Source organism: Bradyrhizobium retamae (assembly GCF_001440415.1).
GTDB lineage: Bacteria > Pseudomonadota > Alphaproteobacteria > Rhizobiales > Xanthobacteraceae > Bradyrhizobium > Bradyrhizobium retamae.
Genome location: NZ_LLYA01000159.1, coordinates 56,035 through 171,377, shown reverse-complemented (window position 1 = coordinate 171,377; position 115,343 = coordinate 56,035). Strand labels below are relative to the sequence as shown.

Here is a 115,343-nt window from a genome sequence, read left to right as displayed (position 1 = left end):
CGATCAGCGCGCGCGAGGTCGGGCTGCCGATCTCTTCGTCGGAGACATAGAGTTGGGTGATACCGAGCGGCGGCCGCGCACCGTCGGCGCAGACTTGCCGAAACGCATGGTAGGCGAGATAGGCGCCGCCCTTCATGTCGTAGATGCCCGGGCCGAATGCGCTGTCGCCCTCGATCCGGAATGGCAGCCGCTCGATGAATCCAAGCGGATGCACCGTGTCGAGATGGCTCAGCACCAGGATTCCCGGTGCGTCCTGCCCCCATGACGAGCGCGCCACCAGGTGATCGCCGCAGCCGGAGTGGCCGGCGATCCGCTCTACCGTCGCGGGCAGGCCGCGATAGCCTTGAGCGACGAGGTCGGCGAGCTTGTTGACGTGCTCAGGCGCTTCGCTCGGGCTCTCGATTTCGACCCAGCGGCGAATGCCCTCGAGGATTGGCGCGGAATCGAAGGGATTGGTTGTCGTCATGGCGTATCCGATACGGCGTCATGCCCAGATGCGCAATTGCACATCGTGGGCCCGCGCCAATGCAGGCGCGAAATGACTGCATATTCCGGAATACGAAATTCTCAAACCGGTGCGGGATAAAAATCAGCGCGGGTCCGGGCCGTCCCGCAACGCGATCTGCTCGACCAAGTCGACGATGGAGCGGCGCATTTTGGAATCGGTGATGCGCGTGAACGCGCGTGTCAGCGCCAGACCCTCTGACGTCGCGAGGAAATCGGACACGTAGGCCGGAGAGGCGCCGTCACCAAACCCATCCGTATTCGCTATACCGCTCGGCCCGCCATCGAACAGAAACGACACCGGCACCTGCAAAATCTCGGAGATCTGCTGCAGGCGGCTGGCGCCGACCCGGTTGGTGCCTTTTTCGTATTTCTGAACCTGCTGGAACGTGAGGCCGAGCGCTTCGCCGAGCTTTTCCTGACTCATGCCCAGCATGATGCGGCGCATCCGGACGCGGCTGCCGACATATTTGTCGACCGGATTGGGCGCTTTGGTGGACATCTGCATCACTCCTAGGATTGCGCGCCGGGAATGAGGCAGTGGAAATTCTATGCCTCAGGCGCGCCGGTACCGTCATATCCTGCTCGGAAGATCGGGTAGAATTGCGGACGATCTGAGCAACGGAAGTGACTGGTTGTCGTTTTTGGCTTGCAAGCGCAGAAAGCGAATCGCAGGCTGTCTGTCAACTGGTGGAACCGCGCACGCAGCGTTTTTAGTAAACCAGTGACAACTCGGTCATGTGCAAATCTCAGGCAGCGTGCTTCGCAACGCGGCGTCTGACGACGACCAACAAGGCTGCGGCCACAATCACGGCCGCCGGGATATCTCCAAGGCGAGCATAAACCGTCGGCGACAGCGCGAACGGCAGGCTGGCATCCAGCACGCCTTCGATGCCGAGGCCGAGCTGCGCCACAATTCGTCCCGAGGGATCGATCACCGCCGAGATGCCGGTGTTGGCGGCGCGCACCATCGGCAGACCTTCCTCGATCGCACGCAGCCGCGCCTGCTGCAGGTGCTGGTAGGGGCCGGTTGAATTTCCAAACCAGCCGTCATTGGTCAGGTTGACGATCCAGCCGGGGCGGTCGTCACGCGCTGCAACATTTCCGGGAAAAATCGCCTCATAACAAATCAACGGTAGCGCGCGCGGCGCATTCGGTATCTCCATCGCGCGGCGGCGCGTGCCCGGAATGAAGCCGCCGTGGACTTTTGTAAGCTGCACGAAGCCGAGCTTCTCCATCCATTCCTGAAACGGCAGATACTCGCCGAACGGCACCAGATGCAGCTTGTCGTAGACCGACAGCACACCACCGTCATGGTCGATCACATAGATCGAGTTATAGGCACGGGAGACGCGCACGCCGGGCGGGGTGTCCGGAGCGCGCACCGAGCCGGTTATCAGCACCGTACCCTTGGGCAGGAGCTCGGCGATCTGTGCCATCGCGTCGGCTTCGCGCGTCAGGAAAAACGGGAAAGCCGATTCCGGCCAAATCAGGATCTGCACGTCGCGCACGCCGGTGGACTGCGGGCCTGAAGCGCGGTCGGACAGAGCAAGGTATTTCTGCATCACCTCCGCTTTGGCGCCGTAGTTGAATTTGACGTCCTGCTGCAGGTTCGGCTGCATGATACGTAGCTTGACCTTGGTCAGGGCCGTCGGCTGCAGCGACAGCCGCACGGCGCCGTAAATTCCCATCGCCGCGAGCAGCAAGAGCGCCGCCACCGGCGCGATCCAGGGCTTGCGGCCGCGCGATGAACCGTCGATCAGCGCCGCCGGGCTGGCAAAGATCGCGACGCTGAGGAAGGTCATGCCCCACAGCCCGATCAGCGACGCCGCCTGCGCCAGCGCCAAGGGCTCCGACAGCGCGTAGCCGAAGGCATTCCAGGGAAATCCCGATAGCAGATAACTGCGCAGCCATTCGCTGACCGTGAGCCCGATCGCGAGCGCCAGAACCCGCGACGCATCCCGCGTCCAGATCAGCCGCGCCAGCGCAAAGCCGAGCGCCGGAAACAAGGCGAGATAGGCCGGCAGGCCGAGCACCGCGAACGGCATCAACCAGGCAAAGGTCGGCGCGTCGACCAGGAAGGCGTTGCCGATCCAGTAGAGCCCGGGGACGAAATAGCCGAGCCCGAACCAGAAGCCCGCCATCGCCGCCGCTGGCACCCCGCGCCATTTTCCGGCCGCCGCGCCGTCGATCAGCCAGACCACGACCGGAAACGTCACAAACAGCACCGGCCAGGCGTTGAACGGCGCCATCGAAAGAGCCGACATTGCGCCGGCGACGAGCGCGATCGCTGCGCGCTTCCAGCCCCAGGCCAGGATGATCGAAAGTCCCGCGACGCGGAATTTGCTGGTTGGGATCACTGCGAGCCGGCTCCATCGCCGGAGGCCGGCGGCGTATTGTCATTGGTCGGCGGCGCGCTGGCGTCGGGCGCGGCCTCGCGGCGGCTTCGCTCGCGCGTCGCGCGCGCCACGGGGCGTTCTTTCCGGATCCCGATCCGCAGCCGCTTGACCCGCCGCGGATCGGCATCGAGTACCTCGATCTCGAAATTGCCCGGACCGGCAATGACCTCGCCGCGCACGGGCAGCCGGCCGACCTGGGACACCAGATAGCCGCCGAGGGTAGCGACTTCCTCGCTCGCCTCGCCGGTCACGAATTCCTCGCCGATCATCTTGCGCGCATCCTCGAGGCTGGCGCGGGCATCCGCGATGAAGGCGTTATCTCCCTGGCGGACGATCGATGGCGGCTCATCGCTGTCGTGCTCGTCGTCGATTTCGCCGACGATCTGCTCGACGATGTCCTCGATCGAGACCAGCCCGTCGGTGCCGCCATATTCGTCCACCACCAGCGCCAAGTGGATGCGCGAGGCCTGCATCTGCGCCAGCAGATCGATCGCCCGCATTGACGGCGGCACGTACAGGAGCTTGCGGATGATGTTGGCCTCGGCCAGCGGCATTGCGAGGTCGACCGCCCGCAGGTCGAGCCCCGCCGGGAACGGCTTCTTGCGCTTGGGCTTGGCGGTATCGCCGAGGCGCGCTTTCGCGGTCATGAACGCCAGCAGGTCGCGGATGTGAACAATGCCTTCGGGGTCGTCGAGTGTTTCGTTGTAGACCACGAGCCGCGAATGCGCCGCGCTCTCGAACAGGCTCATTAATTCGCCGAGCGGAATATCTCGCTTGACCGCGATGATGTCGGCGCGATGCACCATCACGTCGGCGATGCGCCGCTCGTTGAGGCCGAGGATGTTGCGCAGCATGGTGCGCTCGATGGCGGAGAAGCCGGCATCGTCGGGGGTGGACGTATCGAGCACGACCTGAAGATCGGCGCGCACCGATCCTCCCCTCCAGCCGAACAGCGTGCGGATTGCCCGTATCAGCCAGCTCTCGGCGCTCGGACGCAGCACCTCGCCTTCCTGCACCACCACCGGCAAGTTGCGCATGTCGCGCGGGTTATCCTGTATAGGGTCGGAGTCCGGCATTTCAGTCCATCCGCTCCCGGTCCGCATACGGATCGGGAATGCCGAGCTGCGCGAGAATCTCCCGTTCGAGACCCTCCATGGCTTCGGCGTCGTCGTCCTTCTCGTGGTCGTACCCGATCAAATGCAGGAACCCGTGAACCGCAAGATGGCTGAGGTGATGATCGAACGGCTTTTCTTCCTCATCGGCCTCTTTCCGGGTGGTCTCATAGGCGATGGCGATATCACCGAGCATACGCGGCGCGTCCGCAGGCGCACCCGCGGCCGGCTGCAGCGCCGGAAACGACAGCACGTTGGTGGGATTGTCGATGCCGCGCCAGTTGCTGTTCAGCGTGCGGATTCCGGCATCGTCGGTCAGCATGACCGCAAGTTCCGTATCGCCGACGTCGGCATCGGCGATTTCGGCCGCCGCATTAATGGCGCGATGGATCACCGCCTCGGCCTCCGGCTCGGTCTGCCAGCAATCGGCGACGACGAGAACTTCGGTGAGGGGAAGGACGGAGGACACGAGCGTTCCAGCGGTTTGCATTGCAATGTTGGGGTTGCGGCCCCGGCCTGCCGGCGGCAGGTCCGGGCGCGAAGAGTTTGCGGTCAAGATTTTCCGGTTGCCGGTTTTTGCGGCAATCCCTCATAGGCGGCGACGATCCGCGCCACGAGTTCATGGCGGATGACGTCTTCCGCGGTGAATTTCACCTGCGCAATGCCTTCGACGTTGTCGAGCAGCTTGCAGGCCTCGGCAAGCCCCGAAGCCTGTCCGTTCGGCAGGTCGACCTGCGATGGATCGCCGGTGACGATCATCCGGCTGTTCTCGCCGAGCCGGGTCAAGAACATCTTCATCTGCATCGACGTGGTGTTCTGCGCTTCGTCGAGGATGATCACGGCGTTGGTCAGGGTGCGGCCGCGCATGAAGGCCAGCGGCGCGATCTCGATTTCTCCGCCCTGCAATGCACGTTCCACCACTCGCGCGTCCATCAGGTCGTACAGCGCGTCGTAGATCGGCCTCAAGTAAGGATCGACTTTTTCGCGCAAGTCTCCGGGCAGAAAGCCGAGCCGCTCGCCGGCCTCGACCGCAGGCCGCGAAAGGATGATGCGATCGACTTCCTTGCGTTCGAACAATTGCGCGGCATGCGCCACCGCAAGCCAGGTCTTGCCTGTGCCCGCCGGGCCGATGCCGAACACCAATTCGTGGCGTTTCAGCGCGCGGATGTAGGAATCCTGCGCCGCGGTGCGGGCGCGCACCGGACGCTTGCGCAGGTTGATGGTCTCGAACGAGGGCTTTGCGGTCTTGGCGTCGAACTCGAACAGCGAGCCCTGCGAGAGGACGGCGCGGATCGCGCCTTCGACTTCGCCCTGCGAGAGGTCGTGGCCTTGCACGGCCTGTGAATAGAGCGTCTCCAGCACGCGCCGTGCGGCGTCGCAGCCGTCACGCGAGCCGGCGATGGTGATATGGTTGCCGCGGGAATCGACCACAACGCTGAGCCGCCGTTCGACCAGCGCCAGGTTCTGGCCGTAAGGGCCGACGAGGGCAGAAGCGGCGCGGTTGTCGTCGAAATCGATGACGACCTGGGTCTCGGGCGGAATTTGCATGTCGCGATCAAATTTGCGGCTGGGAGCGAGCGAAGATGAATCCGATGCGCTTTTTGGCAAGGGTTCAGGCTCCCCGAATTTCTTGAGAAGATCTGGTCATGTATGAAAGCACTGAGGCTCCGGCCCGCGTGGAGCGGCCAGCGAGTTCGCCGAGCAGGCTGTAACGCTCCAGGCTCTCGATCCTGACCGGCAGCACCTGTCCGATGATGTCGGACGAGGCAAACACATGCGCGGGCTGAAGATAGGCGGTGCGGCCGACGATCTGGCCAGGATTGCGGGCCGCGCGTTCGAACAGCACATCGACGGTGTTGCCAATCATGGCCCTGTTGAAGGCCGATTGCTGACTGTCGATCAATTCCTGGAGCCGCACCAATCGCTCGTCCATTTCAGCCGCTGACACCGTCTCCCGCATGTCCGCCGCCGGCGTGCCGGGCCGCGGCGAATATTTGAACGAATAAGCCGCAGCGTATCCGATTTGTGCGACAAGCGCGAGGGTCGCGGCAAATTCTCCCTCGGTTTCGCCCGGAAAACCGACGATAAAATCCGATGAAAATGCAATATCTTGGCGCGCTGAGCGAAAACGGTCGATGACGCGGCGGTAGTCATCGGCGGTATGCCTGCGGTTCATGGCGGCAAGAATCCGGTCGGAGCCGGACTGCACCGGAAGATGGACGAACGGCATCAGGCCTACGAGATCGCGATGCGCTGCAATGAGCGAATCGTCGACGTCGCGGGGGTGGCTGGTCGAATAGCGCAGCCGCACGATGCCCTCGATTTCCGCCAGGCGATGCAACAATCTGCCGAGCGGCCAGGTCCGGCCATCGGGGCCCTCGCCGTGATAGGCGTTGACGTTCTGCCCGATCAGGGTGATCTCGCGCACCCCATTATCGGCCAGCCGCTTCACGTCGTCGACAATCTTTGCGACCGGGCGCGAGACTTCCGCGCCGCGCGTATAGGGCACCACGCAGAAGGTGCAGAACTTGTCGCACCCTTCCTGCACGGTGACGAAAGCGGAGATGCCGCGCGCGCGGATCGCATCCGGTTTTGGGGCGGGGAGAAAACCGAATTTGTCCTCGACTGGAAATTCGGTTTCCAGCGCGCGACCTTCGCTCTTCGCGCGCGCCAGTAGCTGCGGCAAGTGGTGGTAGCTTTGCGGCCCGACCACGACGTCAACCGTCGGCGCGCGGCGGATGATCTCTTCGCCCTCGGCTTGCGCGACGCAGCCGGCAACCGCAATGCGCATCTCGCGCCCGTTGCGTGCCGCCTCGTCCTTGGCGACGCGCAGCCGGCCGAGTTCGGAGTAGACCTTTTCGGACGCCTTTTCCCTGATGTGGCAGGTGTTGAGGATCACCAGATCCGCATCGTCAGCGCTTTCAGTCTCGACAAAGCCCTCGCCCGCCAGCGTATCCACCATGCGTTGTGCATCGTAGACGTTCATCTGGCAGCCATAGGACTTGATGTGCAGCTTGCGCGACGGCTTCATGGAACCTTGGGTGTTGGGCTTGAATGGGCGCCAAATCCGGGCGCGGGGCTTAAGTATAGGCTAAAGGGCCGGAAATCCAGCGTGATAGGCGGCAATTTCGGGGCAAGGAGGGCCGGCAAACCCACCACCCACGCTGGTATGGCCAGCCCGATTACCGTCGAAGCAAAAGCGGCGGTGCTCGCCCGGCTTACGCGCCACCACGAAAGCCAACGAATCGAGAGTAGTGATCCGGGAATTGCAAGTTTTGCGCACCAGGCAAACTGATGCTCACTTGATTCCCAGGACGTCCTTGAGTTCTGCCGCTTTCTTCATGCACCCTTGTTCGTCGCCAGCCACTGACATCTTGCGGGCTTCGGCCATCAGTTGGTTGGCATGTTCGGCGCTCTGGGTGCTGCTCTTTCTAGTGACTTGCTCCTGATGCGGTGAAGTGGGCTGCACGGCCGCTGCCGTTGATCCCGTGGTTTCAGGCTCAGCGCTCTTTTGTTTACCGGCCAGAACCTCCTCTTGGTGCTTGGTCCCCGGCATTCCCGATTCGCTCGCGCCCGTTCCCGCGGCAACGATGTTCGGTTCGAGCGCCTTCAGTTCCTGGTTACAATCAGCAAACGCCGGCGACGCGAGGATAAGGGCGAATGCTGCGGTCACTATGCGTGTAGACATCTGAACCTCCTGCTTGAGGTTGTCTCTCGCTCAAAATGAGGGATACAGGAAAACGTCCGCAGATATTCAGTGGTTCCTTACATACCGAAGGTGTCGGTGAAGATCCTGCTTTATGAAGCAAAGCAGACATTGACCGATTCTCATTACACAGCCCGGTTCGGTGTTGCCTTAATCCCGATCTTCTCAATAAGCCCGGGTAATTGCCGCATATCGTCGAAAACAGCGACGACTCCGGCATCGCGCAGCCTGTCCCCATAGCCGGGGCGGCAATGGCTGCCGCCGTGAAAACCGAGCACGGTCATGCCAGCGGCGCGGCCGCCAGTGACGCCGGGAACACTGTCCTCGATCACGACGCAGCGTTCCGGCGCGACGTTCATCTGTTCGGCCGCGAACAGAAACAGGTCCGGTGCGGGTTTGCCGTTAGAGACCTGCGAGGCCGAAAAAATATTCGGCGCAAACCGATCATAGAGCCTGGTGCGGCCTAGGCTAATTTGCATGCGTTGATGCGAGCCGCTCGATGCCACACAGACCGGCTGGGTGATGGCATCGAGCGCGGTATGAATGTGCGGTATCGCTTCCAGATCGGCTTCGAACGTCCGGTACAGCTCATCCCGCAATTGCAGATGAAAATCGTCGGGCAGAGCGCGGCCGAGTTCGGCCTCAACTTCGAGGTTGGCTTGACGTGCCGAGCGGCCGAGGAATCGGTGAAACACCTGCTCCGACGTGATCGGATAGCCGTGGCGGCTGAGAATTTCCGCATGCGCACGGCACGAAATGACCTCGCTGTCGACCAGCACGCCGTCGCAGTCGAAGATGACCAGATCGAAGTTCGGGTTCACGTTGGCACGCGATCAGGATTTGTCGTCGTCGAGCGGCACGCAATAAAGCTCCAGCCGGTGGTCGACCAGTTTGTAGCCGAGCTTGCGGGCGATCTCGGCCTGCAATTTCTCGATCTCCTCGGAGGTGAACTCGATCACCTTGCCGTCGCGCAGATTGATCAGGTGATCGTGGTGACTGTCAGGCATCTGCTCGTAGCGCGCGCGGCCCTCGCGGAAATCGTGCCGCTCGATAATGCCGGCATCCTCGAACAGCTTGACGGTGCGATATACCGTCGAGATCGAGATCTTGTCGTCGACCGCGACACAGCGCCGGTAAAGCTCCTCGACATCCGGATGGTCGGCCGATTCCGCAAGCACACGCGCGATCACCCGGCGCTGTTCGGTCATGCGCATGCCGGTGGCGGCGCAGCGAGCCTCGATGCCGGTATTTTTTTGCGCAGACGGGGATTTCAGTACGGGCATGACTTTGGGGCCTTGAAGAGCAGGTCTGGGCTGTTGTGCCACCCTGCGCATATTACGACAAGTCACGCCGCATCAGAAGCGCATTCAATTGCTCCCCGCCCGGCTGCTGATAGTAGCGTTCCCGGCGGCCGACGACCTCGAAGCCGGCCCATTCGTACAGCCGTCGCGCCGGCTGATTATTTTCTTCGACCTCGAGGAACACCTTGCGCACGCCGCGGCCGGCGAGATGGCCGAGATGCGTCAGCAACAGGTTGCGTGACAGACCACGGCCACGCTCAGTCGCGTCGATGGCGATCGACAATAGCTCCGCCTCGTCGGCCGCCATGCGCGACACCGCAAAGCCGATGATCTTGCGTCCGAGCCTGAGACGATGCACGAGCGTGTTGCGCTCGGTCAGCATCACCTCGAATTCGCCTTCGCCCCAGCCGCGGTGAAACGATGCGCCGTGCAGTTGCGCCAAACGTGCCGCGTCGCGTGGAATGGCCGGTTCGATCACCGAAGTGCCGCCGCCCCACCATTCGGTCAACCATGTCATCATGATGCCGGCGGCTGCGATGCGTCGGTCAGCGGACTTTTCGGCGGCTTGGCGTCAGGCGCGCGCAGATAATAGGGCCGTGCCGGTGAGCTCTCGGGATTGACCGCGGCGCCCAGCCACGCCACCCAAGCGATGTCGGGCGCGGCCTGCTGATTGATTTTGAAAGGCTGCGACGCATCGGTCGGCCAGCGCTCGGCCAGAATGTTGGCCGCATTGCCGACCAGATGCGGCGTGCCGAAGCGCGCCACATCGAGCGCTTCGGCGATCGGCGCCACCTTCGGCTTGACCAGCGAACTGCCGTCGCCGCCCAGCACCTGGAAATAGACGTGATCATGCCGCGCATCGATCGCGGCGATGACGGGATGTTCGCTGCTCTCGCTGACGATGGGGGCGGCAAACACGGTCAATGTCGTTACGCCCACCACCGGTTTGCCGGCGGCGAGGGCAATGCCGCGGGCGGCGGACAGGCCGACACGCAATCCGGTAAAGCTGCCCGGACCGGTCGTCGCGGCGACGCGGTCGAGCGCGGCAAAGGCAACGCCGGACGCCTTCATGACGCGCGCGATCAGCGGCATCAGCGCCTCTGCATGACCGCGCTTCATCGCCTGCGATTCCCGGGCAATCACACCGCCCGCGCCGGTGTCGAGCACGGCCGCGGCGCAGGCATCGAGCGCGGTATCGATGGAAAGGATCAGCATGAGGGGGCGAATAGCGAATGGTGAGTGGCGAATAGACTATCGATATCCGTCTCTATTCGCCACTCGCTACTCGCCATTCGCGTCCCCTTACATCGGCCGGACTTCGACCACGTCAGGCACGAAATGCCTCAACAGATTCTGGATGCCGTGCTGCAACGTCGCCGTCGAGGACGGGCAGCCGGCGCAGGAGCCCTTCATGTTGAGATATACGACGCCATCCTTGAAGCCGCGGAAGGTGATGTCGCCGCCGTCATTGGCCACTGCCGGCCGCACCCGCGTCTCGATGAGGTCCTTGATGGTCGCGACCGTATCGGCATCGGCCTCGTTGAAGAACTCGCCGTCCTCGTCCGCCGCCTCGTCATTGCCGGCGGTGCCGTCGGCGAGCAGCGGCGCGCCGGACATGTAATGCTCCATGATGGCGCCGAGGATCGCGGGCTTGAGGTGCTGCCAATCGCCGTCCGACTTGGTCACGGTGACGAAATCGTAGCCGTAAAACACGCCGGACACGCCTGATACGCCGAACAGTCGCTCCGCAAGCGGCGACCGGGCGGCGGCTTCGCGGCTGGAAAATTCCATCGTGCCGGTGTCGAGCACGGTGCGGCCAGGTATGAATTTCAGGGTGGCGGGATTGGGCGTGGCTTCGGTCTGAATGAACATTGGTTTTCTCCGGCGTCGCCGGTTCAAGGCCGGCGCGTGGGTGTCCCATAGCAGATGGCGACCGCCGGCGCACGGTCAAGAGGAGAAATCAGAAATTCTCTAACCAGATCAAGCCCTAAGACAGCCCGTCGATCTCGGAATCGCTGAGATCGCCGGGGACGATGACGACAGGAATCGGGAACGAGCCGGCGGCCTGGGCCATCATGCTGATCAGCGGCCCCGGCCCCTCGGGACCCGGATTGGCCGCCAGCACCAGCATCGAGATATCGACGTCCTTGTCGATCACGTCGAGAATCTGGGTGGTGGGATCGCCCTCGCGAATCACCCGTTCGGGCGTGATCGCGGCGATGCCGTTGGCGCGGCCGGAGGCGCGGTCGAGCGCCTCATTGGCGGCGTCCTCGGCCTCGGCGCGCATCAGGTCGGCGACACCCAGCCATTGCTGGTTCTGGTCTTCGATCGCGATGATTCGCAGCATCACCACGCCGCCGCCGACGCGCACCGCCCAGCGGCTGGCGTAATACACCGCGCGGTCCCATTCCGCGGTGTCGTCAACGATGACAAGGCATTTCGGTTTGTGACCCGTCTCGTAGCTTCGTCGCTGGGTGGTCATGCATTTCCCGGTGCTGCGCCAAACCGACGCATGCTGCCACGGCGCAGCCGCTCTCGACAAGCGGCGACGCTGTTGCAACGCAATGGCCATAGCGTTTTCGAGCGACGTGGGTACCGGTTCACGTGAAGAAAACGCATCAAAACGAGAATCTCTAGCTCTTTCGGATGAAACCAACGATGTCCCGCGTCGCCCGCATGGTTTCGTCGGCGAGGACGCGCGCGCGGTCGGCGCCGTCGACCAGGATCTTGTCGACATGGCCGGGATCGGCGACCAGCCGCTTCATCTCAGAGGCGATCGGCGAGAGTTTTGCCACGCAAAGTTCCACCAGCGCATTCTTGAAGCTGGAGAACTGCCCGCCGCCGAATTCACGCAGCACGTCGGATTTGCTGCGCTCGGCCAGCGCCGCATAGATGCCGACGAGATTGTCGGCCTCGGGCCGGTTCTCCAGCCCCTTTTCCTCCGACGGCAACGGTTCCGGATCGGTCTTGGCTTTCCGGATCTTTTGCGCGATCAGGTCGGCGTCGTCGGTCAGGTTGATGCGCGAATTGTCCGAGGCGTCCGACTTCGACATTTTCTTGGTGCCGTCGCGAAGCGACATCACGCGCGTTGCCGGGCCGGTGATAAAGGGCTCGGGCTGCGGAAAGAACAGGCCGTCGTTGAAGCCGTGGCCGCGTATAGACTCGCCGAAATCATTGTTGAACTTCTGCGCGATGTCCCGCGAGAGCTCCAGATGCTGCTTCTGGTCCTCGCCGACCGGCACATGGGTGGCGCGGTACAGCAGAATGTCGGCCGCCATCAGCACCGGATAATCGTAGAGACCCACGGAGGCGTTCTCGCGGTCCTTGCCGGCCTTCTCCTTGAACTGCGTCATGCGGCTGAGCCAGCCGATCCGCGCCACGCAATTGAAGATCCAGGTCAGCTCGGCGTGGCCGGCGACCTGGCTCTGGTTGAACACGATGTGCTTGTTCGGATCGATGCCGGCAGCGATGAAGGCCGCCGTGACCTCGCGGGTGTTGCGGGCCAGCTCCGCCGGGCCGCCCCAGACGTCCATGCCCATCGTGATCGCGTGCATGTCGACGACGCAATAGATGCAGTTATGGGTTTCCTGCATCTTCACGAAGTTGACGATCGCGCCGAGGTAATTGCCGAGATGCAGATTGCCGGTCGGCTGGACGCCCGAAAAAACCCGTTCAACAAAAGCCATTTGTCAGCTTCCCCAAGGATCCTGTTTCGGATGCCTGTTTCGCGCCGTCGTTTGCCACGCAGGGGCTATCAGCGCAAGCCGCTACCCTTTGTTTGCCTGACGGCGTTAACCGCGTCGCGCCAGCCGATGACGCCGAAAAGCCTTAAGAGCAGGCCGTAAATCGCAATTCCTGCCAAGATCACGACCAGCAGCAGGATGGCCTGCACGAGGCCGTGTGCGCTCGAGGTGAGGGAAGGCAGCGACCGCGTCGCAAGCCACAGCAACGCGCCCATGGCGAGCGCCGCCAGCGCGATGCGCGGCAACCGCCGTTTTGCTTCCCTATCGATCGAAAACCCGAAGACTTTCGCGCCGCCGCGGATCAGGCTGAATGCCATGCTCCAGGCGCCAACAGCAATGGCCGCCGCGATGCCCTCAGTGCCGTACCAATGGCTGAACAGGAAGGCAGAAGCGATCGCCAGCACCACGCCTTTCAGCGCGGCGGTCAGCGGCGTCATCGTATCCTCGCGTGCAAAGAACGCCGGCGACAGCGCCTTGACCAGCACATGCGCCGGCAACGCCAGCGTCAGCCACATCAGCGCGCGGGCGGTGGCTGTGGTGTCATCGGCGGTGAACGCGCCATGCTCGAACAACAGCCGAACGATCGGCTCGCTCAGCACGATCAGGCCGAGCGTTGCGGGCAGCGCGAGGCCAACCGCGAGCTCGAGGCCGCGGGATTCGGCGTGAGCAACGGCAGCGCGGTCCTCAGCCCGCACCGCGCGCGTCAGTTCCGGGATCAACACCGTGCCCATCGCGACACCGACAATGCCGAGCGGCAGTTCGACCAGCCGGTTGGCGAAATAGAGCCACGACACCGCCGACGGCGACGAGGACGCGATGATCGCGCCGGCCACGACAAGCAATTGCGGCGCGCTCGATGCCATCATGCCCGGCACAGCCTTGCCGAGAAAGCCGCGGATCTCCTTGTCGAACGAGACGCGGAAGGGTGTCGCGATGTTCTCGCCACGGCGCAGCACCAGCACGGAGAGCTGCAACAGCCCGGCGATGCCGACGGTTGCGGCGATGATCTGCGCGGACCGCGTGGCATCCGGCTGCACGACCAGCAGCACGGCCATCACTGCGATCAGCGCGATGTTGAACAGCAGCGGCGAAAACGCGGTCAGCGCAAATCTCCCCTGTGCGTTCAGCAGCGCCATCATCACCGTCACCGGACCGGCAAAGGCGAGATAGGGCAGCATCAGCCGCGCATTGTCGACGGCGAGCCGCAAGCTCTCGCGCCCCGTAAATCCCGGCGCCAGCACGGTGATGACGAGCGGCATGACGAGCGCCAGCAGCGCCGTGGCAACGATCAACACAGCCGTGATCGTGCCGAGCACGCGGCCGGCATATGCCGCCGCAGCCGCCACGCCGCCGGCCTCTCGGACGCGCAGCCATGAAGGCACCAGCGCTGCGTTCAGTCCGCCCTCGGTCAGCAGCCTTCGCACCACATTGACGAGCTGAAACGCCGCCAGGAACGCATCCGCCACAGACCCCGCGCCAAGCAGCGCGGCGAGCGCCGAATCACGCACGAATCCGAGCAGCCGCGAGGCCAGCGTTCCCGAGGATACCGTGAGGAAAGAGCGGATCATGGGAGGCGTGTATAGCAGCGAGAAGCAAGGAAACACTACCAGCCATCATGCTGGCGCTTGGTTCTCCCTCTCCCCGTCCTTTCACGGGGAGAGGGTTGGGGTGAGGGGCTCCATCCGCGAAAAGAGCTCTATCGATGGACCTGTACCCCCTCACCCGGAATTCAAGCTGCGCTTGAATTCCGACCTCTCCCCGCAAGCGGGGCGAGTTGCCGGAGCCGCTTCACTTGCTGGCGCTACGCCGATCTGGTAGCCCGAGCCTCATCGCAACGCCGTAAACAGGACGGATGGATGACTGACGCAAAATACGACGTTCTCGCTATCGGCAATGCGATTTTCGACGTCTTCGCACAAACCGATGAGAAATTCCTGGCCGACCACGGCATGACCAAAGGCGGCATGGCGCTGATCGACGAGGCCCGCGCCACCTCGATCTACCGCGACATGGGGCCGGCGACGGAGGTGTCGGGCGGATCGGCCGCCAACACCATTGTCGGCATCGCCAATTTCGGCGCCCGTGCCGCCTATGTCGGCAAGGTCAAGAGCGACCAGATCGGCGGCCTCTACACCCACGACATCCGTGCCGCTGGCGTCGCCTTCGAAACCAAAGCCGCGTCCGACGGCCCCGCGACTGGCTGCTCCTACATTCTGGTGACGCCGGACGGCGAGCGCACCATGAACACCTATCTCGGCGCCGCGCAGGCCCTTAATCCATCCGACATCGACGAGGCGCAGATTGCGGCCTCCCGCATCGTCTATCTCGAAGGCTATCTCTGGGATCCCCAAAACGCCAAGGAAGCCTTCGTCAAGGCCGCGGGCATCGCCCATGGCGCCGGCCGACAGGTGGCGCTGACGCTGTCGGACTCGTTCTGCGTCGATCGCTACCGTGACGAGTTTCTCGACCTGATGCGTAAGCGCACGGTCGATCTCGTGTTCGCCAACGAGGCCGAACTGCATTCGCTGTACCAGACCTCCGATTTCGACGGCGCACTGAAGCAGCTCCGCACCGACACAAAACTCGCCGTCGTCACCCGCAGCGAGAAGGGCTGCGTCGTGGTGTCGTCCGATGGTATGGTTGCGGCGCCGGCGTTCCCGATCGAAAAGCTCGTCGACACCACCGGCGCCGGCGACCTGTTCGCTGCCGGTTTCCTGTTCGGGCTTGTGCGTGAGGCGAGCCATGAAACGTGCGGCCGGCTGGGCGCGCTGGCAGCAGCCGAGGTGATCCAGCATATCGGGGCACGGCCGCAGGTGTCGCTGAAGGAGCTGGCGGGGCAGAACGGGTTGGGGGTGTAGGCCACGGCCGCTCCACCCGTCATGGCCGGGCTTGACCCGCCGTCCACGTCTTTCTTCAGTGAGGGCGTGCAAGTCGTGGATGTCTGCAAGACCTAGCCGGTACGGATATCGCCCCGACGAGCTGGTCCGCGGGCTTCCGATCAAGCGCAGAGCGCTTGGCCTCCCTCAATTGGATTCTTCCTGCCGACTACAAGTTCGATCGGGGCGAGGCCAACGAGCGGTGAATGCGTTCGGGCCTGTGCGCCGGCTCGCGGCAACATCGCCTCAGCACTGATTTGCCCTCTCGCGCAAATCAAAAGTCGCCCCTCCCGCAAAAATAATTCGCTTCACGATTGACCCAAATCAGTCCTACAACTTGCGCCATCCCGTCCCACTTCAGAGGGGCGTTTCGCGATCGTCACTAAACGCGGGGCGGGGTGCGGTGGACGCGGCAGCGTCGGGCGCGCAAACGTCGTCGCAGGGCGGGCTCTTGTGAGTCCGTGAGCGAAGGGACGGCACGCAGACGACCGATGCTAAAGCGCTTCTCGCCGGACTTCGGCGGATGGGTACCAAGCCCGTCGAGGCCTCTGGCAAGAGCGTGTCGCGTACGGCCAAGTCGTGTGGTCCTGGCACCCGTGGCTGGTGTCAAGTCCGCGGAGGATGTGCCGGCCCGACCGGGCCAGCTCCATCCATCAATCCGCGGATGATGGTGGCTAAAGGAATTCGCACACCAGGGAGAGCGCGAAGTACGCCGTAAAACCATTGCGCAGGGAAGGCCGGATGCTCTCCGCTGGACCTGTATGCTCGTGTGCGCGTTCTTTTTGCGCAATTGCACACGAGACCGCGGGTGCAGCGCGCACCCGGTCTTCCCTGCGCCCTCTGTTTTCTGGGGCGCGAAAGATAAGGGCAAAGCTCGGGCGGAACGCGCCGCGAGATCGCGAAAGCATGTCAGTAGATGAATGCGAATCGATCTCAGCCGTCATTGCGAGGAGCGACAGCGACGAAGCAATCCACCTTTCCGCATATGCGGCACGATGGATTGCTTCGCTTCGCTCGCAATGACGTTGCGGTGGCAGAAATGATCGAGCCGAGAAGCCGCGGCGTACTGGATGTCCCGCCTTCGCGGGGCATGACACGCGTGGGGGAGGTGAGGGCGTACCACGCGACGAAGCGTCGCCGCCCTCCTTGCTTTTTACGCCGCCCGTTGGCCGCTGCCGGCATCGAGCCCGGCATACACCCCGCGCTCAAACCCCGCAAAGGCCTCCAGGCATTTTGCATCGGCGAACGGCAACAACTGCATCAGGATGACGCCGGCGACGTCGCGCGCCGGGTCGATCCAGAAATAGGTGTTGGCGAGACCGGCCCAGGCCAGGCTGCCGGCGCTGCGCCCCTCGGCCGTCTGGGCGGTGGTGATGAGGAACGAGAGCCCCCACTTCTTGACGATGTCGGGATAGAGATCGACGTCGTTGGTGTAGATCGGCGCCACCGTCACCATCTTGCCCATCGTGAGATCGCCGATGTGGTTCTGGCTCATCAGCGCGACCGTCTCGGGCTTCAGCACCTCGTTGCCGTTGCCGCGGCCCTTGCTGAGGATCATCTGGGTGAACTTGATGTAGTCGGCCGCCGTGCCGTAGAGGCCGCCGCCGCCCATGTGGAATTCCGGCTCCTGTTCCAGCTCGAACGGGATCGGCGCCAGCGAGCCGTCCGCGCCGCGGGCATGCATGCCGACCAGCCGCTGGCGCATCGAGTCGGTGATCTTGAAAGCGGTGTCGTTCATGCCGAGCGGCGTGAACATGTGGTCGCGCAAATAGGCATCGAGCCGCTTGCCGCTCACCGCTTCCACCGCCTTGCCGACGAAATCGATATTGGTGCCGTATTCCCAGCGCGTGCCGGGCTCGCTCATGATCGGCGTCTTCAGCGCGGCGTTCTGGCAGGTGGTGATGGCCGGGGTTCCGGTCTTGTCGAGATACTGCGCGCACACCTCGCTCCACATGTTGTAAGCGAAGCCGGCGGTGTGGGTCATGAGATGACGCAGCGTAATCGGCTTCGTCGCGGGACGCAGCTTCGGCTCGCCATTGGCGTCGAAACCTTCCAGCACCTGCGGGCTGGCGAGGTCGGGCAGCACTTTTCCGATCGGCTCGTCGAGCGAGAGCTTGCCTTGCTCCACGAGCTGCATGCCGGCCGCGGTCGTAATCGCCTTGGTCATCGAGGCGATCCAGAACACGCTGTCGGCGGTAATGGCATCGTCCTTGGAAAGGTCGCGCTGGCCGAACGCGCCCTGGTAGATCACCTCACCCCCGGTAGCCGCCATCGCGACCACGCCGGGAATTTCCTTCGCCTCGCATTTCTGACGCAGAATCTGATCGATCTCGGCCTTGCCTCGCATGGGTCACCTCCCGTTTGTTTTTATGGAGTGGAACGATCTTCCTCCCGGCCGCGTGATCCCGCAAGCGCTCGGCGGATGCCGCCGCCGATGTCGCGATCTCGTGATAAGCAAGGAGGGTGGGCAGCAGGCGCGCCGGGCTGGCGGCACAAAACTGCAACACCTCGCCACAATTCGCGGTGGATGAAGAGCTCGGCCAGTGACCGCCTTGGGCAGCCACGATAACGTGATTCCGCGGCGATTCCCGGCGCCGATTTTCTGCAGTAAAGCGTTCAGATTCCAGCACAAACGATGCTGGTTGCAGCATTGATTTGATGAAAATCGTTGTAGTTTTGGAAATTGCGAGGGGCGCGATGATCTCGACCTGGAGTGAATGGAAGCGGTATCCCCGTCCCGGACGGGGCGAGAACATCGAGGCGCCGATTACCCCCGGGCTCTATGAAGTCCGCTACGCCGGCACCGGTGCGCTGCACTCCTTCGAGGCGGTCGACAACGTCGCCCAGGCGCTGGCGCAACTTGCGGTCGGCTCCAGATCCTGGTTCGGCCGCCGCGACACGGCCAAATTGCCCGATCTCGAGTACCGGACCTGCGCAGCCTCCTCGAAAGCCGACGCCAAGGCGGCCGCGCAGCGCATGATCGGCCGCCGCGAAACCTATATGAGCGGCGCGGCGTAACACGACCCCGTCACCCTCAAGATAGCTTGAAGCAGACCCGCGTTTGCGGCCGATGCATCGCCGCCGGTTCGGGCCTATACTCGGGCCAATCCTTCAAGAAAATCCGAGGAGTACGCCATGAACCCGCCCGTCGCCGCACGCGCTTCAAAAACCTCCACGCCCTCGCTGCATGACCGCCTGAAAGATTCCTCGCTGCTGCGCGACCGCTGCTACATCGACGGCGCCTGGGTCGGCACGCCGTCGCGCCCGGTCACCAATCCGGTCAACGGTGTCGAACTCGCAAAAGTCCCGGCGTTCAGCACGGCCGAAGCGACGCAAGCCGTCGAAGCCGCCGAGCGCGCATTCCCCGCCTGGGCCAAGCTCACCGCAAAACAGCGCTCCAACATTTTGCGAAAGTGGTTCGAGCTGATCGCGGCAAACCGCGAGGATCTCGCCCTGATCCTCACGTCAGAACAAGGCAAGCCGCTGGCGGAAGCGCTCGGCGAAGTCGATATCGGTGGCGCCTATGTCGAATTCTTCGCCGAAGAAGCCCGCCGCGTCTATGGCGAGACCATTCCGACCCAGCGGCCGGATGCACGTCTGCTCGCCATCAAGCAGCCGATCGGCGTCTGCGGCGCGATCACGCCGTGGAATTTCCCGTGCTCGATGATCACGCGGAAAGTCTCGCCGGCGCTGGCCGCCGGCTGCACCGTGGTGCTCAAGCCCGCCAATGAAACGCCGCTGACCGCGCTGGCGCTGGTCGCGCTCGCCGAAAAGGCCGGCGTGCCGAAGGGCGTGTTCAACATCCTCACTGGCAATTCGTCCGCGATCGGTAAGGTGCTGTGCGAGCATCCGGCCGTGCGCTTTATCGGTTTCACCGGCTCGACCGAGGTCGGAAAGATCCTCTACCAGCAGGCCGCCGTTGGCGTGAAGAAGCTCGGCCTCGAGCTCGGCGGCAACGCGCCGTTCGTGGTGTTCGATGACGCCGATATCGATGCCGCGGTCGAGGGCGCGATCATCTCGAAGTACCGCAACATGGGTCAGACCTGCGTCTGCGCCAACCGCATCTACGCTCAGGACAAAATCTACGACGCGTTCGTCGAGAAGCTTTCCAAGAAGGTCGCGGCGATGAAGATCGGCGACGGCACGGAGCAGGGCGTGGTGCAGGGTCCCCTGATCAACATGGACGCGGTGCTCAAGGTTGAGAAGCATATCGATGACGCCGTCAAAGGCGGCGCGAAGGTCGTCACCGGCGGCAAGCGCCATGCGCTCGGCGGCAGCTTCTTCGAGCCGACCGTGCTGTCGAATGTGAAGTCCGACGCGCTGGTCGCGCGTGAAGAGACCTTCGGGCCCTTGGCGCCGGTGTTCCGCTTCAAGGATGAGGCCGACGTGATCGCGATGTGCAATAACTCGCCGTTCGGCCTGGCATCGTACTTCTACGCGCGCGATCTCGGTCGCGTCTGGCGCGTCGCCGAAGCGTTGGAAGCCGGCATGGTCGGCGTCAACACCGGGCTGATCACGACGGAAGTGGCGCCGTTCGGCGGCGTCAAGGAATCGGGCTTGGGGCGCGAAGGCTCGCATCACGGCATGGAGGAATATGTCGAGATCAAATACGTGATGATGGCGGGGGTATAGCCCAAACTCTCTCGTCGTCCCTGCGTTCGCATGCGTTCGCAGGGACGACAGTTGCATCAATCGCTCGCGTCACTCGCAAACGCGCCGTGACGTCCCACGCCGGAAGCAAACTGCGTCGCGCCCGACAGCGTTTCGCCTGAGCCGATCACCTCCAGCCCGCCGCGCATTTCGTTGCTAATCGCTTCCTCCTCCGCAAGATCCCATTGCCGCAGCGCCGACAGCCGATCGGCGCGCAGGCATTTTTGTGGGAAGCGCGCGATCTCCCGCGCCAGCGCAATCGCCTGTGCGGCAGCCTCGCCGCGGCCAACCACGCGATTGGCGAGCCCCATCCGTAGCGCCTCCGGCGCGCCGACCGGCCGGCCGGTGAGGATCAAGTCGATGGCCTGCGAATGGCCGATCAGCCGCGGCAGCCGGATGGTTCCGAGATCGATCAATGGCACGCCGAAACGCCGGCAGAAGATGCCGAAGGTCGCGTCTTCCGCAACCACGCGCATGTCGGCCCATAGCGCAAGCTCCATGCCGCCGGCCACCGCAAAGCCTTCCACAGCCGCGATCACCGGTTTCGACAGCCGCAGCCGGCTCGGCCCCATCGGCGCAATCGAATCGTGGCCGCCGAGCTCGCGCCGCTTATTGGGATCACCCGCCGCCACCGCCTTGAGATCGGCGCCGGCGCAGAAATAGCCGCCGGTGCCGGTGAACACCGCAACCGACGCGCTCTCGTCGGCATCGAAAGCAAGAAACGCGTCGTAGAGTTTCCGCGCGGTCGCGCCATCGACGGCGTTGCGGCAATGCGGACGGTTGATGGAAACGATGGTCACCGGACCATCACGCTCGACGAGCACGGAATCGACTTCGGTCATTGAGGCGCTCCCTGGATGTTGTTTCCCGGAAGCTTGGCATCAGACGCGAGGGTGACGCAATCCCAAGGCCGTCAGCAATGACGCGGCTAGATATTCAACTCATCCCCCGTCACGCGCCGGTAGGCTTCGAGATAGCGCTTGCTCGTCGCCTCCACCACGCTGTCGGGCAGCGGAGGCGGCGGGGCGTCGCCGTTCCAGCGGCCGGCATGGCGCTCGGCGTCGAGATAGTCGCGCAGCGGCTGCTTGTCGAAGGAGGGCTGCGGCCGGCCGGGCCTGTAGACGTCGGCCGCCCAGAACCGCGAGCTATCCGGCGTCATCACCTCGTCGATCAGGATGATGCGGCCGTCCGCCGCGCGGCCGAATTCGAACTTGGTGTCGGCGATGATGATGCCCTGATGGCGGGCGATCCGCTCGCCGAAATTATAGACCGTGCGCGCCATGCTCTCGAGTTTTTCGGCGACGTCGCCGCCGACGATCTCGCGCATGCGCGCGATAGTGATGTTCTCGTCATGGCCGGTCTCGGCCTTGGTCGCCGGGCTGAAGATCGGCGGCTCGAGCTTGCCGCTTTCGAGCAGGCCTTCCGCCAGCTCCTCGCCCGCAAGCGTGCCGGAGGCCGCGTACTCCTTCCAGGCGGAGCCGGAGATATAGCCGCGGATCACGCATTCGACCGGAAACACGGTGGTGCGCCGGCACAGCATCGCGCGCCCGAGAATGTCGGCGCGATGGTCCTTCAGGCCAGGCACCTTGCGGATGATTTCGTCAGCGTCGGCGCTGATCATGTGATGCGGCACCACGCCTTCGAGCTGGCGGAACCACCACGCGCTGATCTGCGTCAACACCGCGCCCTTCATCGGGATGGTTTCCGCCATCACCACGTCAAAGGCGCTGATGCGATCGGTGGTCAGCAGCAGCACGCAGTCGCTGCCGACGGCGTAGATATCGCGCACCTTGCCGCGGCCGATCTGGGGCAGGGGCAATTCGCTGGCGAGCATCGCGTTCATCTGGTCAGGCTTTCGAACAGGCGGCCTCGTGCAAGCGCGAGGCGGCAAATGAGAAAGCGGAGCAATAGCTCACTCCGGCAGCGGAATGAACTCATGTTCTTGCGGAACGGCTGCAAACCGGCCGGTTTTCCAATCCTGTTTGGCCTGCTCGATCCGCTCCTTGCTTGAGGAAACGAAATTCCACCAGATGTGCCGCGGGCCTTCCAGCGCGTCGCCGCCGAGAAACATCATCCGCACCGGCGTGACCGCCTTTACCGTGATGCGGTCGCCGGGCCGGAAGATCAGGAGCCGCGGCCCCTCGTAGCGCTCGTTCGCAATCTCGACTTCGCCGTCGACGAGGTAGATCGCGCGCTCCTCATGGTCAGGGTCGAGCGGCACGCTGGTCCCGGCCTGCGCCGTCACTTCGGCGTAGAACCAGGGCGAGACCATGCTGACCGGCGATTTCACGCCAAAGCCGCTTCCCGCGATAATGCGCGAGGTGAACCCGCTTTCCTTCACGGTCGGCAGCGCTTCGGCCGCGTAATGCTGGAACGACGGCGCGATTTCTTCGGAGCCCGCCGGCAGCGCGATCCAGCTTTGCAGGCCGAGCATCTTCTGGCCATCGCGGCGCTGCACATCGGGCGTGCGCTCGGAATGCGCGATACCGCGGCCTGCCGTCATCAGGTTCATCGCGCCGGGCTGGATCTCCTGAATGTTGCCCTCGCTGTCGCGGTGCATGATCGAGCCGTCGAACAGATAGGTGACGGTGGCAAGTCCGATATGCGGATGCGGTCGAACGTCCATGCCGCGGCCTGCCATAAACTGCACCGGGCCGAAATGGTCGAAGAAGATGAACGGCCCGACCATCTGCCGCTTGCCATGCGGCAGCGCGCGTCGCACCGCAAATCCGTCGCCGAGATCGCGGGTGCGCGGCACGATGATGAGGTCGAGCGCGTCGCAGCTTTTGGGATCGCCGAGCACGGGATCGTTGGACGGTTGCCAGCTCATGGGGCACTCCTTGATGTTTGCGACGATTATAGCAGGAATCGCGGGATTGCGTTCAAATGCCTCCGCATGTCGTCGCGCTGCGAGCGCAGGGACCCATACCCCGAGTCCTATCGTTTGGCAGCAAAGGCGGATATCGTCTCCAACAATCGACAACGGTGGTTATGGGTCCTGCGTTCGCAGGGACGACGTAGGATAATGAACCAATGATCCCTCTGCTCAAGCCCGGCGCCAAGCTCCTGAAGGTCGATGGTCCCGTCATCGAGACCGCGCGCCTGGTCCTGCGGCCATGGCGCGGCGGCGACGTTGCTGCGAATACGGCGATGCTGTCTGATCCCGATACCGCGCGCTTCATCACGCCCGACGGCAAGGCGATCACGACCGAAATCGGCGGATGGCGCAACGCTGCGGTGATATCGGGGCATTGGGCGCTGCACGGTTTCGGCATGTTCGCCATCGAGGAAAAATCGAGCCGCCGCTATATCGGCCGCGTCGGGCCGTGGTGCCCGCCGGGCTGGCCGGGCTTTGAGGTCGGCTGGGGCATCGACCGCGAATACCGCGGCAAGGGCTACGCGGTGGAAGCGGCGCGGGCGTCGATCGACTGGGGTTCGCGACCTTCGAGATCGACGAGATCATTCATTGCATCGAAGCCATCAATGCACCGTCGCAAGCGGTTGCGCGGCGATTGGGAGCGAGGAGGGATGGCGAGGTCGATCTCTTCGGCAAGATCAATGAACGTTGGGTGACGTCGCGCGATCGCTGGAAGCGCTGATCGGCAGAAATTGAACCACGAAACGATTCAAGATTGACGGGCGGAGATAATCCGCGTGAACGGACCATCCGATGCTGCTATCCACCTTCGACATCGCCTTGCGTGGCGAGGGTCGGGGTGAGGGGCTCTCATCGCGAGCATAGAACGTGGGGAGACCTATACCCGCTTACCCGGCGCTACGCGCTGACCTCGCCGCGCAAGCGGGACGAGGCTGATCGGTGCATGCTGCGGCTACTGCCGCCCCAATTGCGTGGCCTTCTCGACGCGGTCGAACCGCTCCAGCGACAGGATCGCGTCGGCGAGCTGGTCGGCGCGGCCGTTCAGCACGGGGCGGGCGAGCGTGAGAAATTTTTGCTGCATCGCCTGCGCGTCGGGAAACGTATCCGGCTCGCCGGAGGGATCGGCGTAGAGCCGCTCATGGACGCCGTCGTCGGTGGTGATCGAGACGCGCGCACCGAAGGGATGGGTGCGGCCGATTTCCAGGCGATCGTCCTGCACCACGTCAAATTTATCCGCGAGCGCATTGACGGCGGCATCGCCGAGCCGCTCGTAATCGTCCCAACCAAAACGGCCCTGGTCGAGCGCCAGCGCGCCGGTGAAGAACATCGAGAATTGCCCGCCGACGATCGAGGTCGGATGCCGCTTGGTTGCGGCATCGCCGGTCAGCGTGATGCCGTTGCGGTGGAGGCCAATCTCGACACGCTTGATCTGGTCCGGCGTCAGATTGTGCTCCCTGCGCATCGCGATCAGCGCATCGAGCGCGGCATGGGTATAGCGGCAGCTTGGATAAGGCTTCACGCCGATCCGCAGCGTCTCGTAGGTCTTGCCGAGGCCGGCTGTCGCCTTGCCGGGATGAGCGTCGTCGCTGTAGCCGACGAGGAGGCCATGCTTGCCCTCGACCGACTCGGTCGAGCCGACAAAATTGTTGCGTGCCAGCGTGGCGGCGATGACGCCGTTCATCGCGGCGGCACCGACCTGATAGCGCTTGTTCCACGCGCCGTTGACCAGAAACTGCAGCGAGCCGGCGGCCTGGCTGCCAGAAACGCCGAAGGCTGAGATGATCTGATGCTTTGAGAGGCCGAACAGCTTCCCCGCCGCGGCTGCCGCGCCATAGGTTCCCGCCGTCGCGGTCGGATGAAAGCCGCGCGCATAATGCGAGGTCGGATCAAGCGCGTTGCCGAGCCGGCAGCACACTTCATAGCCGGCCACGATCGCGGTCAGCACGTCGCGCCCGGATGCGCCGACCATTTCGCCGACCGCAAACGCCGCCGGCACCACGGGTGCGCTCGGATGCAGCGAGGAGTCGGCATGCGTGTCGTCGAAATCGAGGGAATGGCCGAGCGCGCCGTTAAGCAGCGCGGCGACCGCGGGCGTCCAGGTCTTCGCATCGCCGAATACAGTGGCCTCGCCCTTGCCGTCCAGCGCCAGCGCTTCCAGCATCTTCAGCAGCGAGGGCGTGGATTCCGCATCGCGCCGCGCCCGGATCGTGCTGCCGAGGAAATCCAGCGTCAGCACCTTGGCGCGCTCCAGCACCTCAGGCGGAATATCCGCAAATTTCAGGTCGGCGACATAGGCTGCGAGCGTTTCGGTTTCGTGGGCCATCGTGTTTCCTCGTTCTGCCGGGCAGGGTAGGCGGGCCAACTTGACCTTTCAAGCCGCCTCCCGTCGCGGGCACCAGCCGTGCTTGACGTCGTCTAGCACAGGCGCGCTGTGCAGATCCGGAGTGCGGCGCATGATGGCCTTCGCAAAACGCATGCTTGGATCACTTCGCAGCCGCAATACGCAACTGGCGCTCGCGGTCAGGCTCGCCATCGCCGCGGCTTGCTCGCCAGTAGCCGGAAGCGCAACACCAGAAGCACGGCATAGACAGCGGTCCCGACCGAGAGCCCGCTCCAAACGCCGACGGCGCCCAGCGACGTCCAGAAGCCGAGCCAGTAGGCGCATGCGAACCCGATCAGCCAATAGCTGAGGATCGCGAACAATAGCGGCACGCGCGTGTCGTTCATGCCGCGCAACGAGCCGGCGGCAATCGTCTGGATGGCGTCGGCGATGAAGAAGGTCGATCCGACCAGCAGCAGCGTTGCCGAGAGCTCGGCCGTCGCGTCGGTGTTCTCGCCGAGAAAAATCTCCGCAATGCCGAAGCGGCTGATCACCACCGCGAGCGTCAGAATCGCCGCCAGTACGATGCCGAGCCAGGTTGCGACGTAGCCGGCACGCCGCACCGCGCCGGCGTCGCCGCGGCCGATGGCGTGTCCCACCCGCACGGTGGCGGCCATGCCGATGCCGAACGGCACCATGAACAGGATGGCGGCGACCTGCAGCGCGATCTGATGCGCCGCCAGCGCGGTGGTGCTGATGATGCCCATCAGCAGACCCGCGGCGCCGAACAGGCCGTATTCGAGCAGGAAGGAGAGCGAGATCGGCGCTCCGATCACAACGAGCTGCCGCATCAGCTTCCAGTCGACGCGCCAGAAATGGCCGAGTATCTGAAATTTTCGGAATGGGCGGCGCCGTGCTGCAAACCAGAGGCCCGCCAAGAATGTGCCAAAATTGACGATCGAGGTCGCCAATCCCGCGCCGAACAGGCCAAGCTGCGGCAGGCCGAAGGCGCCATACAGCAAGAGATAGACCAGTAGCGCATTGGCCGGGATCGCGGCGAGCGTGATCCACAGGATCGGCTCGGGTCGGTTGACCGCGCTCATGAAGCCGCGAATCGCCATGAACCACAGCGCGGGCAAGACGCTCCAGGTCAGGCCGAGCAGATATTCTTGCGCGAGGCGTGCAGCCGTCGGCGCCTGGCCCAGCCTCAACAGGATCGGCTCGCCGTAGAACGACAGCGCCATCATCGGCAGCGACATCAGGAATGCAGCCCACATGCCGACGCGGAGCGACCGCCGGATCAAATGCGGATTGCGTGCGCCAAATGCCTGCGCCGCCAGGGGTGCTACGGCAGATACCAGTCCCATGCCGAAGGTGAAGCTGACAAAGAAGACGGTATGCGCCAGCGCGGCCGCAGCCATGGCCTCGCTGCCGAGACGGCCGATCAGGGCAATGTCGGTCGTCATCATCGCGATCTGCCCGAGTTGGGTCAGCGCGATCGGCACCGCGAGTTTGAGCGTCTCGGCAAACTCAATCGCGAGGTGACGGCCGGGCACGGCCGCAGAGGCGGGCGGCGCAATCGCTGCGCGTTCAATTTTATCGAGCGAAGTCATTGCAACAGACTAACACCGGCGAAGGTCGAAAAAGTGACGCCGGCGTCCGCAGCCCAGAGTGTTTTCCAGCGAAAGCTTGCCCCGGACTTGATCCGGGGTGGACACCGGTTCGCGTCAAGAAAACGCGTCAAAACAAGAATCTAGAGCTCGGTTCTGATTCAATCAGAACCGAAAGGCTCTAATGGCCGTCGCGTGCCGGAACTCGGGTAATCCGCGCGCCCAGCGCGTTGAGCCGTTGCTCGATGCGCTCGTAGCCGCGCTCGATCTGGTCGGCGTTGTTGATCGTTGATGTGCCTTCGGCCGCGACCGCTGCCAGCAGCATCGCCATGCCGGCGCGGATGTCGGGCGAAGTCATCGGCGCGCCGCGCAGCCGGCTCGGGCCGGCCACGATCGCGCGATGCGGGTCGCACAGCACGATGCGGGCGCCCATCGAGATCAGCTTGTCGACGAAGAACATCCGCGACTCGAACATCTTTTCGAACATCAGGATGACGCCGTCGCATTGCGTCGCGGTCACGATCGCAATCGACATCAGGTCGGCCGGGAAGGCCGGCCACGGCTGGTCCTCGAGTTTCGGCACATGGCCGCCGAAATCGTCATGGATCTTCATGGTTTGCCCCGAGGGCACCACGAGATCGTCACCCTCGACGCCGCAGACGATGCCGAGCCGTTCAAATCCCATCCGGATGGAGCGCAGATGCTCGACGCCGGCCTTGGCGATGCGCAGCGGCGAGCGCGTCACCGCGGCAAGTCCGATCAGCGAGCCGACTTCGATATGGTCGGGCTGGATCGAATAGCTTGCGCCGCCAAGCGTCGCCGGGCCGTGCACGATGATGGTGTTGGTGCCGATGCCCTCGATCTTGGCGCCGAGCGCGACCAGGAAGTGCGCGAGGTCCTGCACATGCGGCTCGGAGGCCGCGTTGCGCAAGAATGTGGTGCCGTGAGCGGCGACCGCTGCGACCAGCGCGTTCTCGGTGGCCGTAACGCTCGGCTCGTCGAGAAAGACGTCGGCACCCACGAGGCGGGAGGCGCGGAATTCCAGCCGGTGGGTGGCGGTGACGGTGGCACCTAACTGCTCGAAGGCGAGAAAATGCGTATCGAGACGACGGCGTCCGATGACGTCGCCGCCGGGCGGCGGCAGCGCCACCTCGCCGCAGCGGGCCAATAGCGGCCCGGCCAGCAGGATCGAGGCGCGGATCCGCGCGCAGAGTTCAGGATCGAGATCGGCGGCGCGGACCTCCTTGGCGTGGATCGCAAGCGTATTGCGCGCCTGCCACTCGGCGGAAGCGCCGACCGAGCGGATCAATTCGACCAGCGTTTCGGTGTCGCGGATCCGCGGCACGTTTTCCAGCGTGACCGGATGCTCGGTGAGCAGGGCGGCCGCGATAACCGGCAGCGCAGAATTCTTGTTGCCGGATGGCTCGATTGTTCCCGCCAGCCGGTGGCCGCCTTCAACGATGTACTGAATGGGCGGCATGGGCGGGCGCGTCCTGCCTCACACGTCAACGTTGGCGCTGAGCGAATTATCCTGGATGAATTCGCGGCGCGGTTCGACGACGTCACCCATCAGCTTGGTGAAGATGTCGTCGGCCTCGTCGACCTCCTTGATCTTCACCTGCAGCAGCGAACGTTCGTTGGTATCGAGCGTGGTTTCCCAGAGTTGCTCAGGATTCATCTCGCCGAGGCCTTTATAACGCTGCAACGCGACGCCCTTGCGGCCGGCGTCGGTCACCGCCTCGAACAGGCTGACCGGACCGTGGATGGCGGTCTCGGCATCCCTGCGGCGCAATATGCCGGGCTTCGGATAGGCCTCCTGAAGTTTGGCGGCGTAGTCGTCGAGTTTGCGGGCGTCGGCGGAGCCGAGCAGGGCGTCGTCGATGATGGCGACATCCTTGACGCCGCGGATCGTGCGCTCGAAGAAGAAGCCTTCGCCTTCGGCGAAACGGCCGCTCCAGCCGCGCTCGACCTCATCGGCCAGCGCATCGAGACGCTTGGCGATATAGTCGGCGGCGGCATTGGCGGTCGCGATGTCGCCGGTGATCTTCGGGTTGAGCACGCCCGCGATCGCGGCTTGCTCGACCACCTTGCGGTTATAGCGACTGTGCAGATTGTTCAGGATGCCGCGGATGACGCGCGCGTCTTCCACCAGCGACAGCAGGTCTCGGCCGCCACGTTCCGAACCCGACGCCGGCTTGAACACGCAGTCATCGAGGCCGGTCGCGATCAGATAATCTTCCAGCGCGCGCTCGTCCTTCAGGTACTGCTCGGATTTGCCGCGCGTCACCTTGTAGAGCGGCGGCTGCGCGATATAGAGGTGGCCGCGGTCGATCAATTCACGCATCTGCCGGTAGAAGAATGTCAAGAGCAGCGTGCGGATGTGGGCGCCGTCGACGTCGGCGTCCGTCATCACGATGATCTTGTGATAGCGCAGCTTGTCGGCGGAGAAGTCGTCGCTGATGCCGGTGCCGAGCGCGGTGATCAGCGTGCCGATCTGCTCGCTCGACAGCATCTTGTCGGTGCGGACGCGCTCGACATTGAGGATCTTGCCGCGCAGCGGTAGCACCGCCTGGAATTCGCGGTTGCGGCCCTGCTTGGCGCTGCCCCCGGCCGAGTCGCCCTCGACGATGAACAGTTCGGACTTGGCTGGATCCTTCTCCTGGCAGTCGGCGAGCTTGCCGGGCAGCGAGGAAACGCTGAGCGGGCTCTTGCGCGTCAGTTCGCGCGCTTTGCGGGCGGCTTCGCGCGCGGCCGCCGCCTGGATCACCTTGCCGACGATGACCTTGGCCTCAGACGGGTGCTCCTCGAACCACGCCGCCAGCGCCTCGTTGATTACGTTCTCGACCACCGGGCGCACTTCCGAGGACACCAGCTTGTCCTTGGTCTGCGACGAAAACTTCGGGTCCGGCACCTTCACCGACAGCACGGCGGTGAGGCCTTCGCGGCAATCGTCGCCGGTCAGAGCGATCTTTTCCTTCTTCGCGTTGGCGTCGGCATAGCCGTTGACCTGGCGTGTCAGCGCGCCGCGGAAACCGGCGAGATGGGTGCCGCCGTCACGCTGCGGGATGTTGTTGGTGAAGCACAACACGTTCTCATGGTAGCTGTCGTTCCACCACAGCGCCGCCTCGACGCCGATGCCGTTGGATTCCGACCGTACCATGATCGGGACAGGCACGATCGCCTTCTTGTTGCGGTCGAGATATTTGACGAACTCCTCAACGCCACCGTCGTAGCGCATCTCCTCGCGCTTCTCGACCGCGTGACGCATGTCGGAGAGGATGATGTGAACGCCGGAGTTGAGGAAGGCGAGCTCGCGCAGCCTGTGCTCCAGCGTCGCGAAATCATACTCGATGTTCTTGAAGGTCTCGCCCGAGGCGAGAAAGGTCACCTCGGTGCCGCGCTTGCCTTCGGCCTCGCCGACCACCTTCAAAGGTGCCAGCGTGTCGCCGTGGGCGAACTCGACGAAATGCTCCTTGTCGTCGCGCCAGACCCTGAGCTTCAGCGAGCTCGACAGCGCGTTGACGACGGAGACGCCGACGCCGTGCAGGCCGCCGGAAACCTTGTAGGAGTTCTGGTCGAACTTACCGCCGGCGTGAAGCTGGGTCATGATGACCTCGGCGGCCGAGATGCCTTCGCCCTTGTGGATGTCGACCGGAATGCCGCGGCCGTCGTCGCGCACGGTTACGGAATTGTCCGCATTGAGGATCACGTCGACACGCGTGGCATGCCCCGCGAGCGCCTCGTCGATGGCGTTGTCGACGACCTCGTAGACCATGTGGTGCAGGCCGGAACCGTCATCGGTGTCGCCGATATACATGCCCGGCCGCTTGCGAACGGCATCGAGGCCCTTCAACACCCGGATCGATTCCGCACCATACTCAACGGGAATGGGATGCTCAGTGTCGGCAGGGGTCCGCCGGGCAGGTTCTGTCATGTGAGGCCTTCGAGGGTGTCCCGAATCAGCTGCGCAATATGAGGCGCTGATTGATCTATTTGTGCCATGAAACGGGCACCGCGCCTAGCGCAAACTCTCCGTATGCAAGTTATTGAATAAATGATGGTTTTTTACACTTTTTCAAGGTCTCCAAGGACCGATTCTGGTGGCCCCGAAAAGCGCGATTCGAGGGCTGCTTCTGTGCCCTCGATCGCCGGATTCGTGGACGCCGCGCGATGGGAAATGGCAGTCTGCTGCGGACCTGCTAGAGAAGGCGGCGCGGCAGCTTGTAGTCGTTGTCCGCCGTCCACAGCGATCCCGGGCTAGCCCTCCAATTGACCTCGCCTTCCCCAAAATATCGGCCGGATGTCGACGGCCTCCGGGCCATCGCCGTGATGCTGGTCCTGAATTTCCATGCGTTCCCGGACGCCATGCCGGGCGGCTTCATCGGCGTCGACGTGTTCTTCGTGATCTCGGGCTTCCTGATCACGGGAATCGTCGCGCGCGAACTGGAACTCGGTCGCTTCAGTCTGATCGAATTCTACAACCGGCGGATCCGGCGCATCTTCCCGGCACTGATCGTGGTGCTCTCTGCGACATTGGTGATGGGCTGGTTCTGGATGCTGCCGTCAGCCTTCGCGCAGCTTGGCGGCGACAGTTTCGCCAGCGCAGCGTTTTTGGCCAATATCGCGCTGTTGCTGCAGTCCGGGTATTTCGACGTCGAATCCGCCAAGAAGCCGCTGCTGCACCTGTGGTCGCTCGGCATCGAGGAGCAGTTTTATCTGTTCTGGCCGCTGCTGCTGATGCTCGCAGCCCGGCTGCGGATGAGCATCATGGCGATGGCCGTGGTGCTCGGCATCGGGTCTTTCCTGCTCAACGTCGCGCTGATCGGCTCGAATCCCGTTGCGACCTTCTATCTGCCGTTTACGCGCGCCTTCGAATTGCTCACCGGGGCGGCGTTGGCGTACGGCTGGAACAGGGTCGGCCACAGCGTCAAAGCGAGTGATAGGCGCGCCTGGATCGGCGTGGCGCTGATCGCGGCGGCGGCCGTGATCCTCGACAGCCATCGCGCCTTTCCGGGCTGGTGGGCGGTGTTGCCGGTCGCAGGCACCGCACTTCTGCTGTCATCGCCTGCGGCCTGGGTGAACCGCGCCTTACTTGCAAGCCCGCCAATGGTGTGGATCGGGCTGATCAGCTACCCGCTCTATCTCTGGCACTGGCCGCTATTGGTGTTCGGCGGGATGATCAAATTCGGTCCGCTGACCTTGCCGGAACGCGAATTGATATTGCTTGCGAGCGCGCTGCTGGCCTGGGCGACTCACCGGTTTGTCGAGATGCCGATCCGGTTCGGCGTCCCAAGCCGGCGCAAGATGCTCGGGCTTGGGGCAGCCATGGCGATGATCGCGGTCGCAGGTGGCGCGGTCGTCTGGGGGCGCGGCTTCGACTTCCGGCTGCCGCCGGAAATCCGCGCGATGGCCAATGTGACGACCGAGAGCTTCAAGTGGCGGTTTCGCGAATGCCTGCTCGATCTCAGCCGCGAAATGACGTTTGCCGACACCTGCGTCGAGCGCGATCGGCGTCCGCTGGTTCTGATATGGGGCGATTCGACCGCCGGCGCGCTGCTACCGGGCCTGCGCAAAGCGCAGGAGGAGCGAGGCTTCGGCATTGCGCAGCTCACCTCCAGTTCCTGCATTCCGGCGCTGAACGCAGATATTGCGAGGATGCCCAATTGCCGGGCGATGAATGACAAGGTCTTGTCGCTGGTTCGGCAGATCAAGCCCGACGTCGTATTGCTGCACGGAACCTGGGAAAAGCATCTCGACAATGTGGCCGAGACGGTGGCCGCGCTGAAGAGGGAGACAAATGCCCGCGTCGTTGTTCTGGGTGGGGTGCCGATGTGGCGGCGCGGGCTTCCGTCCGAAGTGCTCCGATATTTCATGCTCCATCGCACGCTGATCCCGCAGCGTTCGCCCAACGGCATCCCGCCCACCGCCTACGATGCCATCATGCGCGGCAGGCTCGAGCCGCTCGGAGCGGAATTCATCTCGGCGTCGGACGTCCTTTGCAACGCGCAGGGTTGCCTGACGCGCATTGGCGATGCAGCAGGCGACCTCACCGCGAGCGATCAGGTACACCTGACCGAGAGGGGATCGATATTCCTGATCGAGGCGATCATCGACCGCTTGCTCGGCAGCGAGGCGTCTGCGAGCAAGCCGCGATAGCGCGCTCAGTACATCTGCAGCGGCAGCACGTCGCCGCCGAGCCCGATCATCACGCCCCAGGTGTCGCCGGCCCCGATCTTGATCTGGTTATTGCGCGCCGGCCCGCCCGCGATTTTCAGCGCATACTGGTATTTGCCCGGCAGCAGATCGATCATTGGCGGCCTTGCCGATTGCGGTCCGCCGGCGCCGGCGGCGATCTTGATCGTCTGCTTGTTGATCGAAACTGTGGCGTCGTGCTTGCCGATATTGCCGAATATCAGCTTTGATTGGCCCGGCTTCGGCACGACGTCGGCCTTGGCGGCAGCCGCCGGATATTTTTGTGCGAGATTGACCGTAATCTCGCCGTTCCTGCGGCCGAGCTTCAGGGTGGCCGGACCATCGGGAGAGGTGAACGCCAGTTGCGCCTGGTCCGGCTTCACAATGGCACCTTCGGTCTCTTGCCAGCCGCGCTTGCCGAGTTCGCTACGATAGAAGGCGAGCACCGTGTTGAGTTCGGCTGGGATACTGGCCTCCAGCTCCCTGCGGAACGGGACATCGCTGCCGGGCATTTTGCCGGTACCCATCGAAGTCATGGTGCGCTGCTTCGGCACCGGCAAGGCGGAATTAGGATCGGGATCGAGCGCTTCTGCCACGGCCTTGCCGGACGAGCCGCCCGGCGTCTTCGCGCCTTCCGATGCGACGTTTGCCATCACGAGCGCCGATCCGTTGGCGCTGACGCGGACCTTGGGGCCCATCTGTATGACGGTCAGCGACAGCGCCTTGCGGCCTTTGGAAAATTCCATCAGCGCCATATTGGGTTGGTTGATGACAGAGGGCTTCTCCTTCCAGCCCTGCGGCTGCAGGGAGCTGCGATAAAAGGCTGCGACCGCCTTCACGCTGGAAGCGGAATTGAACTCGAGCCTGCCGTCGGCGCCGTCGAATTTCACGTTCACCGCATTCTCCGGCAAGGGCACCGGTGTCGAACTGTCGGCAAGCGCACGCAGCGGCGCATCCGACAGATTGGCGGCTTGCGCAACCCGCCGCGCCTCGTCGGCGGCGATCACCTGCTTCGCCATAGCAGCGGCGTCCTTCATGAACTTCTCGTCGGCTTCCTTCTTCGCCCTCGCACGTGCGGCTATCGCCGCTTCCGTCATCTGCGTGACGAAACTGACGACGGTCAGGTCGTACTTGCGCCCGAGCGTCAGCGTTGCAGTCTGCTCGGCGGAGGAGAAATTCAGCGTGACGTTGTCAGGCGTAACGACCGCGCCCTTCGCCTCTTCGCTCCAGTTACGGTTTGCGAGTTCGCGGCGATAGAAGGCAAGCGTTGCGGGAAGCTCGGCGATGACCGCGACCTCAAGCTGGCGGCGGACGGAATCGGGACCGCCTAAGCTCTTCGCGGTTTTGGTCGGCTTCGGCTTGGGCAGGCCCGCCATTTCGGAATCGGCTTCCAGTGTCTGGGGTAGTGCGAACGGCGCAACCCGGATCTCAACCCCGGTCCGGCCGTCGCTCCGCCGCTGCAGCGTCAGCATGATCGGACGTTGCCGATAGAAACCGTCGGCATCATCATGGGTGTAGTAGGCGCGGATGCCGTTCTCGATGGTCTCGCTGAACTCCGCGTTTGGCCATCGCGCCGCGGCATCGGCGGCGGTCAGCTGTTTCCAGCCGATCGCAGCCATCTCCTTGCGGAAGAAATCGAGCGTCGCGTCGACGGCGGCAGGCGCGATGCAGCCGAGATAGGGCCGGTGCTGGTCAAACACGATGCCGGTGGCCTCGGGCGGGAATGGTACGTTCGAGGTGATCCGGTCAGAGTTGTAGTGCACGACGGATTGATCGGGATGGCCGAGGCCCTGGGTGAAACGTACGCTCAGCCCTTGCCGGGCTTTCTTGAAAGTGAGGATGGTGCTCTTCTCGTCCAGCGGCCGCAAAAACTGCAACCAGTCGTCGTCAGCGAGCAGTTTTTTGGTGGCTTCGGTCGTGATCGCGACGGCGGTGCCAACGCTGTAGCTGAGGCCATAGGACTGGATACGAGATGTATCTTCGACGGCGCCTTCCAGGCGCGGCAGCGTGCGGACGTCGACGATGCCGCTGTCGGCTCTGGCTGTAAGCGGCGCCGCGGCGGCGATCGCGAAGATCAGCGGCAACAGGTGTCTTCGGGCCGGGATGATCCGGCGCTTGGTGTTGGGCATTTTCATCTCCGGTACTGATTGGCCATTTTCGGCCGCGCGGCCACGAGGGCTGCGCCGTGGTCACGCCGCTTCCGAACGCTAGTCGTTGCGATGCAGGATTTGGTTCAAGCAAGGCCGGTTCGCAGGCCTCAGGCGCGGCGGCTCACCTGGCCAGACTCGACATCAAAAATCTCGCCGGCCGCGCCGATATCGACGAAAGCCGCCGGATCTGCGCCGGTCATCCAGACCTGCGCGCCGAGCTTTGCGAGTTCATCGAACAGCGCCTTGCGTCTGACGGGATCAAGATGCGCGACGACTTCGTCGAGCAGCAGCAGCGGCACGATCCCGGTCATCTCGGCGACCAGCGTGGCATGGGCCAGCACCAGTCCGATCAGCAGCGCCTTCTGCTCGCCGGTGGAGGCGTCGCGCGCCGGTATGTTTTTTGGCGCGTAGATCACCTGCAAGTCCGTGAGATGGGGGCCGTCCAGCGTGCGGCCGGCGGCGGCGTCGCGGGCGCGGCCGGCGCGCAGCATCTCGCGGTAGCGATCTTCCACGGCGGTTGCGGATTCATTGACCAGCGCATTCTCCATCCAGCCGTCGAGCATGATCTGCGCCGACGGAAAGGCCGAAGCCGCGCCGCGTTCACGCAGCATCGCCGCCAGTCTCGTCACCGTCTGGCCGCGCGTGGCGGCAACCGCAACCGCCAGTTCGGCAGTTTCGCGCTCGATCGCGTCACACCAATGGTCATCATAATTGCGCACTTCGAGCAGACGGTTGCGCGAACGCAGCGAGCGCTCCAGCGCGGAAACGCGGCTGGAATGCTCGCTGTCGATCGCCAGCACCAGGCGGTCGAAGAAGCGCCGGCGCTCCGAGGCAGCGCCAAGGAACAGGCCGTCCATCGCCGGCGTCAGCCACACCATGCGCAAATGATCGCCAAACGCGGCCGCCGAACCCACCGGCTCGCGGTCGATCCGGCAGCGCCGGCTGGAGGCGGCGTCCGCGGCCGGCGCATCGATGCCGGTGCCGAGCGTAGCCAGGCCAAGCGCGCCCTCGACCTCGGCCGACACCGCCCAGGAGCCGTCGCCCTGATTGTCGGCGACATCCTCCAGCGTCGCGCGCCGCAGGCCGCGTCCCGGCGACAGAAACGAGATCGCCTCCAGGCAATTGGTCTTGCCAGCGCCATTCGGCCCCACCAGCACCACCATATCGCCGCGCACCTGCACGCTCGCCGCGCGATAATTGCGGAAGTGTGTGAGCGACAGGCGATGGATGCGGGAGGGGGTCATCATTATCCTTCGTCATGCCCGGGCTTGTCCCGGGCATCCACGTCCTTGCTGGTCGCAAGACGTGGATGGCCGGGACAAGCCCGGCCATGACGCAATCTAGTGACTGTGCGAGCGAACAGAAAGCGCCTTAAACCCGCATCGGCATCAGCACGTAAAGTGCGCCCTTATTGTCCTTGTCCTGCACCAGGGTCGGCGAGCCGGGGTCGGCGAGGCGGAGCACGGCGACTTCGCCTTCGATCTGGGCGGCGATGTCGAGCAGGTAGCGCGAGTTGAAGCCAATATCGAGCGCATCGGAGGCGTATTCGACTTCGAGCTCTTCGGTGGCGCTGCCGGAATCCGGATTGGTCACCGACAGCACGAGTTTGCCGGCGGACAGCGCCAGCTTTACGGCGCGGCCGCGCTCGCTCGAAATGGTCGACACGCGATCTACCGCCGCCTCGAAATCCTTCTTGTCGACGATAAGTTCCTTTTCGTTGTTCTGCGGGATGACGCGGCCATAATCCGGGAAGGTTCCATCGATCAGCTTCGAGGTCAGCACGACATTGCCGAGGGTGAAGCGGATTTTGCCCTGCGACAGTTCGATTTTGACTTCGGCTTCACTGTCCTCGATCAGCCGCAGCACTTCGCCCACCGTCTTACGCGGCACGATCACGCCGGGCATGCCGGTGGCGCCGGAGGGCAGCGCCAGATCGACCTGCGCCAGCCGATGTCCGTCGGTCGCAACCCCGCGCAGCGTCGCGGCCTTGGCGCTGCCGGCCGTGTGCAGGTAGATGCCGTTGAGGTAATAGCGGGTCTCTTCGGTCGAGATCGCAAACTGCGTACGGTCGATCAGGCGCTTGACGTCGGCAGCCGTGAGCGAGAACGAATGCGTCATGTCGCCGGCGGTGAGATCGGGGAAATCGCTTTCGGGCAGGGTCTGCAGGGTGAAGCGCGAGCGGCCGGCGCGGATGGCCATTACCGAGCGGTCGCCGTCGGCCTCCAGCACGATCTGCGCGCCGTCGGGCAGTTTGCGGACGATGTCATAGAACATATGTGCCGGCACGGTGGTGGAGCCGGCGGTTCCGGTCTCCGCCGCCAGCGTTTCGGTCACCTCGAGATCGAGGTCCGTCGCCTTCAGCGACAGCCTGGCGTTTTCGGCGCGGACCAGCACGTTGCCGAGGATCGGGATGGTGTTGCGGCGCTCGACCACGCGATGGACGTGACCCAGCGATTTCAGCAGTTGCGCGCGTTCGACGGTGACCTTCATTGCAATATCCGCCAGAGATGGAAAAGCCGGGCGGCCCGTCAAGGCAGCGCCGCGGCATTGGAAACCCGAAAAGCCGGATCACGACCGGATTTGATCAAACCCCCGGGGGGACCGCAAGGTGGCGCGGATGGGGCGCCGGTGCAAGGGAGCAGACCGCCGTTCCCCCACTTTTGCGGCGAAAAATGGTGGTAGGAAAAAATTCTCCCGCTCCCGAGAACAGGGGCGGGAGAGCCGGGGGAGGAGCTAGGTCCTTAAGGGGTTCCTATTCCTGCTGCCGCTATTCCTGCAATTGCCGCTTCAGCGACTCGACCTCATCGGACAGCGCGATGTCCCGGGCCACCAGTGCCTCGATCTTGCGCACGGCGTGCAGCACCGTGGTGTGGTCGCGTCCGCCGAACCGGCGCCCGATCTCGGGCAGCGAGCGCAGCGTCAGCGTCTTCGCCAGATACATCGCCACCTGGCGTGGCCGGACCACATTCGCGGTCCGCCGCGACGACAAGAGATCCGAACGGCTGACATTGTATTGCCGGGCAACCACCCGCTGGATGTCCTCGATCTTGATCCGCTTCGGTTCCTGCGGACGGATCAAATCGCGCACTTCGCGCTCTGCCATTTCCAACGTCACCGGCTGGGCGTTGAGCTTGGAATGGGCGAGCAGGCGGTTGATGGCGCCTTCGAGGTCGCGGCCGTTGTGGGTGATGGTGCGCGCCAGATAATCCAACACTGGCTCCGGCACATCGAAGCTCGCATGATGCGCGCGCGCAGCCGCCACGCGCGATTTCAGGATGCCGAGCCGCAGCTCCTCGCCGAGCGAGCCCATCTCGACAACGAGACCGCCGGCCAGCCGCGAGCGCACGCGGTCGTCGAGGCTTTCGAGATCGGACGGCGGGCGGTCGGCGGCGATCACCACCTGTCGTCCGGCATCGATCAGCGCGTTCAGCGTGTGGCAGAACTCGGCCTGGGTCGATTTGCCCTGCAGGAACTGCAGGTCGTCGATCACGAGCACGTCGATGCCGCGCAGCGCCTCCTTGAACGCCAGCGCCGTCTGCGTCTTCAACGCAGCGACAAACCCGTACATGAATTTTTCAGCGGTGAGATAAAGCACCTTGCGCTCGTTCCCCGAATTGCCGGCCCATGTCACGGCCTGCAGCAAATGGGTTTTGCCGAGGCCGACGCCGGCGTGAATGTAGAGCGGGTTGAACATCACGGCATCGCCGCGGCGGCCTTCTGCAACCTGGCGCGCCGCCGCATGGGCGAGGGTATTCGAGCGACCGATGACAAAACTTGCAAAGGTCAGGCGCGGGTCGAGCGGCGAGCCGCCGAGCGCATCATGGCTGGCGGACACCGGCGCAGTGGCGGTCGCACGCAATTCAGGCGCGGGCCGGCCATTGGCCTGCTCGATACGGCGTTGGTCGGCCGGCGCGGTCGGTTCCTTAACGGGCGCAGCGGATCGCATCGCGGTGCGCACGGTGAGGTCGATCCGGTGCACTTCCGGCATCTCGGCCTGCCAGCAGGTCAGGACACGGTCGGCGTAATGCGCCTGGATCCAGCTCTTGAGGAAGCGGGTCGGCACCGACAAATGGACGCTTTCGTCCTGCACGCCTTCGAGGTCCATGCGCGCAAACCAGCTCGTGTAGACGTCCTCGCCCACACTCGTCCGCAACCGCCCCTTCACGCGCGACCAGCGATCCTGTTCCATATTTGTCATTGCTTGAGAACTTTTCTGAATGAGTAATGGTGTCTTGTGAAATCGGCTGACGGTACCCTTGCGGATTTCCTGCCAGACGTGACCTCGGCGCGGCGCTTCAACCACCAGGCACAGATCTAACGTTCGGCGGAATCGCCGTTGCACAGATCAAAGGCTGGATGGAGTGGAAGGCTACCGGGAGGTCAGCGCGTACTCGACGCTCGGTGCGGAGCTCGCGTAGGGGGACTGCCAAAAACGTTGTTCAGGAATTCTGAAGCGGTCTCGATGGAAATAAGCGTGCTGAATGTCGCGTTGATTCCGTAAAGCATAGTACCTCCCCCTCTCGCCGCGAGAGCGCGCGACGAGTAACCAGATCACCAGTGTTTCAAAGCCAGTCTGCCGCTACCGAACATCCGCTTGCTCGACCGCTGCGTCCGCCGCGTATCTCAGTCTGTCGTCTTCAACACGTTCACGAGCTCCGCGTTCCCAATCGCTGCATGGTCGGCAAGCATCTTATTCCCCTTGTCCAGAGCGCGCTTCAAACGTTAGCGCCACGCCAGGAAATTTAGACACAGAACAACCGTCCCCATATTGCTATGAGTTACCAACTCAGCTTCGCTTGGAAAGCGTCGCTAACGCGCACACCGCCGCCGATTTGCACGTCGCTCTTGGGTCTCAAACCGCGCTGGTCAGGAGAGCCTTGAGCGTCGCGAACGAGTAACAAATACACCAAGCGTGATTTCTGACAATCCGTGATTCGACGATGTCGCGTGACTCTTCGGCTGTGTTGCAACACTGCAAATGCGACACTCCACACCAAGTTTTTGAATCAGCGCAGAGAATCCCGCGGTGCGAACGAGCGTGACAATTTTCGCCGCACGCGCAAAATATTTTAAGAAACCGTTACAATCTTGGTTACCGAGACCAACTTTCAAAACGCTTCTCCTCGCTATGTGGATAAGTGATTAGCGAGACGAAGCTTTTCGGAATTGCTTTTGCAGGGTAACTCACGCGAGCGATGCCGGCGGAGGAGGCGGGTGTTGTCTGATCAGGTCAGCCGCCGCGATCGCGTTTCTCGCAAAGGCGCATGACAACGCTGGTGCTAAGCTGCACCTCGTAGAACTACGGGTGCCCGAAATATGACACGCAAGCCGGCGCTCAGCAACGACGCAATTGAATTGTCACGGTCGATCCGGCGCGCGGCCTTTGGTGTGTGTCCGAAATCCAACAGGATGCACGTCTGTAACGAAAATGAATTTCGGGCTCGTGCTCATGCGCCGGCGTGGCAGAAAAAGAAAAGCCCGGCGACGCCGGGCTTTTGACGAATATCTATTTCTGTCAGTTCACTTCGCGAGCTTGGCGATCGCATGCGTCAGGCGCGACACCTTCCGGCTCGCATTGTTCTTGTGAATGATGTTGCGCTGCGCCGCCTGCATCAGTTCTGGTTCCGCGCTCTTCATCGCTTCCAGCGCCGCATTGCGGTCGCCGCTCTTGATCGCTTCCTCGACGGTCCGGACCGCGCCGCGCATCTGGGTGCGACGCGACTTGTTGACGATGGTGCGGCGGGCAATCTTGCGGGTCGCCTTTTTGGCAGAAGTCGTATTGGCCATGTTCTCAACTATCCTTCGGCTGTCATCGCTCGGGTGGTCGGCCCTTGAGCGCGCCGGCCGTTCAAATTGCGTGATCGCTGGTTGTATTTTCCAGGGTGTTCGTAACCTAAGCCGTTCTTGAGGATGCCATGGACGGAAGCCAAAGTGCTCCCGCAAGCGGCGCTGCTCAAAGAACAGCGGCGGCGGGATTGCGCCCGCCGCCATTGGGGGTCTTATAGAGGGCGCATCCTGCACCGTCAACGCTTTCCGGCCTCCCCGAAAGGCCAGAAAAGGCGGCGGAACGGGGCGCGTAAGGTGCTGACGAGGTTGAATTTCCGGGGGGCTCCCGGTATTGGCTGACGGCCTTTTGGGGGCGACAGATATAAGGTGACGCATGATCCGCGGTTTTTTCCGGCTTATAGGCCTGCTCCTTCTGGCCGGCGGATTCATCTTCATGGTCTATGACGGGGCCCGTTTCGTTGCCGACCAGACCCTGCGATTTACCCGGTTCGGCCAGTTTTGGAACGACGTCCATCAGTCCAGCCAGCTTGCGTTCCGGACCTGGATCGAGGGTAACGCACCCTGGCTCTGGAACAGTGTCATGAAGGTCCTGCTGGACCAGCCGGTTTTCGCCGTGCTGGGCGTGGTCGGCATTCTGCTCATGATCCTGTTCCGGCCCCGCAAGCCGTTGATCGGCTATTCGCGGGACTAACCCGGCCGGCGCCCGCCCCGGGGTCGGGTAACAGGGCTGCGGTAACAGGCGTAAAGACATATATAGAAGTCCGATCGGCCGATGCCATCGCGTCCGCCGATGTCCCGCCTGGAGGTGCTCCATGTTGTTCATGCGCAAGACCACCGCGTTGCCGAGCGCAGCCGAAGCGCTGCCGGGCCGTGCCACCCCGATACCGACCGCAACCACGCATTTCGTCAACGGCCGCAAGCTTCAGCCACCCTATCCCGCGGGCCTCGAACAAGCAGTTTTTGGATTGGGCTGCTTCTGGGGCGCAGAGCGCAAGTTCTGGGAGCTCGGCGACGGCATCTATGCGACCGCCGTCGGTTATGCTGGCGGGCATACGCCCAACCCGACCTATGAAGAGGTTTGCTCGGGCCGCACTGGTCACACCGAAGTGGTGCTGGTCGTGTTCGATCCGAAGAAGATCACCTACGAGCAGCTCCTGAAGACGTTCTGGGAAAATCACAACCCGACGCAGGGCATGCGCCAGGGCAACGATGTCGGTACACAGTATCGCTCGGCGATCTACACGTTTGAGGACGCGCAGCGCCAAGCCGCCGACGCGTCGAAGACTACGTACCAGAAGGCGCTGGCGGCGGAGGGCCTTGGCTCCATCACCACCGAGATCACGCCGGCGGGCGAATTCTATTTCGCCGAGGACTATCATCAGCAATATCTCGCCAAGAATCCGGCGGGCTATTGCGGGCTAGGCGGCACCGGCGTGTCCTGCCCGATCGGTGTCGGCGTGAGTGCTTGATTCTTGCTTCTCTCTCCCTCTCCCCGTGAAGAACGGGGAGAGGGAGTCATCCCCTCCCTTTGCTCACTCCACCTTCCAAAAAACCGTTTATTAACCATACCCGATGCAAGACTAGCGCTGTCTCGCTTTGAGGGATGGCCTAGGTGCGGGTTGTGCGCGCGTTTCGAATACCGATCACTGCGATCATCACCGCGCTCGCGCTGTCGGGCTGCATGCGCACGACCGGGCCGGTTGCGGTCGCGCCGCAAGGCGATCTCGACCAGATGGCCTATGGCCAGCCCAACAGTCCGCCGCCGCGAACGGTCGCGGTCGATTCCGGTGGCGGCGCCATTGGCGCGCTTCGCGCCGCCTTTGCCGCGGCGCCACGCACGGCACCGGCGCCCGCCGTCGTTGCCGCGCCTGCCGCCTATGCCGAACCCGCGCCCGTGCGATACGACGCGGCCTATCATCTCGATGCCGGCGACAAGCTGCGCGTCGTCGTCTATGGCCAGGAGGGCCTGACCAACACCTACGCGATCGACGCCGGCGGCGCGATCACGATGCCGCTGATTGGGTCGGTGCGGGCGCGCGGCCGAACCACGGCGGGACTGGCGGCGGAAATTTCAGCGAAACTGCGCGCCGGCTTTATCAGGGAACCATCGGTCGCCGTCGAGATCGAAGCCTATCGGCCATTCTTCATCCTCGGCGAGGTCGCAGCACCCGGGCAATATCCCTACGTCCCCAACATGACGGTCGAGAGCGCGGTGGCGATCGCCGGCGGCTTTTCGCCGCGCGCCCGCCGCGACAGCGTCACGGTCACCCACACCGATGCGTCCGGCACGTCACGCTTCGTCGTTCCGCCCGGCAGCCCGGTCAGCCCCGGCGATACCGTGCTGGTCAGCGAGCGCTGGTTCTAGAACCCGCCGCCCTTTCATTGAATCGTCATCACGATCGGGCTGCTTTCCTGAGCATTTGCGTCAGGCAAATGCCTCGCATTTGACCAGGAAAACTCATCATTTGTTTCGCATCGATGCAGACTTTGTGTGTTGCCTTATATAGGCGGTCCACTTCGGCGAGCAGTTCTAACCAGCAGTGGCGGAACTGCGGCTTCGCACGTATTCCGGATGTTCGCGTGCGATGAATTGGCGCTATGCGCCGAATGCGTTCGAAAGCATGTTCCATCTTGCGCTGCAGCGATGTAGAAACCCGCGTCATTGAATCGAGGCGCTCCGGTTTGTCGGTTGAGTGCCTGCAATCCGGAGTATGACCATGAACTATCACTTGCCGGTCCGCGTGGTGCGCGCGGCGACTGCGGCAGCGTTGCTCGCTTCCATCGCTGTGACGGCCCTGTGCGCCTCTTCGCATCCGGTGTCGGCGGCGGATCCTTATCCGAGCCGCCGCATCACCTTCGTCGTGCCGTATCCCGCGGGCGGCGCCACCGACGTGCTCGCCCGTCTGCTTGCCAACAAGCTGTCGGAGTCGTGGAAGCAGACCGTCCTCGTGGAGAACAAGTCGGGCGGCGGCGGCGTGGTCGGCAACGACTACGTGGCCAAGGCACAGCCAGATGGTTACACCGTGCTGGTCGGCATCACGCAGATCATTCAGGCGCCGAGCCTCGTTACGAAGCTGCCCTACGATGTCTTCAAGGATCTCGCGCCGGTCACCCAGATCGCGCTGTCGACCATCGTTCTGGTGGTTCCCGAGCAGCAGCCGATCAAGTCCGTCAAGGAGCTGATCGATTATGCCAAGGCGAACCCCGGCAAGCCCTACGGCACGTTCGGCAACGCCACGACGTCCCACCTCTACGGCGAATTGCTCAAGAAGACCGCCAATATCGACATGACCCATGTCCCCTATCGCGGCTCGGCTCCTCTGACGAACGACTTGCTCGCCAACACGGTTACCTCGGCGTTCCAGGACCTGACCACGGCGAGCTCGCAAATCAAGGCGGGCAAGCTCAGGGCGCTGGCGGTTGGCGGCGAGAAGCGCAGGAAAGCGTTGCCCGACGTGCCGACGATGGCCGAACTCGGTTACCCCGGTTTTGAGATCGAAGGCTGGCTTGGCGTGTTCGTGCCTGCCGCAACGCCCAAGGAGATCGTGAAGAAGCTTTCGGACGAACTCGCCCGCATCATCGCCTCGCCCGAGGGCGTCGCCGGGATCGAGACGCTCAGCCTCATACCGGTGGGCGGATCGGCGGAAACCTTCGAGAAAGTCCTGCGCCGCGACTACGAGCGGTGGGCCGATGTCGTGAAGGCAACCGGCGTCAAGGGTGAGTGAGGCGTCCGGGCAGGACACTCGTCGAGCTATCTCACGCCGTCATTCCGGGGCGATGCGCATCATCGAACTATGGTGCGCAATTGCGCACCTGAGGTCTGGTCCTGCGGACCATCCCGGAATGACGCCCTCCGGGCGTCACTTCAAATGCTTGGCGAAAAACGCCAGGCTGCGCGGCCAAGCGATATCGGCGCTGGCCTTGTCATAGCTGGCGCGTTCGTCGCAGTGAAAGCCGTGCTGCGCGCCGGGATAGAGATGGACTTCGACGTCCGGCCGCTTGGCCTTGATGGCTTCGACGTCGGTTAGCGGAATGCCAGTGTCCTTTTCGCCGAAATGCAATTGCGTCGGCACTTGCGGCTTGTCGTCGGCAAAGCGGACGACGGCGCCGCCGTAATAGCCGACCGCCGCAGACAATCCCGACAGCTTGGTCGCTGCCGCATAGGCGATGCTGCCGCCGAGGCAGAAGCCGATGATGCCGACCGGGCCGACATCTTTCACGGCGTCGATCGCGGCCTGGGTGTCGCGCAGCATCGCGGCCCAATCCGGATTGGCGATGAACTTTCGTGCGTTTGCAATCTCGTCAGGCGAATAGCCGCACTGGAAGTTCGGTTGCGTGCGATCGAAGATCGACGGCGCAATCGCGACATAGCCTTCGCCCGCCAATCGGTCGCACACCGAGCGGATGTGGTGGTTGACGCCAAAAATCTCCTGGATCACCACGATGGCCGCTTTCGGCCGACCTGCGGGATCGGCGCGATAGCCGCCCAGTTTGAAACCGTCCGAAGCCGTCAGTTCGATATCTTGTCCCACGGGTCATCCATTTGCGTTTGAGTTGCACGAGATCGATGTTCTGAGAGGGCGGCTACTGCCACATCCAGTTGTGACCCCAGTCGCCTTTCCAGCCGGCCAGCCTGCCCTTGCGAAATTGCAGATAGAGCCGGTCCTTTTTGTAAAACAGCCCGCTGCCGCCGACGTTGCGGAACGCAAGAAAGATTTCATCGCCCGGACGGCCCCTGATGTAATTGAGCGGGACGCCGAGCGCGCGTGCGGCTTCATCGGCCTCCATGCCGAACGCCAGCGGGATGTTGTTCGACAGCGTCTCGGTGAACGGTGGCGGGTAGGGGCCGCCGATCGGCGGCAAGTGCTGCGCGGCAGCTTGCGTGAAGCTGCTTGCGATAAGGGCGAGGGCCACCGCGGCTGCCTTCATGACGCGGCCTTCCGTGGTGCCTTGGCATCAAGACTGCCGAGGAACGGCAGCACCGCGTCGATGAAGGCCTGCGGCTGGTCGATGTTGACGGCGTGGCCGGCAGCAGGGATCACCACCTTCTGCGCGCCCGGAATCTTGGCCGCCATGTAGTCGGAAGCGGCGAGGAACGGGGTGTCGTCGGCGCCGACCACGATCAGCGACGGCACCATGATATGGGGCAGTGATTCAATCACGCGGGCGTCGCGCTGGGTCAGCATGCCGCGCGCGGCGCGCGCCAGTCCTGACGCATCGCGATGGGTGACGCTGGAGCGTTCGCGGCTGGCCGATTTCAAAACCTCCAGGCCCTCGCGCTCGAAGCGATCGCCGGTATCGTACGCGCGCTTGTTCCAGACCTCGCGGGCCTCGTCCTTCTTGAAGCCCGGGCCGGTATCGATGATCAGCAGCGCGCGGACGCGGTTTGGATGGGCGCGGTAGAACGCCAGCGACATGTAGCCGCCCAGCGAGAGCCCGCCGACGATTGCGTTCTCGGTGCCGGCGGCGTCAAGCAGCGCCGCCATGTCGCCAACCGTCAGCGCTTCGCTATAGGCTGCGGGATCACTGGGATAATCGGACTGGCCGTGGCCGCGCATGTCCCACAACACGAGCTTGTGATGCTTCGACATGGCAGCGATCTGGCCCTGCCACATCCCACTGGTCGATGAATAGCCGTGGGTCAAGAGCAACGGTGGGCCGGAGCCGTGAACCTCGTAATAGATGCGGACCCCGTCGCGATCGATTGTCGGCATTGCGGCTCCCTGGGAGTTTCCATGCAACTTTCGCCCCATCCTAGCGCGATCTGATCGCGATTGGGAAATGCGGAAAGCGAGGGTGGTATCAGCGCATTGACAGGACCAGACCGCTTGTTGACGGCAGCCCGCATTGCGCAATCGCGAACGATGAGCAAAAGCGACGCGCATCGGCTCGCGATCTCTTTGCCTCCTCTCGTCATGTCCCGCGCATGCGGACCGCGGCCGTGCCGTCTCCACAGCCGTCACGGCGCACTGGATCAATCCGCTTTCGCGGATGATGACAGTCGTGGGATTGGTGTGGGTGCGGCGCATCACGAACGAGATCGCTAGAATTTTAGCGCTCACGGTAGCCTATATTCACGATGCCTCTTAAGCCCCGGGGAACTCCTTGTCCGCTAGCCTCGGTTGCAAGTCATCATCGCTAGGGGCCGGGGTTTCATGACATCCGCAACCAACAAGACTTCGACCAGGCGCCGGCTGCTGCTCGCTTCGGATCGGAGCGATCAGAGCAGCGAACTCGCCAGCATTTTGCGATCGGTCGGTCAGGTCGACACCATCGCAACTTCTGACATTCCCGATCTGCCGGAGCGCGATCTCGCGGGCATTGTGGTCGACATCAACCTGCGTTCCGCCGAGAGCGTACAACTGGTGCGGAACAAGCTGCGGGCCGAGGCCTATCGCGAGATGCCGCGGCTGTTCGTGCTGGCGGACGCGCTGCACCACGGATCGATGCAGGCCTGGGCCCTCGGCGCCACCGACACGATCGCGCGGCCGTTCGACGCGCAAGGCATCCTGCAGCGGATCCGCGCCGCGTTTCCGGACAGCGACGGATATGACGAGACCGATCGCGGCAAGGCCCTCAACAGGGGCGTCGAGGCGGCGCATGCCGTGATGGTCAAGGTCTTCGAAAAGCTTCCGGCCGGCATTCCCTTGAAGTTCAGCGACATCATCGAGGCCGAGAGCAAGATTCTCAAGGCGATCAAGCATTCATCCTTGCGGGAATGGCTGACGACGGTCGGCTGCCACCACACCGGCAGCTATCGCCATTGTCTCTTCGTCACCGGCTTTGCCGTGGCGTATGCGCAGCATCTCGGCATGCGCGACGATGACCAGCGCCGTCTCGCCCGCGCAGCGCTGCTGCACGACGTCGGCAAGGCGTTCATTCCGGTGGCGATCCTGGACAAGCCGGGCCCGTTGACGCTGGAAGAGATGGAAGAGATGCGCCAGCATCCGCGCCGCGGCTATGACGCGCTGTCCGCGCAAGGCGGCTTCCCGCCGGAAATGCTCGACGTGGTGCTGCACCACCACGAATTTCTCGATGGCACCGGCTATCCCAACGGCCTGAGCGGAAAGGAGATCAGCGACATCGTGAGGCTGATCACGATCGTGGACATCTACGCGGCCCTCGTCGAGAAGCGCGCCTATCGGCTGCAGTTCACCCACGCCCGGGCCTTCGGCATGATGGAAGAAATGAGCGAGAAGCTCGACCAGCATCTGCTGCACGCCTTCCGCCCGGTGGCGTTCGGGTATTATTGATTCCCCTCCATCGTCATTCCGGGATGGTCCGAAGGACCAGACCCGGAATCTCGATTCCCCGATGCGCAATTGCGCATCTGAGGTCTGGTACTAACGCACCATCCCGGAATGACATGATCACCTTCACCCCAGCATCTTCCGCAATTCCGCCTTTGCCACCTTCTCCAGCGTCGAGCGCGGCATGTCGTCGACGAAATGAATTTCGCGCGGCACCTTGAAGTCGGCGAGGGCGGTTCTGCAGGCGGCCATCACGGTGTCGTGCAGATCGCGAGGCGCGCCCGCGACACCGGCCTGCGGAATGATGAAGACCACAGGCACTTCATCCAGCATCGGGTGTTTCTTCGCCACCACGGCTGCCTCGCGCACGCCGGGCACGACAGCGATCACCTGTTCGATCTCGGAGGCCGCGACGTTCTCGCCGCCGACCTTCAGCATGTCCTTGGTGCGATCGCCGAACCGGATGAAGCCGTTCTCGAGCAGCGTGACGCGGTCGCCGGTGATGAAATAGCCGTGCTCGTCGAAACTCTCGCGCGTGGCTTTTTCGTTGTGGAGATACTCTGAAAACAGCGACAGGCCGGCAATGCCCTTGATCAGGAGATTGCCGGTGCCGCCGACTGGTGTCGGCGTGCCGTCGTCCTCGACGATGCGGATCTGATATTCCGGCGCCGCGCGGCCGATCGACATCGGCGTGTTGGGCTGGTCGACCTCGCCGACGATGCCGTGGGTGATGGTTTCCGTCATGCCCCACCAGCCGATCGTCTTGACACCGAAGGCGGCAAACGGCGGCGGCTCGGATACCGCGGTGCCCCACAGCCGGAATTTGTGGCTCTTCGGAATCTCGTGTTCCAGCAGCGCCTTCATGCAGAAGGGAATCGTCGACGTCCAGGTGCAGTTGTGCTCAAGCGCCACGCTCCAGAAGCGGCTCGCCGAAAAACGCGGCTGGATCACGCAGGTCGCGCCGACCCACAATGAGGCCAGCATCGAATAGGCCAGCGCGTTGGTGTGAAACAGCGGCAGATAGGTCTGGTGCACGTCGCCAGCATGCAGGTCCTCATGCGCGGCGTTGATCTTGGCGCCCCACAATGCGTTGGCATGCGTCCACAGCACCGCCTTTGGCCGCGACGTGGTGCCGGAGGTATATTGAACGCTGCACGGCGCGAACGGATCGGTGGCGCGGCGTGGCCGGTCGGCGCTGTCGGCGAAGAGCTGCTCAAAACTGTCGCCGCGCGGCGCGACTTGCGCCGGCGTACTGCCAGCGTCGTGCGAGGTCACGGCGATCCAGCGCAGGCCGCGGCAATTGGCCGAGATCAGTTCGGCATAGGCGGGCTGGGTGATGGCGGCGACCGCGCCGCAATGGCCGGCGAAATACTCCATCTCGGCTGCCGCCGAGCGGGTGTTGGTGGTGACGGCGATCGCGCCGAGTTCGACGCAGGCGAACCAGGCCAGCATGGCCTCGACGCAATTGTCGAGATGGATCAGGACGTATTCGCCGGGCTTGACGCCGCGCTTGGCGAGGCCAGCGGAAAGCGCGCCGACGCGCTCGTGGAACTCCCCGTAAGACCAACTCCGCGCCGGCCCCTCGAACGGCGCCCAGATCAGGAATGGATGGTTGCGGCGACTCTCGGCGCGCATCCGCAGCAGCCATGGCACGTCGAGCCCTGCGAATGGTCCGACAATACCTGGTGCGGCTTGCGAAAGTGACATGATTCCTCCCGTGCCGCGTTATGGCGGCTTTGGTTCTTGCTTGGGAGTATTTCTGCCATCGGAAGGTGCGGTGAGCAAATAGGGAGTGTGCGGGGCTCTCTCCCCGTCATTGCGAGCGAAGCGAAGCAGTCCATGCTGTCCCGCGGACGGTATAGATTGCTTCGTCGCTACGCTCCTCGCAATGACGGGGAGGGAGCGGCGCGTTACTTTCCCCCATCCCCTTCATACGACGAAATCTCGATCAAGCTCCCGTCCGGATCCCGGCAATAGACCGAGCGCAGCGCGCCGCGGGCGCCTTGCTTCGCGACCGGGCCTTGCTCGATCGCGACGCCGTGGGCCTTCAGGTGCGCCACGACTTCGTCCGGCGTGCTCGACGTCAGGAAACACAGATCGTCGCTGCCGGCGGCTTCGTGATCGGCCGTGAACCACTCGACCTTGTCGGCGTCGCGCGGCCGCACGTTGATCTTCTGGTTACCAAACACCAGCGACGTCCGCGGCGTTTTGCCCGGACCGGGATCGAACACCTTGACCTCCATGCCGAGGATCTTCCGGTACCACTCGGCGGAACGCGCCACGTCCGACACATTGATGACGAGATGATCGAGAGCGTTAACCCTGACAGACATGCCTTATCCTTTCGTCGCGGTCGGAGACGCTGCGTCCCACTGGCCGCACCCGGGTTTGTTTGTTACAACGCGCGCCGCGTTCGGTTCAATAGAACCGCGCCTCAATAGAAACGGACCGGGCCTGAACCCCGGCCTCCAAGGAGAAGTTTTATGATTTCACGCCGTACCGCGATTTGCCTGGCCGTCATCGGCCTTTCCACTGCCGCTTCGATCGGCAGCGTTTCGGCGGCGGATTATCCGACCCGGCCGGTGAAATGGGTCGTCGGATATCCGCCGGGTGGCGCGACCGACATCATTGCGCGGCTGATCGGGCAGCGGCTTTCCGAACGGCTCGGCCAGCAATTCGTGATTGAGAACAAGCCCGGCGCCGGCAACAATATCGCGACCGAATCCGTCATCAACGCCGAGCCGGATGGCTACACACTGCTGCTGGTTAATCCCGCGAACTACATCAACGCCACGCTCTACGCTAATCTGAAATTCAACCTTGTGCGCGATCTCGCGCCGATTGCGGCGTTCAATCGCGTGCCGAACGTGATGACGGTCAACAAGGACGCACCCGCCAAGACGGTCGCCGAGTTCATCGCCTATGTGAAGGCCAATCCCGGCAAGGTGAACCTGGCCTCGTCCGGCAACGGAACGTCCGTGCATCTATCGGGCGAAATGTTCATGGCAATGTCCGGCGCCAAGATGCAGCACGTGCCCTATCGCGGCGCCGCGCCCGCGATCACCGACCTGCTCGGCGGCCAGGTCCAACTGATCTTCGACAACATGCCTTCCATCCTCCAGCATGTTCGTGCCGGCTCGGTGCGGGCGCTGGCCGTCACCAGCACGACAAAGTCGCCGCTGTTGCCTGATGTGCCGGTGCTTGCCGACACCATTCCGGGCTATGAGGCAAGCGCGCTGTTCGGCGTGGGGGCACCGAAGAACACGCCGAAGGAAGTCATCGCCAAGTTGAACAAGGAGATCAACGAGATCCTCGCCGAGCCGGCGATCAAGGCCCGCCTGACTGAGCTTGGCGGCGAGCCGCTGATCGGACCGCCGGAGGCATTCGGCAAGATGATCGTGGCCGAAACCGAAAAGTGGAAGAAGGTGATCGAGGAGGCCAAGGTCGCAAAGGTGCAGTGATCTTCGTCACGGAACATAGGCGCAGCCGCGGTGTTTTATGGCAAAAGGCGACGCGGCTTGCCTCATGTGAAGGAGATCGAAGATGCGCAGTGCAATAATAGCGACATTGGCGCTGACGGTGGCGACGGTCGCCACCGTCGCGGGCAGTTCACCCGCGGCGGCGTATGACTATCCCTATTGCCTCCAGGGCCGGACCATCGGCATTCCTGGCGACTGCTCCTACAGCAGCTATGGTCAGTGCATGGCATCGGCGTCGGGTCGCGGGCTCTACTGCAACGTCAATCCGCGCTTCGCCTTTGGACAACAGCAGCGGCGGATGCGGGTTTATCGAGACTATTGATCGCGCCTCGCAACCCTTCCGCATGATGGCCGGACGAGAGCGCTGTTCGCGCTGAGCGATCCGGCCATCGGTGTCTCGCCCGTCCGCCACTCCCGACTTCGTGATGCAAACGTCGGCTTGACGGCGTTTTGTTTGCGTCTATACTAAACTATATGGTTAAGTATCAAGAGGATGTTCTGGACCGCACCTTTGCCGCGCTGTCCGACCCAACCCGGCGCGCGCTGCTGGCGCGGCTCGGCGACCGCGAAAGCCTGTCGGTCAGCGAACTGGCGCAACCGTTTTCGATGTCGCTGCCCGCGATCATCAAGCATCTCGATGTGCTATCGGACGCCGGCCTGATCGCCCGCGAAAAGACCGGCCGCACGGTTACGTGCCGGCTGACCGCCAGCCCGATGGAGCAGGCGATGGACTGGCTCAATCGCTACCAGCGCTTCTGGTCCGACAATCTCGACCGCCTTGCCGCTTTTGTGGAGGAAGATCCATGGCCACCCAGTCAAGCCTTGCCAAGCACGATACTGCCCGCGATGGCGAACTCGCCGCGCGGCCCAGCCTCACGCTCACGCGCCGGTTCAGCGCGGCGCCCGAAAAAGTCTACGCCGCATGGGCCGACCCGCAAAAACTAGTGCAATGGTTCGGGCCGACCTCCGTAGAGGAGGGCTCGGTCAAGGCCGACATCGATCTTCGCGTCGGCGGCCGTTATCGCATCAGCTTCAACGCCGACGGCAATTATAACGAGGTCGGCGGCGTCTATCGCGAGGTCGTTCCAAACGAGCGGTTGGTGTTTAGCTGGGCATGGCATTCGACGCCGGAGCGTGAATCGCTGGTGACCATTTCGATCAGGCCGGAAGGAAGCGGTTCGCTGCTCGTCTTCAACCACGCGCAATTCGTCGATGCCGCCGCGCGTGACAATCACGAGCGCGGGTGGACGGAGTTCCTTGTCAAACTCGAAGCCTATCTTGCCTAGACAGCCACCAATGCCATCGCACGCGCACGCGTTGTTTCGCGCGAAGGGTGCGACTACGTGACCAATACCAGCCGTCACAGGTTCAGGCATCCTGTTGTCATGGCTTAATCAGTTGCCGTCATTCCGGGGCGATGCGCCAGCATCGAGCTATGGTGCGCAATTGCGCACCTGAGAATCTGGAGGTTCCGGGTCTGTTGCTAACGCACCATCCCGGAATGACGACGGCGATTTTGCTCCTGCCACTCAAGGAAAATAACGGAGAAAGTACGCATGCCTTACGTCGATGGCTTCATCGTCGCCGTGCCGAAGAAGAATCTCGAAGCCTACTCCCGCCTGTCGAAGAAGTGCGGCAAGATCTGGCGCGAATATGGCGCGCTCGACTATCGCGAATGGGTTGCTGAGGACGTCAAGGTCGGCAAGGTCACGTCGTTTCCGCGCGCCGTGAAGCTCAAGCCGGGCGAGACCGTCGTGTTCGCCTGGATCACCTACAAGTCGCGCGCACAGCGCGACAAGATCAACGCCAAAGTGATGGCGGACCCGCGGCTCAACGAAATGATGGATCCGAAATCGAAGCCGCCGTTCGACGGCAAGCGGATGATCTATGGCGGATTCGAGAGCCTGGTGAGGGTGTAGGCGGAGCTTCCCCTGTGCATCAGCCATGTTTCGGGGGCCGCCGGTGGAAAGCTGGGGCCAAGCTCGGCGGTTCGTTCCATTGTGATATAACTGTCAAACAAGCCCTTTAGGACATCCGGTACCGCAGGCACGGATACCGGATTGAAATGGCCGAAATCGAGATTCGGGCGCTTCGCAAGGCTTTTGACGGCGCCGAGGTTCTGAAAGGCGTCGATCTCACGATTCAAGACGGGGAGTTCATCTCCCTCGTCGGCCCATCCGGGTGTGGCAAATCCACGCTTCTGCGCGTCATCGCCGGTCTCGAACCGCAGTCCTCCGGCGAAGTCCGGATTGACGGTGTCAGTGCCGACGGCGTCAGGCCGAGCGCGCGCAATCTGGCGATGGTGTTCCAGTCCTACGCGCTTTATCCGCACCTGAGCGTGTTTGACAATATTGCCGTCCCGCTGCGGATGAAGCGCCTGTCCGCGCTGGAGCGGGCGCCGTTCGTGGGCCGGCTGATGCCTGGTCGCCGCCGCGCCGAACGCGTCATTCGCGACGATGTCGAAAGGGTAGCCGAGCAGCTCGAAATTTCGCCGCTGCTGAAGCGCAAGCCTGGGCAATTGTCCGGCGGCCAGCGCCAGCGCGTTGCCGTCGGCCGCGCCATCGTGCGTCAACCGCGCGCATTTCTATTCGACGAGCCGCTATCCAATCTCGACGCCAAGCTTCGCGTGCACATGCGCGCCGAGATCGCCCAGTTGCACCGTCAGCTCAAGACGACCTTCATCTACGTCACCCACGACCAGGCCGAGGCCATGACCATGTCGGGCCGGATTGCCGTCATGATCGGCGGCGAGCTCATTCAGGTCGGCGCGCCCGCCGCCGTCTATGACGACCCCTGCGATATCCGCGTTGCCGAATTCGTCGGCACGCCGAAGATAAACGCATTTCCCGGTCGGATCCGCAGCGATGGCCGGCTGGAGATGCTCGGACATGTTCTCCATATGGCAACACCGGCGCTGGAAGGAGAGTGCCGCATCTGCGTCAGGCCGGAGCGGATCGAGCTGGCTTCGCACGGACTGCTTTCCGGCACCGTCGTGCATCTGGAAAATCTGGGATCGGAAGCCTTCGTCCATATCGGCTGCGCGGGTACGGACGCGCCCGTGGTGGCGCGCGTCAACGACCCGAGCCAGTTGCCGGCGATCGGGGCCACAATCGGTTACGGCTTTGCGCCGGAGGCGGTTCGCGCCTTCGACGCTGATGGCAAGCGCATCGTGACTTCGCTCCCGTCGCGCGTCGAGCGGCCGCGGGAGATGGCCGTTGTCTGACGCCGCCACCGCGCTGCAGGGAATGGCGATGGCGCCACGCGTCCCTGCGCGGGTGTTTGCCGGTTTCCGCCGGGCAGGGCGATCGCAGGCAGCCTATGCGCTTGCCGCGCCGGCCTTCATGCTGATGCTGCTGATGCTGATCGGCCCGCTCGCCGGCGTGATCGCGCTCTCGTTTACGGACTATCAACTCGGCGCGCCGGCGTTCTCCTGGATCGGCCTCTCGAACTACCGGGAGATGTTCGCCGACCGGGTGTTCTGGATTTCGCTGAAGAACACGCTGACCTATGTCGCGATCGTAGTGCCCGGCGCGGTGGCGCTCGGGCTCGGCGTTGCGCTCCTGATCCAGAGCGGCGCCGGGCTCAAGAGCTGGTATCGCACCGTGTACTTCCTTCCTGTCATGGCGACGTTGATTGCGATGGCGATCGTCTGGGAATTCATGCTGCACCCGCAGTTCGGCCTGGTGAACGGGCTTTTGCGTGCTGCCGGCCTGCAGGGCCATAGCTGGCTGCAGGATCGCGGCACCGCGCTTTATTCGCTGTGCGTAATCGGTATCTGGCAGGCCACTGGCTTCAACATGGTGCTGTTTCTCGCCGGCCTCGTCTCGATCCCGAAGCATCTCTACGACGCGGCCGAGATCGACGGCGCCGAAGGCGCGTGGTCGCGTTTCCGCCTGGTGACGTGGCCGATGCTCGGGCCGGTCACCCTGTTCGTGGTGGCGATCTCGGCAATCCGCTCTTTCCAGGTGTTCGACACCGTTCAGGTCTTGACCAAGGGCGGCCCCTCGAAATCGTCGGAAGTGCTGATCTACACGATGTACACCGAAGGCTTCGAGTTCTTCCGCTCCGGTTACGGCGCGGCCGTTACCGTCGTGTTCCTGGCCTTCGTGCTGCTGCTCACCGTGCTCAAATCGGCGCTCGGCAACCGGGAAGTGCACTACGCATGACGCCGCAGGCCCGCATGCTTCTGTGGTCTGCGATCCGGCACATCGTGCTGCTGGCGGGAGCGCTGGTGATGCTGACGCCGTTCATCTGGATGGTGTCGACCGCGTCAAAACCTCAAACCGAGATTTTCTCGTCCGATCTGCACCTGATCCCCTACCACTTCGCGCTGTGGGACAATCTCCGGATAGCTTTCGCCAAGGCCGATCTATGGCGCTATCTGCTCAACGGCTTGATCGTCACGACCTCGATCTTCGGTCTTCAGGTGCTGGTTGCCCTGCCTGCCGCCTATGCCCTTGCCAAATTGCGCTTTCTCGGCCGTGACGTGCTGTTCGCGCTCGTCGTTTTCTGCATCCTAATTCCGCCGCAGGCGACCGCGATCCCGGTATTCCTGCTGCTGCATAAACTGGGTGTCCTCGATAGTTATGCGGCGCTGGTGCTGCCGTTCACGATCTCGGTGTTCGGCATTTTCCTGATGCGCCAGTTTTTCAAGACCGTGCCCGACGACCTGATCGACGCCGCGCGAATGGACGGGATTTCCGAGTTCGGCATCGTCTGGCGCGTGATGCTTCCGACCGCGATTCCCGCGGTGACCGCGTTCGGCATCTTCTCGGTGGTCGCGCACTGGAACGACTATTTCTGGCCGCTGATCGTGCTGAACAGCGAGCATTTGCAGACGCCGCCGCTTGCGGTCGCGCACTTTCGCAACAATGAGGCCGGCACCAATTACGGCCCTCTGATGGCGGCGGCGATGGTCATCATCGCTCCGCTCGTCATCGCCTTCCTGTTCGCCCAGCGACGCTTCATCGAAGGCATCACGCTCACCGGCATCAAGTAACCGAGTTTCTTTAAACCCTCAGGAGACGACAATGTTCAGAACATGGATTGCCGCAGCCGCTCTTTCGCTCGCCGCCGGCCTCGCGCATGCGCAGACCGAAGTCGTCGTTCAATACCCGTATGCCGAATTGTTCGAAGGCACGCACAAGCGCATCAGCGAGGAGTTCGCCAAGGTGCGGCCGGACATCAAGGTCACGCTGCGTGCGCCCTATGAATCCTACGAGGAAGGCACCCAGAAAGTGCTGCGCGAGGCGGTGACCAACCAGATGCCCGACGTGAGCTTCCAGGGTCTCAACCGCATCCGCGTGCTGGTCGACAAGAACATTCCGGCCGAACTCGACGGCTATATCGCGGCCGAGAAGGATTTCGACAAGCAGGGCTTCCATCAGGCGATGTTCGATATCGGCACGGCGAGCGGCAAGGTCTATGCGCTGCCGTTCGCGATTTCGCTGCCGATCGTCTACGTCAATCTCGATCTGGCGAAGAAGGCCGGCGCCGATCCGGCCAATCTGCCGCAGACATGGGACGGGCTGATCGATCTCGCCAAGAAGATCAAGGCGCTCGGTCCCGACATCAACGGCATCACCTATGCCTGGGACATCACCGGCAACTGGCTGTGGCAGGCGCCGGTGTTTTCGCGCGGCGGCACCATGTTGAACGCCGAGGAAAACAAGGTGGCGTTCAACGGGCCGGAAGGCCAGTTCGCGATCAGGACGCTGGCGCGCCTTGTCAGTGAAGCCGGCATGCCCAATCTCGACCAGCCGGCGATGCGCGCGACCTTTGCCGCCGGCAAGACCGGCATTCACGTCACCTCGACCTCCGACCTCAACAAGACCACGCAGATGATCGGCGGCAAGTTCGAGCTGAAGACCCACACCTTCCCGGACGTGGTGTCGCCGAACGGCCGGTTGCCGGCCGGCGGGAACGTCGTGATGATCCTGGCCAAGGACAAGGCCAAGCGTGACGCGGCCTGGGAGGTCGTGAAGTTCTGGACCGGCCCGAAGGGCGCGGCCATCATGGCGGAGACCACCGGCTATATGCCGCCGAACAAGGTCGCCAACGACGTCCACCTGAAGGACTTCTACGTCAAGAATCCGAACAACTACACCGCGGTCAGCCAGCTCGCGCTGCTGACCAAATGGTACGCCTTCCCCGGCGACAACGGCCTCAAGATCACCGACGTGATCAAGGATCATCTCAACTCCATCGTGACGGGTGCACGCACCAAGGAACCGGAAGCCGTGCTCGCCGACATGACGAGCGACGTGCAGAAGCTGCTGCCGAAGACGGTGGGTTCGGTGCGTTGACGACAACTGCCTTACCAAGAACCGCTGCGGCTAGCACGCCACGCCGCGGCGGTCGCTAACAGGGAGACATGGTTCTATGAAATTCGTCATCCTCACCGATACTCATTTCGTCGCCCGTGGCCGTAAGCTCTACGGGCTGGATCCCACCGAGCGGCTTGGCGCGGCGGTCGAGCGGATCAATCGCGATCATCCGGATATTTCCTTCGTGATCGTGACTGGCGACCTTGCCCATTGGGGCGAGGACGCCGCTTACGAAAATCTCGCCTCGGTCCTGGCGCGACTGAAGGCGCCGACCATCCTCTTGATGGGCAACCACGACAAGCGCGGTCCGTTTGGCCATTTCTTCCCCGGCGTGCCGCGCGACGAATCCGGCTTTGTGCAGTCCATTCATTTGTTCGATGCTGCCACGATCGTCACGCTCGATACGCTGAATGAGGCCGCGCCTGACCACGCCGGATTGCTGTGCGAGGCGCGGCTCGCCTTCCTCGAACACGCGCTCGGCTCGGCACCGGCCGATCGCCCGCTTCTGTTGTTTCAGCACCATCCGCCGTTCGACACCGGGCTGCGCTACATGGACGATATCAAGCTCGCCAATCCCGAGGCCGAATGGGATGTGATCGCACGCACGCGCAAGCCGGACTATCTATTCATGGGCCATCTGCACCGGCCGATCTCGGGCATCTGGCGCGGCATCCCCTTCCACATCCAGCGCGCGCTATCCCATCAGGTGGCCTTCGACCTCGATACGGCGGATCACATTCCCGGATCGCACGAACTGCCGGACTATTCGCACGTGACCGTCAGCGCCGGGCAGGTGGTGATTCACCAATGCTCGTTCCTCTACGATGGACCGCTGTTTTCGTTGCAGGACCGCGCCGCAATCGAATGGACCGACCGATAACGCGGCTAACGTCAGGCGCGCCGCGATAGGCCGTCAGCCCGGCCGGGACTGCGCTTCCAATTGCCGGCTGTAGCGCGACATCGCAAAGCAGAACACGAAATAGATCAGCCCGACGAACACGTAGACTTCAACGCTGAACTGCTGCCAGGCGGGATCGATGATGGAGGTCTTCGCCGTCGTCAGCAGATCGAAGATACCGATGATCAGCACCAGGCTGGTGTCCTTGAAGAAGGCGATGAACGTATTCACCAGCGGCGGGATCACATGACGAATCGCCTGCGGCAGGATGATCAGGCCGTTCTTCTTCCAGTAGGTGAGCCCGAGCGCGTCGGCGGCATCGTGCTGTCCTCTCGGAATGGCCTGCAGGCCGCCGCGGATGACTTCGGCAAGATAGGCGCCGGCGTACAGTATGAACGCGATCTGCGCCCGGAGCAGTTTGTCGATGTTGACGCCGTCGGGCAGGAACAGCGGAAACATCACGCTCGCCATGAACAACAGGCTGATCAGGGGAACGCCGCGGATCAACTCGACATAGAGCACGCAAAGCGACTGGATCGCGGGCAATTTTGAACGGCGTCCCAGCGCGACCACGATCCCGAGCGGGAAGCCGAACGCCAGCCCGAACGTCGCCAGGATCAGCGTCACCGGCAGCCCGCCCCAGCGATCCTGTGAAACGTAGGACAGCCTGAAGACGCCGCCCCACATCAAGACGCCGATCAGGACCAACGCCGCCGCCCACACCAGCACCAGTTCCTTGCGCCACCAATTGCGCCGGCTCGACACCCAGAACAGCGCAATGAAAGTGAGGCACACCAGCGCCGGCCGCCACTGCTCATTGAAGGGGTAAGTGCCGAACAGGATGAAGCGATATTTTTCAGGGATCACGGCCCAGCAGGCGCCGTGCCCACGGATCGACCGGCAGGGGCCGCTCTGGTTGCCGGAAACGATCCAGATTGCATTCCAGTAGCCCCACTGCACCAGGCTGACGAACGCCTTGGCGAGCAGCGCGATCAGGAGCACGGAGATGATGCTTGATGTGACGGAGGCGAACAGATTCGTGCGCAGCCACCGGACCGCGCGGCCGGCCGGAGTCCCGCGGGATCGCGCGTCGAAGGGAAGCGGATTTTGCGGAGCGTCCGTGATCGATATCATGGCGTCAGCGCTCCACCAGCGCGATGCGCGCATTGTACCAGTTCATGAACAGGCTGATGCTGAGGCTGATGGTGAGGAACACGGCCATGATGAGCGCGATGGCTTCGATCGCCTGTCCGGTCTGGTTCAGCGTAGTATTCGCGATCGACACCACGTCCTGATACCCGACCGCAACCGCAAGCGAGGAGTTCTTGGTCAGGTTGAGATATTGGCTGGTCATCGGCGGAATGATGACGCGGAGCGCCTGCGGCAGCACGATGCGCTGAAGCACAAAACTACGGCGCAGGCCAAGCGCGTTCGCGGCGTCCCATTGGCCCTTTGGAACAGCCTGAATACCGCTGCGTACGATTTCGGCGATAAACGCCGAGGTGTAGGTGACGAGCGCGATCAGCAGCGCAAAGTATTCCGGTGCGAGTGTCAGTCCGCCGACAAAATTGAAGCCGCGCAGCTCGGGCAACGTGATAGTCCATGACGCGCCGAGACCGAACGACACCAGCGCCGGCAGGCCGACGAGCAGGGCCAGCGCATAGGGCCAGAGCGGGCGCGCTTTGCCGTCCGCCATCTGCCGCGCCACCAACTGCCGCCGCAATAGATACAGTGCGCTCAACCCGGCCAGCACTGCGGCGATCACCCACAGATTTGCTTCCTCGATCGGAATCGCTGGCAACACCAGGCCTCTGTTCGACAGAAAGACGCCTTCGATCGGCTTCCAGGCCGCGCGTGCCGCCGGAAGTCCCTGCATCAGCACGTACCAGAACAACAACTGCAGCAGCAGCGGAACGTCGCGGAGCACCTCGACGTAGACCGCAGCCAGCCGCGACAACAGCCAGTTCGACGACAGCCGCGCGATACCGATCAGCGTGCCAAGCACGGTCGCGAGCACGATGCCGACGACCGCGACGCGGAGCGTATTGACGATGCCGACGATGAAGGCGCGGGCGTAAGGATCCCTGGGGCTGTAGGCAAGCCAGCTATCCGCGATCGGCATCCCGGCCTCGCGGCCGAGAAAGGCAAAGCCCGTCGAAATCCGGCGTACCGACAAATTGTGCAGGGCGTTGGACCAGAGCCAGCCAATGATCGCGACCGCGATGGCGACCACCACGATCTGCCAGACGAGGCCGTTGATCTGCTGGCGATTCAGGCGGAGGCGCATCCGCCGACGACGAGGGAATTCGGGCGCGGATGTCGGCACAAGGATCCTCGACTTATGCGGCGATGACTTCATGCAACGATGTCTTGCAGCAGCGGTCTTCCAGCAGCGATCTTCGGCGATGCGCCCGCAAAGGCGCATTTCAAATGTTGCACCAAAACGTATTCTGTGCAACATATGTTTCATGACGCAGCCCCGGCCGAAATCCTCGCCGCTGAACGATTTGTGCAGTGCGCTGCCATCGTTGCCGATGCGGCTGCAGCAAGTCGGCCGGTTCGTTGCCGCCAATGACTATGACGCCACCACGCGCTCGATGCGTGATCTTGCCGCCGAGGCCGGCGCCGATCCCGCCGCCTTCACCCGGCTCGCAAAAGCGCTCGGCTATTCCGGGTGGGACGAATTGCGTGCCGCGCTGACCGAGGCCCGGCGGCCCGCGCAATCTTCGCCGTTTTCGGGTCGCGCCAGGGGCGGCCGGAAAGGGCCCAACGCCGAGATATCGCTGGTCTCCGACAAGCTGGAAGCCGAGGCGGCAGGTCTTGCGCGCATTTCGGCCGGCTCGGTGGCCAACGCCGCCAAGGCTCTGCACGCCGCGCGGCGCATCTGGATCGCCGGCTTTCGGAGCTGCCGCAGTGTTGCGGAGTTGCTCAATTATGAGCTCCGCTTGTTCCGGCCCGACGCAGTGCATCTGGTCGGCGGCTCGGGTCCCGAAGATCTCGATCTGGGCGCGTTCCATAGCGGCGATGCCGTCGTCGTTATCGGGTTTGCGCCCTATTCGAGGGCAAGCGTTTTGTCGGCGCGGGCGGCCCATGATTCCGGCGCCACGCTGGTTGCGATTGCCGATACGATTACGGCGCCGATGGCGGAGGGGGCCGATCATCTGTTGCTCTATGAGGCTGCGGCATCGCCGGGATTCTTTCCAAGCCTCACCGGCGCCATCGCCATCGCGCAGTCGCTGGCCGCCGTGACCTTCGTGCTGGGCGGCGCCGGCGCCAAGCGGCGCCTCGAAGAGACCGAAGGCCGGTTGGCCGCGCTGTCGCAATATGTCGCGGAGAAAGGTTGATCGTCATGGGAGCCAGCAAAAGCCGGTTGCTGCACCGAAGCCTGCGTGAAACGCCGCCGAAGGCCATCGGGGGCGATGGCGTCTGGCTGATCGCCGAGGATGGCAGACGGATTCTGGATGCTTCCGGCGGCGCGGCCGTCTCCTGCCTCGGCCACCAGCACCCTCGCGTGCTCGAGGCCATAACGCGGCAGGCATCGAAGCTGGCCTTTGCCCATACCGGCTTCTTCTCGTCGGAGCCCGCCGAAGCGCTGGCTGAGGCGCTCGTTGGCGACGAGCCCGGCGGTCTGGCCTACGCCTATCTCGTCAGCGGCGGGTCGGAAGCGATCGAGGCCAGCATCAAACTGGCGCGGCAATACTTTGTCGAAACCGGCCAGCCGCAACGCCAGCGCTTCATCGCGCGCCGCCAAAGCTATCACGGCAATACGCTGGGCGCGCTCGCCGCCGGCGGTAACGCCTGGCGGCGCGAGCCCTACGCGCCGCTATTGTCGTCGGCCTTCAGCCACGTGACGCCGGCGTTCGCCTATCACGAAAAACGCGACAGCGAATCCGAGAGCGATTTCGTGGCGCGACTGGCGGCCGAGCTCGAAGCCGAATTCCAGCGCCTTGGTCCGGATACGGTGGCGGCATTCATCGCCGAGCCGGTGGTGGGCGCTACGGCCGGATGCGTGCCGGCACCGGAGGGATACTTCCGCGCCGTCCGTGAGATCTGCAACCGGCATGGCGCGCTCTTGATCCTGGACGAGGTGATGTGCGGCATGGGCCGCACCGGCACGCGCCATGCCTGGGAGCAGGAGGGCATCGCGCCCGATATCCAGACGATCGCCAAGGGGCTTGGCGGCGGCTATCAACCGATCGGCGCCATGCTCGCCGGCGGGCGCATCGTCGATGCGATCCGGGACGGCTCGGGCGTATTCAAGCACGGCCACACCTATCTGGCGCATCCGCTCGCCTGTGCCGCGGCGCTCGAGGTGCAGCGGGTGATCGATGACGAGCAACTGCTCGACAGGATCAAGGATCTCGGCCGCCAGTTCGAACGGCGCCTGACCGAGCGTTTCGGCAATCACCGCCACGTCGGCGATATCAGGGGGCGGGGCCTGTTCCAGGCCATTGAGCTCGTCGCCGATCGCCCCACCCGCGCGCCGTTCGATCCCGCGCTCAAGCTCCACCAGCGGATCAAGGCCGCCGCGTTCGAAGGCGGCCTTGCCTGCTATCCCTCGGGTGGAACGGCGGATGGCCGCAGCGGCGACCACGTCCTGCTGGCGCCGCCCTATATCGCTACGTCCGACGATATCGACATGATCGTCGACCGGCTGGGTCACGCCGTCGACTTGGCCTTGAAGAGTGTTGGTCATTAGGAGGAGCAGAATGAAGAGAATCATCATCGCTACAGGCTTGCTCGCCGCGTCGGGCCTGATGGCGCAAGCCGCAACGCTCGATACGGTCAAGCAGCGCGGCACGCTGGTGTGCGGCGTCAGCATCGGCTTCGCCGGCTTCTCCACGCCGGACTCGCAGGGCAATTACAAAGGGCTCGACGTCGACTATTGCCGCGCCTTGGCGGCCGGAGTGCTCGGCGACGCCAGCAAGGTGCGCTATGTCGCGCTCACCGCGCAGAACCGCTTCACGGCTTTGCAGTCGGGCGAGATCGACGTGCTCTACCGCAATTCGACGCAGACCTATCTGCGCGGCGCGACGCTGGGGCTGCGGCAGGGCCCGGTCAATTTCTACGATGGCCAGGGTTTTGTCGTAAGGGCCGACGCCGGCGTAAAGGACCTCAAGGGCCTCAATGGCGCCACCGTCTGCGTCGCGCAGGGCACGACCCATGAAGTGACGCTCGGCGACTACGGCCGTGCCAACGGCATTGAGTGGAAGCCACTGGTGTTCGACCGTACCGATACCATGTACCAGACGTTCTTTGGCGGGCGCTGCGATGCCATGACCCAAGACGCTTCGGCGCTTGCTGGCGCGATCACCACTGCGGCTTCCAATCCGGCCGATTACACCGTGCTGCCGCAGACCATCAGCAAGGAGCCGCTCGGGCCGTTCACCCGCAACGGCGACGACGTCTGGACCGACATCATCGCCTGGCTGCACTATGGCCTGATCGAGGCGGAAGAGCTTGGTGTCACCGCAGCCAACGCCGATCAAATGGCCAAATCCAATGTGCCGGCCGTCCAGCGGCTGCTCGGTGCTTCGGGCGAGCTCGGCTCGCGATTGGGCCTCGACAACAAATGGATGCTGCAGGCGATCAAGGCGAGCGGCAATTACGGCGAGATTTTTGAGCGCAATGTGGGCAAGGCGAGCCCGTTAAAGCTCGATCGCGGCCTCAACGCGACCTGGGCCAAGGGCGGCCTGATGTACGCTCTGCCGTTCAAGTAGTGAGACGTTGCGGCGGTTGACACAAGTCGCGCCGCAGCCAGACTGACCCACATGCGCATTACCCTGATCCACGCCCTGAAGCATTCGATTGTGCCGATCGAAGCCTCCTTCGCCAGGCTTTGGCCGGACGCCCGCCTGATGAATCTGCTCGACGACAGCCTGTCGGCCGATCTGGCGCGTGACGGCGGGCTCACCGACGCGATGACCGAGCGATTCCTCGGGCTTGGACGCTACGCCGTCGGCACCGGATCGGATGCGATCCTGTTCACCTGCTCGGCGTTCGGCCCCTGCATCGAAGCCGTCGCACGGGTCCACGCTCCGATGCCGGTGCTCAAGCCCAATGAAGCGATGATCGAGCAGGCGGTCGCTAAGGGGCGCAAGATCGGGCTGTTATCGACGTTCCCGCCGACGCTCGCCTCGATGCCGCCGGAGTTTCCGTCGCGGATCGAGCTGGTGCCCAAATTGGCGGAAGGCGCGTTAGCCGCGCTCGATCGCGGCGATCGCGCGACCCATGACAGGCTGGTGGTGGAAGCAGCGAGGAGCTTGCGCGACTGCGACCTGATTGCGCTCGCCCAGTACAGCCTGGCGCCAGCGGCCGACGCGGTCGCCGAGGCGACGGGACGGCCGGTGCTGACCACGCCCGACAGCGCGGTGCTGAAGCTGATGAAGATGCTCGGCGTGGACCGAACCTAGGCTTCTTTCCTCGTTGGCGTCTTTTCGGCTAGGCTTGCTCAACGTTATCTCTAGCCGCGGGCCGTAGGCCAGCGGCAAATGCTGCTCCAACCGCAGCAACAAGCAGAGCAGCTCCTCCCCAAGCGAGCGCATTCGGGCCGAACCAAATGATCAGGCCGCCACCGAAGGCGCTGCCGAACATTTGCCCGAGATACGTGGCGGACAGATTCAATGCTGCGGAGGCTGAAGCCATTTCCGGCGACAGGAGCACCAGCCGTGCCTGCTGAGACGGATGAATAGCGAAGCCGCCAAGCCCCCAGATCGCGATCGCCAGCATCGTTGTCACCAGCGAGCCGTATGCCATGGGCCACATGGCAAATGCTGCAATCATGAGGACAAGGCAAGCGCCAACCACACGTCCAGCGCCAATGCGATCAATCACGCGGCTCGCGAAGTAATTGCCAGCAAGCCCCGCTACCCCGAACCAGCCAAACAGAAGGCCGATTCCCCCCGCATCAATGCCCAGGCTGTCCCTGAGGCCGGGAGCAAGGTAGGTATAGAGTGTAAATTGACCTGCACACTGGAGAACCGTGGTCAGCAACAACCATAGAATGACTACATTGCTTGCCAAAGGCCGCCATGCGTTCCAGTCTACCGGCGTATTCGGCATTCTGGCTGAAACCGTGAGCGCGACCCACACCGCGCTTGCGAACGACATTGCGCCGACAAGGCCGAGTGTTACGCGCCAGCCAAGAACCGCTCCGAGCGCGTTTCCTGCAGGTATCCCAATGACGATCGAGAGCGTGAACCCAAGAAACATCGTGGCGATGGCTCTGCCGCTCTGTCCGGGCGGAGCTGCAAGTCCGGCGGCAGCGATCGAGTGTGGAGTGACGATCGCGGCAGCGAGGCCTGCAAATATGCGCGCCGCCGCAAGCGTGCTGTAGGTCGGCGCCACCGCCGCGGCAAACTGCAGGACTCCAAACAGGACAAGTCCCGCCGCAATCAAGTCTCGCCGTCCAAATCGCCTCGTGAGAGACACAAGCAGCGGCGCCCCGACCGCGAGCGAAAGCGAATAGGCGGACATCAACTGTCCCGCGCCTGCGACTGACGTCCCAAGCTCCTGCGCGATCTCGTTGAGCAGACCAGTCACCGCGAAAGCGCCGACCCCCACAACGAAGTAGCCGAATGCAAGAGCTGCCGTGGATTGGGTTCTGCGCACACGACCTCATGTAAGCTTCGGATGCGGTCGGCTGATGATTTGCTCGCTGGACACGCCTGCAGCCGCTCACATGCGGCGCGCACGAATATCGACTTGCTTCCGCCAGTTTTTGTTGTCCAAACTCCGCTCTGCCGTCCAATGAAAAGACGCCGGTTCAATTTCGGCAAAAGTCCAGCGCATCGAACCGCCTCCTGGATCCGGTCCTTCCTGCACGATATCTCGTCCCCGTGCGCGGCCGGTCTGTTGCGTGAAAAAATCGGTCGCAGGGTCATTCCATAGAATGCGCCAAGCATCGAGATTCGGATCGTAGATGCGCAGCGTCGTTCCGTACCAATTTCCTGCCCCGGGGAGCTGTTCAATACCCGGGCGCCGTTGGTTGAGGCGCGGGATCATCCAAACGTCTTGTATGGCGCGGCCGTGCAGTATCCAGCCGGCGTGAATCTCGCCGCGACCGGCGTGGGTGGACCCGTCCTCGAGGATTGTGGTGACGTCTATCTCCCACTGACCGACGAGCCACGAATACAGTTCCAGCTTGGCCTTGCGCTCTGGATCCGGGCCATCGGCGTGAAGCACGCGAGGAAATGACGTGGTAAGCGAGCTTGGCGCTTGAGCATTTGTGGTATGCGCAGATGTCATCATAGGCTCCTCTGACTCTAACGATCGGCTTCGCAGTGGGCCTCGATCCGATAATCCGTCGGGATCAAGCACAAAGGTCGCCGCATGGAACTTGCTCACTGTCGCGATCCGGTGCCGCGAAACTAAAGTGCATGCCTGGGGCGGGATCCGGATCGCCCCCGAAGATGTGGCGCGGCGCCGGTTTTCGCTTGGGAAAAATTGCTAAATCCGATCTGGCTGGCCGGAACAGCCCGTTGCCCGCTCTGTTGGAGAACCTGAGACCGAATTGTTCGTTCTGGCGTTATGGCACTCAAGATTGAGGTATTGGCGTCCGGCCCGGGTTGGAGCGTGCGTGACGTGCTCTGCGACTACGGGCCGCACGACCATTCTTTCGTCGAGCAGCATGCCGAAACGGCAATCTCGCCAGTGGCGCAGGGAAGCTTTCAGTACCGGACGCAGGTTGGAGCCGCGACGCTCGTGCCAGGATCGCTTCTGCTCGGCAACGCCGGCAGTTACTTCGAGTGCGGACATGAGCATGCGCAGGGCGACCGGTGTCTCGCGTTTCATTTCGCACCGGCATTCTTCGAGAGCATTGCCGCAGGCGTGCCCGGCGCACGCAGGACTGCATTCGTCCATGCCGCCTTGCCTCCGACAAACGAGCTCATTGGTCTACTAGCCGATGCTGAAGTCGCTCGCGACCAGCGCGACGGAGCAGCTCTCGAGGAAATCGCCACCCGGCTTGCCGGCGCCGTTCTGATGATGACGGCCGACGAAGTCGCAACCATCCGGTCTCCAAGCGCGCATGACCAGCGGCGGATCACCCGGGTCGTCCGCCGTATCGATGCACAACCAGATGGAGGGGTACGGCTCAACGCGCTTGCCCGCGACGCTGCAATGAGCCCCTATCATTTTCTGCGCACGTTCCGGCAAGTCACCGGAATGACGCCGCATCAGTACGTTCTGCATATGCGGCTCCACCGTGCTGCGAGGCGGCTCCGCGAGAGCTCGGATCCGATTTCCAGGATCGCTTTCAAGGCTGGTTTCGACGATCTCGCCACCTTTAACCGGCGATTTCGCCGATTGATCGGCACAACGCCGAGTACCTACCGCGCGATCGGTTAGATATTTCCCGGTGGGCAGCTCGAACAGCAAGCAGATCCGTGAGCGTCTTTGCTGACACGGTTGCTATTGTGGCTGGTGCGACGAGGCGCATCGGAAGGCGATGCTGGCCGCTGATCGCACCTAGGAGTCTTTCTTCGAAGCCTTTTTCGAAGGCTTTTTCGCCGCCTTCGCCGCCGCCGCTTCCTCGGCCGCGTTCCTGATCGCCCGCGCGTAACTATCGGCGGTATTTTGCGCAGAGTTTTGCAGCCGCTTGGCTGCGGCCGTACCGAGCTCCATCGTGCTCTTGGCAATCAGCCGGAATTGGTTCCGCGTCTCCTTGTCCTTTGCCTTGGCCGCGCGGGCCATGATCTGGTCGCGCCGTTTCTTCACGGCTGCCATCAGGCTCTTGTTCTGCGCTTTTGCGATTTGCCGGATGACGACGTCGAGATCGGCTTCAACCATTATGAGTCACTCTTGCCGCACCATGCCCCGGTCAGGGTGCGCTGATACACTGGCGCATTACGGTTAATGAAGGAACAGGCAGCATTGTGTCGCCCTGGCGTGATGATTTCAAGCGGGATTTGGCAGCGGTGCGGCGTGACGGCTTGCTCAACCTTGAAGCTGACGCACCAAGCCGGGCGTCATGTCGAAAGGATCCGCCGATAACCGTCGGTTAACGTTGTGTTGCTACGCATTCGCAACCAACAGGAAGGGCAAGCGGATGCGTAACCTCACCGTCTATCAGCGCTTTGCGATGGTCATTGCGGCGCTGACGATCGTGCTGCTGGCCGTCTCCGCCTTGCAGATCCTGGTGCTGCGCGATGCGGTCCTGGCCGAGCGCCGCACCACGGTCCGCAATCTTGTCGAGGCCGCGACGAAGATCCTCGCCCAGTACGAGGCTGAGGCCAAGGCCGGCAAGATCGAGCCTGACCGGGCGCGCCAGATGGCCTTTGCTTCGATCGGCGCCATGCGCTGGGGTGAACACGCCGACTACATCGGCGTGTACGGCACGGGAAGCGCCGACGCCGGCGTCACCTATGTGCACGTCAATCCGAAATACATCAACGTCAACCGCTGGGAGTTCAAGGACAAGAGCGGCAAGCTGTTGATCCAGGATATCGTGCGGGCCGCGCGCGCCGGCGGCGGCTTTGTCGAGTATCTGGCGCCCCGCTCGGCCGGCGGAGCCGAACTTCGTAAGCTCGCCTATGTCGGGGCGTTTGGCGCAGGCGACAAGCTTCTCGCCATCCAGGCCGGCGTTTATGTCGACGACATCGACGCGGTGGTCTTCAGTCGGATGATCTGGGCCGGGATCGCCGGGTTGGCCGGACTGGCAATAGCGGCTTTCTCTGCATTTTGGCTCGGCCGCGGCATGGTCGTTCCGCTCAATAGAACCTGCTCGGCGATGGACGAACTGGTCAAGGGCAACCTTGCTGCCGAGATTCCGTTCGTCGACCGGACCAACGAGATCGGCCGGATTGCGCGAAGCCTCCAGGTCTTCAAGGATCATCTGGTGGAAACCACGCGGCTGCGCACCGAACAGGAAGCGATGAAGACGCGTTCCGCCGAGGAGCGGCAAGCGGTTTTGTCCCGCATCGCCGACGAATTCGAGCGCAGCATCGGCGGGGTGATCCGCGGCACCGCAACGGCCGCCGACGAATTGCAGAATTCCGCTTCGTCGATGTCCACGATTGCGGTGGGAACGACAGATCAGAGCGCGAAGGTCGCGGCTGCCGCCGAGCAGACGGCGTCGAACGTGCAGACCGTTGCGGCGTCGGCGGAGGAGTTGTCGTCCTCGATCCAGGAGATCGCGCGGCAGGTCACCCAATCTTCCTCAATTGCCCAGAATGCGGTTGGGCAGGCCAACCGAACGGAGGCCATGGTCGGCCGCCTGGTCGAGGCCTCGCAAAAGATCGGCGAGGTCATGGCGCTGATCCAGACCATCGCAGGACAGACGAATTTGCTGGCGTTGAACGCCACCATCGAAGCTGCGCGGGCCGGAGAGGCCGGCAGAGGCTTCGCCGTCGTCGCCAACGAGGTGAAGGCGCTGTCGTCGCAGACCGCCAAAGCTACCGACGAAATCACCAGCCAGATCCAGGAAATTCGCGATGCGACCGGTTCGACGGTCAACGCAATCCGTGAGATCGGCACCACGATCGGGCAGATGAACGAGATCGCAGGCTCCATTGCGGCCGCGGTCGAAGAGCAGGGCGCTGCGACCAACGAGATCGCCCGCAGCGTGCAGCAGGCGGCGCAAGGCGCCGAAGAGGTGATGCAAAACATCACGGGCGTGCGCGAAGCTTCGAGCAAAGTCGATGCTGCCGCGAACCTCGTGCTCAATGCCGCCGGTCAACTGACGTCGCAATCCGAGCAGCTCAAAACTGAAACCGGCAAATTCCTCGGCAACATCCGGGCGGCGTGACATCTCGCGCCAGCCCTTCCGCGTTGGAAGGGACTTGCGATAATCAGTCGCCGAGCCGCAAATTGAGCTCGCGCCCGAGCCACTCGCCTCAATCGACCAGCGGCGTCAGCTTCAGTTCAGCCGCGCGCCGATCCCCGTGAGCACGCGATAGTCCGGCTTGGACTGAATGCCGTTGTGCTGGTTGATGACCGGCACGCCGACGGAGACGAAGCCGGAGAAGCGATCGAAGCCCACCCGCACGCCCGGCGTGAGGTAGACCGTGGTGCCGCCCGAATTGGGATCCGGAATGCCGGCGATGCGCTGCTTGTCATGCCACTCACCATTGAGTTCGAGGACGAGGTCCAGCGTGTAGGGCGTCTTCTTCATGTCGCTGTGGTCGTGATTGGCATGATAGAGACAATGCTCTTGTAGCTGGTTGCGCGGCTGCATGCAGTATTCGTGCAGCTCCACCTCTTTCGCCGAGCCGGTCGGCCCGACCAGGCGATACGACACGGCGGTCCCGAACAGGAAGCGGTCGCCGAGATTGGTGTCCTGTGTGCCCGTGCTGATCAGGTAATAGAGGCCGCTCACGTCGAACGACCAGCGGCCGGCGCGCTTGGTGACGGCGGCGCCGAACAGGCCATCCCACGAGCCGGAGCCCGGCTGAAATTGGGCTTGGAAGAGTTGGCCGGCGGCGTCACGCTGGTCGGTGCTGCCGGTCGGCGCCTTGAACCCGAACAGCACGGCGGCCGACGTCCCGCTCTGCGCGTTGCTGTGGAAACGATATTGCCCGAGCATGGTGACGTCGCCGAAGCCTGCGGAGTTGCCGCGCCGGTTGATGCCATCGGGGCTCATGAGGCTGCCCATGTCGCTCGCATCCATCATGCCCATATGGCCGCCGCTCAGCATGTCGTGCCCGGGCTCACGGATATCCGAGCGCCGCACGCCGGCCGCGCGAACGGCAACTGTCAGGTCGTTGGTGATGCCGTAGGCGACCGAAAGCGAGACGCTGTCGATCGAGCGGATCGAATGCGCGTGCGTACCCCGGCTCGCCGCGGCTAGCAGATCGGCATCGCTGAGCTGGCCCAGTCGGATGAACTCGTAGCGGATCGATGCGGCGATCAGTCCTTCGGAAAGCGTGTCGGCCGAGATGGTGTTGATGGGCCCGCCGCTACCTGTGTTGCCGCCGCCGCCAGGGTGATGCGCCTCGGCGGGAGCAGCGAGTAAAAGTATCATGGATGAAAAGATGCCGGCCGCAGGCCGTCTAAGATACGCACACACATACGCCCCCTGTACTCACTGTCCGGCGATTAGCCATCGCAATCTGGCGCGAGATTGACTGGATCTTGCGAGAAGCGCGGCTGGCTAGCGACCGAAGCGAAGCGGAAAAGCGAACGCGCCATCGCGCGCGCGGCGTCAGTGTGGCTGTCGCGTGTTGGGCGAATGGCTAAAGAGGTGCAATCAGTTGCTTGGTTGTATGTCCGAGGTCGCTCGCGTCGCAACGCAGTGGCCGCAATCACGTCTGGCAGCGGCCGTAATCACGGCGAGCGCCAGCCGTAATCGCGTCTGATTGATTCTCTACACGCTTCACGGTCCAGCGCGCGTATCGGAGTAGGACAGTTATGACAAGTATCGTCAGAGATATCTTTGTGTTTGTCACCGCGGCTATTTTTGTCGCAGCGAGTTTGCTCATTGCGGCCAGCGCCGGCGCGCACGAGTACAAGGCCGGGGCGCTTGACATTGGCCATCCCTGGTCGCGTCCGACCCCGAAGGACGCCAACATCGCGGGCGGCTATCTCACCATCACCAACAAGGGAAAGACGGCGGATCGTCTGATCGGCGGCACGTCGCCCGCAGCAAGCCAGATCGAGGTGCACGAGGTGGTCGATGTGGACGGCATGGCGAAGACGCGTCCGCTCGCGAACGGTCTCGAGATCAAGCCCGGCAAGACCGTGGAGCTCAAGCCCGGCGCCTATCGCATCCTGCTGATGGGCCTCAAGGAGCCGTTCGTGATCGGCCAGAAGGTGAAGGGCACGCTGGTGTTCGAGAAGGCCGGGCCTGTCAATATCATCTACAACGTCGAGGAGAACGTCGGGGCCGCCGTCAGTGGTGTCAATAGTGTCGCGCACAAGCACCATTAGCGCAGTCGCGCAGTGCCAGGATCCTGAGCCGTGTCCGGCTCGAGCCAAGTGTCGCTCGTCACCATCGGTAGGCCACCGCCGTCACCGCAGAGAACGCAGGCTGCCTGGCGGTCCGCCGCCGCGGTCTTGTCGGCATCGCTTCTCGGTATCGGACTGGCCTACTGTGCCTGCATATTGCTGATGCCAGCGGCAGGGCATGGGAGCAGCGCGTCCTTTTCTTCGGCCGACGATCGTTCGCAAGGTGTGATCTGCTCAAGCGGCAATTCGCTGCAGAGAACTCGCACCAATGAGTGAATCGGTCGAGCATGGCCCAACTTGTCTGGGCATCGAAATAGTTTGCGCGTTATCGCGCGCGGCCGTGCGCATGTCCTCAGGGCGCCGGTGCTGGCGGCATTGCCGTGGCAAGCCGCGTCCATCCCCTGCGCATCCGCCGTCAACAGTTCAGAAACCACACGCGCTCTCTTCCAGTCCCGCTAACTAATCGAAAATCGTTCTGCCGCAAATTCGTGTCCGGGAAAGGGAATGGGGAGATCCAAACAATGAACGGGCTGGCCATAATGGAAAACGTTCGCCGCTACCGCACAATCGCATCGTTGTACCGCCAGACCGCGGCCTTCCGGCCGCTTCATAGCGGTTCCCTGCTGGCGCAAGCCAGGGAATGGGAGCATCGCGCCGTAGCGGAGCTGGAAGCTTATTTTGAGGCTTTCTGTCAGGCGGCTTCCGGCAACACGCCCACCCACTCCGCAAGCTGCGCGGTGAACTGACGGCGGGGCTCCGGAGTTAACGAATTCAGACGGCGTGGGTAAGATCCATTTACTTCAGCCGCCCCACATGGGTAACTCGATCGATCCAACTGCCATCCTCGACTGTGATACGATCGAAATTTACGGTAGCCGGCTTGGGATTGCACATCAGGTCGCCGGCGCTATCAGTCCGACCCGCATATCCTTGGCGATATAGACGCATGTGTCGTCGGCAAACACACGGCCATTCGCAATTGCAACCGCCAGTTTGCCGCGCCTGACGTGGCGCATGCTGACCTCGTATCGCACGCGCCTTGTGTCCGGCTTGACACCGCCTTGTAACCTGACCTCGCCAACGCCGACCGCGCGCCCTTTGCCTGGGGAGCCCGACCAGCCAAGCCAATAGCCAATGACCTGCCACATGGCGTCGAGACCGAGGCAGCCCGGCATTACCGGATCACCGGCAAAGTAGCAGTCGAAGAACCAAAGGTCCGGCGTGATATCGAGCTCGCCGATGACATGGCCCTTGCCGAATTCGCCGCCGTCCACGCTGATCTCGCTGATACGATCCATCATCAGTATGGGCGGTGCCGGGAGCTGAGCATTGCCCGGTCCGAAATAGCCGCCTTCGCTCGACTTGAGCAGCTCTTCACGGGTGTAGGACGATTGCGGAGCGTGAAAGTCGCGCGGGTCGGATACGGCCATGTCACCTCTGTCGATGTTTGGCGAGTGGTTGTCGAACGTTCACGGCCGCCTTTTCGACGCGGAGCCTGGCGGCAGGCGCAGGCCATGATCGCCCAGATTTCGTCCGTGAGTTTGCCAGGATCGGGCCGCTGCCGGGCGCGAAACTTCTTATGGTCTGCTGCCTTATCAACACATTGTGGATTCAGAGAATCTGGACTCTGATGACTGTTGGGTCGATCCGGATGCCGAAGACCTTGCGCCCGATCGTGTCGTTGCTTCTGGGGCTGGCGTTCCTGCTGGCGGGCAGCGGTCTGCAATTCACGTTGCTGCCGTTGCGCGGCAGCGCGGAAGGTTTTGACGATCTTGCGCTCGGTGTCATCAGCTCGGCCTATTACGTCGGCTTCGTCAGCGGCTGTCTGCTCGCGCCTTATCTGATCCAGCGCGCGGGACACATTCGCGCTTTTACAGCGATGGTGGCGGTGGCGGCCGCCGTGGCGCTTGCCTACGCGCTCGCGCCGGTGGTCGTGGCCTGGATAGTTTTCCGCGGCGTAACCGGCCTCTGCCTCGCCGGTCTCTACCTGGTGGTCGAGAGCTGGCTCAACGATCGCGCCTCCAACGAGAATCGCGGGCTCGTGCTGTCGGCTTACGTGGTGGTCAATTATGGCGCCATCACGTTTGGTCAGGCACTGGTAACGCTTTATCCGATCGCTGAGGCCGGGAACTTCATGGTGGCTGCCATGCTTTCCTCGCTGGCCATCGTTCCGGTGGCCCTGACGCGTGCGGCGCAACCAGCACCGATTACCACCGTCAGCTTTCGCGTCGGACAGCTATACTGCGCGGCACCCGTCGCGCTGGTCGCAAGTTTCATGATTGGCGCAGCTAACGGTGCATTCTGGGGCCTTGCGCCGCTGTCGGCCGCCGGCAGCGGCCTCAGCATCGATCAGGTGGCGCTGTTCATGAGTACGGCGGTGCTGGCAGGAGCGATCGTCCAGTGGCCGGTAGGCCGTCTGTCCGACCGCTTCGATCGCCGCCTGGTGCTGCTCGTTCTCTTGATCGGAGCCGCCGCTGCGGGCGTTGCCTCGTGGCTGATCTCCGCATCCGGAATGATGCTGCTGCTATTCGGCATTCTCTTCGGGGCGCTCGCGCTGCCCGGCTATTCGCTTGCCGCGGCTCATGCCTATGACAAGACCCCAGCGAGTGATGTCGTACCGATCGCCGCCACAATCCTGCTCACCAACGGCCTCGGTTCGGTGGTCGGGCCGCTCATTGCCGCTTCCCTCATGTCGGCGGAAGGGCCACGCGCCTTGTTCCTGTTCACCGCAATGGTTCAGGCGTTGCTTGCGGCCTACGTTTTGTATCGGACGCAGGTGCAGGTCTCGCTCGCTTCGCCACAGAAGACCGACTTCGATCTTGCCGCGACAGCACTCGTGGGCACGGTGGTCACGCACGATGCGCTGGACCCGACCGATCCCTCGATTATTATCCCGGAGGCCTATGCGCGCGCGCCGATGCAAGCCAATGCCAGATCGACTCCGTCGTCGGAGAGCTGACTTCATGCTGCTTATGCAAGCGGGGCGTAGGAGTTAATCGTGAGCGTCAATAAAGCGATCAAACTTGTGGTGATCGGACGCGGTCTGATCGGGGCGGCGGCTGCGCGACATTTGAGCAAAATGGGCCATGATGTTGCACTGATCGGGCCCAATGAGCCGGCAGATTATTCGCGCCATAACGGCGTCTTTGGAAGCCACTACGATGAGGGCCGTATCACGCGGAGTTTCGATTCGGACCCATTTTGGAGGCACGTGAACTGCGCTGCGATTTCGCGCTACGGCGAGATTTCAGCGGAAAGCGGTATGGAATTCTACCGGGAAGTCGGCGTGCTTCACGTTGGCCCTGGCGAAAACAGGGACGTCGCTTCGGTTGGCAAAATCGCCGTTGAGGCCGGGATTCTTTGTGAAGCATATGATGACACGGCGCTCGCCGAGCGATTTCCGTTTCTGAGATCAACGGCGGGAATGCAGGGGTATTTCGAGCCGCGGAATGCCGGATACATCAGCCCGCGCCGCTTGGTCCGGGCGCAGACGATCGCGGCGGAGCGCGCCGGGGCTCGGATCATCGACGAGCCTGCTCTGGGGATTTCGGAAAGCGGCTCTGGTGTGACGATCCGGACGAGATCGGGCAGTGTCGAGGCCGAGCGTGTTCTCGTTGCGGCCGGCGGGCATACCCAATCACTGCTCGGCCAATCATTGGGTTTTACGGTCTATGCGCGCACCGCGGCGATGTTTCGGCTTGGTGCGGCGGAGGTTGAACGCTTAGCCGGAATGCCGTCGATGCGTTGTGTCGGGCCCAAGGGCGAGAATCCCTACATTCTGCCGCCAATCCCCTATCCGGACGGCCAAACCTGGTTAAAGCTCGGCGGTGATCCCGTCGATCTTCCGCTCGAGAGCGAGGCGGATATCAAGGACTGGTTCCAATCGGGCGGATCGATTCACGTTGCCGATGGGCTTCAAAAGCAGATCCTTGACCGTATTCGCGACCTCAAATTCGAAGAACGCCGCGTCGTGCCTTGCATGACCACCTTTAGCGACAAGGGCCTGCCCAGCATCGGACCGCTTTCGGAGCGCGTAGCGGTTGCATTCGGCTGCTACGGCAAGAGCGCGAAATGTTCGGACGAATTGGGTCGGTTAGCTGGCATGGCGCTGCTCGGTGAGGTTAGAGCAGAGCTCGCACGCTGACTGAGTTTTGTGTGGATTTGTTCGGCAGGATATTGCGCGCCCAGGACACGAACTGGCGCACCCGACACGATTCGAACGTGTGACCTTTGCCTTCGGAGGGCAACGCTCTATCCAGCTGAGCTACGGGTGCTTCGGTGCTTCATTTAGCCGATTGGCCGGGCAGGGGCAACCGGCCCTTCTGGGGTGCTGAGACGAAGGTGGCACGACGCCGGCCGCGTTTGCCATGCAAAATTCCGATCCGTTCCTCTCAATTGGGTGCTAGTCTTGACGCGTTGATCTTCTAGACCATGGATGGGGACGTCCGATGTATAAGAAGGTTCTTCTCGCCTATGACGGTTCGGTCGAGGGGCGGCGCGCGTTGCGGGAGGGCGCAAAGCTCGCACAACTCTGCCGTTCCGAGGTCTTTTTGCTCGCCGTCGTCGAGGTCTCCTCGATCATGACGCCCGAGGCCGGGCTTACGATCCCGATCGAACTGCAGACCGAGGATTACAAGGCTATCCTGAACGAAGGCGCCGAGCGGCTGAAGGCGCTGGGATTTACGCCGACAGTGCGGCTGGAAGTCGGCGATGCCGGGCAGAAAATAGCCGAGGTCGCCGAAGAAATCGGCGCGCATCTGGTTGTCGTCGGACACCGCCCGCAGGGGGCGCTGGCGCGCTGGTTCGGCTCGATCGGCAGCTACCTGGTCAAGCGGCTGCGCTGCAGCGTGCTGGTGGCCCAGACCGAAATCAGCGACGCCGAATTCGAGCGGTTGAAACCGGCGGAAACGGTGGCCTCGGGATAATCAGAGGCTGAACCTAGTTCGCGGGAACGATGATCTTGCCGATCGGCCACAGCGCGATGCCGGCAAGTTTTAAGTGGGCCCAGGCAAAGGGAATGCCGATGATTGTTACGGCCAGCAGCACGGCCGTGACGACATGCCCGAGCGCCAGCCACCATCCCGCCAGCACCAGCCAGATGATGTTGCCGATCACCCCGAGCGGTCCGGTGCCGATATCTTCCTGACCCGTATATGCGTCGCGCGAGACCGCCGTGAAGCCGAACGGGAACAAGGTGTACGCCGCGATATTGAACGCGGCCCGCGCCCAGGGAATGCCGATGATCGTGATCGCCATGACGACGGACGCGACCAGCCAGCCGAACGCCATCCACGCGCCGCCGAGAACGACCCAGATCACATTGAGGAGCAGTGAGACCGGTGACATGGATGCTATTCCTATGTTGACGCAATGCTGACGAAACCGCGCTGCGGGCGAACCCGATTGCCCCAGGCCCGGCAGACGCTAGACTGATTCCCACGACGATCAAGCAACAAGCGCGCCAAAGAGCACGTCAAGGGAGAAGCGTTCATGCGTCCGCTCGAATTCGGCTGGTATCTGCCCACGCATGGCGACACCACCGCCTATGGCCTGATGGACGCTCAGATTCCGGGGTCTCCTGAACTGTGCGACCGCGTGGTGCAGGCGGCGGAGAAGGCCGGCTTCGAATATCTCCTGATCCCGGTCGGTTCCGTATGCTGGGAAGCCTGGATCACGGGTGCGTTCATGGCGGCGCGTTCGTCGTCGATTAAGCCGCTGATTGCGGCGCGGCCTGGGTACATCAATCCGGTGCTGCTGGCGAAAATGATCTCGACCTTCGACCAGATGTCGGGCGGGCGGATCTGCATCAATCTGATCGCCGGCCAGAACGAAAGCGAGGTCGAGGGCGAGGGCGTCCGTTATCCGAAGGAAGCACGCTACGAATTGATGGAAGAGGAAGTCTCGATCCTGAAGGCGCTGTGGACGACGCGGGGGCCGGTGAATTTCGAAGGCAACTTTCACAAGCTATCGGCTGCGCACATCCGCCCGCGCCCGCACCAGCAGCCGTTTCCAAAGTTCTATCTCGGCGGCGGCTCGCGCCAAGCCTGGGAACTGTCGGCCAAACATTCCGACGTGCATCTGTTCTGGGGCGATTTGCCGGAAAAGATCGCCTCGAACATCGCCGAGATCAGGGAGATGGCGCGCGCGCATGACCGCGAGAATGACATCGGCTTCGGCATGCGCCTTCAAGTGATCTGCCGCGAGAACGAGGCGGACGCCTGGGAGGCCGCCGATCAACTGGTACGGCATGCGACCGAGCGGCAGAAGCAGGAAATGAAAACGCTTTACACCAAATCGGAAGCGAACCAGCGGGTGCAGCAGCTCGCCCGCGAGCATGGCGATCTCCTGCTGCCGCATCTGTGGACCGGCATCACAAAAGTCCGCCCCGGCGCCGGCATTGCCGTCGTCGGCAATCCCGTCCAGTGCGCCGAGACGCTGCAGCAATTCATCGATGTCGGCTGCCACTCGTTCTGCCTGTCCGGCTATCTGCATGACGAGGAGGCCGAGCGTTTTGGCCGGCTGATCCGGCCCATTCTCGCCGAGAACAATCGCAGCCGGTGGGCGGCGTAGAGCGGCCGGCGGATAAGGTCGTCATGCTGCAGTGCAGCCGAGTGCCAGATGACGCCGGGCGCATTGCCGCGCTGCGCCGAGGCGCACTCTTTATATCGCTCGCGGTCGTGTGTGGGCGGCGCTAAAGTCGGCCGCGAATTCAACAGGGTACCGCCAAATGAGTGGATCGAGCTCGGTACTTGCGTGGAGCTCCGCGTTGGAGGACTTCGCGCTGTTTCGAACGCTCAGTGCCGAACAGCGGCTAAAGGCCCTCAACGCCATGGTCCGCCAGGATCTGGTGCGCGGGCAAATGCTGGTCGCGCAAGGCGGGCCGTCGGACTCGCTCTTCCTGGTGCTGCACGGCGCGCTGGCGGTGCGCAAGACCGGCTATCTCGAACCGATCGCCGAGCTTCGCGCCGGCGAACTGGTCGGCGAAATCGGCTTCTTCGCCGATGTCCCGCGCACCGCCGATGTGATCGCCATCCGCGACACCAGCGTGCTGGCCTTGACGCGTCCGGCCTATCAGAAGCTCGTCGAGGAGGCCCCCGCCATCGTCGAGGCGCTGCTCGCGGCGCTGGCGCGGCGGTTCGCCAAGGAGACCGCGCGCATCGCGCCGTTCCGCACCTCGCCCAAAGCACGAACGGTGGCGCTGATCGACGGTGGATTGGAGCCGCTGCCGGGCGCTTTCGATCGCCGGATGCGCGACGGCTTGACCGCGACCCATGCCGAGATCGTCGACGCCGCCCGCTTGCATGCGATGTTTCCCGGGCGCGCGCTCGATGCACATGAAGTCACCGAATGGCTCAACAGGCTCGAACACACCGCGCCGCTGGTGGTCTATCTCGGCGGCCGCGAGGCCCAGCACTGGGCGCGCAAGGCCATCCGTCAGGCCGACATGGTCGTGTTCGCCTGTCGCGGGGATACGCCTGCGGCCCCATTGACGGAAATCGAGACTTTCGCCTGCGAGGTTCATTCGATTTCGGCCCGCCGTCTCGTCCGCATCCATGACCGGCGAAGCGGCGAGGTCTCAGGCACCGCGGCTTGGCTCGCTCGGCTGCCGGCCTTCATGCATCACCATGTCGCGCTCGAAGATCAGGTCGATATCGACAGCCTGATTCGGTTTCTATGCGGCCGCGCCGTCGGCTTCGTCGCCGCCGGCGGCGGCAGTTTTGGAACCGCGCATGTCGGAATCTACAAGGCCTTTCGCGAGCGCGGTGCGATGTTCGATATCTTTGTCGGCACCAGCGTCGGCTCGGCCATGGTGGCCGGCTTTGCCAAAAATCTCGAAGCCGAGCATCTCGAGCACGGCACGCATGAAATCTTCGTCAGGAGCCGAAGCTTTCGGCGGCCGACCTGGCCGCGCTATGCGCTGTTGGACCACAAGGCGTTCGATCGGGCGCTTGCCAGCCAATACGGCGCTGACTGCCGGATCGAGGATTGCTGGCGGCCGTTTGCGGCCGTCGCCACCAATCTTTCGACGCACAATCTCGAACTGATCCGCACGGGGCCGCTTTGGCAGGCGGTCCGCGCATCGAGCGCGATCCCAGGGCTGTTGCCGCCGTTCTACACGGCTGAGGGCGCGATGCTGGTCGATGGATGTCTGATCGACAATGTGCCGCTGGCGTCGATGCACCAGCTCAAGAGCGGCCCCAATTTGGTCGTGCATTTCGGCGAGCCCGCGGCGGAGATGTTCGACGTCGATTATGCTTCGCTACCGGGACGGCTGGAATTGATCGCCGCGATGCTGACGCCGTTCCGCAAGAAGCTATTGCCCGCGGCCCCGAGCGCCGTGAACGTGCTGTGGCGAAGCCTCGTGGCGCATCAGCGCTACGATACGTTGCCGGTCGGACCGTTCGATACGGTGATGCGGCCGCCGCTTCCGCTCGATATCGATGTGACGGATTTCGATCGCCACACGGAAATCTTTGAAGCTTCTTACCTCTGGGCCAGGGAGGCCATCGCGGCGCTGGAGGCGGGAGGCAGTTCGGCCATCGCAGCCATCCTCGACGCCGGCGCACTGGAACGGCGTCAGGCGACGGCCGTTGCGGCCTCCAATCCCCCACCCAGCAATCGTCTCGCCTCGGCCGCCGGCTTCGGCGCGCTGAACAGGTAGCCCTGCATCTGGGTGCAGCCGAGCTGGCGCAGTATCTTGCGCTGCTGCTCGGTCTCGACGCCTTCTGCCGTCGTGGTCATGTTGCGGGCGGCTGCGATGTTCACCACCGCCTGCACGATCGCCGCCGAGCCGTCGACCTCGATGTCGCTGACGAAGCAGCGGTCGATCTTGATCTTGTCGAACGGGAATCGTTTCAGATAGCTCAGCGAGGAGAAGCCGGTGCCGAAATCGTCAAGCGCGATGCGCACACCGATGGCGCGAAGCTGATGCAGGATGGCGAGAGCCGTTTCGTCGTCATGGATCAGCACCGCCTCCGTGATTTCGATCTCGAGCCGGTCGGGCGGCAGGCCGGAGGCGGCCAGCGCGCCAGTGATCCGCAGCGCCAGCGTCGGCGACTTCAACTGGATCGGAGAAACGTTGACGGCGAGCCGGACCCGGGACGGCCAGCCGGCCGCCTCGGTGCAGGCGGTCTGCATGACCCAATCGCCGAGTTCGTTAATCAGGCCGGTGTCTTCGGCAATCGGAATGAATTCGGCCGGTGAGACCATGCCGCGTTCGGGATGCCGCCAGCGCAACAGCGCCTCGCAGCCCGTCACCTCGCCGCTCGCGAGATCGAGCAGCGGCTGGTAGTGAATTTCGAAGCCGCCGTCGGCCAATGCCTGTCGCAGATCCTGCTCCATGGTGAGCCGCGCCTGGGCGCGCGCATCCATCGCCGGCTCGAAGAAGCGATGGGTGCGGCGTCCCTCGGCCTTGGCGGCGTACATGGCAAGGTCGGCGTGCTTGATCAACTGGTCGAGTTCGATGCCGTCCTCCGGCGCGAGCGCGATGCCGATGCTCGCATCAGTCGAGAGATGATGGCCGAGGCATCGATAGGGCTGCCGTATCGCCTCGTAAATGCGGGCCACAAATTCCTCGACCTCCGCGCGGCCGCCGATCGCGGTCTGGATCACTGCGAACTCGTCGCCGCCGAGACGGGCAATCAGATCGCCCGGCTTGATGCAGTCCTTGAGGCAGGCTGCAACCGCCTTCAGAAGCTCGTCGCCGACATGGTGTCCGAGCGAGTCGTTGATGCCCTTGAATTCGTCGATGTCGATATAGAGCAGTGCGAATCGGTCGCCGCCTGCGGCCTTGCGAAGCTCGCGGCCGATCTGCTCGCGGAACAGCACCCGGTTCGGAAGGTCGGTCAGCGCATCGTAATGCGCCAGATGCGCGATCTTATCGTTGGCAAACCGGCGCTCGGTAACGTCGTCGACGACGTTGATGATGTAATGCGCCTGGCCCGCCGCGTTGCGGATTCCGAGCCGTTTGGAGGTGACGTAGCGCGGGCCCATTCCCTGGGTTTCCCAGACATGCTCGTCCTTGAACAGGCCGTCGGGAGATTGCAGCGTTTTCTCTTCGTCGGCCGCAATGATCTCGGCGGCGGCTTGCGGAAAGATGTCGGAGGCCGTCCTGCCGATGATCAGGTCGCGCGAAATGCCGAAATGGGCTTCCGCCACGCGGTTGACCAGCAGATAGCGCCGGTCGTGCACGTCCTTCACGGTGATCTGGGAGGGGATGTGATCGATGATCTGGCTCAGGAAGGCGTAGTTGCGGTCGCGCTCCCGCTCGAGGTTGCGCCGCTCGGTGATGTCTTCCATGGTAGCGACCCACCCGCCATCCGCCAGCGGCTTTCTCACCGTCAAGAATGTGCGCCCGTCGGCGCATTGGATGACGCTGTGACCCGCCTGGCCGCGCGCGATGTTCTGCACGACCGAATCGCAGAACTCATCGATGTCGCCATCGAACGAGCCGCGATCCTTGCGATGCTGCATCAGGTCGCGAAGATGACAGCCGGGCTTGACCACGTCGGCCGACAGATTGTGCATGTCGATGTAGCGCTGGTTGAAGGTGACGAGGCGAGCCGAGGCGTCGAACGTCGCCAAGCCCTGAATCATGTTGTTCAGGGCGGTATCGAGCCGGCCCCGCTCCGTTTCCAGCCGCTGCTGCGCTTCGCGGCTCTGCCGGGTGATCTGCCGGATGATCAGGAACAGGATCAGGGCGATCACCACCGCGGACAGCGTCGCCGCGCCGAGCAGGAATCTGGTTTGCTCCCGCCAGTCGGCGAGTGCGGCGGCAACCGTGTTGGTCGCGACCACCACGCCCGAGTAATGCGCGAGCGGAGCCGCAGATCCCAGCCTGGCAGTCTGGTCGATCGGGCTTTGCACGCGCAGCGTCTGCGCGCTGCCGCTTTCCCGCACGCGCTGCAGCAGCGGCGCGTTCGAAAAATTCTGGCCGATCAGTGCGTCTACGCGCGGATAGCGGGCCAGCAGGGTGCCGTCGGCATGAAACATCGAAATGGCAGCGCCGGTTCCGAGAGCAACGGAAGCGAAGAATTTTTCGTAGTTGGCGGGGTTGATGCGCCGCGTCATCACGCCGAGGAAGATGCCGTCTTCGCCCTTCAATCGATGGGCAATGACGGAGTTCAGGTTGCCCATCAGATAGCTGCGAACCGACTCGGCCAGAATGGAAGGTGATCGCGAATCGAACTTGAAGCTCTTGAAATAGGCCCGCTCGGAAATGTTGAGCTTGGGCGCCGGCAGCGGCCGCGACCAGTTGATCATGTCTCCATTGGAATCGAAGATCGAGATGTCGCCGAGATAGGACAGCACGCCCGCCTTCGATCTCAGGATCTCGTGCGCTTCTGCGCTCGCGACGCGTTGCCGGAATTCCTCCTCCGAGCCGATGCCGGAAATCTGCAGCCGGGAGATCACGTCGTCGGCGAGCGTGTCGGAGTCCTCGAACTGCTGGTCGAAATGGCGGGTGAGCAGAAGAACGGTATTCTGCAGCTCGCGCTCGCTGTTGACGAGCGCGCGCTCACGAAATTCGCCGGCCATCATGATGGTACCGACGAAAATCGCTGCGACCAGCAAGCCGCCGCAAAGGGTCAGCCACAACACCGGGCCCCGGATCGTTGCGGCAAGGTGCCGTCCGGCGGCCGCGGTTCGGGCCTTCATGCCTCGCAGGTGGTGAAACAGGTCGCGCATTCTCCCTTCTCCCCGGGAACATGCATACAATGCGCGCATGTCATAAGCCGTTAGGAAATCCGGTTACCTAAGCCTTGATCGAGTGTCCTTCGGGCGAAATCGCCAAGTTCAGGTCTTTGTTTGACGCGTTTTCTTGACGCGAACCGGTGTCCACTTCGCTGGAAAACGCTCTAACGGCGATAGCCGCCGGCGCGTGAATAGGTGGGGCGGTTTTCCTGTGCCGGCCGGCTAATCTGGCTGGCGCGCGCCTCGCTGGCGCGCGGGGTCGTCAGTTTGAGGTCTTCCAGGAAGATCGGCTTTGAGAAATAGTAACCTTGGGCGTAGCGGATCTTGGTCGCTGCCTGCAGGTAGGCCAGTTCCTCGAAAGTTTCGATGCCTTCGGCGATCACGGTCATGCCGAGCGCTTCGCTCAGGGATTCGATTGCCCGCAAGATGCCCTGGCTACGCGGACGCTTATGGATATCGGTGATGAAGGAGCGGTCGATCTTGATCTCGTCGGCGGTAATGTCGGCCAGCGCCGACAGCGATGAATAGCCGATGCCGAAATCGTCGATCGAGATCTTGACGCCGAGCTTGCGGAAGATCGGCAGAATCTCGTCCTGGAAATGCGTCTTGGTTACGAAGGCGTCTTCCGTCACCTCGATCATGAAGCGCTTTGGAAATCCGGTGGCTTCGATCGCCTGGGCGAACGAGCGCATGAATTCGAGATTGCCGGCCTGTTTGGCCGCAACGTTCATGCTGATCGTGGTGTCGGGGCCGAAGTTTTCGTTGATCAGGTCGATCGATTTGACGATCTCGGCCAGCACCAGGTGAGTCAATTCGTCGATCAGGCCGAGTTCGGTGGCAAGATTGATGAAGGTGCTGGGGGCTTGGATCACCCCCTCGTCGTCGCGCAGTCGCACCAGCGCCTCGACGCCCATGAGCTCCTGGGTCCGGATATCGACCTTGGGCTGGAAAGCGCAGCAAAAGCGCTTTTCCAGGATCGCCACCCGCAGCGCCTGCTCGACCTTCATCCGCGCCAGGGCTTCGCGTTCCATGCTGGCGTCGAAGAACGCGGCGGCGCCCTTGCTGCCGTTCTTGACGCGGTACATCGCGATATCGGCGTTCTGACGCAACTCCTCATAGCTGCGCCCGTGCTCGGGGTAGAGGCTGACGCCGATCGAGGTCGAGGCGAAGATTTCAGACTGGTCGATGAAGAACGGTGTCTTCAGCCGCTGCAGAATGAAGCGGATGAATTCGGCGACCTCGCTCTCGCTCTCGACCGGGTTGAGCAGCAGAACGAATTCGTCGCCGCTGATCCGCGACAGAATGTCCGTGTCGCGCAAATCAAGTCCCACCCGCTTGGCGATCTCCGCCAGCAGCGCGTCGCCGACCGAATGTCCGTAGTAATCGTTGATGTGCTTGAAATTATCGACGTCGAGAAAGGCCAGCGCGAAAAGGCTCTGTCCGTTGTCGTACTTCAAGAGACTGTTGACGCGATGTTCGATCACGCGCCGCGTCGGCAGCCCGGTCAACTCGTCGTAATAGGCGGAGCGGAACAGATGTTCCTCGAACGCCTTCTGTTCGGAAATGTCGGTCGAGCTCGAGATCAGCAGATTGCGCTCGGCGATCCGAACCGGCCGGTGGGAGGTCAGAAATACCTGCTTGGTTTGGCCACCGGCAATGGATTCTTCAAGCACCGCCGGGCGGCCGGAACGTAGCAATTCGAGGCAGGTTTCGCGGCGATCGTTCAGGTGCGAGGCCTCCGGCGCGGCGGTGGCCATCCGCAGCGCGGCTGCCGCGGCGTCGTTCACCAGCACGAACTCGCCGTTCTCGTCCTGAACCGTCACGCTGGTCGGAAGCAGCCTGAAGATATCTTTCAGGATATTCAGTTCGGATTCAAATGCGCTTTCATTGGCGGCCTGCGTCGCCGCCGCCTGAAAGTCGTTCTTGTAGGGACTATGCATGCCGGGGAGCTTGGCAAAGTCCGTTGTAGTATTGGTTAAGCGGACTTCCGAAAGACCGCAACAACCGTAGGAGGTGGCGATTTCGAACGTCCCCGGGCTCGATCGTCATTAACAGAGTGTCAACGCGAAACGAGAAGGTCGCTCAAAGCGGCGGAGATCTGTATCGAAAAGATGCTTCAAAACGAGAATGGCGGGGCGTTGTCGGGCCTAGCTCGCCGGGATCTTGCATTGCATCGTGCAATGCACGCCGGTCTTCAGGAAGCTGATCTCGGTCTTGCCGTCGAACGCGCGCAGCGCCGATTGCAACAGCTTGGTGCCGAAGCCCGGCGGGCCGACGCTTTCGATCACGGGGCCTTCGGTTTCATCCCAGGTGAGATTGAGGCGATCGTCCGACACCGACCATGACACCTGTAGCAGCCCGCGGGCCGAAGAAAACGCGCCGTACTTGCCCGCATTGGTGGCCAGCTCGTGGAAGACCAACGCCAGGCTGACCGCCAGTTTGGCCGGCAGAAACAGCGCATCGCCGTTCAAATTGAACCGGACGTGGCCGTAGGGCCCGAGCTCGGAACGCAGCATGTCCTTGATGTCGCAGCCGCTGCCGTCCAGCCGCGCGATCAAATCGTCGGTCGCCGACAATGCGCGGAGGCGGCGATCGATGCTGCCCCAGACCTCCGGCTGGTCCTGCAGGACCTGGTGCAGCACAGCGTGGATCGTCGACGTCTTGTTTTTGAGTCGGTGCTGCAACTCCTCGACGAGGAGCTTGCGATACCCCTCTTCCTGGACCAGGCGTTTGGAATCTTCCCGTTGTTGCGCGACGATCCTCCGGTAATGGTCGACGCCCCAAATGGCAAAGCCGCAAACGGCCCAGAACATCACTAGCAGCGCAAACCGTGCGGAATCGGCCGTGGCACTGCTGAAATTGACGAGGACGCCGAGCGCGCCTCCCGCGATTGCCGTCGCGATCCCGACCCGGGCGCCGCCGACGGCGGCGGCCAGGAACACGGCTGGAAAATAAGGCGTGAAGAATACGTCCGGACGAATCTGGGCGATACCCCACCGGGCGATCGTCGACAAGGCGAGACAGCCGGCCGCGAACACCGTGCTGGAAAGCAAGGAGGGCTGGGAGATTCCCAGCCAGCCGTGCCTGAGTTCGTCGATCAATTTCTTCATCGGGTTGTCACTTCACGTGATCAGCGCATCCAAAATATGGCCGATCATATCGAATATCGGGGATTTCGTGGCGCGCAGGGCAGCAAGGCCAGCCGAGCGCCGGGCGCTCGCGATGGAACAAGCTCGCTTGCCTTGTCCGCGAGGGACGGGAATATTGGCATCAACGAATTTCGACGGGGTAACAACATGGGACGGCTGAACGGCAAGATTGCGGTGATCACCGGCGCGACCAGCGGCATCGGGTTGCACACCGCCGAGCTATTCGTCGCCGAGGGCGCAAAAATCGTCATCGCCGGGCGCCGCGTGCCGGAGGGCGAGGCGCTGGCCAAGAAGCTCGGAGCCAACTGCATCTTCCGCCAGACCGACGTCACGGTGGAAGAACAGATGAGCGCGCTGATTGGGCTTTCGGTGGAAAAGTTCGGCCGCATCGATTGTCTGTTCAACAATGCCGGCGGCCCGGCGCAGACCGGCGGCATTGAGGGGCTTGAGGTCGAGCGGTTTGATGCCGCGATGGCGACGCTGGTGCGCAGCGTGATGCTCGGCATGAAACATGCGGCGCCGCATATGCGCAAGCAAGGCTCCGGCAGCATCATCAACAACGGCAGCATTGCCGGTCGCCTCGCCGGCTTTTCGTCGTCGATGGTCTATAGCGCGGCAAAGGCAGCCGTCATCCATCTTACCAAATGCGTGGCAATGGAGCTCGGCGAAGCCAACATCCGCGTCAATTCGATTTCGCCCGGCGCGATCGCGACCGGCATTTTCGGTAAAGCGCTCGGCCTGTCAGTGGAGGCTGCCGAAAAGACCTCGGCCGTGATGCGCGAGGTCTACAAGGCCGCGCAGCCGATTCCGCGGGCCGGTCTACCCGACGATATCGCGCACGCCGCGGTGTTTCTGGCCAGCGACGAATCCTCCTTCATCAACGGTCACGATCTGGTGGTCGACGGCGCCATGACCGGCGGCCGCAACTGGAGCCAGCAGCAGCAGGGCTACGTTACGCTGAGGAAGGCGTTCGATCAGGGTGCGTAATGGACGGTTGTCATTCCGGATCTGGTGCTGACGCACCATCCCGGAATGACGAAGGTAGAGCTCGGTCCTTGGGAGGTTAGAAACAAATGTCCACAACATTTCGGCTGTCACAACCAGCCAACTCTCGGCCGTTCTATCTCGCCATCATCGCCGGGCTCGCCTGTGCCTTCGTCATCAGCAAGACGCTGCCGTCGACCATGGACGCGGTTTCAGCGATCATCGAGCCGCTCTGCGCCAACAGCGTAACCGGTTCGACGCAGGAGGTCGTCGAGCCGATCAGCTCGCATGCACTTCCGAACGTGCCGGGCAAGCGCGTCACCATCGTGCGCGTATTTTACGGCCCGGGCGGCTTCACGCCTGCGCACCAGCATGCCGGCTCCGTCACCGCCTACGTCACCAAGGGCGAGATCCGCTCGCAGCTTGCCGGCGGCCCGATCGAGACGTTTGGGGTAGGCCAGTCGTTCTTCGAGCCGCCCGGCTCAACCCACCTGGTCTCGGCCAATGCCAGCATGACGGAGCCTGCGGAATTGATCGCGGTGTTTGTGGCCGACGAAGGCGCGCAACTCACGACGCTGGTGAAGTAAGGGCAGATCGTAGGGACGCAGCCTTTAACTTCAGACCGCCTTCACCATCACCCGCAGCCCGTCCCGCGGTTTCGGGATCGGCCACATCTGCCAGTCCGCCTTGTAACCGGGCTCCAGCGACACTTCGAGATTCTGCAGGAAATGCCGCGCAAAGGTCTTCGCCTGCATGTAGGCGAAGTGCAGGCCGAGGCACATATGCGCGCCGCCGCCGAACGGCACCCAGGCGAAGCGGTGGCGGGTGCGCTGCGCTTCGTCGGAGAAACGCATCGGATCGAATTTGTCCGGCTCGGGCCAGATATCCGGCATATGGTGCGTGAACAGCGGGTTGACGCCGACCAGCGTGCCGGCGGGAATGTCGTACCCCTTAAACGAAAAGCCGCGCACCGCGCGGCGCGGCATCGACGGTACCGGCGGCTTCAGCCGCAGCGCCTCCTTGAACGCCATTTCCGACAACGGCATCTTTTCGAGATTGTCGATGCTGGAGGGATCGTTGGCCTCGCTACCGAGGCCTTTGACTTCCTCGCGCAACTGCTGCTGCCATTCGGGGTGGGCTGCAAGCTCGCCGACAAAGGAGGTCAGCGACGATGTCAGCGTGTCATGCGCCGCCATCATCAGAAAACTCATATGATCGATGATGTCCTGGGTCGACAGCAGCGCGCCGTTCTCGTGCGTCGCCTGGCATAGCTGCGAGAATAGATCATCGCCGCCGCCACGCGCGCGGCGGATCGGAATCTGCTCGGAGAAGTAGGCAACGATCCGCTTGCGGCCCGCAACGCCGCGGCCCATCTGCGTGAACGGCAGCGGCCGCCGGATCGGCGCCACGGCTGCGGCCACCATGTCGATGAAGGCGCGGGTGATATCGTCGACCTCAGGCCCGAGATCGGCGCCGAGGAACGACGTCGCCGCCAGATCGAGCGTGAGCTGCTTCATCGCCGGATACACCAGCATCTCGCCTGGCTGCGCCTTCCACTGCTTGACCCGCGCGGCAATGCCGCGGTCGAGATCGACGAGGTAGGACTTCATCGGTCCCGACTTGAACGCGACCGACAGCGCGCGGCGGTGCAGGCGGTGCTCTTCAAAATCCAGCAGCATCAGCCCGCGCGGAAACAAGAGGCCGAGGATCGGCCCCCAGCCGTGGGTGGAGGAGAACAGACGCGCCTGGTCGAACAGCACGAGCTCGTTAGCCTCGGGCCCGAGCATCGTCACGCTGGTCTCGCCGAACAGATGGGTGCGGTAGATCAGACCGTATTTGGCGGCCGACTTCTCAATCTGTCCTTTGGGGTCGGCCAGCACCGCCAGCGTGTTGCCGATGAACGGCCACCCCTCGTTACCGGGAATGTGCCGTAACGCCTTGGGGTTCGGCGGCACCGGGATATTGACGGGGGAAGCCACACTCTGCATCGACATGGCGATTGCTCCGGTTGAGCCTCGGATTGCGAGTATTATCGCCCGTGTCAGCGGCTTTGTCGCGGCCTGAATTACGGGAAGTAGGCGCCCCCGCCAAGCAAAATGCCGCCAGCCCCGTCATTATGAGGAGCCAACGGGTCGCGCAAATGCGCGCCGACCGGGTGGCTCGCAACGACGGAGGAGGGATCTCGTCGATCCTGACGAGAGCCATTACGCCTTGCGCTTCGCCGCTTCCTTCTGCAGGTCGGGCGCATTCACGGCGGGAATCGCGACGCGGCCGGGGCCGGTGTGCTGCAAGGCGGCGGCGGCCTTTTCATTTTCCATGATCTTGGCCATCACGGCCTGGCCCGCGCGCTCGAACACCGCGCGGTTCTCGACCAGGAATTTTTGCGACTCGCGCAGTTTTGCGACATAGCCGTTGATCTCCGGAACCACGTAGCGCGCGACCATGTCCCAGCTTCGGCGGGTGTTTTCCGGGTTGGCCCAGTCGTGCACGAAGCCGATGATGGCGCCGACGCCGCCCGAGACCTGCATCAGGTTCTTGATGGTTTTGACCAGATCATCCGGCGTGCCGATGGTGGAGGCGGCATTCTCGCCGCCGGCGGTTTTCTCGATCGCGTCCTCCGGCGAGGTGAATGGCTCGAGGCCCGGCCGCTGCAGCGTGCGCACATTATATTCGTTGTGCCAGCGCATCAGGCCGGGGCCGGCCTCGCGTTGCGCCTGTTCGCGCGTCTCGGCGATGTGCCAGCTTAGCAGCACGCGCCAGTCCGATCGGCTCACGGTGGTGCCGGCCTTCTTGGCGGCATCCTCGGCAAAGCCCCATTGCGTCGGCAGCGCCATGAGGCCCTGCGTCGACATCGAGCCGAGCGAGATGATGCCGATGCCGTATTTGCCGGCAAGCGTCATGCCTGACGGTGAAATCTGCGACGCCACCACGAACGGCATGTCTTCCTGCTGCGGCAGCAATTGCAGCGCGGCATCCTGCATGGTGAACCAGTCGCTCCTGGCGGTGACGCGCTCGCCCCTAAACAGCCGGCGGATGATTGCGATCGCCTCGTCCTGGCGGTCGCGCTGCGTCATCGGATCGATGCCGAGCGTGTGCGCGTCGGAGGCCAGCGCGCCCGGACCTGAGCCGAAAATGGCGCGGCCGCCGGTCATCCAGTCGAGCTGCACCATACGCTGCGCGACATTGTAAGGGTGGTGATAGGGCAGCGAGATCACGCCGGTGCCGAGCTTGATGCGCTTGGTGCGCTCGCCGGCGGCGGCCAGAAACATTTCCGGCGAGGCGATCATTTCCCAGCCCGAGGAATGGTGCTCGCCGCACCAGAATTCGTCGAAGCCGAGCTCATCGATCTGCTCGACGAAGTCGAGGTCGCGGCGGAATTGCAGCAGCGGATGCTCGCCAATCGGATGATGCGGGGCGAGAAAGGCTCCGAATTTCAGGCGTGCCATGGGTGGTTCTCTCCGGGTCTATTGTTCTTTGGAATTGCTTGGCATGAAACCTACGGGGTGGACCGGAGCAAGGCAATCCTCGGAGCCGGGCAGCCGGCATGGTTGTCGCGCGTAGTTGGCTGACTTGCCGCCGCCCGGAATTACGCGGTCTTGATCGCTCGGTGAGAAATTTTTCGAGATCGCGCGTGATGCCGACGCGTACTTTCAGGAGATAATTCAGGCGCCGGTGATGTGGTGGACTCCAGCACGTCGGGCACGCCTTCACCCTATTTCAGGTCGCTTCTATTGTTCTTCGCGATCGCACCAGCCCAATCGGCGCGGCCCGTGCTGCTCGTCGCGTGCGCGCTGTTTGCGTTGTCGTCATCGTCTGCGCCGCATTCCTGTCATGGATGCGTCGGATCACGGGATGACACATTAACGTCAGTTGCCAAAATTTGATTGTGGGGAATGACAGTGCACGGTCTTTTTAGTTTGCAGTGCGGCAACTATCTGTTCTTGGTAGCGTTCATAGGAACGACTCGCCCCAGGAGCTGCAATTGTCTCTCGCCAAGAACGTCGAATTCCTGCGCCATTTTCCGAAGCTGAACGGCTTCAATGGCTTGGGAATCTATGGCCGAAGTTCATCGCCGGAGACCCGCAGTCCATCGGTAGAAATCGACGGATTCGGTACCAATCCCGGCGCGCTCAAGATGTTCGCATATGTGCCCGAACAGCTTCCGCGCGCGTCGGCCCTTGTTGTCGTCCTGCATGGCTGCGGCCAGACCGCAGCCGGTTACGATTTCGGCACCGGCTGGTCGACGCTTGCCAACCGCTACGGGTTTGCGTTGCTGATGCCGGAGCAGCAGGCGTCGAACAACGCCAACACCTGCTTCAACTGGTTCAATCCGGGCGACATCGCGCGCGGCCGCGGCGAGGCCGCTTCGATCCGTCAGATGGTCGCGCGGATGGTCGCCGATCACAAACTCGATTCGCGCCGCATCTTCATCACCGGGCTTTCCGCCGGTGGCGCGATGACGTCGGTGATGCTGGCGACCTATCCGGACGTGTTTGCGGGCGGTGCCATCATCGCCGGTCTGCCCTACGGTATCGCCAGCAATGTCCGCGAAGCGCTCGGCGGCATGATGCAGTCGACATCACGCCCCGCCGGCAAGCTGGGCGATCTCGTGCGCAAGGCTTCAAAGCATAGGGGACCATGGCCGAAAGTATCGGTTTGGCACGGCAGCGCTGACCGCACCGTCAACCCGGGCAACGCCAATGAGATCGTCAAGCAGTGGCTCGACGTCCACGGCCTGCCGGCGGCGCCGATGTCGACGGGAGACGTCGACGGCCATCCGCGCGAGGTCTGGTGGAATGAAGACGGCGAGACCGTCGTGGAGTCCTATACCATCACCGATATGGCGCACGGTACGCCGCTGGGGCTTGCCGGCAATGACGAGCGCTACGGCGCGGAAGGAGCGTTCCTGATCGAGGCGGGAATTTCCTCGTCGTATCACATTGCCAATTTTTTCGGCCTGACCGAGCGCGTCAGTCCGGCCAGCGAAGCGGCCAGGCCGGCGCAGGCGCCAAAGATCGTTCCGTCGGCTGCTACCGAATCCCTGCAGTCGTCCGATATCGCCGCAAGACTCTGGTCCAGGACCCACAAGCCGGTTCGCGAACACAAGCCGGCGCCGCGCGAAACGAAGCGCCGCGGCATCGATGTCGGCAGCGTCATCACCCGCGCCCTGACGGCCGCAGGCTTGATGAAGTAGCCGGACATCACAGCGTCAGCCGCACAATTTCAACTCACATCTCGTCGGTAAGGAACGGATTGGTCAGCCGCTCCTGACCGAGGCTGGAGCCGGCGCCATGGCCGCAGATGAAGCCGACGTCGTCGCCAAGCGGCAATAGCTTTTCCTTGATCGAATTGATCAGCGTGGCGTGGCTGCCGCCCGGCAGGTCGGTGCGCCCGACAGATCCGTTGAACAGCACGTCGCCGACATGGGCGAAGCGCAATTCCTTGTTGAAGAACACGACGCTGCCGGGTGAGTGGCCGGGGCAGTGCAGGATGTCGAAGGCAAGCTCGCCGATCGAGACAGAATCGCCTTCGTCGAGCCAGCGGTCGGGCACGAAATTGCGCACCCCGGTGATGCCGAAGCGCTCGCCGCTCGACACGACGTTGTCGAGCAGAAATTTATCGGCGATATGCGGACCCTCGATCTTGACCTGCAGCGCGTCACGCAAATCGGCGGCGCCGCCGACATGATCGATATGGCCGTGCGTCAGCCAGATTTTCTCGACCGTGACGCCGGTCTGCTTGATCGCCTCCAGAATTTTTGGAACGTCCCCGCCGGGATCGATCACCACGGCCTTCTTGGAAGGCTCGTGCCAGATGATGGTGCAGTTCTGCTCGAACAGCGTCACCGGCACGATCGTCGCGCCGGCCTTCGCCTGGGTGTCGGTTTTATCATCCATGGCAGGTACCATATTCTACCTTGAAAAGGGGTCAACACGGACGGGAACCGGTATGGGGTCCGTTTCAGTCCGTGGTAGGGTTTGCACGGAGGGAATATTTAGTGACGAAAGACGGAAATCGCATCGGCGCCCATCGTGATTTCGGCGGGGATGCGCAGGTCATAAACCAAGCCTCCAAATCGCCGCTCGGCGGGGCCCGAACGACGGCGCGGGCATTCTTTGTCAGCGATCGCCTCAATACATCGGGGCTCGAGCGCGGCGACGTGCTGGCAACGACGCCACTGGCATTTCGCGTCAATGAAAACGGTGTCGCGGTCCTGTTTCGCTATGGCGTGGTGGTTCTGATCGGGCTGAATGCGCTGGAAGAGGAGGAATTTCTCCGCGGCCTGGATCACCGCATGACCGGCAAGTTTGCGCGGCGCGACGAGGAAATCGCAATCATAGAGCTGGCCCCGGAAAAGGAGGACCAGATTCCACCCGGCGGCCCGATCTGCCTGCAAAGCCTGTCGCCTGACCGACTGATCCTGATTTGCGAGGCGCTGGCGAAGAGCGTCGTCCTGGCCCGGCATGAACGCGAGGTTGCCAGCGTCTTTGACACGACCGAACCCTTCGCGCGGGAACTGGCGCTGAGCGGGCGTATGCGCGGCAGCCGTCGCTCGATCCTGAAAAATATCGGCGGCGCGCTTCTGGTGCGGCATCGGGTGTCGGGGCCGGTCGAGGTGGCAGAGAAACCCGACGTGCTCTGGGATAAGCCGCATTTGGAGCGGCTGTATGCCCGGCTGGAGGACGAGTACGAGCTCAATGAGCGCGCGGAATCGCTGAATCACAAGCTCGCCGTGATTGCCGAGAGCGCGCAGGTGTTGACCGATATCATCGACACGCGTCGCTCGCTTCGGCTCGAAATGATCATCGTGCTCCTGATCCTGTTCGAGGTTCTGGTGACGATCTATCAACTCGCCATGGGTCGGCACCCCTGAGCTTTGTCGTCCCGGCCAATCGAGCAACGGGTCGCGCGAACGCGCGCCCAGCGACGAGCGCAAGTGCGCTCGCGGAGTGATGACAGGCTCCGCGAGCGCCGAGCGGGGGGCCCGGGGAACAAATTTGCGGCCGACGCGGCGCGGGACCGCCTGTTGGACGGCCCGAAATCGGCTATGGTTCGAGCGTCATGGAATCACCCGCGCGCCACATCAACCTCGTGCCTCTGCCCGATCGTCGTCAGTCGGAGACGGCGCTGGCGATCGCGCGCGGCACCGCGCGGCTGCTACGGTCGCTGGGCTTTTCGTGCGTCAGCGAATTGCCGCTGCCGTCGGGCCGGCGTGCCGATTTGGTGGCGCTGAACGAGAAGGGCGAGATCTGGATCGTCGAGATCAAGTCGTCGGTGGAAGATCTGCGTTCCGACCAGAAATGGCAGGATTACCGGATGCATTGCGACCGGCTGTTCTTCGCCTTCACGCAGGATTTGCCGTGCGAGATTTTTCCTGAAGATACCGGCCTGATCATCGCCGACGCCTATGGCGCCCATCTGCATTGCGAAGCGCCCGAGCATCGCCTGCCGGCGGCCACGCGTAAATCGATGACGGTGCGCTTTGCCATGGCGGCCGCGCAGCGCATTAACCGTCTGGTCGATCCGCAAGGGCATGGGGAGTTCTAGTTCGGGATGAGAGGGGTCCATGCTAACGTTTGGCTCGGTCCTCCCAGTCTTCCCACCCTACATCATGGACTTCCAGGTAGCCGGAAACGGCTGCGCCGATGGTTGGGAAAAAGCAATTCTCGCCAAGCTGCGCCAATAATCCGAATTTCTTCAGCCTGTCCTTTACGGGATCCTTGAGTTCGGCAAAACAAAGCTCGATACCCTGCGCGTGCAACGCCTCGTCCAATTCGGCGAGCGTATCGCCGGCGGCGACGTCCACACTGGTGACCGGCTCCGCCGCAACGACCAGCCAGCGTGCGGGCGTCGGCGATTTCGCAACCGCGGCCAAAGCGCGCTCCTTGAAGAATTCAGCATTGGCGAAAAGCAGAGGCGCATCCCACCGGAACAGAACCAGCCCAGGGATCTCGCGTGCATCCGGATATCTCGTGATGTCGTGATACCCTTAAAACACCGGATTGATCAAAGCCGATGCCTTTGGCGCGCATCGGCACTGTTAGACGCCGGAGCATCGTCTGCCGGCGGAAACGCGCAAGTCGATGACGGTGCGCTTTGCGATGGCGGCTGCGCAGCGGGTCAACTGCCTGGTCGATCCGCAAGGCATGGCGAGTTTTGATGCTGTGGGGTGGGCAAAGGCGCGTTCGCGCCGTGCCCACAGTCTATCCACTATCGTTGTCGTGATTGGTGGGCACGCTGCGCTTTGCCCACCCTTACGATTCGGCGTTCGTGGATCACCGCGGCGCGCGTTTCGCCAGAATGCGCTGCAAGGTGCGGCGGTGCATGTTGAGCCGCCGCGCGGTTTCGGAGACGTTGCGGTTGCACATTTCATAGATGCGCTGGATGTGTTCCCAGCGCACGCGATCCGCCGACATCGGATTGGACGGCAGCTCGGATTTCTCGGTGCCGCTGGCAAGCAGCGCCGCGACCACGTCGTCGGCGTCAGCAGGCTTCGAGAGGTAGTCCACCGCGCCCATTTTCACCGCCGTGACGGCGGTTGCGATGTTGCCGTAGCCGGTCAGCACGATAGTGCGCGCGTCGGGGCGCTTGCGCTTGAGCGCCGACACTACATCGAGCCCGTTGCCGTCGCCGAGCCGCAGGTCCACAACCGCAAAGGCCGGTGCTGACTTGTTGATCTGCGCCAGCCCGTCGGACACGCTGTCACAGGATGTCACCGCGAAACCGCGGGTTTCCATCGCTCGCGACAGGCGCTCCAGAAACGGCTTGTCGTCCTCGACGATCAGCAGCGAGCGGTCGGCGAGATCGTTCAGTTCGGCGATGTCGTTCAAGGCAAGGTATCCCGGTTGCGGATGCGGAGCACTTAAGACCATATGGCGCGGTAATTTTGCACTGCCAAGGGCCCCAGCGTCGAGCAGCCCCGGTTTCCCCAATCCTTAACGCCTTTTAATCCACTGGCCCCGCAGCACTTTCCTCGGCTTCGAAGCGGACGCGCGGCCACGCGATCCGCACCACGGCACCGTGATCAGGAAAAGTCCGGTTGGAGAACGAGACCTTTGCGCCGGTGCGTTCCAGGAGCGTTCGGGCGATGAACACACCAAGGCCGAGGCCGGCGCGTTCGCGGTGGGTTTCATCGGCGCTGCGACGCCTTGATAAATAGGGCTCGCCGATCCTTTTCAGCATGTCGGGGGCGATTCCGGGGCCGTCATCGGAGATGACGATTTCGACCGTATCCGCGTTCCACCAGGCGTTAACCTCTACCGTCGTCCGCGCGAAATCGACGGCGTTCTCCAGGATGTTGCCGACGCCATACAGAATCGCCGGGTTCCTGGCGCCGACAGGCTCCCGGGTGGCTGCGACAGCAAGCCGCACCCTGATCGCGACGCCAAAATCGCGGTGCGGCGCCACCACTTCCTCGATCAGCGTAGACAGCGGCATCAGATCGAACGGTGCCCCGGACGAGGAAAGCTGGGTGAGCTTGGCGAGGATGTCGCGGCAGCGCTGCGCCTGCTCGCGCAGGGTCTTCAGATCAGAGGCCAACTGGTCATTGCCCTCGACGGTCTTTTCCAGCTCCCGTGAAATCAGAAAGATCGTCGACAGCGGCGTGCCGAGTTCATGCGCGGCGGCGGCGGCCAGCCCGTCGAGCTGGGTCAAATGCTGCTCACGCGTCAGCACCAGTTCGGTTGCGGCCAGCGCGTCGGAAAGTTTGCGCGCCTCCTCGGTCGCCTGGAACGCATAGAGCGATGTGACGCCGATCGCGAGCACGATCGAGAGCCAGACGCCGAACAGATAGATCGGCGGCAGCACCAGCGGGTCTTCGCTGTCCCAGGGGAGCGGCAGATGGAAGAACACCAGCGCCGAGGAGCAGGCGACCGCCAGCAGCCCAAGGCCAACCGTCATCCGGATCGGCAGCACCGTCGCCGAGATCAGGACGGGGCCGAGGAACAGAAATGAAAACGGGTTCTGCAAGCCGCCGGTCAGGAACAACAGCGCGGCCAATTCGACGATGTTGAGCGCGAGCAGCGTTGCCGCATAGACCGGTTCCAGCCGTTGCATCGGGTCGAAGGCAACCTGCAGCGCAAGATTGAGCAGCGCCGAGATCCCGACGACGGCCACGCAGGCAACAACGGGAAAGTCGAACTCCAGCCCATGCGCCACGATGAAGATCGCGGTGAGCTGGCCGAGCGCCGCCAGCCAGCGCAGCCGAAGGATCGTGTCGAGACGGACATAGCGGTGCGGATGGCGGAAATCAGAGGCTGCGACGTCGGACATTGCTGGAGTTTAACTGCCGCAGCGCGCGATCACAAATTTGCTGGATTTCGTGTGGTGCAGGCCCCGCCCGCCGCCCAGGATTGCAAAGCCTTGCGCTCACCCCCGCAATGGCTCAATGAACGTCCCCGTAATGGCCGATAGCGAGACAGTACCAGCGCAATCGCCCGCGGCCGGGCCGCAAGGTCCCGCCGCGATCGCGGTTGCGCATCTGATAAAACTCTACAAGACCACCCGCGCCGTCGACGATATCTCGTTCCGGATCGCGTGTGGCAGCGTCACCGGGCTGCTCGGCGGCAATGGCGCCGGCAAGACCACGACCATTGCCATGATCATGGGGCTGGTGCTGCCGACCTCGGGCCGCGTCCAGGTGCTGGGACACGCGATGCCGGAGCAGAGTGCCGAGGTGCTCGGGCGGATGAATTTCGAGAGCCCGTATGTCGACATGCCGATGCGGCTCACGGTGCGGCAGAACCTCACCATATTCGGCCGGCTTTATGCGGTGGAGAATCTCGCCGAGCGCATCGAGCAGCTCGCCTCCGACCTCGACCTGAAAGATTTTCTCGATCGCGCCAATGGCAAGCTGTCGGCCGGACAGAAGACCCGCGTCGCGCTGGCGAAGGCGCTGATCAACCAGCCAGAGCTGCTGTTGCTCGATGAGCCGACGGCCTCGCTCGATCCGGATACCGCCGACTGGGTGCGGCAGCATTTGCAGAACTATCGCAGGACCCATGACGCCACGATCCTGCTGGCCTCGCACAACATGCTGGAAGTGGAGCGGCTGTGCGACCGCGTCATCATCATGAAGCGCGGCCGCATCGAGGATGACGACAGTCCCGACCAGATCATGGCGCGCTACAACCGCACCACGCTGGAAGATGTGTTCCTCGACGTCGCGCGCGGCCGGGTGGCGGAGACCGCGCCATGAGCGCTGCCGCCACCCATCACGGGATTTCCGCGCACCGCATCCAGGCGATGGTGCTGCGCTACTGGTATCTTCTGATGTCGTCGTGGCCGCGGCTGTTGGAGCTGATCTACTGGCCGGCGCTGCAGATCATCACTTGGGGCTTTCTGCAGAACTACATCGCGCAGCACGACAATTTCTTCGCGCGCGCCGGCGGCACGCTGATCGGCGCGGTGATCCTGTGGGACATCCTGTTCCGCGGGCAGCTTGGCTTTTCGATCTCGTTTCTCGAGGAGATGTGGGCGCGCAACCTCGGCAACCTCATGATGAGCCCGCTGAAGCCGATCGAGTTCCTGATCTCGCTGATGATCATGAGCCTGATCCGGCTCGCGATCGGCGTGATTCCGATGACGCTGCTGGCGCTGTTCTTCTTCGATTTCAATTTCTTCGCGATCGGCCTGCCGCTGATCGCGTTCTTCTGCAATCTGATCTTCACGAGCTGGTCGATCGGGATATTTGTTTCTGGCCTGGTGCTGCGCAACGGGCTCGGCGCCGAGAGCATCGTCTGGACGATGATGTTCGGCCTGATGCCGCTCGCCTGCGTCTACTATCCGGTCGCGGTGCTGCCCGCCTGGCTGCAATGGATTGCGTGGATGCTGCCGCCGACCTATGTATTTGAGGGCATGCGCGCGCTCCTGATCGATCACGTGTTCAGGGCCGACCTGATGGTCTGGTCACTGGCCATCAACGCGGTGGTCTTTGCCGCCTCCTTTGCGATCTTCCTTGCCCTTTTGCGCAGTGCCAAACATCACGGATCTTTGCTCGGGGGTGGCGAATAAGTCACAGATACCCGTGGTTTCCCGGGGTTTCTACGCCTTTTGGCGCGTGGACAGGCCCGTTCGGTGCATTGACGCATTATTTTGCATTCTGCACTATGCTGCGGCGCAAACAGAAGGTCAGAAATAAAATGCCGATTGGTGAGTTTGGCGGCGCACCGCCGCTGGTGGCCGAAGGCAGTCCGGCGCTCACGACGCCGATGTACTGGATGTATGAAATGGGCCACGCGTCGCTCAATCCGGCACGCGCAGTGACCGACGCCGCCAAGATCCTGTTTCAAAACCCGCTTAATCCGTGGTCGCACACGCAATTCGGCAAATCGATCGCGGCGGCCTGCGAATTGTTCGAGCGCACCACGCGCCGCTACGGCAAACCCGAATGGGGGCTCGACTTCACCGAGGTTAACGGCATCCAGACGCCCGTCGAGGTCCGCTCGATCTGGGAAAAGCCGTTCTGTCGTTTGCTGCACTTCGATCGCAAGCTGACCCGGCCGCTGCGCGCGCCCCATCCGCGCGTCTTGATCGTGGCGCCGATGTCCGGCCACTACGCGACGCTGCTGCGCGGCACGGTCGAGGCGTTCCTGCCGACGCATGAAGTCTACATCACCGACTGGTCCGACGCGCGCATGGTTCCCCTCACCGAGGGCCGCTTCGATCTCGATGACTACGTCGATTACGTTATCGAGATGCTGCATGTACTCGGCGGCAACATGCACGTGATCGCGGTGTGTCAGCCTTCGGTGCCCGTCGTGGCGGCAGTCTCCGTGATGGAAGCCGTGCGCGACCCCTTCGTGCCGCTGTCGATGACCTTGATGGGCGGCCCGATCGATACCCGCCGCAATCCGACCTCGGTGAACAACCTCGCGGCCGAGCGCGGCATCGACTGGTTCCGCAACCATGTCATTACCAAAGTGCCGTTCCCGCATCCCGGCGTGATGCGCGACGTCTATCCGGGCTTTTTGCAGCTCTCGGGCTTCATCAGCATGAACCTCGACCGCCACACCGACGCGCACAAGGCGCTGTTCAACAATCTGGTGAAGGGCGACGGTGACATGGTCGACAAGCACCGCGAGTTCTATGATGAGTACCTCGCGGTCATGGATCTGACGGCGGAGTATTACCTGCAGACCGTCGATCTCGTGTTCGTCAAGCACGCGCTGCCCAAGGGCGAGATGACTCATCGTGGCAAGCCGGTCGATCCGTCAAAGATCCGGCGCGTGGCGCTGATGACGGTGGAAGGCGAGAACGACGACATCTCCGGGCTCGGCCAGACCGAAGCGACACACGCTTTGTGCCCCCATATTCCCGATCATCGCCGCGTGCATTACGTGCAAAAGGGCGTCGGACATTACGGCGTGTTCAACGGATCGCGATTCCGTTCCGAAATCGTGCCGCGCATCTCCGATTTCATGATGTCGGCGACGACGACCAATGAATCAGCGGTTAAGATCAAGCCAACATTGGTCCGGGCGGCCGAATAGTGCGCTCGCGGCACCGATTCCGGGTCGCCGATAAGTTGCTGACAAGATTCAAACAATCCGGATTCCGATCGAATCAAGGGATGAGTTCAGACTCACTCCTTGAGACTGCTTTTGAGTCCCGGTTCCGTCAGAAATTTTGGGTTCCAGCCCCTGCCCCTAGGGGCGATTCGTCGCCTAGCCCCTGTATATTGGGCAAATGATTTGTTTTTGCGCCGAGCGATTTAGATGCAATTTCCTTGGCGGCGGATATGGCAGAATCCGGGCGAACTCCTGCTCCCCGGACTCCAAGAAATGGCTACTCGCGCCCTCCTTTATCGGCGGCCTGCCGAACCCGCGACTCTTTTGGTCAAACACTGCTCGCAAGTCTTTGCGATCAGGCTGCGCCGACATCGGCGGGCGCGGCGCTACACCTTACGCATTCATCCAACCGATCGCGAAGCCATCCTGACGATGCCGCCGCGCGGCACGCTCGCGGAAGCCAAGGACTTTGCGCAGCTTCACGGCGGCTGGATCGCCGCCCGTCTCGGCCGTTTGCCGAAGGCTGCGCCCTTTCAATCCGGCACGATCGTACCGTTGCGCGGCGTGCCGCATCGTCTAGTGCATCGCGCCGGCGAACGCGGCACGGTGTGGACCGAAACCCGCGACAGCGGCGAGAAGATTTTGTGCGTGGCCGGCGGCTACGATCACATGGACCGACGTGTGCATGACTTTCTCAAGCGCGAAGCGCGCAAGGATCTGCACAAGGCATCGCTCGCCTATGCCGCGGAACTCGGCGTGCGGGTCAAGCGGGTGTCGATCCGCGACCAGTCGAGCCGCTGGGGTTCATGCACCTCGGCCGGGTCGTTGTCGTATTCCTGGCGATTGATCCTCGCGCCGCCCTACGTGCTCGACTATCTCGCCGCCCATGAGGTGGCGCATCTCGTCGAGATGAACCATTCAGCCAGGTTCTGGAGGATCGTCGACCGCATCTGCGTTCATGTCGAACGCGCCAAGCGCTGGCTCGACACCCACGGCAACGACCTGCATCGTTATGGGGTCGAGGATTAGGTTTTCCCGTCGCCCCTGCGGAACGCAGGGGCCCATAACCACCGCAGCTTGGTGCGCGTAAAGGCGTCTACCCCATCGCCTACCCGACAGGCCGCGGTTGCGTTCGCAGGGACGGCGGATTGGCGCGCGTATCGCTACCTTCCAAACAGCCGATCCACCAGCCAGCCATCGAGTCCTGCAGCCGCCTCGGGGCGAGCATTTGGATTGGGTGGCGGCGCGGAAGTTCGCGCCGGCGCAGGCCGATATCCGCCGCCTGATGGGACCGGTGCCGAGGGGCTCGGCTGTGCACTAACCTGCGACGCGGTCTGGAACATGTTCGACAGAAATCCGCCGCGCTGCGCGTTCGGCAGGCTCGCCACCGGCACGCCCTGATGCGCCGTGCGCATGAAGCGGGTCCATACTTCCACCGGCAGGCCGCCGCCGGTCGCCTTCTTGGTCGGCGAGTTGTCGTCATTGCCGAGCCAGACGCCGGTGACGAGGTTGGCCGTGTAGCCGATGAACCAGGCGTCGCGGAAATCCTGGCTGGTGCCGGTCTTGCCGGCGGCCATCCAGCCCGGAATCTCTGCTTTCCGCGCGGTGCCCGAGAGCAACGTCTCCTGCATCATCGTGTTCATCATCGCGACATGGCGCGGCTCGATCACCTGGCCGAGCGGATCGGCCGTGCGCCTGTACAGCACCTTGCCTTCGTTGGTGCGAATCTTCGTCACCACATACGGGGAGACGCCGAGCCCGCCATTGGCAAACGGCGCGTAGGCGCCGACCAGCTCAACGACCGAGACTTCAGAGGTGCCGAGCGCAATCGAGGGATTGGCCTCGAGTTTTGATGAAATCCCGAGCCGGTGTGCGGTCCGCACCACGTTCTTCGGCCCCACTTCCAGGCCGAGCCGCACCGCGACCGTGTTGAGCGACATCGCCAGCGCCTGCGTCAGCGTCACCGAGCCGAAATATTCATGCGTATAGTTCTCCGGCCGCCAACCTTTGAGGTCGAGCGGCGCGTCCTGCCGGATCGTTTCCGGCGAAAGCCCGCCCTCGATCGCAGTCAGGTAGACGAACGGCTTGAACGCCGAGCCGGGCTGGCGTTTGGCGGTGACTGCGCGGTTATACTGGCTCTCGGCGTAGTTCCGCCCGCCGACCATGGCGCGCACCGCGCCGTCGGGCGTCATCGCCACCAACGCGCCTTGCGTGACATGGAACTTCACGCTCTTGGCCGCCAGCTCGTCGATGATCGCGGCTTCCGCCACGCCCTGCAGCTTCGGATCGATCGTGGTCTCGACCACGATGCTCTGGTCGATCTGGCCGACGAGATCGTCGAGCACCTCGCCGATCCAGTCGGCGACGTAGTTGATGGTGCCGGCGCCGGCCGGCTTCACGTTGTAGGAGGGATGTCCGATCGAGGCCTTGGCCTGGGCGTCGCTGATGAACTTGGCGTCCGCCATCGCCGCGAGCACGATTCCGGCGCGCGCTTCCGCGCCCTCGGGGTTGCGGTTCGGCGCCAGCCGCGACGGCGACTTGACGAGGCCGGCCAGCATCGCGGCCTCCGCGACCGTGACGTTCTTCGCCGACTTGCCGAAATAGCGCTGCGCCGCCGCCTCGACGCCATAGGCGCCGGAGCCGAAATAGACGCGGTTCAGGTAAAGCTCGAGAATTTGGTTCTTGGAATGCTTGCGCTCCAGCCAGAGCGCGAGCTCCACTTCCTGCAGCTTGCGCGCGATCGTCCGTTCCTGGGTCAGGAACAGGTTCTTCGCGAGCTGCTGCGTCAGCGTCGAGCCACCCTGCGAAACGCCGCGATGCAGGATGTTGGCGACCGCCGCGCGTGCAATGCCGATCGGATCGATACCGTAATGCGAATAGAAGCGGCGGTCCTCGATGGCGATGAACGCCTTCGGCAGATAGGGCGGCAGATCCTTCAGCGCGACATTGGCGCCCGGCGCTTCGCCGCGCGAGGCCAGCACGCTGCCGTCGATGCCGACAATCTGGATGGTCGGCGGGCGCTTGGGAATTTCCAGCGACTGGATTGCCGGCAGATGCGCGCCGACCCAGACCACGACGCCGATGATCGCGATCGCGGCCCACAGGCCGAGTACCGCGCCCCAATAAACGAGACGGCCAATCCTGAAGCGGCGTTTCGAGCGCCGCTTCGCGCCGCTTTTGGCGCCACGCGGCTTGCGCTCGCGCGGCGGCTCGTGCTCGTCGTCTTCGTGCTTGCGCTTCGGCACTGGCTTTTTCGGTTTGTCGTCGTCGGTGGCAGCCGGAATGCGATCCTCGGGCGAGAGACGCAGCTCCGCGAGCGCTGCCGGAAGCCCGAACAGCGGCTCCTTGCGTCCGCCGCTCTTTTTCCGTCCCCACGCCATGCCAAACGCCGTTCACACCCGTCCCGCTGCAGGCTAACGGCCGCTGTTTAAGGGGCGGTTACGGAAAGGTTAATGCGGGATTAGGAGGTGCGGCGGGGCCGTATTAGGATTGACGCAAACGACAGCGTTCTTAAGGAGAAAGCGGCATGGGCCACATCGATCCCACCAAGGAAGTTTTCGCGCAATTCAAAGCCAATGACCGGCCGGGTCCGATCCACATGCTCAACCTCGTCCGGCTGCGCGCCGAGGCGGCCTATCCCGACGGCCGCAAGGCGACCGGCGCGGAAGCCTATGCGGCCTATGGGCGCGAAAGCGGACCGGTGTTCGAACGGCTCGGTGGACGGATCGTATGGCAGGGCAGGTTCGAGCTGATGCTGATCGGGCCGCAAGATGAGCGCTGGGACCATTGCTTCATCGCCGAATACCCGAGCGTCGCAGCGTTCGCGGAAATGATCCGCGATCCCGTCTACCGCGAGGCGGTGAAGCATCGCCAGGCCGCGGTCGAGGATTCCCGCCTGATCCGCCATGCCGTGCTGCCGGCCGGCAAGACGTTCGGGGAAATTCCGAAGTAGGGTTCAAAAATCGGCGGCCCCGAGGGGCCGCCGATCCGCTTCTTTCCGCCGATCGTTTCGATTGGATCGCCGCGACTAGCCCGCCGCGCCCTTGTCCTCGAGGATCGGGCCGAACATTTCCCAACGCTCGCCGTTGAACTTCATCATCTGCAACTGCTTGTTGACGCGATAATCGGTCGGCGTGGTGTTCACCGAGATGCCCGGCAGCAGCAGGTCGAGCTGAACGTTCTTCAGGTTGGTGGCCTGTTTCAACACGTTCTCGCGGGTCAGATTGTCGCCGCACGCCTTGAGCACATGGATCAGCAATTGCGTGGTCATGTAGCCATAGGAGTTGAAGCTCGAGTCCTTGTCGCCCTCGGGATAGTACTTCGCCATGAACTCGAAATACTTCTTCATGCCGGGGTCGTCCTTCCAGGTCGGATCGAGCGGATCCTTACCGTAGTTGACGCTGATCACGCCCTTGGAGGCTTCGAGCCCCGCCGGCTTCATCACCGCGCCGACCGAGGTGGCGTTGATGTCGAGGATGTGCACCGGCTTCCAGTTGAGTTCGGCGATCTTCTTGATCGCCTGTGCTGCCTGCTTGGGCGTCGTCGCCGAGAAGAACAGGTCCGCGCCGGCATCCTTGATCTTGAGGATCTGCGAATCGATGGTCGGATCGGAGACTTCGTAGGAAGCTTCCGCCACCACCATCTTCGCAGCCTTGTCGCCGAGGCCCGCCTTGATGCCGTTCAGATAGTCCTTACCGAGGTCATCGTTCTGATAGAGGATGCCGATCTTGGCGTTCGGATGTTCCTTCAGGATGTACTGGCCGTAAATTCGCCCCTCCACGAAGTAGTTGGGGTTGAAGCCCATCGTCCAGGGAAAATTCTTCGGGTCGGTGAACTTCGACGCGCCGGTGGCGGCGAATAGCTGCGGCACCTTCTTCGAGTTGAGATATTTCTGGACCGCTGCATTCGAGGGCGTTCCGAGAACCTGGAAGGTCAGCAGCACCTCGTCGCTCTCGACCAGCTTGCGCACCTGCTCGACCGCTTTCGGCGGCGAGTAGGCATCGTCATACTGGATCAGATTGATCTTGCGGCCGTTTACGCCGCCCTGATCGTTGATCATCTTGATGTAGGCCGCCTGGGTCTTGCCGATCGTGGCATAGGAGGAGGCCGGTCCGCTGAATGGATTGGTCTGGCCGATCTTGATCTCGGTATCGGTTGCGCCGGTGTCGTATTTCTTCTGCGCTGACGCCGTCGATACCGACAGCGCAAGCGCGAGCGCCGTGCCGGTGACCAGATGGAAAATACCCTTCCGCATATTGATGCATTCCTCATGTGTTTATGATTGAGCCGATGATCTAGCCGTGGCTGTAATCAGCCCAGGCGGACGCCATCGCTGCGCCGATACTGGCGGAAGCCATGTTGCATTGCAAGGCGAGCCGTTCCGAGCGCGCAACTTCGTCTTGACGGTCGCAAGCTCAAAGCAAGGGCATCGGCTGACGATTGCACAAAAACACCTCATCGGTATTGCTGTGCCGCCGCGTGCGCGAGGCAGGTGTGGAACCCCGGTGGAAACGAAACTGCCGGCGCCGAGAAGACACGGCGCCGGCGGTTGTTTCAGATTGGATCGGACGTGCTCTATTTAACCGCTCGGTCCGGTATCCTCGATGATCGGGCCGAACAGTTCCCAGCGCTCGCCGTTGAACTTCATCATCTGCATCTGCTTGTTGATGCGGTAGTCGGTCGGCGAGGTGTTGGTGACCATGCCGGGTAGCGACAGGCTGCCGGTGACGTTCTTCAGATTGGCCGCCTGCTTCATGATGTTTTCGCGGGTGAGATTGTCGCCGCATTGCTGCAGGATCTTCACCAGCAATTCCGCCGTCGCATAACCGTACGTGTTGACGGTGTTGAGCTTGTCGCCCTCCGGGTAATATTTGTCCATGAAGGCGAAATAGGCCTGGATGCCGGGATCGTCCTTCCACTGCGGATCGCCCGGATCCTTGCCGTAGTTGGTCGAGATGATGTCCTTGGAGATGTCGAGACCCGCCGGCTTCAGCGTCGCCGAGACCGGGCTCGCATTGATGTCGAGGATATGGATCGGCTTCCAGCCGAGGTCGGCAACTTTCTTGATCGCTTGTGCCGCAAATTTCGGCGTCGAGGCGTCGTAGAGCAGGTCGGCGCCGGCTGCTTTCAATTTAACGATCTGCGAGTCGATGGTCGGATCGGTCAGCTCGTATGAGACCTCGGCGACGATCATTGACGCGGCCTTGGAGCCGAGCCCTTCCTTCAGGCCCGTAACGTAGTCGCGGCCGAGATCGTCGTTCTGGTAGAGAATGCCGATCTTGGCGTTGGGATGATTTTGCAGAATGTATTTGGCGTAGATGCGCCCCTCGGACTGGTAATTTGGATTGTATCCCATGGTCCAGGGGAAGTTCTTGGGATCGGTGAATTTCGAGGCGCCGGTCGCGGCGAGGAGCTGCGGCACTTTCTTGGCGTTGAGATATTTCTGCACGGCGGCGTTCGAGGGCGTGCCGATGATCTGGAAGGTGAACAGCACCTCGTCGCTCTCGACCAGCTTGCGCACCTGCTCGACGGCTTTCGGCGGCGAGTAGGCGTCGTCATACTGGATCAGGTTGATCTTGCGGCCGTTGATGCCGCCTTTTTCGTTGATCATCCTGAAATAGGCGGCCTGCGTCTTGCCGATGCCGGCATAGGCGGAGGCCGGTCCCGAGAACGGAACGGTCTGGCCGATCTTGATCTCGGTATCGCTCGCGCCGGTATCGTATTTCTTCTGCGCGTTGGCGGGTGACGCCAGCGCGATCACGACCGCCGTGCCTGCGATCAGATGAAGAACGCCACTTCTCATATAGCTGCTCCCTTCCCTTGATCTCGACCAATGATCCTGTTCCGGTCATCCGTTCGGAAGGCCGGACGTCATCGTTGCGAGCGAGTGTGGCGGAACGGTTTTGCCAATGCAAGGCGGTACGGGGAGGCCGTTACGCCAGCCAGAGCAGCATCAAGGCGAGCGCCACGGGCGCCGCCTGCACGCAGGGGATCCGGTCAACCGGCATCGGAATTCGGGTGGACGCTCGCGCGCTGCTGGTGAAAAGTGCGGGTCGCTTGCCGATATCTTTGTAGGGACGACGATGCCGGAGAACTTCAACCTCGACCGCCTGCCAACGCCGATCGGCACGGCGCTACTGGTCACCGATGCGGACGGCCTGCTCCGCGCGCTGGACTGGGAAGACTATGAGCCGCGCATGAAGCAATTGCTGCGCCTGCACTATGGCGCGGTGAATTTGAACAATGGGCGGGCGCCGCGTGGTTTGCGCGCCGCCTTGACCGGCTATTTCAAGGGCGACCTCGACCGCCTCGCAGCAATCGAATGGCGCGTCGCCGGCACGCCGTTCCAGCAGAAGGTCTGGAACGCGCTGCCGAAGATCGCGGCAGGGACGACGATGAGCTATGGCGCGCTCGCTGCAAAACTTCGGATGCCGCGCGCCGTCCGCGCCGTCGGCCATGCCAACGGTTCGAATCCGATCAGCGTGGTCCTGCCCTGCCACCGCCTGATCGGCGCCAATGGTTCGCTGGTGAAGTACGGCGGCGGGCTGCAGCGCAAGCGCTGGCTGCTCAGGCACGAGGGCGTCGAGATTACAGGCCCGGGCACAGGAGAGGCGGATCGGCCGGGCGCGTTGCGCTCGGCGCCGTCACCCGTTTCAAGTCAATCGGGGTCACGGGGCGCGTTTTGCATGTCGCGAAGGATATAGATGAATACAATCAGCAGAGGTCCCCACGCCAGTAACGCGCCCACCAGCATCGCATTCACTGTTGCCATGCTGGCTTCTCCGCGATCACCGGCACGATAGATGGTCTCTGCGCGCCGCAGTTTCCGGCACCTGGTAGAGCCACTTCCAATATGTCCGGTTGCGCTCCAGTTGACGCTTGTAGATCTCGCGGCACTTCGCCGAACAAAACTGCTGGAAGTAATAGCTACGCCGGACCAGCCCGAAGGGACGGCTGCATTCCGGATTTCCGCAACAATTTTTCATGACGCGACCTCCACATTGGCGCGCCGTATCCAGCGAATGAAACTCTCGTGGCCCTTGTCGAGACAGAAGCGACCGCAATAGCGTTCGCGCGCTGGATTTCGCAGAGAGATTATTCTGGGGCCTTCGCTGCCACACTCGGCGCAACGCAGTTCTGTACGCATGGCGACCTCCTTTCCGAGGAATTGCCACTTGCTGGTCAAAATGTGTGATGCTTTTCGCCCTTCGCTTCTCGAAGGACGATGCGAAGTCTGGCGCGGTCGGGGCCTATCTTCAATTCGTCCAGATGTTTGGCGAGATCATCCTTACGTATGCTGGCTCGCCCTAGAGCGTTTTCCAGCGAAAGCTTGCCCCGGACTCGATCCGGGGTGGACACCGGTTCTCGTCAAGAAAACGCGTCAAAGCAAGAATCTAAGAGCCCGGTTCTGATTCAATCAGAACCGAAAGGCTCTAGGGCTGGATCGGCTCATTTGGTTGCTGCCGCGCCATTTGGCGCCAGCGCCGCTTCGAGGCATTTGATCAGCGTTTCGCCATCGCACGGCTTGCTCAAAAAGCAGGTTGCTCCCGCCTTCATGGCTCGCGCGCGGTCGCTTTCGACTGAAAAGGCCGTGACGAAAATGAAAGGAAAGCGACGCCCGGTGGCGAGTAGATGAGCTTGCAGGTCGAGCCCGCTCATGGCGGGCATTCTGACATCCGTTATCACGCACGAGGTGTCATTCAGATGCGGCGATTGCAGGAACTCCTCGGCCGACGCAAATGAATGGACAACGTAACCAAGCGACCTGACGAGATTATGGGTCGCGGCTCGAACCGACCCGTCGTCGTCGATGATTGATATGGCTCGATTGGACAAGGCGATACTTTCTGGAGACGACCAGAGGATGTCTTTTGCTGTGCCGCCGCGTTTGGGGAGAGTGCGCTGCAAATCAGCGAGGGAAAATCATACTTAGGTTTGCGACCGGCCGGATGCAGGCCCGATCCCGAGTAGCTCGGCCATTCGTACCAGATCGGGCAGCGACTTCGCTCCCATTTTCCGCATGATATGCCCGCGATGTATCTTCACGGTGATCTCCGCCAGGCCGATTTCGGCTGCGATCTGCTTGTTCATGAGCCCCGACGTCACCAGCGCCATCACCTGCCGCTCCCGGGGAGTTAGCGTCGCGAAAAGCGCGTGCAGCTCTGAGAGAACCATCGCTTCGCCGCGGCTGTTGCGGTCGCGCTCGATTGCCGCGGTTACGGCATCCAGCATGTCCTGATCGCGGAATGGCTTGGTCAGAAAATCGACGGCGCCGGCCTTCATTGCGCGGACCGTCATCGGAATATCGCCATGACCGGTCATGAAGATGATCGGAATGTGAATGTCGGCCTTGGCCAGTTCGGCCTGAAAGTCGAGGCCGCTCAGCCGGGGCAGCCTGATGTCAAGAATCAGGCAACTGGGGGCATTCGGAAGCTTGTACTTCAGAAACTCGTGAGCCGAACCGAACGCCTCGACCCGCAATCCCACGGACCGGAAGAGATTGCTCAGCGCCTCACGTACCGATGCGTCGTCGTCGATGACGAAGACGACTGGTTCCTCGACGCTTGCGAGGCTGGAAGGCGATGCCGGCCGCGCGTTCACGCTGCATCCTCCTGAGTTAACGGCAAGGTGAACTGGAATGTCGCGCCAGGGCCGGCATTTCCAGACGCGGACAGCCGCCCGCCATGAGCGCCGATGATGGAGCGGCAGATCGACAGGCCCATGCCCATGCCGCTGGATTTGGTGGTGAAGAAGGCGTCGAACATCCGGCCAGCATTCTCGGCTGCGAGGCCAACGCCGCAATCCTTCACCGTCACCATGATCTGCCCGTCTTCGTCCTGGCCTGTCCTGATCACCAGTTCCCGCGGCCGGTCCGTGACCGGCTGCATCGCCTCGATGCCGTTGATGACCAGGTTGAGAATGACCTGCTGCAACTGGACCCGATCGGCGATGACCAGCGGCAGGTCGGGGGAGAGCTCCAGCCGCAACGATACCTGGTGGTTGAGCAGCTCATGCTGCACCAGGCTGATGACCTCGTTGATGACATCGTTGATGTGAAGCGCTGCCTTCTGATCGGTCGCCTTGCTCACGAGCGCGCGGACCCGCTGGATCACTTCGCCGGCGCGATTGCCGTCCTTGATGATCGCTTCCACTGTCCCGCGCGCTTCCTTCAGATCGGGAGGCTCGCGGTCGAGCCAACGCCGGCATGCGGCGGCATTGGTGACGACGGCGGCGAGCGGCTGGTTCACCTCGTGGGCGATCGAGGCGGCAAGTTCGCCAAGCGCAGTCACGCGCGTGACATGCGCAAGCGTCGCCTGCGCTTCATGCAATTCCATCTCGGCTCGCTTGCGCACCGTGATATCGGTTACCGCCCCAACGAATTCGATGCTATCAGATGCATCCTTCACCGCATGCGCGGTGGCGTGGACATGCTTGATCGAGCCGTCGGGCATCAGCAATCGATAGCTATGCGCGAAGTCCTTGCCCTCTCTCGACGCGCGGTCGATGGTCCGTTGCACGCGGCCGCGATCGTCCGGATGAATGCGTTGAATGACGGTGGCGAACTTGATGGAGGGGGCCTTTTTGAATCCAAATATTCTGAAAGTCTCTTCCGACCAGATGATTTCGCCGCTGGCGACGCGCAAGCCGAAGCTGCCGGTGTGGCTCAATCGCTGGGCTTCGGCCAAATACATTTCGCTCTGCCGCAGCGCATTTTCAGCTTGCTTGCGCTCCGTGATGTCCTCGCACGCGATCAGGACGATCAATCGGCCGTCCAGCCGCCGCACGGCTTTGGCGTTCTCGCGAACCCAGAGGGTTGAGCCGTCCTTGCGAACTTTGCATATCTCCCAATTGTGGGTCTGGCCGATATTCTCCAGGCATATGGCGACGTTGCTCTGGGCGGCGCGTTGCTCTTCGGCAGGAAAGACTTTCAGCACGGATTTCCCGAGCAATTCGCTGACGGAGTAGCCAAGTTGTGCGGCGCCGAATGTGTTGACGGACAGTACGGTTCCGGTCGCATCGACCATGAAGTACATCACCGGGTTATGCTCGAATACCTCCTTCCATTGCGCCTCGCTGTGGCGCAGCGTCTCGATCGCGCGCGCTTCGGCGCTCAGTCGGCCCTCAAGCACGGCTTCCATCTGCCGTCGGGTACGCCCCACCAGGCCGATCATGACCAATGCGGCGGCAATCGAAGCGATGAGCAGCGCGGTCGCAATGAAATGAGGCGCGGCCATCGGTGCCGGGCCGAGCAGCAGCCAGATTCCGGCCACCGCTCCCAACGCCAGCGCCATGCTGCCGAGCAACCATTGCTCGGCCGAGCTCAGGGACTTTATCGTCGGCTTACGCATCATCAGCACTGACACTCGGCCATCGCGAGCGGCGCTGCGTCGCCAGGTGTTCGCGACCATCGGCGGCGACAACGTCGCCCTCCTAACGGGCTGGATATTAGCAGCTTTTCGCAGGCCCGGAGGGCAAAATTGGCTGGTCCTTCGCGGCCACCGCCGAACGGGCCGACTTGAATCGGAAACGCCGGCTGGTCACGCAGCAGTGCGCAGGGGACCTGTCGGATGGGTAGAGCGCCGCTGGGGGAGGGAGCTGACCTCCGATGTGCCGCGACTGTCGGCTCGCAATGACACTGGCGCAGCGGGCGACGATAGTCCATCACGCCGCCGGCTTGGCGACGTTGTCCTCGGCAGAGAGCAGATGAAGCAGCGCGCTCTTGATCGCGGCCTGCCGGGTCGGCGCGTTGATCTGGGCGCCGAGCAAATCGGTGACGTAGAACACGTCGCGGGCGCGTTCGCCGAACGTCGCGACATGGGCGGAGGCGATGTTGAGGTTGAGCTTCGAGATCGCGGTGGTGAGCTGATACAACAGGCCGGGGCGGTCGAGGCCGGAGACCTCGATCACGGTGTAGCGGTCCGACCACTGGTTGTTGATGGTCACCTCCGGTTCGACCACGAAAGCGCGCACCTTGCCGCGGTTGGCGGCCTTGCGCGCCACTACTTCGGGCAGCCGCAATTTACCCTCGAGCACGTGCTCGATCATCTCGCCGATGCGGGTCGCTCGCCGTCCCTCGTCCTCGTCGCGGTCGTATTCCCTGGAGATCGCGATGGTGTCGAGCGCGCGGCCGTCGGTGGTGGTGTAGATCTGCGCGTCGACGATGTTGGCGCCGGCGGAAGCACAGGCGCCGGCGATGATCGACAGCAGCCACGGATGGTCGGTGGCCAGTATCGTCAATTCGGTGACGCCGCGCGCCTCGTCGAAGCCGACATTGATCGCGAGCTGATGCCCGGCCTGTTCGCTGGCGCGGATAAAGCGCGCCTGGCGGATTTTTCGCTGCAGATCGACCTTGAGCCAGTAGGCGGGATAATGCCGCGCAATGTAGGCATTGAGCTCCTCCTCCGGCCATTCGGTGAAGGCGGCGCGGAATTCCGATTGCGCCACCGCGATGCGCTGCGCGCGGTTCACTTCCGAGAAGCCGCCGGTTAGCACGGGTTCGGTTTCGTAATACAGCGTACGCAGCAACTGCGCCTTCCAGCCGTTCCACACGCCGGGGCCAACGCCCCGGATGTCGGCGGTGGTCAGGATGGTCAGAAGCTTCATCTGTTCGACGGATTGCACGACGGCGGCAAAATTTTCGATCGTCTTGCGGTCGGAGAGGTCGCGCGACTGCGCCACCGTCGACATCGTCAGATGCTCTTCGATCAGCCACGCCACCAGCTCAGTGTCGGCCGCGGAAAAGCCGAGCCGCGGGCACAGCCGGCGCGCCACCCTGGCGCCCGCGATCGAATGGTCCTCCGGCCGGCCCTTGGCAACGTCGTGCAGCAGCGTGGCGATGTAGACCACCGCGCGATGTTCGGGCTGAATCTTGCGGAACAGGTCGCTGGCCACCGTGAACTCGTCATTGCCGCCGCGCTCGATCTCCTGCAGGAAGCCGATGCAGCGG

99 protein-coding genes, 1 tRNA gene and 4 pseudogenes (2 of these 104 only partly in view) are annotated in these 115,343 nt (G+C 63.0%); 45 read left to right on the top strand and 59 right to left on the bottom strand.

From position 1 onward, the window contains the following. From CQ13_RS20940 to murJ, 16 genes are all read right to left on the bottom strand, one after another. Positions 1-466 carry the 5' portion of a M20 family metallopeptidase gene (locus CQ13_RS20940; RefSeq protein ID WP_057844720.1) on the bottom strand. The gene continues 662 nt to the left of window position 1, outside the view, so 466 of the gene's 1,128 nt are visible here — the first part of the coding sequence; its start codon is at positions 464-466; its stop codon lies beyond the left edge, outside the window. 123 nt (positions 467-589) lie between these two features. Continuing rightward, complete coding sequence (locus tag CQ13_RS20935; protein ID WP_057844871.1) at positions 590-1,006, bottom strand: helix-turn-helix domain-containing protein; 417 nt, start codon at positions 1,004-1,006, stop codon at positions 590-592. A gap of 247 nt (positions 1,007-1,253) precedes the next feature. After that, the gene (lnt, locus tag CQ13_RS20930) at positions 1,254-2,864 is read right to left on the bottom strand and encodes an apolipoprotein N-acyltransferase (protein ID WP_057844719.1); all 1,611 of its coding nucleotides are present in this window, start codon (positions 2,862-2,864) and stop codon (positions 1,254-1,256) included. Further along, positions 2,861-3,979, bottom strand: a complete 1,119-nt coding sequence (locus tag CQ13_RS20925) for a hemolysin family protein (protein WP_057844718.1) — start codon at positions 3,977-3,979, stop codon at positions 2,861-2,863. Before CQ13_RS20925 ends, lnt begins: the two co-directional genes overlap by 4 nt. A gap of 1 nt (position 3,980) precedes the next feature. Further along, on the bottom strand, positions 3,981-4,484 hold the full coding sequence (gene ybeY, locus CQ13_RS20920; protein WP_430649703.1) for an rRNA maturation RNase YbeY: 504 nt from the start codon (positions 4,482-4,484) through the stop codon (positions 3,981-3,983). Positions 4,485-4,567: 83 nt separating this feature from the next. Further along, complete coding sequence (locus CQ13_RS20915) at positions 4,568-5,623, bottom strand: PhoH family protein (protein ID WP_082637560.1); 1,056 nt, start codon at positions 5,621-5,623, stop codon at positions 4,568-4,570. A 4-nt stretch (positions 5,624-5,627) separates the two neighbouring features. Then, positions 5,628-7,046: a tRNA (N6-isopentenyl adenosine(37)-C2)-methylthiotransferase MiaB gene (gene miaB / locus CQ13_RS20910; protein ID WP_057844716.1), complete on the bottom strand. Its 1,419-nt coding sequence runs from the start codon at positions 7,044-7,046 to the stop codon at positions 5,628-5,630. 267 nt (positions 7,047-7,313) lie between these two features. Beyond that, the gene (locus tag CQ13_RS20905; RefSeq protein WP_057844715.1) at positions 7,314-7,703 is read right to left on the bottom strand and encodes a hypothetical protein; all 390 of its coding nucleotides are present in this window, start codon (positions 7,701-7,703) and stop codon (positions 7,314-7,316) included. A gap of 143 nt (positions 7,704-7,846) precedes the next feature. Further along, positions 7,847-8,542, bottom strand: coding sequence for an HAD family hydrolase (locus CQ13_RS20900; RefSeq protein WP_057844714.1), 696 nt, complete (start codon positions 8,540-8,542; stop codon positions 7,847-7,849). A gap of 12 nt (positions 8,543-8,554) precedes the next feature. Next, entirely contained in the window at positions 8,555-9,004 is a 450-nt protein-coding gene (locus tag CQ13_RS20895) for a Fur family transcriptional regulator (protein WP_028347833.1), read from the bottom strand. 52 nt (positions 9,005-9,056) lie between these two features. Further along, on the bottom strand, positions 9,057-9,542 hold the full coding sequence (gene rimI, locus CQ13_RS20890; protein WP_057844713.1) for a ribosomal protein S18-alanine N-acetyltransferase: 486 nt from the start codon (positions 9,540-9,542) through the stop codon (positions 9,057-9,059). Further along, positions 9,539-10,237 carry a tRNA (adenosine(37)-N6)-threonylcarbamoyltransferase complex dimerization subunit type 1 TsaB gene (tsaB, locus tag CQ13_RS20885; RefSeq protein ID WP_057844712.1) on the bottom strand — a complete coding sequence of 233 codons (699 nt, stop codon included), beginning with the start codon at positions 10,235-10,237 and terminating at the stop codon, positions 9,539-9,541. The genes rimI and tsaB overlap by 4 nt, the downstream gene beginning before the upstream one ends. A gap of 87 nt (positions 10,238-10,324) precedes the next feature. Next, complete coding sequence (locus CQ13_RS20880) at positions 10,325-10,894, bottom strand: NifU family protein (protein ID WP_057844711.1); 570 nt, start codon at positions 10,892-10,894, stop codon at positions 10,325-10,327. A 115-nt stretch (positions 10,895-11,009) separates the two neighbouring features. After that, positions 11,010-11,504, bottom strand: a complete 495-nt coding sequence (locus tag CQ13_RS20875; RefSeq protein WP_057844710.1) for a universal stress protein — start codon at positions 11,502-11,504, stop codon at positions 11,010-11,012. 151 nt (positions 11,505-11,655) lie between these two features. After that, positions 11,656-12,708 carry a tryptophan--tRNA ligase gene (gene trpS, locus CQ13_RS20870; protein ID WP_057844709.1) on the bottom strand — a complete coding sequence of 351 codons (1,053 nt, stop codon included), beginning with the start codon at positions 12,706-12,708 and terminating at the stop codon, positions 11,656-11,658. 68 nt (positions 12,709-12,776) lie between these two features. After that, complete coding sequence (gene murJ / locus CQ13_RS20865) at positions 12,777-14,333, bottom strand: murein biosynthesis integral membrane protein MurJ (RefSeq protein ID WP_057844708.1); 1,557 nt, start codon at positions 14,331-14,333, stop codon at positions 12,777-12,779. Positions 14,334-14,621: 288 nt separating this feature from the next. Here murJ and CQ13_RS20860 point away from each other — a divergent pair, with 288 nt between their 5' ends. Continuing rightward, positions 14,622-15,623: an adenosine kinase gene (locus CQ13_RS20860; protein WP_057844707.1), complete on the top strand. Its 1,002-nt coding sequence runs from the start codon at positions 14,622-14,624 to the stop codon at positions 15,621-15,623. 1,171 nt (positions 15,624-16,794) lie between these two features. On the opposite strand, the gene CQ13_RS20855 is transcribed toward CQ13_RS20860, so the two are convergent. Then, positions 16,795-17,988 (bottom strand): serine hydrolase domain-containing protein, encoded by a 1,194-nt coding sequence (locus CQ13_RS20855; RefSeq protein ID WP_057844706.1) that lies wholly within the window; start codon positions 17,986-17,988, stop codon positions 16,795-16,797. A 350-nt stretch (positions 17,989-18,338) separates the two neighbouring features. Between CQ13_RS20855 and CQ13_RS20850 the strand changes: the two genes are divergently transcribed. After that, positions 18,339-18,659 (top strand): hypothetical protein, encoded by a 321-nt coding sequence (locus CQ13_RS20850; RefSeq protein ID WP_057844869.1) that lies wholly within the window; start codon positions 18,339-18,341, stop codon positions 18,657-18,659. A 117-nt stretch (positions 18,660-18,776) separates the two neighbouring features. After that, complete coding sequence (locus CQ13_RS20845; RefSeq protein ID WP_057844705.1) at positions 18,777-20,273, top strand: NAD-dependent succinate-semialdehyde dehydrogenase; 1,497 nt, start codon at positions 18,777-18,779, stop codon at positions 20,271-20,273. A 56-nt stretch (positions 20,274-20,329) separates the two neighbouring features. On the opposite strand, the gene CQ13_RS20840 is transcribed toward CQ13_RS20845, so the two are convergent. From CQ13_RS20840 to CQ13_RS20830, 3 genes are all read right to left on the bottom strand, one after another. After that, positions 20,330-21,133 carry a crotonase/enoyl-CoA hydratase family protein gene (locus tag CQ13_RS20840; protein WP_057844704.1) on the bottom strand — a complete coding sequence of 268 codons (804 nt, stop codon included), beginning with the start codon at positions 21,131-21,133 and terminating at the stop codon, positions 20,330-20,332. A gap of 86 nt (positions 21,134-21,219) precedes the next feature. Next, positions 21,220-22,134, bottom strand: a complete 915-nt coding sequence (locus CQ13_RS20835; protein ID WP_057844703.1) for a phosphoribosylaminoimidazolesuccinocarboxamide synthase — start codon at positions 22,132-22,134, stop codon at positions 21,220-21,222. A 69-nt stretch (positions 22,135-22,203) separates the two neighbouring features. Further along, the gene (locus tag CQ13_RS20830; protein WP_057844702.1) at positions 22,204-23,121 is read right to left on the bottom strand and encodes a pirin family protein; all 918 of its coding nucleotides are present in this window, start codon (positions 23,119-23,121) and stop codon (positions 22,204-22,206) included. A gap of 203 nt (positions 23,122-23,324) precedes the next feature. Between CQ13_RS20830 and CQ13_RS20825 the strand changes: the two genes are divergently transcribed. After that, on the top strand, positions 23,325-23,864 hold the full coding sequence (locus tag CQ13_RS20825; RefSeq protein WP_245309249.1) for a GNAT family N-acetyltransferase: 540 nt from the start codon (positions 23,325-23,327) through the stop codon (positions 23,862-23,864). 257 nt (positions 23,865-24,121) lie between these two features. Here the strand turns inward: CQ13_RS20825 and CQ13_RS20820 are convergent, their stop codons facing one another. From CQ13_RS20820 to gyrB, 4 genes are all read right to left on the bottom strand, one after another. Beyond that, positions 24,122-25,492, bottom strand: coding sequence for an MmgE/PrpD family protein (locus CQ13_RS20820; RefSeq protein WP_057844701.1), 1,371 nt, complete (start codon positions 25,490-25,492; stop codon positions 24,122-24,124). Between the two features lie 197 nt (positions 25,493-25,689). Next, positions 25,690-27,102, bottom strand: a complete 1,413-nt coding sequence (locus tag CQ13_RS20815) for an MATE family efflux transporter (protein ID WP_057844700.1) — start codon at positions 27,100-27,102, stop codon at positions 25,690-25,692. Positions 27,103-27,280: 178 nt separating this feature from the next. After that, complete coding sequence (gene murA, locus CQ13_RS20810; RefSeq protein ID WP_057844699.1) at positions 27,281-28,579, bottom strand: UDP-N-acetylglucosamine 1-carboxyvinyltransferase; 1,299 nt, start codon at positions 28,577-28,579, stop codon at positions 27,281-27,283. Positions 28,580-28,597: 18 nt separating this feature from the next. Beyond that, positions 28,598-31,033: a DNA topoisomerase (ATP-hydrolyzing) subunit B gene (gene gyrB / locus CQ13_RS20805; RefSeq protein ID WP_057844698.1), complete on the bottom strand. Its 2,436-nt coding sequence runs from the start codon at positions 31,031-31,033 to the stop codon at positions 28,598-28,600. A 335-nt stretch (positions 31,034-31,368) separates the two neighbouring features. Here gyrB and CQ13_RS20800 point away from each other — a divergent pair, with 335 nt between their 5' ends. After that, positions 31,369-33,255 (top strand): acyltransferase family protein, encoded by a 1,887-nt coding sequence (locus CQ13_RS20800; protein ID WP_057844697.1) that lies wholly within the window; start codon positions 31,369-31,371, stop codon positions 33,253-33,255. A gap of 5 nt (positions 33,256-33,260) precedes the next feature. Here CQ13_RS20800 and CQ13_RS20795 read toward each other — a convergent pair whose 3' ends face one another. The 5 genes from CQ13_RS20795 to rpsT form a co-directional block, all read right to left on the bottom strand. Then, positions 33,261-35,426 (bottom strand): hypothetical protein, encoded by a 2,166-nt coding sequence (locus tag CQ13_RS20795; RefSeq protein ID WP_156433782.1) that lies wholly within the window; start codon positions 35,424-35,426, stop codon positions 33,261-33,263. A gap of 122 nt (positions 35,427-35,548) precedes the next feature. After that, positions 35,549-36,685, bottom strand: a complete 1,137-nt coding sequence (recF, locus tag CQ13_RS20790; protein WP_057844867.1) for a DNA replication/repair protein RecF — start codon at positions 36,683-36,685, stop codon at positions 35,549-35,551. Between the two features lie 127 nt (positions 36,686-36,812). Further along, the gene (gene dnaN / locus CQ13_RS20785; protein ID WP_057844696.1) at positions 36,813-37,931 is read right to left on the bottom strand and encodes a DNA polymerase III subunit beta; all 1,119 of its coding nucleotides are present in this window, start codon (positions 37,929-37,931) and stop codon (positions 36,813-36,815) included. Between the two features lie 277 nt (positions 37,932-38,208). After that, complete coding sequence (gene dnaA, locus CQ13_RS20780; RefSeq protein ID WP_057844695.1) at positions 38,209-39,639, bottom strand: chromosomal replication initiator protein DnaA; 1,431 nt, start codon at positions 39,637-39,639, stop codon at positions 38,209-38,211. A gap of 1,322 nt (positions 39,640-40,961) precedes the next feature. Beyond that, positions 40,962-41,228 (bottom strand): 30S ribosomal protein S20, encoded by a 267-nt coding sequence (rpsT, locus tag CQ13_RS20775; RefSeq protein WP_057844694.1) that lies wholly within the window; start codon positions 41,226-41,228, stop codon positions 40,962-40,964. A 373-nt stretch (positions 41,229-41,601) separates the two neighbouring features. Here rpsT and CQ13_RS20770 point away from each other — a divergent pair, with 373 nt between their 5' ends. The 4 genes from CQ13_RS20770 to CQ13_RS20755 all read left to right on the top strand — a co-directional run bounded on the left by CQ13_RS20770 (position 41,602) and on the right by CQ13_RS20755 (position 44,953). Continuing rightward, positions 41,602-41,919, top strand: coding sequence for a hypothetical protein (locus CQ13_RS20770; RefSeq protein WP_057844693.1), 318 nt, complete (start codon positions 41,602-41,604; stop codon positions 41,917-41,919). 121 nt (positions 41,920-42,040) lie between these two features. Beyond that, entirely contained in the window at positions 42,041-42,697 is a 657-nt protein-coding gene (gene msrA, locus CQ13_RS20765; RefSeq protein WP_057844692.1) for a peptide-methionine (S)-S-oxide reductase MsrA, read from the top strand. Between the two features lie 152 nt (positions 42,698-42,849). Next, positions 42,850-43,593, top strand: coding sequence for a polysaccharide biosynthesis/export family protein (locus tag CQ13_RS20760; protein ID WP_057844691.1), 744 nt, complete (start codon positions 42,850-42,852; stop codon positions 43,591-43,593). Between the two features lie 352 nt (positions 43,594-43,945). Then, positions 43,946-44,953 carry a Bug family tripartite tricarboxylate transporter substrate binding protein gene (locus tag CQ13_RS20755; RefSeq protein ID WP_063800119.1) on the top strand — a complete coding sequence of 336 codons (1,008 nt, stop codon included), beginning with the start codon at positions 43,946-43,948 and terminating at the stop codon, positions 44,951-44,953. Positions 44,954-45,088: 135 nt separating this feature from the next. Here the strand turns inward: CQ13_RS20755 and CQ13_RS20750 are convergent, their stop codons facing one another. From CQ13_RS20750 to CQ13_RS20740, 3 genes are read right to left on the bottom strand one after another with little or no spacing between them, the layout of a single operon-like run. After that, positions 45,089-45,760, bottom strand: coding sequence for a dienelactone hydrolase family protein (locus tag CQ13_RS20750; protein WP_057844689.1), 672 nt, complete (start codon positions 45,758-45,760; stop codon positions 45,089-45,091). A 52-nt stretch (positions 45,761-45,812) separates the two neighbouring features. After that, positions 45,813-46,157 carry a hypothetical protein gene (locus CQ13_RS20745; RefSeq protein ID WP_057844688.1) on the bottom strand — a complete coding sequence of 115 codons (345 nt, stop codon included), beginning with the start codon at positions 46,155-46,157 and terminating at the stop codon, positions 45,813-45,815. Next, positions 46,154-46,942 (bottom strand): alpha/beta fold hydrolase, encoded by a 789-nt coding sequence (locus CQ13_RS20740; RefSeq protein ID WP_057844687.1) that lies wholly within the window; start codon positions 46,940-46,942, stop codon positions 46,154-46,156. Before CQ13_RS20740 ends, CQ13_RS20745 begins: the two co-directional genes overlap by 4 nt. A 441-nt stretch (positions 46,943-47,383) precedes the next feature. Here CQ13_RS20740 and CQ13_RS20735 point away from each other — a divergent pair, with 441 nt between their 5' ends. Then, positions 47,384-48,481: an HD-GYP domain-containing protein gene (locus tag CQ13_RS20735; protein ID WP_057844686.1), complete on the top strand. Its 1,098-nt coding sequence runs from the start codon at positions 47,384-47,386 to the stop codon at positions 48,479-48,481. A gap of 123 nt (positions 48,482-48,604) precedes the next feature. On the opposite strand, the gene CQ13_RS20730 is transcribed toward CQ13_RS20735, so the two are convergent. Beyond that, positions 48,605-50,185: an AMP-binding protein gene (locus tag CQ13_RS20730; RefSeq protein ID WP_057844685.1), complete on the bottom strand. Its 1,581-nt coding sequence runs from the start codon at positions 50,183-50,185 to the stop codon at positions 48,605-48,607. 203 nt (positions 50,186-50,388) lie between these two features. After that, positions 50,389-50,811 (bottom strand): VOC family protein, encoded by a 423-nt coding sequence (locus tag CQ13_RS20725; RefSeq protein WP_057844684.1) that lies wholly within the window; start codon positions 50,809-50,811, stop codon positions 50,389-50,391. 150 nt (positions 50,812-50,961) lie between these two features. Here CQ13_RS20725 and CQ13_RS20720 point away from each other — a divergent pair, with 150 nt between their 5' ends. The 10 genes from CQ13_RS20720 (at position 50,962) to CQ13_RS20675 (ending at position 59,163) form a co-directional block, all read left to right on the top strand. Continuing rightward, positions 50,962-51,939, top strand: coding sequence for a Bug family tripartite tricarboxylate transporter substrate binding protein (locus CQ13_RS20720; protein WP_057844683.1), 978 nt, complete (start codon positions 50,962-50,964; stop codon positions 51,937-51,939). 82 nt (positions 51,940-52,021) lie between these two features. Further along, on the top strand, positions 52,022-52,279 hold the full coding sequence (locus tag CQ13_RS20715; protein ID WP_057844682.1) for a DUF3551 domain-containing protein: 258 nt from the start codon (positions 52,022-52,024) through the stop codon (positions 52,277-52,279). Between the two features lie 152 nt (positions 52,280-52,431). Beyond that, positions 52,432-52,902, top strand: a complete 471-nt coding sequence (locus tag CQ13_RS20710) for an ArsR/SmtB family transcription factor (RefSeq protein WP_057844681.1) — start codon at positions 52,432-52,434, stop codon at positions 52,900-52,902. After that, on the top strand, positions 52,902-53,243 hold the full coding sequence (locus tag CQ13_RS20705; protein WP_057844680.1) for an SRPBCC family protein: 342 nt from the start codon (positions 52,902-52,904) through the stop codon (positions 53,241-53,243). Before CQ13_RS20710 ends, CQ13_RS20705 begins: the two co-directional genes overlap by 1 nt. A 270-nt stretch (positions 53,244-53,513) precedes the next feature. Beyond that, positions 53,514-53,876: a DUF1428 domain-containing protein gene (locus CQ13_RS20700; protein ID WP_057844679.1), complete on the top strand. Its 363-nt coding sequence runs from the start codon at positions 53,514-53,516 to the stop codon at positions 53,874-53,876. A gap of 146 nt (positions 53,877-54,022) precedes the next feature. Continuing rightward, complete coding sequence (locus CQ13_RS20695) at positions 54,023-55,180, top strand: ABC transporter ATP-binding protein (RefSeq protein ID WP_057844678.1); 1,158 nt, start codon at positions 54,023-54,025, stop codon at positions 55,178-55,180. A 28-nt stretch (positions 55,181-55,208) separates the two neighbouring features. Further along, positions 55,209-56,123, top strand: coding sequence for a carbohydrate ABC transporter permease (locus CQ13_RS20690; RefSeq protein ID WP_430649704.1), 915 nt, complete (start codon positions 55,209-55,211; stop codon positions 56,121-56,123). After that, a complete protein-coding gene (locus tag CQ13_RS20685) occupies positions 56,120-56,956 on the top strand; it encodes a carbohydrate ABC transporter permease (protein ID WP_057844677.1) in 837 nt (278 codons plus the stop codon). The genes CQ13_RS20690 and CQ13_RS20685 overlap by 4 nt, the downstream gene beginning before the upstream one ends. A 31-nt stretch (positions 56,957-56,987) precedes the next feature. After that, on the top strand, positions 56,988-58,262 hold the full coding sequence (locus CQ13_RS20680; RefSeq protein ID WP_057844676.1) for an ABC transporter substrate-binding protein: 1,275 nt from the start codon (positions 56,988-56,990) through the stop codon (positions 58,260-58,262). A 76-nt stretch (positions 58,263-58,338) separates the two neighbouring features. Next, a complete protein-coding gene (locus tag CQ13_RS20675; RefSeq protein WP_057844675.1) occupies positions 58,339-59,163 on the top strand; it encodes a phosphodiesterase in 825 nt (274 codons plus the stop codon). A gap of 33 nt (positions 59,164-59,196) precedes the next feature. Here CQ13_RS20675 and CQ13_RS20670 read toward each other — a convergent pair whose 3' ends face one another. Then, on the bottom strand, positions 59,197-60,315 hold the full coding sequence (locus CQ13_RS20670; protein WP_057844674.1) for an amino acid ABC transporter permease: 1,119 nt from the start codon (positions 60,313-60,315) through the stop codon (positions 59,197-59,199). A 4-nt stretch (positions 60,316-60,319) separates the two neighbouring features. Next, positions 60,320-61,468 (bottom strand): amino acid ABC transporter permease, encoded by a 1,149-nt coding sequence (locus CQ13_RS20665; protein ID WP_156433781.1) that lies wholly within the window; start codon positions 61,466-61,468, stop codon positions 60,320-60,322. Between the two features lie 181 nt (positions 61,469-61,649). Here CQ13_RS20665 and CQ13_RS20660 point away from each other — a divergent pair, with 181 nt between their 5' ends. Genes CQ13_RS20660 through CQ13_RS20645 form a run of 4 tightly spaced genes read left to right on the top strand, consistent with a single transcriptional unit; the run spans position 61,650 to position 65,594 of the window. Beyond that, positions 61,650-62,525, top strand: a complete 876-nt coding sequence (locus tag CQ13_RS20660; protein ID WP_057844673.1) for a MurR/RpiR family transcriptional regulator — start codon at positions 61,650-61,652, stop codon at positions 62,523-62,525. Between the two features lie 5 nt (positions 62,526-62,530). Next, on the top strand, positions 62,531-63,880 hold the full coding sequence (locus CQ13_RS20655) for an aspartate aminotransferase family protein (RefSeq protein ID WP_057844672.1): 1,350 nt from the start codon (positions 62,531-62,533) through the stop codon (positions 63,878-63,880). 10 nt (positions 63,881-63,890) lie between these two features. After that, complete coding sequence (locus tag CQ13_RS20650) at positions 63,891-64,901, top strand: amino acid ABC transporter substrate-binding protein (RefSeq protein ID WP_057844671.1); 1,011 nt, start codon at positions 63,891-63,893, stop codon at positions 64,899-64,901. 51 nt (positions 64,902-64,952) lie between these two features. Then, complete coding sequence (locus CQ13_RS20645) at positions 64,953-65,594, top strand: arylsulfatase (protein ID WP_057844670.1); 642 nt, start codon at positions 64,953-64,955, stop codon at positions 65,592-65,594. Between the two features lie 28 nt (positions 65,595-65,622). Here the strand turns inward: CQ13_RS20645 and CQ13_RS20640 are convergent, their stop codons facing one another. After that, positions 65,623-66,792, bottom strand: a complete 1,170-nt coding sequence (locus CQ13_RS20640) for an MFS transporter (RefSeq protein ID WP_063800115.1) — start codon at positions 66,790-66,792, stop codon at positions 65,623-65,625. Positions 66,793-66,858: 66 nt separating this feature from the next. Continuing rightward, on the bottom strand, positions 66,859-67,428 hold the full coding sequence (locus CQ13_RS20635; RefSeq protein WP_057844864.1) for a hypothetical protein: 570 nt from the start codon (positions 67,426-67,428) through the stop codon (positions 66,859-66,861). Positions 67,429-67,710: 282 nt separating this feature from the next. On the opposite strand from CQ13_RS20635, the gene CQ13_RS20630 reads away from it, so the two are divergent. Continuing rightward, positions 67,711-68,529, top strand: a complete 819-nt coding sequence (locus CQ13_RS20630) for a helix-turn-helix transcriptional regulator (protein ID WP_057844668.1) — start codon at positions 67,711-67,713, stop codon at positions 68,527-68,529. A gap of 120 nt (positions 68,530-68,649) precedes the next feature. On the opposite strand, the gene CQ13_RS20625 is transcribed toward CQ13_RS20630, so the two are convergent. Further along, a complete protein-coding gene (locus tag CQ13_RS20625) occupies positions 68,650-68,970 on the bottom strand; it encodes a hypothetical protein (RefSeq protein WP_057844667.1) in 321 nt (106 codons plus the stop codon). Between the two features lie 259 nt (positions 68,971-69,229). Here CQ13_RS20625 and CQ13_RS20620 point away from each other — a divergent pair, with 259 nt between their 5' ends. Then, positions 69,230-70,927, top strand: coding sequence for a methyl-accepting chemotaxis protein (locus CQ13_RS20620; RefSeq protein WP_057844666.1), 1,698 nt, complete (start codon positions 69,230-69,232; stop codon positions 70,925-70,927). A gap of 111 nt (positions 70,928-71,038) precedes the next feature. Here CQ13_RS20620 and CQ13_RS20615 read toward each other — a convergent pair whose 3' ends face one another. Continuing rightward, complete coding sequence (locus CQ13_RS20615; protein ID WP_057844665.1) at positions 71,039-72,142, bottom strand: transporter; 1,104 nt, start codon at positions 72,140-72,142, stop codon at positions 71,039-71,041. Positions 72,143-72,528: 386 nt separating this feature from the next. Between CQ13_RS20615 and CQ13_RS20610 the strand changes: the two genes are divergently transcribed. Beyond that, on the top strand, positions 72,529-73,047 hold the full coding sequence (locus tag CQ13_RS20610; protein WP_057844664.1) for a copper chaperone PCu(A)C: 519 nt from the start codon (positions 72,529-72,531) through the stop codon (positions 73,045-73,047). Positions 73,048-73,586: 539 nt separating this feature from the next. Further along, positions 73,587-73,811, top strand: coding sequence for a hypothetical protein (locus CQ13_RS20605; RefSeq protein WP_197427379.1), 225 nt, complete (start codon positions 73,587-73,589; stop codon positions 73,809-73,811). A 147-nt stretch (positions 73,812-73,958) separates the two neighbouring features. Here the strand turns inward: CQ13_RS20605 and fabA are convergent, their stop codons facing one another. After that, entirely contained in the window at positions 73,959-74,495 is a 537-nt protein-coding gene (gene fabA / locus CQ13_RS20600) for a bifunctional 3-hydroxydecanoyl-ACP dehydratase/trans-2-decenoyl-ACP isomerase (RefSeq protein WP_057844663.1), read from the bottom strand. Between the two features lie 200 nt (positions 74,496-74,695). On the opposite strand from fabA, the gene CQ13_RS20595 reads away from it, so the two are divergent. Together CQ13_RS20595 and CQ13_RS20590 are read left to right on the top strand one after the other, a co-directional pair. After that, the gene (locus CQ13_RS20595) at positions 74,696-76,024 is read left to right on the top strand and encodes an MFS transporter (RefSeq protein WP_245309247.1); all 1,329 of its coding nucleotides are present in this window, start codon (positions 74,696-74,698) and stop codon (positions 76,022-76,024) included. 39 nt (positions 76,025-76,063) lie between these two features. Continuing rightward, positions 76,064-77,209, top strand: a complete 1,146-nt coding sequence (locus tag CQ13_RS20590; RefSeq protein ID WP_197427378.1) for an NAD(P)/FAD-dependent oxidoreductase — start codon at positions 76,064-76,066, stop codon at positions 77,207-77,209. Positions 77,210-77,262: 53 nt separating this feature from the next. Here the strand turns inward: CQ13_RS20590 and CQ13_RS20585 are convergent. Continuing rightward, positions 77,263-77,339 (bottom strand) — tRNA-Arg (locus tag CQ13_RS20585). A 174-nt stretch (positions 77,340-77,513) separates the two neighbouring features. Between CQ13_RS20585 and CQ13_RS20580 the strand changes: the two genes are divergently transcribed. Next, complete coding sequence (locus tag CQ13_RS20580) at positions 77,514-77,990, top strand: universal stress protein (RefSeq protein ID WP_057844660.1); 477 nt, start codon at positions 77,514-77,516, stop codon at positions 77,988-77,990. A gap of 13 nt (positions 77,991-78,003) precedes the next feature. Here the strand turns inward: CQ13_RS20580 and CQ13_RS20575 are convergent, their stop codons facing one another. Further along, positions 78,004-78,411, bottom strand: a complete 408-nt coding sequence (locus CQ13_RS20575; protein ID WP_057844659.1) for a YccF domain-containing protein — start codon at positions 78,409-78,411, stop codon at positions 78,004-78,006. A 144-nt stretch (positions 78,412-78,555) separates the two neighbouring features. Between CQ13_RS20575 and CQ13_RS20570 the strand changes: the two genes are divergently transcribed. Then, positions 78,556-79,635, top strand: a complete 1,080-nt coding sequence (locus CQ13_RS20570) for an LLM class flavin-dependent oxidoreductase (protein ID WP_057844658.1) — start codon at positions 78,556-78,558, stop codon at positions 79,633-79,635. Between the two features lie 196 nt (positions 79,636-79,831). Further along, the gene (locus CQ13_RS20565; protein WP_245309246.1) at positions 79,832-81,727 is read left to right on the top strand and encodes a patatin-like phospholipase family protein; all 1,896 of its coding nucleotides are present in this window, start codon (positions 79,832-79,834) and stop codon (positions 81,725-81,727) included. On the opposite strand, the gene CQ13_RS20560 is transcribed toward CQ13_RS20565, so the two are convergent. The 3 genes from CQ13_RS20560 to CQ13_RS20550 all read right to left on the bottom strand — a co-directional run bounded on the left by CQ13_RS20560 (position 81,643) and on the right by CQ13_RS20550 (position 87,866). After that, on the bottom strand, positions 81,643-84,750 hold the full coding sequence (locus CQ13_RS20560; RefSeq protein ID WP_430649702.1) for an EAL domain-containing protein: 3,108 nt from the start codon (positions 84,748-84,750) through the stop codon (positions 81,643-81,645). The two genes, CQ13_RS20565 and CQ13_RS20560, sit on opposite strands and share 85 nt — an antisense overlap. 170 nt (positions 84,751-84,920) lie before the next feature. Beyond that, positions 84,921-86,696, bottom strand: a complete 1,776-nt coding sequence (locus tag CQ13_RS20555; RefSeq protein WP_057844657.1) for a putative bifunctional diguanylate cyclase/phosphodiesterase — start codon at positions 86,694-86,696, stop codon at positions 84,921-84,923. Between the two features lie 207 nt (positions 86,697-86,903). After that, a complete protein-coding gene (locus tag CQ13_RS20550; RefSeq protein ID WP_057844656.1) occupies positions 86,904-87,866 on the bottom strand; it encodes a sensor histidine kinase in 963 nt (320 codons plus the stop codon). 186 nt (positions 87,867-88,052) lie between these two features. Between CQ13_RS20550 and CQ13_RS20545 the strand changes: the two genes are divergently transcribed. Together CQ13_RS20545 and CQ13_RS20540 are read left to right on the top strand one after the other, a co-directional pair. Beyond that, positions 88,053-88,892 carry an SDR family NAD(P)-dependent oxidoreductase gene (locus CQ13_RS20545; RefSeq protein ID WP_057844861.1) on the top strand — a complete coding sequence of 280 codons (840 nt, stop codon included), beginning with the start codon at positions 88,053-88,055 and terminating at the stop codon, positions 88,890-88,892. An 86-nt stretch (positions 88,893-88,978) separates the two neighbouring features. After that, positions 88,979-89,476, top strand: coding sequence for a cupin domain-containing protein (locus CQ13_RS20540; RefSeq protein ID WP_057844655.1), 498 nt, complete (start codon positions 88,979-88,981; stop codon positions 89,474-89,476). Between the two features lie 30 nt (positions 89,477-89,506). Here CQ13_RS20540 and CQ13_RS20535 read toward each other — a convergent pair whose 3' ends face one another. Then, the gene (locus tag CQ13_RS20535; protein WP_057844654.1) at positions 89,507-90,883 is read right to left on the bottom strand and encodes a cytochrome P450; all 1,377 of its coding nucleotides are present in this window, start codon (positions 90,881-90,883) and stop codon (positions 89,507-89,509) included. 210 nt (positions 90,884-91,093) lie between these two features. Further along, positions 91,094-92,335 carry an LLM class flavin-dependent oxidoreductase gene (locus CQ13_RS20530; protein WP_057844653.1) on the bottom strand — a complete coding sequence of 414 codons (1,242 nt, stop codon included), beginning with the start codon at positions 92,333-92,335 and terminating at the stop codon, positions 91,094-91,096. Between the two features lie 536 nt (positions 92,336-92,871). Between CQ13_RS20530 and CQ13_RS20525 the strand changes: the two genes are divergently transcribed. After that, positions 92,872-94,083 carry an extracellular catalytic domain type 1 short-chain-length polyhydroxyalkanoate depolymerase gene (locus tag CQ13_RS20525; protein ID WP_057844652.1) on the top strand — a complete coding sequence of 404 codons (1,212 nt, stop codon included), beginning with the start codon at positions 92,872-92,874 and terminating at the stop codon, positions 94,081-94,083. 34 nt (positions 94,084-94,117) lie between these two features. On the opposite strand, the gene CQ13_RS20520 is transcribed toward CQ13_RS20525, so the two are convergent. Continuing rightward, positions 94,118-94,786 (bottom strand): MBL fold metallo-hydrolase, encoded by a 669-nt coding sequence (locus CQ13_RS20520; RefSeq protein WP_057844651.1) that lies wholly within the window; start codon positions 94,784-94,786, stop codon positions 94,118-94,120. A 161-nt stretch (positions 94,787-94,947) separates the two neighbouring features. On the opposite strand from CQ13_RS20520, the gene CQ13_RS20515 reads away from it, so the two are divergent. Both CQ13_RS20515 and CQ13_RS20510 read left to right on the top strand, forming a co-directional pair. Next, positions 94,948-95,763: an RMD1 family protein gene (locus CQ13_RS20515; RefSeq protein WP_057844860.1), complete on the top strand. Its 816-nt coding sequence runs from the start codon at positions 94,948-94,950 to the stop codon at positions 95,761-95,763. A gap of 188 nt (positions 95,764-95,951) precedes the next feature. After that, the gene (locus tag CQ13_RS20510; protein WP_057844650.1) at positions 95,952-96,437 is read left to right on the top strand and encodes an MmcB family DNA repair protein; all 486 of its coding nucleotides are present in this window, start codon (positions 95,952-95,954) and stop codon (positions 96,435-96,437) included. 22 nt (positions 96,438-96,459) lie between these two features. Here CQ13_RS20510 and CQ13_RS20505 read toward each other — a convergent pair. Further along, positions 96,460-96,879: pseudogene (locus CQ13_RS20505) on the bottom strand (sodium-independent anion transporter); the annotation flags it as partial. Between the two features lie 4 nt (positions 96,880-96,883). Between CQ13_RS20505 and CQ13_RS41260 the strand changes: the two are divergent. Beyond that, a pseudogene (locus CQ13_RS41260) lies at positions 96,884-97,042 on the top strand (MmcB family DNA repair protein); the annotation flags it as partial. A gap of 123 nt (positions 97,043-97,165) precedes the next feature. Here the strand turns inward: CQ13_RS41260 and CQ13_RS20500 are convergent. Next, complete coding sequence (locus CQ13_RS20500; protein WP_057844648.1) at positions 97,166-97,720, bottom strand: ActR/PrrA/RegA family redox response regulator transcription factor; 555 nt, start codon at positions 97,718-97,720, stop codon at positions 97,166-97,168. Positions 97,721-97,835: 115 nt separating this feature from the next. Then, positions 97,836-99,161, bottom strand: a complete 1,326-nt coding sequence (locus CQ13_RS20495; protein WP_057844647.1) for an ActS/PrrB/RegB family redox-sensitive histidine kinase — start codon at positions 99,159-99,161, stop codon at positions 97,836-97,838. Positions 99,162-99,291: 130 nt separating this feature from the next. Here CQ13_RS20495 and CQ13_RS20490 point away from each other — a divergent pair, with 130 nt between their 5' ends. From CQ13_RS20490 to CQ13_RS20475, 4 genes and pseudogenes are all read left to right on the top strand, one after another. Further along, entirely contained in the window at positions 99,292-100,086 is a 795-nt protein-coding gene (locus CQ13_RS20490; protein WP_057844859.1) for an ABC transporter ATP-binding protein, read from the top strand. Continuing rightward, on the top strand, positions 100,083-100,901 hold the full coding sequence (locus CQ13_RS20485; RefSeq protein WP_057844646.1) for an ABC transporter permease: 819 nt from the start codon (positions 100,083-100,085) through the stop codon (positions 100,899-100,901). The genes CQ13_RS20490 and CQ13_RS20485 overlap by 4 nt, the downstream gene beginning before the upstream one ends. A 128-nt stretch (positions 100,902-101,029) precedes the next feature. Further along, positions 101,030-102,379, top strand: coding sequence for a polyhydroxyalkanoate depolymerase (locus CQ13_RS20480; protein WP_057844858.1), 1,350 nt, complete (start codon positions 101,030-101,032; stop codon positions 102,377-102,379). A gap of 196 nt (positions 102,380-102,575) precedes the next feature. Then, positions 102,576-103,426, top strand: a pseudogene (locus CQ13_RS20475) (M48 family metallopeptidase). A gap of 134 nt (positions 103,427-103,560) precedes the next feature. On the opposite strand, the gene CQ13_RS20470 reads toward CQ13_RS20475, so the two are convergent. Continuing rightward, a complete protein-coding gene (locus CQ13_RS20470) occupies positions 103,561-105,777 on the bottom strand; it encodes a transglycosylase domain-containing protein (RefSeq protein ID WP_057844645.1) in 2,217 nt (738 codons plus the stop codon). Positions 105,778-105,923: 146 nt separating this feature from the next. Between CQ13_RS20470 and CQ13_RS20465 the strand changes: the two genes are divergently transcribed. Further along, the gene (locus CQ13_RS20465; protein ID WP_057844644.1) at positions 105,924-106,349 is read left to right on the top strand and encodes a DUF1330 domain-containing protein; all 426 of its coding nucleotides are present in this window, start codon (positions 105,924-105,926) and stop codon (positions 106,347-106,349) included. A 75-nt stretch (positions 106,350-106,424) separates the two neighbouring features. Here the strand turns inward: CQ13_RS20465 and CQ13_RS20460 are convergent, their stop codons facing one another. Next, a complete protein-coding gene (locus tag CQ13_RS20460; RefSeq protein ID WP_057844643.1) occupies positions 106,425-107,651 on the bottom strand; it encodes an ABC transporter substrate-binding protein in 1,227 nt (408 codons plus the stop codon). Between the two features lie 324 nt (positions 107,652-107,975). Then, complete coding sequence (locus CQ13_RS20455; RefSeq protein ID WP_057844642.1) at positions 107,976-109,199, bottom strand: ABC transporter substrate-binding protein; 1,224 nt, start codon at positions 109,197-109,199, stop codon at positions 107,976-107,978. A 280-nt stretch (positions 109,200-109,479) separates the two neighbouring features. Between CQ13_RS20455 and CQ13_RS20450 the strand changes: the two are divergent. Then, positions 109,480-109,986, top strand: a pseudogene (locus tag CQ13_RS20450) (methylated-DNA--[protein]-cysteine S-methyltransferase); the annotation flags it as partial. An 859-nt stretch (positions 109,987-110,845) separates the two neighbouring features. On the opposite strand, the gene CQ13_RS20445 reads toward CQ13_RS20450, so the two are convergent. From CQ13_RS20445 to CQ13_RS20430, 4 genes are all read right to left on the bottom strand, one after another. After that, the gene (locus CQ13_RS20445) at positions 110,846-111,232 is read right to left on the bottom strand and encodes a response regulator transcription factor (RefSeq protein WP_057844641.1); all 387 of its coding nucleotides are present in this window, start codon (positions 111,230-111,232) and stop codon (positions 110,846-110,848) included. A gap of 93 nt (positions 111,233-111,325) precedes the next feature. Next, a complete protein-coding gene (locus CQ13_RS20440; RefSeq protein WP_057844640.1) occupies positions 111,326-111,997 on the bottom strand; it encodes a response regulator transcription factor in 672 nt (223 codons plus the stop codon). Further along, positions 111,994-113,817 carry a PAS domain-containing sensor histidine kinase gene (locus tag CQ13_RS20435; protein ID WP_057844639.1) on the bottom strand — a complete coding sequence of 608 codons (1,824 nt, stop codon included), beginning with the start codon at positions 113,815-113,817 and terminating at the stop codon, positions 111,994-111,996. Before CQ13_RS20435 ends, CQ13_RS20440 begins: the two co-directional genes overlap by 4 nt. Positions 113,818-114,058: 241 nt before the next feature. Then, positions 114,059-115,343, bottom strand: the final stretch of a protein-coding gene (locus CQ13_RS20430; protein ID WP_057844856.1) for a [protein-PII] uridylyltransferase. The gene runs 1,511 nt beyond the window's last position; only the last 1,285 of its 2,796 coding nucleotides appear in the window; its start codon lies beyond the right edge, outside the window; the stop codon is at positions 114,059-114,061.

Coding starts and splice junctions, on each gene's coding strand:
- dnaN (WP_057844696.1), bottom strand. CDS start 37,931: ATGAAGGTCACCGTCGAACGCGCGCAACTGCTGAAATCGCTGGGTCAC.
- CQ13_RS20575 (WP_057844659.1), bottom strand. CDS start 78,411: ATGTCACCGGTCTCACTGCTCCTCAATGTGATCTGGGTCGTTCTCGGC.
- CQ13_RS20860 (WP_057844707.1), top strand. CDS start 14,622: ATGACTGACGCAAAATACGACGTTCTCGCTATCGGCAATGCGATTTTC.
- CQ13_RS20470 (WP_057844645.1), bottom strand. CDS start 105,777: ATGGCGTGGGGACGGAAAAAGAGCGGCGGACGCAAGGAGCCGCTGTTC.
- CQ13_RS20560 (WP_430649702.1), bottom strand. CDS start 84,750: ATGCGCGACCTGTTTCACCACCTGCGAGGCATGAAGGCCCGAACCGCG.
- CQ13_RS20530 (WP_057844653.1), bottom strand. CDS start 92,335: ATGGCACGCCTGAAATTCGGAGCCTTTCTCGCCCCGCATCATCCGATT.
- CQ13_RS20895 (WP_028347833.1), bottom strand. CDS start 9,004: ATGCCCGTACTGAAATCCCCGTCTGCGCAAAAAAATACCGGCATCGAG.
- CQ13_RS20520 (WP_057844651.1), bottom strand. CDS start 94,786: ATGGATGATAAAACCGACACCCAGGCGAAGGCCGGCGCGACGATCGTG.
- fabA (WP_057844663.1), bottom strand. CDS start 74,495: ATGGCCGTATCCGACCCGCGCGACTTTCACGCTCCGCAATCGTCCTAC.
- CQ13_RS20820 (WP_057844701.1), bottom strand. CDS start 25,492: ATGGCCCACGAAACCGAAACGCTCGCAGCCTATGTCGCCGACCTGAAA.
- CQ13_RS20495 (WP_057844647.1), bottom strand. CDS start 99,161: ATGTCCGACGTCGCAGCCTCTGATTTCCGCCATCCGCACCGCTATGTC.
- CQ13_RS20630 (WP_057844668.1), top strand. CDS start 67,711: ATGGCACTCAAGATTGAGGTATTGGCGTCCGGCCCGGGTTGGAGCGTG.
- CQ13_RS20490 (WP_057844859.1), top strand. CDS start 99,292: ATGGCCGATAGCGAGACAGTACCAGCGCAATCGCCCGCGGCCGGGCCG.
- CQ13_RS20485 (WP_057844646.1), top strand. CDS start 100,083: ATGAGCGCTGCCGCCACCCATCACGGGATTTCCGCGCACCGCATCCAG.
- CQ13_RS20650 (WP_057844671.1), top strand. CDS start 63,891: ATGAAGAGAATCATCATCGCTACAGGCTTGCTCGCCGCGTCGGGCCTG.
- CQ13_RS20835 (WP_057844703.1), bottom strand. CDS start 22,134: ATGAACGCGATGCTCGCCAGCGAATTGCCCCTGCCCCAGATCGGCCGC.
- CQ13_RS20730 (WP_057844685.1), bottom strand. CDS start 50,185: ATGTCACTTTCGCAAGCCGCACCAGGTATTGTCGGACCATTCGCAGGG.
- CQ13_RS20675 (WP_057844675.1), top strand. CDS start 58,339: ATGAAATTCGTCATCCTCACCGATACTCATTTCGTCGCCCGTGGCCGT.
- CQ13_RS20465 (WP_057844644.1), top strand. CDS start 105,924: ATGGGCCACATCGATCCCACCAAGGAAGTTTTCGCGCAATTCAAAGCC.
- CQ13_RS20735 (WP_057844686.1), top strand. CDS start 47,384: ATGACATCCGCAACCAACAAGACTTCGACCAGGCGCCGGCTGCTGCTC.
- CQ13_RS20545 (WP_057844861.1), top strand. CDS start 88,053: ATGGGACGGCTGAACGGCAAGATTGCGGTGATCACCGGCGCGACCAGC.
- CQ13_RS20825 (WP_245309249.1), top strand. CDS start 23,325: ATGATCCCTCTGCTCAAGCCCGGCGCCAAGCTCCTGAAGGTCGATGGT.
- dnaA (WP_057844695.1), bottom strand. CDS start 39,639: ATGACAAATATGGAACAGGATCGCTGGTCGCGCGTGAAGGGGCGGTTG.
- CQ13_RS20595 (WP_245309247.1), top strand. CDS start 74,696: ATGACTGTTGGGTCGATCCGGATGCCGAAGACCTTGCGCCCGATCGTG.
- CQ13_RS20665 (WP_156433781.1), bottom strand. CDS start 61,468: ATGCGCCTCCGCCTGAATCGCCAGCAGATCAACGGCCTCGTCTGGCAG.
- CQ13_RS20690 (WP_430649704.1), top strand. CDS start 55,209: ATGGCGCCACGCGTCCCTGCGCGGGTGTTTGCCGGTTTCCGCCGGGCA.
- CQ13_RS20635 (WP_057844864.1), bottom strand. CDS start 67,428: ATGACATCTGCGCATACCACAAATGCTCAAGCGCCAAGCTCGCTTACC.
- CQ13_RS20725 (WP_057844684.1), bottom strand. CDS start 50,811: ATGTCTGTCAGGGTTAACGCTCTCGATCATCTCGTCATCAATGTGTCG.
- CQ13_RS20455 (WP_057844642.1), bottom strand. CDS start 109,199: ATGAGAAGTGGCGTTCTTCATCTGATCGCAGGCACGGCGGTCGTGATC.
- CQ13_RS20625 (WP_057844667.1), bottom strand. CDS start 68,970: ATGGTTGAAGCCGATCTCGACGTCGTCATCCGGCAAATCGCAAAAGCG.
- CQ13_RS20655 (WP_057844672.1), top strand. CDS start 62,531: ATGGGAGCCAGCAAAAGCCGGTTGCTGCACCGAAGCCTGCGTGAAACG.
- tsaB (WP_057844712.1), bottom strand. CDS start 10,237: ATGCTGATCCTTTCCATCGATACCGCGCTCGATGCCTGCGCCGCGGCC.
- CQ13_RS20720 (WP_057844683.1), top strand. CDS start 50,962: ATGATTTCACGCCGTACCGCGATTTGCCTGGCCGTCATCGGCCTTTCC.
- CQ13_RS20610 (WP_057844664.1), top strand. CDS start 72,529: ATGACAAGTATCGTCAGAGATATCTTTGTGTTTGTCACCGCGGCTATT.
- CQ13_RS20645 (WP_057844670.1), top strand. CDS start 64,953: ATGCGCATTACCCTGATCCACGCCCTGAAGCATTCGATTGTGCCGATC.
- CQ13_RS20875 (WP_057844710.1), bottom strand. CDS start 11,504: ATGACCACCCAGCGACGAAGCTACGAGACGGGTCACAAACCGAAATGC.
- CQ13_RS20830 (WP_057844702.1), bottom strand. CDS start 23,121: ATGAGCTGGCAACCGTCCAACGATCCCGTGCTCGGCGATCCCAAAAGC.
- gyrB (WP_057844698.1), bottom strand. CDS start 31,033: ATGACAGAACCTGCCCGGCGGACCCCTGCCGACACTGAGCATCCCATT.
- rimI (WP_057844713.1), bottom strand. CDS start 9,542: ATGATGACATGGTTGACCGAATGGTGGGGCGGCGGCACTTCGGTGATC.
- CQ13_RS20570 (WP_057844658.1), top strand. CDS start 78,556: ATGCGTCCGCTCGAATTCGGCTGGTATCTGCCCACGCATGGCGACACC.
- CQ13_RS20710 (WP_057844681.1), top strand. CDS start 52,432: ATGGTTAAGTATCAAGAGGATGTTCTGGACCGCACCTTTGCCGCGCTG.
- CQ13_RS20935 (WP_057844871.1), bottom strand. CDS start 1,006: ATGTCCACCAAAGCGCCCAATCCGGTCGACAAATATGTCGGCAGCCGC.
- msrA (WP_057844692.1), top strand. CDS start 42,041: ATGTTGTTCATGCGCAAGACCACCGCGTTGCCGAGCGCAGCCGAAGCG.
- trpS (WP_057844709.1), bottom strand. CDS start 12,708: ATGGCTTTTGTTGAACGGGTTTTTTCGGGCGTCCAGCCGACCGGCAAT.
- CQ13_RS20880 (WP_057844711.1), bottom strand. CDS start 10,894: ATGTTCATTCAGACCGAAGCCACGCCCAATCCCGCCACCCTGAAATTC.
- murJ (WP_057844708.1), bottom strand. CDS start 14,333: ATGATCCGCTCTTTCCTCACGGTATCCTCGGGAACGCTGGCCTCGCGG.
- CQ13_RS20795 (WP_156433782.1), bottom strand. CDS start 35,426: ATGAAAATGCCCAACACCAAGCGCCGGATCATCCCGGCCCGAAGACAC.
- CQ13_RS20540 (WP_057844655.1), top strand. CDS start 88,979: ATGTCCACAACATTTCGGCTGTCACAACCAGCCAACTCTCGGCCGTTC.
- CQ13_RS20550 (WP_057844656.1), bottom strand. CDS start 87,866: ATGAAGAAATTGATCGACGAACTCAGGCACGGCTGGCTGGGAATCTCC.
- CQ13_RS20555 (WP_057844657.1), bottom strand. CDS start 86,696: ATGCATAGTCCCTACAAGAACGACTTTCAGGCGGCGGCGACGCAGGCC.
- CQ13_RS20855 (WP_057844706.1), bottom strand. CDS start 17,988: ATGCGAGGCAAGGCCGAGATCGATCAGATTCTGCGTCAGAAATGCGAG.
- CQ13_RS20745 (WP_057844688.1), bottom strand. CDS start 46,157: ATGAAGGCAGCCGCGGTGGCCCTCGCCCTTATCGCAAGCAGCTTCACG.
- CQ13_RS20695 (WP_057844678.1), top strand. CDS start 54,023: ATGGCCGAAATCGAGATTCGGGCGCTTCGCAAGGCTTTTGACGGCGCC.
- CQ13_RS20685 (WP_057844677.1), top strand. CDS start 56,120: ATGACGCCGCAGGCCCGCATGCTTCTGTGGTCTGCGATCCGGCACATC.
- CQ13_RS20770 (WP_057844693.1), top strand. CDS start 41,602: ATGATCCGCGGTTTTTTCCGGCTTATAGGCCTGCTCCTTCTGGCCGGC.
- CQ13_RS20480 (WP_057844858.1), top strand. CDS start 101,030: ATGCCGATTGGTGAGTTTGGCGGCGCACCGCCGCTGGTGGCCGAAGGC.
- rpsT (WP_057844694.1), bottom strand. CDS start 41,228: ATGGCCAATACGACTTCTGCCAAAAAGGCGACCCGCAAGATTGCCCGC.
- CQ13_RS20740 (WP_057844687.1), bottom strand. CDS start 46,942: ATGCCGACAATCGATCGCGACGGGGTCCGCATCTATTACGAGGTTCAC.
- CQ13_RS20680 (WP_057844676.1), top strand. CDS start 56,988: ATGTTCAGAACATGGATTGCCGCAGCCGCTCTTTCGCTCGCCGCCGGC.
- CQ13_RS20755 (WP_063800119.1), top strand. CDS start 43,946: ATGAACTATCACTTGCCGGTCCGCGTGGTGCGCGCGGCGACTGCGGCA.
- CQ13_RS20700 (WP_057844679.1), top strand. CDS start 53,514: ATGCCTTACGTCGATGGCTTCATCGTCGCCGTGCCGAAGAAGAATCTC.
- CQ13_RS20510 (WP_057844650.1), top strand. CDS start 95,952: ATGGAATCACCCGCGCGCCACATCAACCTCGTGCCTCTGCCCGATCGT.
- CQ13_RS20660 (WP_057844673.1), top strand. CDS start 61,650: ATGACGCAGCCCCGGCCGAAATCCTCGCCGCTGAACGATTTGTGCAGT.
- CQ13_RS20845 (WP_057844705.1), top strand. CDS start 18,777: ATGAACCCGCCCGTCGCCGCACGCGCTTCAAAAACCTCCACGCCCTCG.
- miaB (WP_057844716.1), bottom strand. CDS start 7,046: ATGAAGCCGTCGCGCAAGCTGCACATCAAGTCCTATGGCTGCCAGATG.
- recF (WP_057844867.1), bottom strand. CDS start 36,685: ATGACCCCCTCCCGCATCCATCGCCTGTCGCTCACACACTTCCGCAAT.
- CQ13_RS20670 (WP_057844674.1), bottom strand. CDS start 60,315: ATGATATCGATCACGGACGCTCCGCAAAATCCGCTTCCCTTCGACGCG.
- CQ13_RS20815 (WP_057844700.1), bottom strand. CDS start 27,102: ATGACTTCGCTCGATAAAATTGAACGCGCAGCGATTGCGCCGCCCGCC.
- CQ13_RS20850 (WP_057844869.1), top strand. CDS start 18,339: ATGATCTCGACCTGGAGTGAATGGAAGCGGTATCCCCGTCCCGGACGG.
- CQ13_RS20535 (WP_057844654.1), bottom strand. CDS start 90,883: ATGTCGATGCAGAGTGTGGCTTCCCCCGTCAATATCCCGGTGCCGCCG.
- CQ13_RS20925 (WP_057844718.1), bottom strand. CDS start 3,979: ATGCCGGACTCCGACCCTATACAGGATAACCCGCGCGACATGCGCAAC.
- CQ13_RS20840 (WP_057844704.1), bottom strand. CDS start 21,133: ATGACCGAAGTCGATTCCGTGCTCGTCGAGCGTGATGGTCCGGTGACC.
- CQ13_RS20615 (WP_057844665.1), bottom strand. CDS start 72,142: ATGATACTTTTACTCGCTGCTCCCGCCGAGGCGCATCACCCTGGCGGC.
- CQ13_RS20605 (WP_197427379.1), top strand. CDS start 73,587: ATGAACGGGCTGGCCATAATGGAAAACGTTCGCCGCTACCGCACAATC.
- CQ13_RS20460 (WP_057844643.1), bottom strand. CDS start 107,651: ATGCGGAAGGGTATTTTCCATCTGGTCACCGGCACGGCGCTCGCGCTT.
- murA (WP_057844699.1), bottom strand. CDS start 28,579: ATGCCGCCCATTCAGTACATCGTTGAAGGCGGCCACCGGCTGGCGGGA.
- CQ13_RS20580 (WP_057844660.1), top strand. CDS start 77,514: ATGTATAAGAAGGTTCTTCTCGCCTATGACGGTTCGGTCGAGGGGCGG.
- CQ13_RS20715 (WP_057844682.1), top strand. CDS start 52,022: ATGCGCAGTGCAATAATAGCGACATTGGCGCTGACGGTGGCGACGGTC.
- CQ13_RS20905 (WP_057844715.1), bottom strand. CDS start 7,703: ATGTCTACACGCATAGTGACCGCAGCATTCGCCCTTATCCTCGCGTCG.
- CQ13_RS20620 (WP_057844666.1), top strand. CDS start 69,230: ATGCGTAACCTCACCGTCTATCAGCGCTTTGCGATGGTCATTGCGGCG.